Consider the following 115343-nt stretch of genomic DNA (forward strand, 5'->3'; position numbering starts at 1 on the left):
GCTGCCCGTAGCTGTCGCTGGCGCTGATCGGCCTGTTCCAGGGTGTCCGCCAGGGCATCCAGTTGCAGGTGCCTGAACTGGGCGATGGCCTGCGGCAGATGAAAGTGCAGGGCACTGTCGAAGCCTTCCCAGTCCTCGAAGGCCAGCCATTCGTGGAGCACCATCAAGCAGCGCGGTGCCGGGGCCAGTTGCTCCAGCCGCTCGAAGGCCAGCCAGTACTGGCGTGGCAATTGTTCGGCGGTTTCGATGGCCTGGGCGATCAGGTCCAGGGCCCGGGCCTTGTCCTGGTGATGTTTGCGCAGGATGCGCCGGGTCAGGGTGAAGCGCGCTTGTTCCAGAGCACTCAAGGCGCGGTTCAGGTCATAGCCTGCGTTGTGCAGATATTCCTGGGCTTGATCGGGGGGCAGCCCGGACTTGTCCGCCAGCACCTGCAGCAGTTCGGTTTTATAGAGTTCGGCAGCCTGCTCGGGGTTGCTTGCGCAGCGTTCCAGCAGGATCTGGGCGTGGCGCAGGCTGATGGGGATCAAGCTGCGTAGTCGTTGCAGAGCGTGGATGTGCGTCGGGTCCATCGACTGGGGTGCCTCGGGGTGTGCTGGTGGTTGGGGATGGCGGGCCGCACCTGTCACGGCTCTGTGTGCAGGGTGTGAGCTTTTCGCCATCTTGCCGGACAACCTGGTTATCGTCACGGAACTCGACGCTAGGTGTTGCACAGATATTCGACGTAGGAGCAATATTTGCAGCCGCAGGCTGCTTCCTTGGCTTGCGGCCGAGCAATGCAGCGACACACTGGTCGACCCAGGACGGGCGACCCGACAACAAAAACAAGAGAAGTCATCGACATGGATGTTAGATGTGATCAGCTCAAGACGCTGACGGGCACCCTGTGCCTGGCGTTCGCCACCGGGCTGCCGCTGTCGGCTGCGGCGGCCTATCAAGAGACCGGCCGCCCGGGCGACCCCGCCAGCTGGCGGTCGGCCGAATACCAGCAGGACTGGGGCCTGGAGCGCATGCAGGCGAGCCAGGCCTATGCCGCCGGGATCACCGGTGCCGGGGTCAGCATCGGCGCCCTGGACTCGGGTTTCGATGCCGCCCATCCCGAGGCCAGCCCCGGACGTTTTCACGCGGTTACCACCACCGGCCAGTACCTGGACGGCACCCCGTTCAGTGTGTCCGGGGTGCTCAATGGCGCCAACGACAGCCATGGCACCCATGTCACCGGCACCATGGGCGCGGCCCGTGATGGCGTTGGCATGCAGGGCGTGGCCTTCAATGCCCAGGTTTACGTGGGCAACACCAACCACAACGACAGTTTCCAGTTCGGCACCGGCCCCGATCCGCGGTACTTCAAGGCGGTCTACGGTGCCCTGGTGGATGCCGGTGCGCGGGCCATCAACAACAGCTGGGGCAGCCAGCCGAAGGGGGTCAGCTACCAGACCCTGGGCGACTTGCGCGCGGCCTACGCCCAGCATTTCCAGCAGGACACCTGGCTCGACGCTGCCGGCGACGTGGCGCGCCGTGGCGTGATCAACGTGTTCAGCGCCGGCAACAGCGGTTATGCCAATGCCAGCGTGCGCTCGGCGCTGCCGTACTTCCAGCCGGAGCTGGAAGGCCACTGGCTGGCGGTGTCGGGCCTGGACAAGAACAACCAGCAGAAATACAACCAGTGCGGCATCGCCAAGTACTGGTGCCTGGCGACCCCGGGTGCGGCGATCACCAGTACCGTGCCCGGTGGCGGCTACGCCACCTACAACGGCACCTCGATGGCCGCGCCCCATGCCACCGGGGCCTTGGCCCTGGTCATGGAGCGTTATCCCTACCTGAACAACCAGCAGGCCCTGCAAGTGCTGTTGACCACCTCGCGCCAGCTCGATGGCTCGCCGACCCAGGGGCCCAGCGACCGTGTGGGCTGGGGCGTCCCGGACCTGAGCCGGGCGTTGCACGGCCCCGGGCAGCTACTGGGTGAATTCGACGTCACCCTGGGCCGCGGGCAGGGCGATATCTGGAGCAACGGTATCTCCGACCAGGCCCTGCTACAGCGTCAGGCCGAGGACGCCGCGGAACGCCAAGCCTGGCAGCAGACCCTCAAGGATCGCGGCTGGGAGAATGGCCTGGCACCGGGAGCCAGCCAGCAGGATCGCAGCGACTATGCCCTGGGCATGGCCCGGGACGCGGCTGCCGCGCAGCGGGTCTACCAGGGCAGTCTGGTCAAGTCCGGGGCCGGCTGGCTGGTGCTCACGGGTGACAGCAGCTACCGCGGCCCGACCCGGGTCGATGGTGGATTGCTGGCGGTCAACGGCAACCTGCAATCGGCGGTGACGGTCAACGCAGGCGCTACCCTGGGCGGCAACGGCCGGATCGGTGCCCTGACTGCCAGCGCCGGGGGCGTGGTGGCCCCGGGTAACTCCATCGGTACCTTGAATGTCGCCGGCAACCTGGACTTGCAGCCGGGCTCGACCTATCAGGTGGAGCTTTCGCCCACGGCCAGCGACCGGCTCGTCGTGGGCGGTCAGGCCAGTGTCGGTGGTGCCAATCTCAGCCTGGTGCCCCAGGCGCAGCCGAACCTGTTGGCCGGTGGCCCGGTATCCAGCCTGGTGGGGCGCCAGTTCGACATCCTGCAGGCAGCGGGTGGGGTCAACGGGCGTTTCGCCCAGGTCCAGCCCAGCTACCTGTTTCTGGGGACCGTACTCGATTATTCGGCCAACGACGTGCAGCTGGACGTGACGCGCAGCGGCACGACGTTCGCCAGCGTCGGTGCCACGGCCAACCAGCGCGCCAGCGGCGGCGCCGTGGAGCGCCTGGGACCGGGCAATCCCGTGTATGAAAGCCTGCTGCTCTCGACCTCGGCGGACCAGGCCCGGGACGGCCTGCGGCAGCTGTCCGGGGAGATCTACCCGGCGCTGGACTCGATGCTGTCCAGCCAGGGCTCGGTCTTGCGCGATGCCTTGGGCGAGCGTGTGCAAGGTCCTGCACTGAATGCCAACGCGCCTGGAACGACTGCGAGCGAGCCAGGCTCGACCCAGCTCTGGCTCAAGGGCCTGGGCAGCTGGGGACGCATCGAGGGCGTGCAGGGCAGCGAGTCCTATACCAGTTCCCTGGGCGGCATGCTGCTGGGCGTGGACCATGACCTTGACGAGCAGACCCGCGCCGGCCTGGCCGCAGGCTACAGCGACAGCTCCCTGGGCATGGGCGGCAGCCACTCCCGGGCCACGGTCGACAGCTACCACCTGGGCGCCTATGCCCGCCACGACCTGGACCAGTTGCGCTTGAGCCTGGGCGGCAGCTACAGCTGGCACCGTGCCGAGGTCCGGCGCGACTTGGCCTATGCCGAGGTGTCCGGCCGCCAGCGCGCACGGGTCGATGCCCGCAGCCAGCAGTTATTCGCCGAGGCGGCCTATCGCCTGGCTTTGCCGGCGCTGCAGTTGGAGCCCTTCGTCAACCTGACCTACCAGCATCTGGACCGCGATGCCTTCCATGAGAAGGGCGATGCCGCGGCGCTGCATGCTCGCGACGAGCAGCGTGATGCCTGGCTTAGCACCTTGGGCCTGCGTGGGCGCCAGCAATGGCAACTGGGCCCGCAGCAAGACCTGCAGCTGGCGGCAAGCCTGGGCTGGCAGCACCGCCTGAGCGGGACCCAGGATCGCGAGCACCTGGCCTTTGCCGGTAGCGACCTGCCGTTCCGGGTGGAGACTGCGCCGGCCTTGCGCGATGCCGCGCTGGTGGGGCTCCAGGCACGGGTGGGGCTGACCCGCGACCTGGACCTGAGCCTGGACTACCAGGGGCGCCTGGCCAGTCGTGAGCAACAGCATGGCGCGGGACTCAACCTGCAATGGCGTTTCTGAAGCGCTGTGGCGCTGGTGGGGCCAAGGGCTCGCCGGCCAGGCGTTGCAATACGGAGTTTGACCAACGCGGTTTTTTATCAATGCAACTAAGGAAGGTCGTAGTGAAGCAAGTCAGAAAGGATGACAGCGCGCTCGGGCAGGGCTGGTCCCTGGCCCCACTGGGTCGCGCATTGATGGGCTGGGCGGCGCTGATGGGCACGGCCCAGGCCGCACCCTACGTGGAGAGTGGGCGCCTCGGCGACGCCGGCAGCTGGCGCAGCAGCGAATTCAAGGCCGATTGGGGGCTTGGGGCGATCCACGCCGACAGCGCTTATGCCGCCGGCTACAGCGGCAAGGGGGTCAAGCTGGGGATCTTCGACCAGCCGGTATACGCCCAGCACCCCGAGTTCGCCGGCAAGGACAAGATGGTGACCCTGGTCACCACCGGCATCCGCCAGTACACCGACCCCTACATCCCGGTGAAGGCCGGCGATGTTTTCCGCTATGACGGCAGCCCGTCGGTGGGCTCGGATGGCAAGCTCGGTTCCCACGGCACCCACGTCGGCGGGATCGCCGCCGGCAACCGTGACGGCGTGTCGATGCACGGCGTGGCCTTCGATGCGCAGATCATCAGCGCCGACAACGGCGACCCCGGCCCCGAGGATGGCATCGTCCTGGGCAACGATGGCGCGGTGTACAAGGCCGGCTGGGACAGCCTGGTGGCCAGCGGCGCGCGGATCATCAACAACAGCTGGGGCATCGGCATCACCGATCGTTTCGCCAAGGGTGGGCGCAATCCGGAGTTCCCGCATTTCACCGTGGACGATGCCCGGGCGCAGTTCGCGCAGATCCAGCCACTGCTGGGCACCATGCCCGGTGGCGCCTATGACGGGGCCATCGCCGCCGCCCGCAGCGGGGTCATGACGATCTTCGCCGCCGGCAACGACTACAACCTGAACAACCCCGATGCGATTGCCGGGCTGGGCTATTTCGTGCCGGAGATTGCCCCCAACTGGCTGACCGTGGCGGCGTTACAGCAGAACCCCGACACCAGCAGCGCCAACCCGTACCTGATCAGCACGTTCTCTTCCCGTTGCGGCTATACCGCGAGCCTCTGCGTATCGGCCCCCGGCACCCGGATCTACAGCGCGGTGATTGGCGGCACCAGCCTGGAAGACCTGACCCAGGGCTATGCCAACAAGAACGGTACGTCCATGGCCGCGCCCCATGCCGCCGGTGCGGCGGCGGTGCTGATGGAGCGCTTCCCCTACATGAGCGGCGCACAGATCGCCAGCGTGCTGCGCACCACCGCCACCGACATGGGCACGCCCGGCATCGATGCCTTGTACGGCTGGGGCATGATCGACCTGGACAAGGGGCTCCGGGGCCCGGGCATGTTGGTCACCGAACAGGACATTCCCGAGGCGTTCCGCATCGCCGGTGGCTACGGCCCGAGCCAGTTCGTGGTCGATCTGCCGGGTATCGGCGCCCTGGTGGATGCCGGCAAGCCGACCCAGCGGCGCTGCAACGACCTGGGCTGCGGGCTGGACCTGTGGAGCAACGATATCGCTGGCCATGGCGGCCTGACCAAGCAGGGCATCGGTACCCTGGTGCTTACCGGTAACAGCACTTACTCCGGCCCGACCCTGGTCAACCAGGGACGGCTGGCGGTCAATGGTTCGCTGCAATCGGCGGTGACGGTCAATGCCGGCGGCGTGCTGGGCGGCAATGGCCGGGTCGGCGCGCTGCTGGCCAACGCCGGCGGCGTGGTGGCGCCAGGCAACTCCATCGGCACCTTGCACGTGAGTTCCGACGTGACCTTCCAGCCGGGCTCGACCTATGCCGTAGAGGTGGATGCCGCTGGCAGCGACCGCCTGGTCAGCGATGGCAAGGCTTCCCTGGACGGTGCGAACCTGGCCCTGGACCTGCAGAACCCCGGGGTTTCGCTGCAGTCCCAGCGGACAACCAGCCTGGTGGGGCGTCAGTTCGACATCCTGGAGGCCGCGGGCGGCGTGCAGGGCGGTTTCGCCAGTGTGCAGTCCAACTCACTGTTCCTCGGCGGTGGCCTGGCCTATACCGGCAGCGGGGTGCAGCTGGCGGTGCAGCGTAACGCCACTTCTTTCGCCAGTGTCGGCTTGACCGCCAACCAGCGTTCGGTGGCCGCGGCCGCCGATCAGCTCGGCGCGGGCAACCCGGTCTACGAGAGCCTGCTGTTGTCGGCCAATGCCGGCAGCGCCCAGCAGGCTTTCGATCAACTGTCCGGGGAAATCCACCCGGCGGTGGGCAACCTGCTGCTCAACGACAGCCGCCAGTTGCGCGACGCCGTGGGCGAGCGAACCCGTCAGCAGGGCGTCGCCGCCGCGCCGGCCGTGGAAGGCCAGGACAACGGCCTGTGGGTCAAGGCCCTGGGGGCCTGGGGCAAGGCCGAGGGTGATTCCGGTCGGGCGCGCTATAGCAGTTCCATTGGCGGCATGTTGCTGGGGATTGACGGGCAGATGAGCGAGGACACCCGCGTCGGGGTCTTCACCGGCTACAGCGACAGTTCGCTGAGCATGGGCGATGGTCGTCATTCCTCGGCCAGCGTCGATAGCTACCACCTGGGTGCCTATGCCGGCAAGGAACTGGAGCAGATGCGCCTGAGCCTGGGCGGCAGCCATAGCTGGCACCGGATCGAGACCAAGCGCGAGCTGCAGTACAACGAGGTCAGCGATCGCCAGAAGAGCAAGCGCGATGCCCAGAGCACTCAGGTGTTCGGCGAGGCCGCCTGGAAGGTCGCACTGCCGAGCATGGCGCTGGAGCCGTTCGCCAACCTGGCCTATGTGCATATAGCCAGCGACAGCTTCAAGGAACATGGCGGCGCTGCTGCGCTCAAGGGTGGGCAGGATAATCGGGATGCCTGGCTCTCGACCCTGGGCATGCGCGCCGGCAAGCAACTGCAATTGTCCGGCGGCCAGGCGGTGGAGCTTTCCGCCACCCTGGGCTGGCAGCACAACCTGAGTTCCACCGGGGCCGACCAGCACCTGGCCTTCGCTGGCCAGGGCGATACCTACACGGTCCAGGCGCTGTCCCTGGATCGTGATGCGGCGGTGGTCGGTGCACGGGCGGGGATCGCCCTGGGTCGCCAGGCCCGGGTCAACCTGGACTATAACGGACTGCTGGGTAGTCGCGACAAGAGCCACGGGGTCGGCCTGACCCTGGACTGGGCGTTCTGAGGCCCCGGCAACAGATATGCAAGGCCCTGAGTGCCCAGCCGATGCCGGGTGCTCAAGCAGTGCATGGTGCAGCTGGCAATTCTGCGGGCGGAGCTGGCCTTCTCCCGCGCCATGCTTGAGCGCGATGCCCGCCACATGGCGCACCAGGTTACATCCAGGCGTTGCTCACGGCACCTGCAAGCTCGGCAGCGCTGCCCGACCTTGTGCCGACAGCAGCGGCTCCACCTGCTTCCAGCTGAAAGTCACGTCTACGTCACAGCCATCGCCGGTGGGCTGGTTAGCCAGGCGCATGCCCTGGGCGTCGAAACTCAGGTCGTAGGAGTCGTAGCTCGCCACGCCGGGGCAGTCGCTGTCCGCTGTGGCCTGAGTCTGGAGCCAGCTGGCGAATGCTTTCGGCAGGCTGACATGCCCGGAGTAGGGGCTGTACCACTCAAAACGCGCACCGATCCAGGTCCAGGGATCGACGCTTTCGCCGGTCTGCAGGTTCCAGGTATGCAGGCCCCAACTGATGCCGCCGCGACCATAGCCTGCGGTCCAGCGGTAAAACCTGACGGTGATCCACTGCGACGACCAGTACGTGGGGGCGACGCTGATCTCGCTGGTGTCGGCGGAGCCGCTGCGGCCCAGGTATTCGCGTCGCTCGCTGAAGAACGCTTGCTGGCCCTCGGAGCTGACCGCGAGACGTGCCAGGTGTTGATTGATCTTGCGGATAGCCGGGCCATCCCCCTCCAGCTTCAAGGTCACCTGGGCGCCTTGGGTCCTGACCTGATAGGCGTGCTCGCCGAAGGTTTCTTTCTCTACCTTGACCGGTAGCGGTGCCGCCTCCATTGGCGCGTTATAGGCGTCGCCGCCACAGCCTTCGGCACTTGAACGCGTCAGCGCCAAGGGCAACGGCGTGCCGCCTGCGGCCTTGCTCCAGGTTCCGGCCAGCGTATCGCCCTGGGGCGCGTCCAGTTGCCAGAACCCCGTCTTGCCGGCTTCGGCCCAGGGTGCGCCGGCCTTTTCCCGGGTAAGCTGGATCGGCGTCAGGAAGCGTTGGTAGTAGTAACTGCCGTTGCTGTCGGGGGCGGCGTTGAAACAGGCGGTGATCGCGGTCTTGCCGAGGGTGCCTTGCCAGACGCCGACAAGGTCGCTGGGCGCGGCGTTGGCATAGCTAGAAGCACAGGCGAGCGTCAGGAGGGTCAAGGGTTTGAGCATGCGGATCGGGCTTCCAGTTGTCTGACGGGCGGGCATCATATCTTAGGGGCAAACAAGTCAGTTGCTCCCACATCTATCTGCGACAAATCGCGATGCTGTAGGTGTTTTCTGTCAGACCGTTCTGAATCATACTTCCGGCGCCGTTGCTCTGTTGTGCCGGGCCCTTCATGGCCCTAGGCTGCTGCCGTCGTTGGAAAATCCAATGACCGGATTTAGCAGTCCGAACACGCATCTAGAGTTCAACGGAAACCGCTATATGGCGGCTGTACGTGGGGCACCTTCGGGTGCGCCGGTTTTGCTCTAGGTGCCCGGTCTGCTAACCCGCGTATAGCTGCCACCCTTCGTTTAGCAGCGAAGCGTGGTCGCTCCACCGCACCTTTGGAGCACGTTATGAAAAAGTTGGTCCCCGACCCCCGTCATTTCAGTTTGCATCGACCGCCCTCTGAAGCAATGCATTGCGCACGGTGATGGGTGTCTCGCCTTCGAGCTACAGCTCGATGCTTGGCACAAACCCGAGATTCTGAGACCCGTCAGCCAGAAACCAGTAGAGTGTTCATCAATACATCAATCGATATTTGAAGAATGAATCGTCCGCTGTTTGTGTCTCTCGATGGGCCCAAGGGCACCGGTAAAACCACACTGTTGGAGGCCGTGACGAAAGCACTGCGGGCAGACAACAGGAAGGTGATCCGACTGTGCGAGAAAAAAAGCGATCCCTACAGGGGTGAAACAATGGCCTTGGTGAACAAACTCGTCAGAGACCCCTGCCGGGATCTGGAGCTGGGGGTGTGTGAGCGCTTCGCTGAAAGCCGTTATTGGATTTCCCTGCACGTGCTGACTAAACAGCCCGCAGACAGCATCATCTTGATCGATCGTTGGTACCCGTCTGATGCTGCGTTTCGCCGGATAGTCCCGTTTGCAGAGATTCTAAAGTTGAACATGGATCGAAACGTGCGAGTGCCAGACCTGCATGTCGGGGTTGTCACCGCCCCAGAGGTTTCATGGGCGAGGGCAGCGGCACGAAGCCGTGGGCTGAGCAGTACCGTGATGCATAAGCTGGAGGAACAAGTCGCTAGTACCGAGGCGTTCGAGCGAGCGATTGCCGATCACGGCTGGGTTTTATGCCGCAACGAAGGAACAATCGAAGACGCAACGATGCAGGTGGTCTCCGAGATCTACAAGGCGCTTCGAGGGGCCGGCCAAAACCCTCCATTGCGCAGTTGAGCACAGCCGCCGAATTTCCTTCGGGACGTGTGTGATGTGGCGCTGACGATGGAGTCTTGAAGGGAGCAATGACTGAAATGGAAAGCCTGGTTATCCGTCGTGCCAGCGCACTTGATGCGCCGGCGGTGTTGAACCTCTTTGATGAAGTAATTGCCTGGTTCGTCGGCATGGGCAATGTGGGGCAGTGGGGCAGTGAACCATGGTCACAGTCACCTCGGCAGATTGAGCGGGTGACGGAAGCCTGTACGCTACCTGAGGCGTGGGTGGCAGAAGATTGCGCAGGCAGGATTTGCGCCGCATTGGTCCTGGGCGAGGCCATGCCCTATGTGCCTTGTGCTAGCGCGCCGGAGATCTATGTGAGAATGCTGATTGCCTCGCGTGATACACGGGTTCGCGGAGTGGGTCGGCGTCTGTTGGCCTTTGCCGATGAACGCGCACGGGCTGTGGGAGTAAGTCGCTTGCGCGTGGACTGCTATGGCGGTGGGAAGAGGGCGCTGGTGCGCTTCTATGAATCCTGCGGGTATGAGCCGATTTCAGCTTTCAGCGTGGATGGCTGGCCAGGTCAGTTGCTGGGGCGTAGTTTGTGACGCGGGCGTTATACCGGCCTATGCATCGACTTCATGTTCATCTTCAACATCCATGAACCGTTGCAGGTCGAGCACATCCAGATTGATCCGGGCGATAAAGGCCGAAAAAGCAAGACCGGCGGCGAGCCGCCGCAGGTCGCTGGCCCAGGCCGGAATAAAGGTTGGCCCCACCAACCAGCCCGACTCAAACAGCGGTGCCAAGTGCAAGGTGTCGCCCAGGCTCAGGCGCCCGGCAAACAAATGCCCGACCAGATCCGGGCGGTTGTCGCGGATCGCTACGCGCAGCAAAGTGTGCACGCCGAGCAGCCCAGTCAGGTACGCGGCATCCTTGGTGAACGCCGAACCACCTCGCACATTGGCGCCACGGAAAATCCGCTGCGTTGAGCGCAAGGACTCTTCCGGCGACTGACCGGCCTTGAGAAAGCCTTCGAACACCTGGATGAAGTCGGCGCCATCGAGCGCTTGCTGCACCGCGAGCACGCGCAAGGCGAGGCGCCGCAAGCGGTTGATATCCATGCTGCCGGTGAGCAGTTCAGCCAGCGTGGCAATGCCTTCTTGTGTCTGGGTGGTGCGTGGCGCCCCCAGGGCCAGGCATTTGAGGTTGGGCTGGCGCGCACCGTTCTGTGCGGTGGCCACGTGCACAAAAGCCTCGTGCTGCAGCAACTGCTGCTTGTCCAGTTCGCTGAACAAGGCACTGGCACGCAGGCGAATGCGGCTTGTCCCGGCAATGGCCTTGGCAGCCAGGCCAGGCTCAAGCTTGATGCTGATCTGGCCTGCACCAAAAAAGCGGTCCAGCTCCGGTTGCTGCCAGGCCGCAAACACATCGGCCGGAATGTCGGCAGGGCTGGGGGGAATATGGTTGCCACCCAACAGGGCGTCGGTGGTTTTCAGAAAAAAATGGGCGGCGTCCAGCATGCTCAGCTTTTGCCTGGGGTAGTAAAAGTCCGGGCGTCGGTACAGCGCCGAAGAGTACCGGGTAAATGCCGGGGTACCCATGGCCCCCAACATACGCCCGGCCGTGGCATAGCTGTGCGCGGTCCTGGCGAGAAAACGGCCCGCCGGATGCCCCTGATCGCAATGCTCGACAAAGCTGTCCAGCGCCGCGATGTCGGCGCTGTGTTCGCGCGGCCTGAACTCGACCTTGGGCAATTGCGCCTTGCCGCTACGCCATTGGGCGAGGAAAACCTCCTCACTCCCCTCGGGCCACGCCAGAGCATCGAGTACGCGGATCTTGCGGGCCAAACCGGGCAATGCGGCATCGAGTTCAGATAGCGACAGGGCACTCATGGCATTCACCTTGAGAGTCGAAGATTCATCGTACCAGCTTAGCCCCTGCCGGGGCGTGGAGCGTCGTAGTCCGGCCGGACGATGACGCCCGTGGGCATCGACCTATCCTGTGGGCGATCCCTCCCCAGCGACAGGAGTACCACTGATGGCCATTACCCTGGACGACATTCTCGAGATCGAGCAAATCAAGCAGCTCAAGTACCGCTACTTTCGCGCGGTTGACTGCCATGACTGGGCGGCACTGGAGGAGTGCCTGGCTGAAGACCTGACCACCGCCCTGGATAGCGGCAAATACAGCTTCAACAGCCGGGCGGCCTTTATTGGAGGGCTCAAGGCGATTCTCGACCGCCCCACGTTTCTGTGCAAACACCAGGGGCATCATCCCCAGATCGAGATCCTGGGGCCGGACACGGCCCGCGGCACCTGGTACCTGGAAGATCACGCTATCGACCTTGAGGGCGACTGGATGCTGCACGGTACCGCCTTGTACCAGGACGAGTACGTCAAGCGTGACGGGCGCTGGATAATCGTTGTGACAGGCTACCGGCGCATCTTTGAAACCGTGACGTCACCGATTCCCGCACAGCTCAAGGTTACCGCCAACCTGTTTGACCAGCGCTAAAGGCGATACTGACTGGTGGGCAGCACGTCGATCTTGTCGAAATCGATAAAGCGCGCACAGCTGTCCATCATGATCGCCAGGTTGCGCTGGAATTTTGCCTCATCGCCGACCGCGTCAAAGAAGGCCAGCGGATCGGTCATCGCCGCGGGCGGGAAGCACTCTTCGACGATGGCGTCGATGGGCGGGGCGCCGTGGGTCAGCACTTGTACCACCAGATTCTGCACGTACTGGAAGTTGTCCTGGGTATCGATGGCCACTGCCGTGTGGTGGTTGCGCCAGATGTCCAGCCAGGCGTGCGGGGTCAGGCGAGGAGGGCGAGTCAGCAGGGCGATCTGCGCGAAACCGTAGGTCCGTTCGCCGGGCGCGCAGGGAAAGCGCGTGTTGCGAATGGCTTCAGACTCACACACCAGATAGGCCGCCATACGGGCCGTTGCCTCCAGGATGAGCGTGTCAAACGGATGCCTGGCACTGGCATTGGCGCTGTCCAGCCACAGCGACAGGCTGGCATCCGGCAGAGGCCGGTTGTTCTCCTGGCGCAAACCTGCCGCGGGGGTGACGTCGGTGTCGGCCAGGTTCAGTTGCAGCCTTTGGGCACCCAGGGCCTGCAGTTGCGCGGCAAGTTCGTTGCGCAGTTGCCGGGCGAAGGTTTCGCGCGGGGTCTGCGTGTCGCGCCAGAGCAGGTAGATGACTTTTTCCATGGCGATCAAGTTCCTTCGCAGTTGTTCAATGAACGGGCGGGGTATCGACTCGAAGCCATGCTGGGGTCAAAGCAAATTAACGGAATCCTCCGAACAGACTACTGAAGCGGCGATTGGCTGACGCCTGCCCAAACGCATCGCTACAGCTAGTCCCAACAGACGATCAGCATTCGCTCGCGGCTCGATAGACTCAACTCACCCCAATTGCGAGGTCTGCCGAATGAGCCTGGAACAACGCATTGCCCACCTGGAGGCGCTCGACGCCATTCGCCAGCTCAAGCACCGCTATTTCAATGCCTGTGACCTGAAGCAAGTGGCGGTAATCCGCGACTGCTTTGCCGAAGGCGAGATCCTGATCGACTACGGCCCGGTAGGAATCTTTCGCGATCGCGACAGCTTCGTGGCGCTCTATCAGCAACTGGCTTGCCAGGACCGGGTGATTGACCTGCACCACGGCGCCAACCCGGAAATTCAATTGACCAGTGACGACGAAGCCCAGGGGCGCTGGGCACTGTACTACTTCAACCTGGATGGCGAGAGCGGCGCCACGCGGCAACTGGGTGGCATTTACCTGGATCGTTACCGGCGCATCGATGGGCAGTGGAAGTTGATCGAGACCTGCTTCAGCGCCCATTCCGTGGTGGTGGGACAGGCAGGTGCCTAAACGGCTGTACCTCCCCCCTGAGTAGCTAAGCTTGGTCTATTGCCAGTAACTGCTACCCACATCGTGAAAGGAGGTGTTTGAGATGCAACTCATCACGTTGAAAATCGACAAGCCGGAAGCGACGAACTTCATTTTGGGCCAGACGCACTTCATCAAGTCCGTCGAGGACATCCATGAAGCGTTGGTAAATACCGTGCCGGGTATCGCGTTTGGCTTGGCCTTTTGTGAAGCGTCCGGCAAATGCCTGGTGCGCTGGTCCGGCACCGACACCGCGATGATCGAACTTGCCCGGAAAAACGCACAAGCCATCGCTGCTGGCCATAGCTTCATCATTTTTCTCGGCGACGGTTTCTATCCGCTGAACGTGTTGAACACCGTCAAGATGGTTCCGGAGGTGTGCCGGATTTTTTGTGCAACCGCCAATCCCACGGAGGTGATCCTCGCCGAGACGGAACAGGGGCGCGCAATCCTGGGCGTAGTGGATGGCTTCTGTGCCGGTGGCATTGAAGGCGACGAAGACATTCTGTGGCGCAAGGGCTTGTTGCGACAGATCGGCTACAAGTTGTGAATGAAGAGCGGGCAGGGTGGGTACACGGAGGATGTGATGAACAAATGGGCGATGTCGACTGTTCATAAGAGATCCAAACACCAGTCACGGTTTGGCTTTCGTACAGTTTTGATCCCGCGGGGCAAGTGCTTATGCCATGCGCCGCAACGCCACGGCCATGGCCCCGCCGAGTACCGCCATGCCCAGCAGCAGTGCCGGGAACGACAGCCACCAGGGCATGCCGGCGGTCATCACGCTAAACTCCGACATACCTCCGATGCTGGCCAGCAGGTTCAACGGCAGGAACACCACATTGATCAGCGTCAGATTGCGCAGGGCGTGATTCATGCCGTTGTTGGCCAGGTTGCCGCGGGCCTCGATGAGATTGGTGAAGACCTGGGCGTGGATCTTCGCCTGCTGGTAGCTCTGCTCGTTTTCGATGATCAGGTCGTTGAGCGCCTCCAGCTGGTCGGGCCCGAAGCCGTGCTTCTGGCCATGGCTGCGCAGCAGCGCCAGCACGGCACCGTTGCTCTGAATCGCATTGACGTAATAGACCAGGCTCTCGCTCAAGCTGTACATCTGCACCAGGTGCTGGTTGTCCATGGTCCGGCCGAACTGCAGCTGGATCTCGCGGGCCACCTGCTTGACGATCCGCAGGTGGCCCAGGTAGTGATGCACGCTCTCGGCCAGCATCGCCATCAGCACTTCCAACGGCGTGCTCATGCCGGCCTGAAGGTCCACCCTGGCGAGCAGCGAGTTGCTGGAACAGATCACCACCAGGCGTCTTTCGCTGAGCACAACGCCGAACGACGACACGTTGAACACCCGCCCGTCGAAGCTTTCCGGGCGCTTCCAGATCAGGAACAGGTGGTCGGGCTTGATCTCGATGCGCGCCACTTCATCTGGGTCCAGAGAGGATTCCAGAGCCTGGGCGCCAACCCCTAGGCGCTCGCACAGCCGGGACTGCTCGGCCGCGTCCGGCGCAACGCACAGCCAGACGCTGGCCTGTTCCTCGGGAGCCTCAAGGAGGGCACCGTTTTCGGTGCGAAAGCATTCGATCATCGCCTACCACGCCTGGCCTAGGTGTTTGCGTTCGAGCCTCTGCACGAAGGCCTGCAGCACGCGCCGGTAAAGCTCGTCGCCCAGCACGGCGTCTTCGGTGCCGGCATCGAGGTTGGGGTTGTCGTTGACTTCGATGACCAGCACGCGGTCGCCGGTTTGCTTCAGGTCCACCCCGTACAGCCCATGGCCGATGAGCCGGGCGGTGTCGACGGCCAGCTTCACCACCTCGGGCGGCGCCTGCTCCACCGGGACCGCGCGGCACTGGCCGTTGACTTCGCCGGCCTGGGCCTTGTGGTTGTAGATCTGCCAGTGTCCCTTGGACATGAAGTACTGGCAGGCGTACAGCGCCTCTCCATTGAGTACGCCGATGCGCCAGTCGTATTCGGTGTAGCAGTACTCCTGAGCCAATAACAGCACCGAGTGCTCGAACAGCTCCTGTGCCGCCGACACCAGTGCCTGGGCATCGGCGACTTTGATCACACCCTTCGAGAAGCAGCCGTCGGGGATCTTCAGCACCAGCGGGAAACCTAAGCGGCGGCCCACTAGTTCGAGCTCCTGCGGCCGGTCCTTGTAAAGGATCTCCGTCGCCGGCGCGCCCAGGCTGTGGCGTTTGAGCAGGTCGGCCAGATAGACCTTGTTGGTGCAGCGCAGTATGGAAGAGGGATCATCGATCACCACCAACCCTTCGCTTTCGGCCTTCTTGGCGAATCGGTAGGTGTGGTCGTCCACCCGTGTGGTTTCGCGGATGAACAACGCGTCGAACTCGGCCAGGCGCGCGTAGTCCTTCTTCTCGATCAGGTCGACGTCGATGCCGAGCTGTCTGCCGTTCTCGATGAACTGCTCCAGCGCCCGGGCGTTGGACGGCGGCAGCGCTTCTGCCGGGTCATGCAGGATCGCCAGGTCGAAGCGCGCCAGGCGTTTGGAGGCGGGCTGGCGCCAGATGCGGCGGTTGAAAGCGTCCAGGGCGTCGGCGAAGAAGTGCTGCTGCTCATCGCGCAGCTTGTGCAGGGTACCGGCCTTGATGCCGGCGATTTGCCAGACATCTGCGCGGCGGAATTCCACTAGCAGGATGGGGCAGGGGAACGACTCGAACAGCTGGCGGCCGATCTCTTGCAGGGGCTCGATGGCGGTACGGCCGAAGTAAAGGGTGAGGGTGAAGGCTTCAGTGCTGCCATAGGGATGGTTGGCCAGGGCCCGCTCCAGAGTGCGCTCCAGGTCGTCAAGCCCCACGCCGTAAAGGGACTTGCGGGTCAGTTCGCTGATCGTGCGTACCGACGGGAGCACCTTGTGTCCGCGTGCCTCGGCGAGCAAGGAGCAGTAGTAGCCCTGACCCAGGTACTTGTAGTTGCGGCACAGGTTGATCACCTGCGTGCGCCCGGCCACGTCGTCGCTGTGTTCGAGGTAGTCCTGGGCAAGCATCAAGCTCTCGCTGGGCAGGTAGCTCGCCCAATCTTCCTTGCGTTCCACCAGTATCAGCAACCGGCTACCGGCGCGAAGTTTACTGGGTGGCTCCTCGTTAAGGGTTATTGTGGAAACTTCGGTTTTGGCCAATACTTCGGCCACGTTGGCTTGCACCGCTGACATGAGTATTCGATCCCTGTTGAAGAAGATGCCCCTTCAATAAATCACGGGTTTTCCGACCTGTCCCGGTTCGTTACTCAAACATTACGGTGTTGCCATGGTTTTTGATTTTCGCTTTGCATCGGTGGCCGATATCGATGCGCTGGTCGCCCTGGAGCAGGACTGTTTCACCCTCGATCGCCTGAGCACGCGCAGTTTCAACTGGATGGTGCGACGTGCCAACGCCTGTCTGATTGTCGCCGAGCAGCAGGGGAAACTGGCAGGCTACGCGCTGCTGCTGTTCCACCGCGGCACTTCACTGGCACGCCTGTACTCGATTGCCGTAAGCCCAGCCTGGCGCGGGCATGGCCTGGGCCAGCGGCTGCTGGAACAGGCTCAGGCCAGCGCGCTGCAGCGCAATTGCGCCTGGCTTCGCCTTGAGGTGCGTACCGACAACCCGGCGGCCGTCAGTCTGTACGAGAGCAATGGCTATCAACGCTTCGCCGTGGTCGACGATTACTACGAAGACCACAGCCAGGCGCTGCGCTATGAAAAGCGTATCCTGCGCAATGCGCCGGCGCCTGCCCGGCAAGTCCCGTACTACGCGCAAACCACCGAGTTCACCTGCGGAGCGGCCTGCCTGCTGATGGCCATGGCCGCTATCGAGCGCGGCCGGTCACTGCTGCGGACCGAAGAAATCCAGCTCTGGCGTGAGGCGACGACCATCTTCATGACCGCCGGCCACGGCGGTTGCAGCCCGCAGGGTCTTGCTCTCGCGGCCTGGCGTCGGGGGTTCGAGGTGCGCATGGTGCTCAGCCAGGCCGACTCGCTGTTTCTCGATGGCGTGCGCAGCGCGCAAAAAAAAGCCGTCATGAAGCTCGTGGAGGACGGTTTTGTCGAGGCGCTGAGTGAGACCGACGTGCAACAGGTCCTGGCGCCCGGCCTTGATGTGCGTTCGGCGCTGCAGGCGGGGTTCAGGCCGCTCGTGCTGATTAGCAGCTACCGCTTCACGCGTCTCAAGGCACCGCACTGGATCTTGGTGACTGGCTGCGATGATGAGTTCGTGTACCTGCATGACCCCGATGTGGACCACAGCCGCCACCGTCGCAGTCTGGATTGCCAACACCTGCCGGTGAGCCATGCCGAGTTCGCGCGCATCAGCAGTTTCGGCAGGCAGCGGGTGAGGGCCGCCGTGTTGTTGCGCGGGCGTGGCTAATGCCAGCCAGTCAAGTGTTCATCACTGATTGAGACTCTCGGTACGGCTGACAGCTACCTGCCGCCCGCGCTCCAGGTCGACCCCGGCCAGTATCAGCAGGCCGACGACGAAATAGCTACCAGTAATCAGCATCGCCAGGCGGTGATCGCCTGCGGACAGCCAACTGGTCAGGCCGTAAGTCATGGGGCCGAGGATTGCCGACAGTTTGACCGCCAGCCCCCAGAGGCCGAAGAACTCCGCCAGCCGTGTCGGCGGCGCAAGCAGGCCGACTATCGCCCGTCCGGCCGATTGGCTGGCGCCCATGCACAGGCCGGCAAGGTTGGCGGCCAGCCAGAACAGCCCGGGGCCGCGCGCGACCCAGACCAGAGCGACCATGCCGAGCCAGCCCAGCAGGGTCAGCGCCAGGGTAGCGCGATGGCCGAGGCGGTCCTGCAGCCAACCGAACAGCACCGCACCGATGGAGGCCGTGATATTCACCACTAGGATCAGCAGCAGCGTGTCTTGGGTACTGAAGCCCATGACCTGATTGGCATAGATGGCAGCCAGGGTGATCACGGCCGAGATACCGGCCTGGTAGCAGACCGTGCAGGCAAGAAAGCGCAGCAGGTCGCGATAGCGCCCGGCTTCGCGTAGCGTCTGCGCGAAGCGCGCCAGCACCGCTTGCGCGATAGGCATGTCGCCGCACACGGGCTGCGGCTGGCTGCGCTCGCGCAGGAACAGGAAGGTCGGCAGGCTGGCGACGGCGAACAAGGACGCGGTGATCAGCATGCACACCGGCACGAACTGCGCCGCAGTCTGGCCCTGCGCCTGGGCCCAGCTGACGAAGGCCAGGCAGGCGCCCAGGCTGAACAGGCCACCGATATAGCCGAACCCCCAGCCCCAGCCGGACACCTTGCCCAAGGCCTCCACACGGGCGAGTTCGGGCAGGAAGGCGGCGATCAGGTTTTCGCCGCTGCCGAAACAGAAGTTGGATAGCACGATGAAAAGAATCGCGACACCGAGTTCCCCGGGTCCTGCCAGCGCGAGTCCAGCGGTAAATACGACACAACCGACCGTACTGAACAGCAGCAGGCGTTTCTTGCAGGCGAAGGCGTCGGCATAGGCGCCAACCAGCGGCGCGCTCAGGATGATCAGGGCGTAAGAGAGGGCTATGGCGCTGGTCCAGGCCAGCGTACCCCAGGCTTCGCCTTTGGCGACCACGGCGACGAAGTAGGCGTTGAACACGGCGGTGATCACCACCGTCGTGTAACCGGAGTTGGCGAAATCAAACATCGCCCAGGCCCAGATTTCTCGGCGTGTCACTCCGGGGGCAAGGCTGGTTGGCATGGCGATCCCTCTACAGGGCTGTGGCGAGGATAAAGCCCTCGCCACAGGTGCAATGTTCGTCTCAACGTCCTTAACCGACTGGTATTGAGCCTAGCCCTGGCCCACCCTTCCTGCGAGCGTATAATGGTAATTGGCAAGGATTTATACGCAAAGTTTCCTGTCATGAGGGGCCGCCGATGTCTCGTCCGCCTCCAGACCCCCGCGCCGTTCCCCATTACGATGGGGGCGCGGAAAAATTGCTCGAAATTGTCCAGCGCACCGTGGTCGAGCTGCACCCGCAAGCGGCAGAAGGGTTGCACGTTACCTTGCACAGCGTGCTGGACCGGGACCTGGGCGTAGACAGCCTGGCTCGAGTCGAACTGTGGTCGCGTATCGAGCACGAATTCGGTGTGCGCTTGCCAGAACACCTGTTCGCCTCGGCGGACACCCCCGCCGATGTACTGCGCGTGCTGCACAGCCGTCATGGCGCCGTGGCCGTCCGTCCGTTGCCCGCCAGCGACGCTGGCGAAGCCCTGACAGCAGCAGCAGGGCAGACGCCGGACGCCGCGCGGACCCTGATCGAGGTACTGGACTGGCATGTGCGTCATCAGCCGCAGCATCTCCACGTGCGCCTGCTAGGTGAACGTGACCAGCAGGAAGCGATCAGCTATGGCGCCTTGCACCAGGGCGCCCTGGCCGTTGCCGCAGGGCTGCAACGCAGTGGCTTGCGGGCCGGTCAGACCGTGGCCCTGATGCTGCCCACAGGCCGCGACTTTCTCCAGGGTTTTCTCGGCATCCTGTTGGCCGGTGGGGTGCCGGTGCCCATCTACCCACCGCTGCGCCTGTCGCAGATAGAGGAGCATCTGCGCCGCCAGGCCGGCATCCTGCACAACGCCGAGGCCAAAGTGCTGATTACCGTGACGCAAGCGAAGCTGCTCGCCCGCCTGCTCCGGCCGCAGGTCCCGAGCCTGGTCCGTATCGCCAGCGTGGCCGAGTTGATGGGTGAGGGGGGCGAGTGCGTCACACCGTTGCGGCAACCGGGTGACATCGCCTTCCTGCAGTACACCTCGGGTAGCACTGGCCAGCCCAAGGGCGTGATGGTCAGCCATGCCAATCTGCTGGCCAATCTGCGCGCCATGGGCAGGGCGCTGAAGGTGGGCCCGCAGGACGTGTTCGTCAGCTGGCTTCCCATGTACCACGACATGGGCTTGATCGGTGCCTGGCTGGGCAGCCTGTATTACGGCTACAACCTGGTGCTGATGTCACCGCTGGCTTTCCTGGCACGGCCGGAGCGTTGGCTATGGGCCATCGATAGCTTGCGCGGCACCTTGTCGGCGGCGCCCAATTTCGCCTACGAACTGTGCCTGAACAAACTCGCTGACAGTGACCTCGAGGGCCTGAACCTGAGCAGCTGGCGCCTGGCCTTCAACGGTGCCGAACCGGTCAGCCCGGATACCTTGCAGCGCTTTACCGAGCGCTTCGTACGCTACGGCCTGGCGCCCACGGCGTTGACGCCTGTCTATGGGTTGGCCGAGGCCACGTTGGGCGTGGCCTTTCCTCCCTTGGACCGAGGGCCGCTGATCGACCGGGTGCAGCGAGAGGCGTTCCAGACCCGTGGCACTGCACTGCCCGCCGAAGCGGACGCCAGCGCAACGCTGCGCTTTGTCTCCAGCGGCCGGCCGTTGCCGGGGCATCAGATTCGCATCGTCGATGGTCGCGGGGTCGAACTCCCCGAGCGCAGCGAAGGTCACCTGCAGTTCAGTGGGCCATCTACCACCGGAGGCTATTACCGTAACCCCGAAGAGACCCGCCGGGTGTTGCGCGATGGCTGGATCGACTCGCTCGACTTCGCCTACATGGCCGCTGGTGAGGTCTACCTGACCGGCCGCGCCAAGGATCTGATCATCCGGGCCGGGCGCAACATCTACCCCTACGATGTCGAAGCGGCGGTCGGCAACTTGCCCGGTCTGCGCAAAGGCTGCATTGCGGTGTTCGGCAGTCCTGACCCGGCCACCGGCACCGAGCGCCTGGTGGTGCTGGCCGAAAGCTACGAGAAGGAAGCTGCCGCGCGGCAACGCCTGCAGCAGGAGGTCAACCGCATCGTGGTCGACCTCACCGGAGTGTCGCCCGACGATATCGTGCTGGCACCGCCGCATAGCGTACTGAAAACCTCCAGCGGCAAAATTCGCCGTGCTGCCAGTCGTGAACTGTATGAGCGCGGTGAAGTAGGCCGGCCACACCTCGCTGTGTGGCGCCAGTTGCTGCGCCTGGTGCTGCAGGCCGTACGCGGGCATTTCAGTCGCAGTTGGCGGAGCGGCCGCACGGCGCTATATGCCGCTTACATCTGGCTGCTGTTCTGGCTGGTCACCCCACTGACCTGGCTGGGCGTCGCGCTCCTGCCGCGCCAGCGTTGGTGCCGCAGCTTTACCCGCGCGGCCGCACGGCTGTTCGTGTGGTTGACGGGTGTGCCGTTCAGCGTCACGGGGCTGGAGCACCTGCCTGAGTCTGGGGCGAGCGTACTGGCCGTAAACCATGCCAGCTACCTCGACGGTGTCATTCTCTGCGCGGTCCTGCCGCCGCGATTCAGCTTCGTTGCCAAGCGCGAACTGGCTGGACAGTGGGTCGCCGGCCGGTTCCTGCGCAAGCTCGGTGCCCGCTTCGTCGAACGCTTCGACCTGCAGCGCAGCGCTGCGGACACCGGGCCCCTGGCCGAGGCGCTAGAGGCTGGCCAGCCGCTGGTGTTCTTTCCCGAGGGAACCTTCACCCGCGAGCCGGGCTTGCGAACGTTCCACATGGGCGCCTTCGTGCTCGCCGCGCGTACCGGCGTGCCGCTGCTGCCGGTCGCAATCCGCGGCACGCGCAGGGTGCTGCGTGACGGTCAGTGGTTCCCGCGTTACGGTGCAATCCACGTCAACGTCTGCTCCCCGCTGTTGGCGCAAGGGCCGGACTGGACGGCGGCAATCAAGCTGCGGGATACGACGATAGCGATGCTGCTAGAGCATCTGGATGAATCGGAACGCGCCCAGCGCGCAGGATAGGCGACTACTTTGCTGTCGTCGTCTGTCCAGAGCCGGTTATAGCGTGGCACACGTCAAAAGCTAAACTGGATTGGATCAATCATCACCGACACAAGCTGACCAGGGCGGCTGCAGGTGCCGAGCAATAGCACACTCCAACACCCTGGCCACCACCTGATCAGGTCCAACGAGCCTCTGGACAGCCAACACCGTGACGGTTGCTAGCCCCAGTATTGGCGGCTTCAGTTTTGCGCGGTTTTTTCACCGGCTTCCAGTTTCACTGTCTCTTCCAGGGTGAAGCGCCCCAGCGGGTTTTGCAGGAAGTTCTGGATATTGCTGCGCGAAATATTGATGTAGGGGCTGTAGTACAGATCGATCCAATGGACATCCTGTTTGGCCTGTTTCTGTAGTGCCTGGTAAATCTGCTTGCGTTTGCTCGGGTCGATCTCCACCCGGGCCGCGGCCACCAGGTCCTTGACCTTGTCGTTGTGGTAGCGGGTCATGTAGTTCATGTTGGTGTCGTGACCGAGCACAAAGGTGGTCTTCTGGTCCGGGTCCAGCACGTCGTTGGTCCAGTACATCACCGACAGGTCGTAATCGCCATCGACCAGCATCTGCCAGCTCTGGGTCGGGTCGACCTTCTGCAGGTTGGCGGTGATGCCGACATCGGCCAACTGCTTCTGCACCAGCACGGCGATCTGCTCGTCGGCCTCGTTGCCGGCGTTGACGACATAGTTGACCTTGAGCCCCTCGGCGCCAGCCTTCTTCAGCAGCTCGCGGGCCTTGGCCGGGTCGAAGGGGCGTTGTAGGTTGTTGGCGTTGTGATAGAGCGCGCCCTTGGGAATGTACGAATAGGCCACGTCGCCGTGGCCGAAGGTCACGGTGTCCACCAGGGCCTTCTTGTCGATCGCCAGGTCGATAGCCTCGCGCACCTCGACCTGGCCCAGCAACCCCTTCTCGTGGTTGATCAGCAGGTGGTCCTCACGGGTCGACGGGTCGATGTGAATGGTCAGGCTCGGGTCCTTGCGCAGGGTATCGACACGGGAGAAGGGCACGAAGATCGCCGAGTCCAGTTCGCCGGCCTGGACCTTGAGCATGCGGGTGTTGTCGTCGGGGATGGAGATCCACTCGACGCCATCCAGGCTGACCTTGTCGGCCTCCCAGAAGTGCGGGTTCTTTTCCAGGATCACCCGGTCACCGCGCAGCCACTCCTTGACCTTGAAGGCACCGGAGGTCACCGGCTCCTGGGCGTAGGCGTCTTCGCCGATCGCATCCATGGCCTTTTTCGACAGGATCGAGACGTTGGCGGTGGCCAGTTGCGAGAGGAACGGCACCGACTTGCTCTTCAGGGTCACCACCAGGGTGCGCTCGTCCGGGGCGTCGGCCTTGTCGATGATCTTGTAGGAGTCGGCCCACAGCGAGCCGGGGTTGTCGCGGATGCGCAGCAGGGAGAACGCCGCATCGCCGGCGCTCAGTGGCGAGCCATCGGAGAACTTGGCTTCGCGGATCTTGAAGGTGTAGGTCAGGCCGTCGTCGGAGACCTTCCAGCTTTCGGCCAGGCCCGGGACCAGCCGGGTGCCGCTGTTGTCGACCCGGATCAGCACGTCGTAGACGTTGGCGAAGACCCAGCTGTCGCGGTTCTGTGCGCTCTTGATCGGGTCGAAGGTGGTGCTCTCCTCACGGCAGCCGATGGTCAGCACGCCGGCTGCCAGGGTTGTGCCGGTGGCCAGGGTGCTGGCGGCCAGGACGGCGGCGGTGAGTAGCTTCAATGCTGTGGGTTTCATGCTCAAGCTCCGTTTGATGGTCATGGTTGTTGTGTCAGTACGGCGGTCGCGGATGGATGCAGGCATGGCGCCGGGCACCCTGTGAGTGGCTGGGCGGCGCGGTTTCGCTGCAGGTGGGCAGCGCCTGCGGGCAGCGTGGGTGGAAGGCGCAACCCGACGGCAGGTGCAGCGGGCTAGGTGGCTCGCCGGCCAGGGGGCGTTCTGGCAGGCGGCGGGCCGGGTCGATGTCGGCGATCGACTGGATCAGCGCGGCGGTGTAGGGGTGATGGGGCGCGTCGAACACCTCGTCCACCGGGCCTTCCTCGACGATCTGCCCCAGGTACATCACCGCCACCCGGTCGCACAACCGGCGCACCACGCCCAGGTCGTGGGTGATGAACAGCAACGCCAGGCCCATGCGTTCGCGCAGCGTCAGCAGCAGGTTGATGATCTGCCCCTGGATCGACACGTCCAGGGCGGCGACGCATTCGTCGGCGACGATCAGCCGCGGCTCGATGGCCAGGGCTCGGGCGATGCCGACCCGTTGGCACTGGCCGCCGCTGAGCGAGCCGGGCTTGCGTGCGGCCAGCCCGGGGTGCAGGCCGACCAGCTCGAGCAGTTCGTCGACCCGCGCCGGGATCCGCCCGGCGGGCACCTTGCGCTGCACCTGCAGGACTTCGGCGAGGATCTGGCCGATGCGCTGGCCTGGATTGAGCGCGCTGTACGGGTCCTGGAAGATCATCGCAGTCTCGCGGCGCAGGCGGGCGATATCGACCTTGCGGCCCTGGGTCATGTCGATGCCGTCGAACAGCACCTGCCCGGCGGTGACCGGGTTCAGTTGCAGGATGGCCCGGGCCAGGGTGCTCTTGCCGCAGCCCGATTCGCCCACCAGGCCGAGGGTCTGGCCGGCGGCGAGAGTCAACGAGGCGCCGTTGACCGCGTTGACTTTGCGCGGGCGCAGGCCGAACAGGCCGCCGCCGGCGGCGCAAAACTGTACATGCAGGTCCTTGACCTGCAACAGCGTGGTCATGACAGGCCTGCAGCCAGCAGCGGGGTGTGGCAGGCCAGGCGGTGGCCGGGGCCGCTCTCACGCAGCTCCGGCAGCTGCTCCCGGCATAGCGGCAGGGCCTGGGCGCAGCGCGGCTCGAAGCGACAGCCCGGGGGCAGGGCATCGAGCAGGGGCGGTTGCCCGGCAATGGTAGTCATCAGCCGCACCTGGCGTTGCGCCGCGGGGTGGCAGGCCAGCAGCCCGGCACTGTACGGATGGCGTGGATGGGCCAGCAACTGGTGCTTGGCGCCGTGCTCGCAGAGACGTCCGGCGTACATCACGGCGATGCTGTCGCAGGTCTGCGCCACCACCCCCAGGTCGTGGCTGATCAGGATCATCGACAAGCCGCGACGGTCACGCAGCTCCAGCAGCAGGCGCAGGATCTGTGCCTGCACGGTGACGTCCAGGGCCGTGGTCGGCTCGTCGGCGATCAGCACTTTCGGGTTGCAGCCCAGGGCCACGGCGATCATCGCCCGCTGGCGCATGCCGCCGGAAAACTCGTGAGGGTAGTTGTCCACCCGGGCTTTCGGATCGGGAATGCCGACCTGGCGCAGCACTTCGATGGCCTCGGCCCGAGCCTCGCGGCGCGAGGCGCCCTGGTGCAGGCGGATGCCCTCGGCGATCTGCTCGCCGATGCGCATCAGCGGGTCCAGGTGGCTGCTGGGGTTCTGGAAGATCATGCCCAGCTCGCGTCCGCGTAGGCGGCGCATGCCGGCCTCGTCCAGTTGCAGCAGGTCGTGGCCCGCCAGGTGCACGGACTTGCCCTCGATCCGCAGGTTCGGCGAGGGCAGCAGGCGCATGAGGGCACGGCAGGCCAGGGTCTTGCCCGAGCCGCTTTCGCCCACCAGACCGAGGATCTCGCCCTGGCCAAGGTCGAAAGACAGGCGCTCGACCAGGGTGATCTCGCGCGGGCCGTTGCGGGCGATCACGCTCAGCTCCCGGACCTGCAGCAGCGGTGTGCTCATGAGCGGTCTCCAAGGCGTTCGGCGACGCCATCGGCCAGCAGGCTGAAGCCCATGGCCAGGGTCACCACGGCCAGGCCGGGGAAGGTGCAGATCCACCAGGCGATGGTGATGAAGCTCTGGCCCTCGGCCACCATCGAGCCCCACTCAGGGGTCGGTGGCTGCACGCCAAGGCCCAGGTAGCTGACGGCGGCGCCGTTGAGCAGCACCAGTACCGCGTCCGACATGCAGAACACAACCGAGCCGAACAGGGCATTGGGCAACAGGTGGCCGAACAGCGTGCGCCGGTGGCTGAAGCCCAGGCTTCTGGCGGCCAGGGCGAAGTCGCTTTCCTTGAGCACGAGGATCTGTGAGCGGATCAGCCGTGCATAGGACACCCAGCCGACCAGGGCCATGGCGATATAGAAGCTGCCAAGGCCCGGGCCGAGAATGGCCATGATCGCCAGCATCAGCACCAGGAAGGGGAAGGCCAGGACGATGTCGATCAGGCGCATGCAGGCGTTGTCCAGCAAGCCGCCGATGTAGCCGGAAATGGCGCCGATGCAGGTGCCCAGCAGGAACGGGAAGATCACCCCGATCAGGGCCATCTGCAAGTCGGTGCGCGCGCCCCAGATCACCCGCGACAGCACGTCGCGGCCGAAATTGTCGGTGCCGAAGGGGTGCGCCAGGCTGGGGGCGGCCAGGCGCAGCTCGCCGTACTGCATCAGCGGGTCGAACGGGGCGATCCATGGTGCGCACAGCGCCAGCAGGCACCAGCCGAGGACGATGGCGAGGCCGCAGTACAGGGTCAGGCGACCGTTGCGCAGGTTCCAGTCCAGGCGCCAGCGGAGGGAAAGCGTGGGGCTGGGACTGTGGCTCATTGGATCTTCACCCGCGGATCGAGGGCGGTGGTCGCCACGTCGGCGATGAAGTTCACCGCGACCGTGGCACAGGCCAGCACCATGGCCACGCCCTGGACCACCATGTAGTCGCGGGTGAAGATGCCGCGCACCAGCAACTGGCCGATGCCGGGCAGGGAGAACAGGCTTTCGATCACCACGGTGCCGCTGATCAGCCAGCCGATGTTGACCGCCAGCAGGTTGATCGTCGGCACCATGGAGTTGGGCAAGATGTGCCGCCGCAGCAGCGCGCCTTCGCCAAGGCCGCGGGCGCGGGCCGCGGTGACGTGGTCGGCCTGCATCTCCAGCAGGATGCTGGCCCGCAGGTTGCGCACCAGTACCGCCGAGAGCGCCAGGGCGATGGTCAGGCAGGGCAGCACCAGGTGATGCAGCTTGTCGGCCCAGGTCCGGCCATAACCGGACACCGGGAACAGCCCCCAGTGCACGCTGAACAGCAGGATCAGCATCAGGCCCAGCCAGAAGGCCGGCAGGCCCAGGCCGGCGGTGGTGAACAGGCGGATCAGGTTGTCGGTCCAGCCGCCCTTGTTGCGGGCGGCGAGAATGGCTAGCGGCACGGCGATGAGCAGCGCCAGCAGCACGCTGCCGAGCACCAGCATCAGGGTGGGCTCGATGCGGCTGGCGATCAGGGGCAGGGCGTCGATCTTGTACAGCAACGATTTGCCCAGGTCGCCGTTGAGCAGGTTCTTCAGGAAGTACAGGTACTGCACCCAGATCGGCTCGTCCAGGCCAAACTGGGCACGGATCTTCTGAATCGCATCCGGAGTGCTGCGCGCACCCAGCAGCACCCGCGCCGGATCGCCCGGAATCGAACGGACCAGCACGAAGGTGATGATGCTGATACCCAGCAGCACCGGCAGCAGCTGCAACGGACGGATCAGGACGAACCGGTAGCGTGCCAGGTTCATTGATCAGCCCCGGTTGCGCTGCAGGAAATCCAGCAACACCGGGAAGTAGGCTTGCGGCTCTTCGTAGAACGGCATGTGACTGCTGTTGGGGAACACGTGCAGCTCGGCCCGGTCATGCAGTGCCAGTTTCATGCGCAGGGCGCAGGCCGGGGACAGTTCGTCGTGCTGGCCGGTGGTGATCAGGACCGGCATTTGGAACTCGCGCATTTGCTCCAGGCGGTTCCAGTCCTTGAGGTTGCCGATATAGAGGAATTCGTTGGGCCCCTGCATGGTGGTGTAGGGGCCCATGTTCCAGTCGCCCAGCGAGCGTTTGACCGGCGCCGGCCAGTCGTCGAGGCGGCACACGTGACGGTAGTTGAGCAGGGTGATGGCTGCCTGGTACTGGGGATGGTCGAGATTCCCCTGGGCCTCGTAGCGCTGCATCATCGCCACGGTTTCGCTGCCCAGGGCACTGCGCAGGCGTTCCAGCTCGCTGATCAGGTGCGGGATGTCGCCGACGGTGTTTTCCAGAATGAGGCTTTTCAGCGACTGCGGATGGTGGATGGCGTATTCGATCGCCAGCCAGCCGCCCCAGGAGTGCCCCAGCATGTGCACCCGGCCCAGGTCCAGGGCCTGGCGGACCTGCTCGACCTCGGCCACGTAGCGGGTGATGTTCCACAGGCTGTCGTCGTCGGGGCGGTCGGAGGCGCCGGTCCCCAACTGGTCGAAGGCGACCACGCGGATGCCCTTGTCCTTGAGCCAGGCATGGGCATCGCGAAGGTAGTCGCAGGGCAGGCCCGGCCCGCCGTTGAGGCACAGCAGTACCTCGTCCCCTTCGCCAAAGCTGTACACCACGAGATTGTGGCCATCGACCGATACGTTGAACTGCTGGTCAGGTTGCATCTCACGCCACATCGCTACTCTCCTGTTGGCCATGGCTTACAGCTATACCCTGCACAGGAGAGTGCGCCGCCTACAAGCTAGTATTTCTTATAGGTTTTGTCTGGCAGTCCCGCGCCGAGCCGTGGCATTCTACTCGGCGGACTTCAAGATGGAAATCCAACAGGGTATACACAGGGAGTGTAAGGAATGCAGGCCAAGCTGGCTGATCTCCATACCCGTCTGGCGTCGGACAGTAACCTGGACGAACAGATGGACAGCGTCGCCGAGCTGGCGGCGCAACTGGGCTTCGATGCCCTCGTGTACGACTACAGCCCGGTGCCGCTGGATCACCTCGGCGAATTGATCACCCCCGCCGTGGTCAGGCTGCGCCAGACCCCGAGGGATTGGCAGGACCTGTGGTGCTCCGATGGCTTCTACCAGATCGACCCGGTGCAGCAACTGGCCGTTTCCTCCATCGCGCCGTTCGCCTGGTCGTACCTGCCCAAGGGCGAGACGGTCCTGCAGCGCCTGATCGATCGCCGCCATGCGCCGGTGGTCGGTTACCTGCTCGATGCGCAACTGGCCTGCGGCGTCACCGTGCCCATCCACCTGCCGCGCGGCGGGCTGGCGACCCTGACCGGCCTGCGTCCCCAGGCCAGTCAGCGTGACCTGGACGATGCCCGGGAACACCTCGCCGACTTCAGCCTGATTGCCCATGCCTTGCAGGAGGCCGCCTATCCCTTGCTGGGCAAGGAGGCCGCCAGCCGCGCCATCCGCCTGACCCGCCGTGAGCTCGAGTGCCTGCGCTGGGCTGCCGAAGGCCTGACCGCAGCGCAGATCGCCGAGATGCTCACCCGCTCGCTGGCCACGGTCTCCCTGCACCTGACCTCGGCCATGCACAAGCTGGGGGCGAAGAACCGGGTCCAGGCGGTCGCCCGGGCGGTGCACTACCGTCTGCTCGACAATTGAGTGGTAAAAAATCCGAAAACCTAGAGAACTCTCTAGTTATGCCTCGTCGTGCGTAGCGATATTGTGTGCTTCACGATTCGCACGGAGCCGGATGAAATGGAACTCATCAAATCGCATGAAGGTTTTGCCCCGTTCGGCGACTATCAGACCTGGTACCGCGTCACGGGTGACCTGGATGGTGGTCGCACCCCGCTGGTCATCCTGCATGGCGGGCCGGGCTGCACCTACGATTATGTCGATGCCTACAAGGATGTCGCGGCCGGTGGCTACCCGGTCATCCACTATGACCAGCTGGGCAATGGCCGTTCGACCCACCTGCCGCAGATGCCGTCGTCGTTCTGGACGGTGAAGCTGTTCATGGAAGAGCTCGACAACCTGCTCGAGCACCTGGGTATCAGCGACCGCTACGCCCTGCTGGGCCAGTCCTGGGGTGGCATGCTGGCCAGCGAGCACGCGGTGCAGCGCCCGGCGGGCCTGCGTTGCCTGGTGATCGCCAACTCGCCGGCAGACATGCGCACCTGGGTCAGGGAGGCCAACCGCCTGCGCGAGAAGCTGCCCAAGGACGTGCAGGCCACACTGCTGCGCCATGAAGCCGTGGGCGACTACACCGCCGCCGACTACATTGCCGCCACCCGGGTGTTCTACGATCGTCACGTGTGCCGCCTGAACCCCTGGCCGGACGAGGTGGCCCGCACCTTCGCCCAGGTCGATGCCGACCCGACCGTGTACCACGCCATGACCGGACCCAACGAGTTCCACATCATCGGCAGCACCAAGGACTGGAGCATCGTCGACCGCCTGCCGCAGATCAACGTGCCGAGCCTGCTGATATCAGGACACTATGACGAAGCCACGCCGCTGGTGGTCAAGCCGTACTTGGACCTGATCCCGGGCATCCGCTGGGCATTGTTCGAGAACTCCAGCCACATGCCCCATGTGGAGGAGCGGGTGGCCTGCATGGGTACCGTGGTCAAGTTTCTCGACGAGAGCCTGTAGCGTTCGCGACGCGCACCATGCCAGTGTCCAGGCGGTTGGCGATCGCGCCAGCCGGCATTAAATTTGTACCGTTTGCTCGTGAACCTTGTGTTGAGGATCGCAGTCTTAGCCGAGCCATTTTTTCGGCATTACCGCTGTCATCCCATCAGAGCCGTTCGCCCCATGCGCCAAGCCGTCCGCTGCTCCCGCTTTGTCTCGCTCTGCCTCATTCCTTTGTTCCCCCTGCTTGCCAGCCCCGCCCATGCCAGCGGGGAGAGGCAACTGGTGGAGGCCATCAACGACTACCGCGCCCAGCCCCAGCGCTGCGAGAGGCGCGTGGTTCGGGGCTCGACGCCGCTGGCGTTGAAGTCGAACCTGGCGTTGCCGATCGGCTATAGCGGTGGTTTGCGGGAAAGGTTGAAGGCTGCCGGCTATCAGGCGGTGACGGTGCGAACCATCCGCCTGGTCGGCGCGCAAGATGCCGAGGAGGCCTTTGACATGCTCCAGAGCGACTACTGCGCAGCCCTGCTCGATAACCAATTTGCCGATATCGGCGTCAGTCGCGCCCGCAGCGAGTGGCGGGTGGTGCTGGCGCGCCCCTTGCTCGATGCTCAGCTTGGCGACGGGCGATCTGCGAGCAACGCGTTGCTGGCGCAGGTCAACGCAGCACGGGCGAAGCCGCGCCAGTGTGGTCGCCAGCGCTTCGCCGCGGCACGTCCGTTGACCTGGAATACTGCCTTGGGGACGGCGGCGCAGAGACACAGCCGGGCGATGGCCAACGGCAATTACTTCGCGCATCGTGCTCCCAACGGCGACTTGCCGGCAGACCGGGCGTGGGATGCCGGCTACCGTGGCCGTCAGATCGGCGAGAATATCGCCGCAGGGCAGGGCTCACCGAGCAAGGCGATGGCAGGCTGGCTGGCCAGCCCCGGGCATTGCGCCAATCTGATGAACCCGATGTTTACCCAAGTGGGCGCGGCCTATGCTGCGAACTCGCGTAGCGATGAGGGCGTGTATTGGACGATGCTGTTCGGCGCGCCTTGAGGGAGGGCGAGCCCCTTTTTATGGTGGACAATCCAAAACCTTGCGCTAGCCTGAAAGTTCTCCTCTAGGGAGGAGATCAATTGATCAAAGGAATGAACCAATCTATATACAGTTCTGAAGGAATAGAACAATGACTGATATTGACTTTTCATCGGTGAAGTCCAACGTAAATGATTCAGCATCATTGATGCCTAGTATTGCCAATAAAAAAATCCTCATGGGTTTCTGGCATAACTGGCCAGCCGGCCATAGTGATGGCTATCAAGGTGGGCAGTTTGCCAATCTGAATTTAGTGGATGTACCCAAGGACTACAACGTTGTTGCTGTAGCGTTCATGAAAGGCCAAGGTATTCCTACCTTCAAACCTTACAACCTCTCCGACGATGAGTTTCGCCGTCAGGTAGGTGTGCTGAACAGCCAGGGACGGGCTGTACTGATCTCATTGGGCGGCGCCGACGCTCACATTGAGTTGCACAAGGGGGATGAGCAACCACTGGCGAATGAAATCATTCGCTTGGTTGAAGTCTACGGTTTTGATGGGTTGGATATCGACCTGGAGCAAAGCGCCATTGATTTTGCTGACAACAAGACGGTGCTGCCGGCGGCCTTGAAACTGGTGAAGGATCACTACAAGGGCGAAGGGAAACATTTCATCATCAGCATGGCGCCTGAGTTTCCCTACCTCAGAGTTGGCGGCAAGTACGTTGGCTACATTCAGGCCCTTGAGGGGTACTACGACTTCATCGCGCCTCAGTACTACAACCAAGGTGGCGATGGGATCTGGGTGCAGGAGGCCAACGGTGGGCAAGGTGCCTGGATTGCACAGAACAATGATCAGATGAAAGAGGATTTCCTCTACTACCTGACCGAAAGCCTGGTGACTGGCACTCGGGACTACATCGCCATCCCCGCAGATAAATTCGTCATTGGCTTACCGGCCAATAATGACGCTGCGGCCACTGGCTATGTGATCGATCCTGCTGCAGTTGTAAATGCATTCAAGCGTCTCGACGCTGCCGGCCATTCCATCAAAGGGCTGATGACCTGGTCTATCAACTGGGACGATGGCATTACCAAGGACAATGTTCCCTACAACTGGGAGTTCTACGATCGTTACTCCCCGTTGATTCACGGCGGGTCGGAGCCTGGTGACCGGCCAACGGCGCCCGCGAACCTGTCCGCCAGGGACGTAACCGAGATCAGCATGACCTTGAGTTGGGGGGCTTCAAGCGGCCCTCGTCCAATCGAGACATACACGCTATACCGAAATGGGGCTGCGATAGGCCAGGTGGCAGTTTTAACGCTGAAGGACTCAGGCCTAACGCCGAACACTCAGTACAGCTACTTTGTCACGGCAACAGACTCTCAGGGTAATGAGTCGCTTCCGAGCAAGAGCCTGAGCGTTCGAACTGCTGGAGACATCCCTGATCCAGAGTTCCCCGAGTGGCAGTTGAACCATCTGTATCGCAAGGAAGATGGCGTGACGTACGAAGGTAATCATTACGTGTGCCTGCAAGAGCACACTTCAAACGCAGGCTGGACACCACCCGTCGCCTTTACCCTTTGGTCGAAGGTCGCAATCAAGCGGCGCGCTTAGAGCGAAATGAAAGCCCGGCTTGAATGCCGGGCTTTCTCAGGGTTGGCCTCATACGCGTCGATGCACATCCGCTCGTGATTACCCTGCAGTGGTCAACTAATCCCGGACACTGCGTTAAGTTTTTCTTCGGCAACAGCGGGCGCCAGACCGCTGTTGAACTGATGCGGTCGCTGCCAGTTGTAGCGCTGCATCAGAAACCGACCAATATCCTGCTGTGCCAGCGAAGCACTCATATAACCCACGGTCGGTACCCATTCCGTTTTCAGGCTGCGAAACAACCGTTCCATCGGTGCATTATCGTGGCAGTTTCCACGCCGATGCATCAGCACAGCCTTCATCATGACTTCCAGGGCCAGGCCACAGAGCATGTGGTAGACGTGGTAGCAGGCTAGACCCATGTCAAAACCGGATGAAAGCCCAAGCTCTTGAGCGATTTCCTTTGATTTGGCGCCCATGGAATGCCATACCGCTCCGGCGCTTGCGTGTAGGTCTGAAGAGCGATTGAACCAATGGTTCGGATGGTTTTTCATCTCCGTCAGGGACTCTCGCTTCATAAACATCGAGAGGTCTAGCGGCTTTTTTGTCGGTGGAGTTCATGGGGATGCGCCTTTGACAGTCCAGTATCAATTCTTTTGGAACATACGATTGATATTGGCCACTACGCGATTACGCATTACCTCGGTGAATGAGGTTAATTCTGGGTAGATGAAGTCTTTGGTTACACCATATAGATTGAGTTCTCGATGAATCGCCATGGCCAAGTCACCAGGGATGTCTATTCGGAGAATTCCTGAGTCACCACTTTTTTCGGCCAGGCTCACAGGGTCGTCGGATATGATGGTGTTTGCGAAGGTGAAATTCTCCTTCGCTTGGAATACTGGCTTGCTGATGTCGTTTGAGAACAGAAATACGCCTTGCTGATTCTTTATGCGAGGATTAAGAGGCAGCGGCTCAATGATGTAATGGCAGTCATTATGGATGGTCACAGCGCTGAGCGACGCTAGTGCATTCACCGATTCATCATCAAAGACAGCGCCAGCTGATCCTTGGTTGCAAAATTCCCTTCCTGGATCATTACAAATTCCGTCACGCCCAGTTGCTGCCACGAATCCTTGAGCTGCGCCTGATTGACGTCATAGCGCGTGTGATAGCGATGAGATCGCGTTTTGTTGACCGTTTTGGAGTAGGAAGTGAAGTAGTACACCAGATCCTGGTGCTCAGCCTGATGTACACCAATCCGATTACCAATGAACATCGGCGCCAAGGGTGAAAGTGAGTGCACACCGGTCATTTGGGAGGTCTGTTGATCAGACCGTGTACGTATCAACCACGCGCCTTTCGGGATGGGCGGCAGCCCATGGCCGGCACCGTCGTTCATGCCTGGGTATAGTCGCTTCGCTCCGGCGTTGATGTACACAATCAACGGGCTGTCGGCCACAGCGGTAGGCGACAGCAGCGCTTGAGTTATGAGCAGTTTGGCAGCGTCCTGATCCAGCAATTTGGGGCTTGCATGAATGGCACAGAGGCCTTCCCTGTAGCTTGTCCAGTGACCCGGCTGAGTAGGCCTGATCGTGAAGGAACACGATACCTGGTACCTATCACTGCGGTCACTTCACGATAAGCGTCTCTTTTCCTGTCTCAGGGTCACGAGACCACTTAATGTCGCAAGGGTCATCACTCCCAACCTGGCGAAATAACGAAATCACCTCATCAATACTGATGAAGTACAGGCATTTATCCTTGTCGAGATCTGAGCTGAAGAATGCCCCGTTCAGTCCGCACCCCTCAGATATACAAGGCGCGAAAACGAAGCTATGAATGATCCGCCCGCATACAAACATAACGTCTCGCCCCTCCTGACCGGCCTTGGAGAGGTCGTAGAGTTCATCTAGGCGGTGGTTGTTACGCCATGTCACGCGCTTTAGGTTTGGATGCTTATGAAGGGGGATAGAACGGTGGCGGGTCTTGTCGGTGATCTTGGCAGGGGCCTCTAGGAGCTTCCTGACGGAGTAGAAGCCAATAAAGATGTCGCGTTCCACCTGGGCAAGTTCTTCATCAGACAGGACACTGGCCGTTTTGAGGTGCTCAAGACGATCTGCCATCTCTAGCAGCGGTTGTTTCCAGTACCAGCTCTCCCAGATCATCTTTTGAGTACTCTTAAGTCACTTCGATTTCTTGATCAAATAGCTGCTGACCGAGGCGCACAGGCCAACTACGAGCTCTGCGTCTTCGAAAGACGGTTCACGGCCTTCCTGGATGTGCCGCCCGAACTCCGAGGCATACGCCCAGGTTTTGATGACAGCCTGATCCAATGGCGCTGGAATCAGAGTTCGGGAATCATTCATGATCTTCCCGAGGGTCGCTTGTTGGTCGCCAGTGACCTGCCGAGCGACGCACTCCAGCGAAGCCATGGCATGCTGTATCGCCCCCGTCGGGTCTGGAGACGGTCGGCGTGAAAGATCAGCAATCGCCTGGTGCAATTCCTTGCTGGCCGTGACGTGCCCATGTTGATGCTCAGTTTCTTTCGCCGACGTCAAAACCTGTTCAAAGGATTCAGAGCCACGGATTTCGATGCGACCATCCAGCAGCTTCCACCCTATGCCGTGCTCAATGAAGAACTCGTTCAGCTCTGTAGTGAAGTGCTCGTACACGCCAGAGTCATAGTTCCGGTTGCCGAGGTAATCATCGAGCAGCTCAATGACGTCATACACCTTGAACCACTTGCACTGCTCAAGCCGCTGAACGTTTTCCTCATGGATATTAGGCCTCTCACTCCAGTTCTGCTTGTCGGGCAAGACCTTCAGGGTCTGGCAGATGATTTGGCGCAGGTCTGATGGCTTGAGACCACATTCGTAGCTCAATTGAATCAGATACTCCTGCAGCGCTTGCGGTGCGTCTTCCCGGACAGTGATTTCGGCTTCATCGACCTGCGAAAAACCGTGACGCCTTGAAAATGAGTCCTTCATCCTTACCCTCCGCCTCACCTAGTCCACTGGCAAATCGCCATAGCAATCTGGATCGATAATGCCTGACATTTCGGGCTTGGGATAGGTAACGGGAATCGACGCTTGACCTAGCCTGAAGACTGCGTATTCACCCGCAGCGGTCTATTCAAGCCACGACCGTTGAGAAGCGGCCTCAGGTCTTGCCCGAGCTACCAGTGAAGGGTGTCGTCACAAACTCAGCCTGAGGCCAGGAAACTTCGTAACATCCGCCGCTGATCACACTCACTTGCTAGGAAGTCCAGTGGCAGCCCGCCCTAAGTACTCACGTTTTTTTGAAAAACAAGCCTCAAACCGCGACTCTACGCCGGCGTCTCAGTCGTGCCCTACGGAGTCGCTCGTTGATTCATTCGGGCCATCCCTGTTTCCAGTCGGCGGGTGAGGGCCTGAGCCGTCTTGATAGAGCGCGTGTAACCGTACGCCGCGAGGCCATACGGTAATGTATCCCGATGGATTTTTGGCGGCTTCAGAAGTGCTTGTAATACTCCGCGCGTTGATCAAAGGTCAATTCTGATAGCATAGGGTGGTTCCTGGTTGCGTAGGTCGCGAGCTCAGGATTACGTGATCGCCAATATACTTTGAATACTTCCGCATATCTTTTGATGTTTTTAAATATTTCTTGAAATTTCTCGTCAAGTTGTTTGAGTATGATCGTGAAGTGATATTCAAGCATTTCCGTGCTTCCAGGGTCGTACCCGTCATTCTCGATAATAGTGCTATCAACACTTGGGATCCCCCATGAGAGACCGATGATCGGACACAGTTGCCTCATTTCGGAGTACAGACTGCGAATGCGTTGTTCAAATTCATGGCGGTTAAAATATTCTGGGTCATATGTCCCGTGACCATCTACACTCATATGGCCGTTGCGCTGATAGCGAGAGAATAGATTTATCAAATTTTTATGCGTAGAAATTATAGATGGCAGAACCCAATCCATCATTCTTAGATTTTTGGCTAAATGGTAGTGCGAGTGCATTTGTGCCAAATCTATCCTGTCTTCTTCGGTAAAGCGTAGGCTTATAGACTCGGTTTTTCCGAATATGTATCGAGCAGGCTCTCTGCGCTTTTCAAACTCTATCGACTTGGAGTAGATTTTCCGAGTATCAACGTCGATCATCACTATAAAAACTGGCGTTTCATACATCATCCAGAGGTTGAGTGTCGTCCGCCTGATAGCAACGGTAGGTAGCGCTTCCGGGTTGCGCGGATTACCAGAAGCTGTGCCTTTCAGCTGAATGCCGGCGATCTGGCCGATCACCTGATGGTTCTCGTCAGTAAACTCAAGGTGGAAATCGATCCCGTAGTCATTCTCGGACTGCTCGCGAAGTATCCATTGCGGAGGGAGCGCCTGCCGCAGCAGGGTTTTGGCGCGACTATCGGTGATGTGGGACGCTGACCGCTGAGGGAAAGAATTTTCAGTCATGTAGATTCCAGCTTCATGCAGGCGGTGAGGATCGCTCGTCAAATGCGATCGCTAGGATTTGAAACAGGACTGGATACTCTAGATGGATGCCCGCAGCAAGATGGAGGCGGCACAAAATTCACTGCGAAGAAGGCGGTGCCCTGCGGCTAGGTCAAGCGAGGAGGTACCGGTTCGGGCTCGCCGCTGGATACCCATCAGCGACCCTGGACTGTGGGTCTTGAGCCTCGTTAAGTGGAAACGGCATCCATTCCGCAACGGGGGCTACCTGGCAGGGGCGACACCAGCTGCTCCTCAACAGTCCTAGAAAACCTGGGCGTTGAGCACACACCCAGAGCATCTCCAACCATCCGTGGAGTACAAGTGTACTCCTGCGGTTGTTTCCGCCTCTTGAAGCGCGCAGAATTGTCCATTGCCTGTCATAAAACGGCGCTCCGTCTCCGGATCGTTGCGCTGACGCTGACGGATCACATCGCACTCATACTGTCGTGCAAAGCGGAGGCAACATGAGACGCCCTTGAAGACCCACAAGCTGTATCGCGCCTTCGACGCCACGGGTCGACTGCTGTACATCGGGATCACTATGAGTCCGCTCACCAGGTTGTCGCAACACCTGCGCACGTCACACTGGTCAGGCGATATCGCGCGTATAGATATCGAATGCTACAGATCTCAAGCGCTGGCGAGGGAGGCAGAAAAAGCTGCCATCGAGCGAGAGGCCCCACTGTTCAACATCAATCATCAGCTACCAGATCGAACCTCAAGCTGCGCTAAAAGTGGCCGTAAAGTCGCAGCGAGAAATCGCGCTTTTGATGTGCGCCATGTCAGCCAAAACATTCGGGATGTAGCGGCAATTCTCTCGAGAATCTCCATTGCCGCTCCGGATGTGAAAATCGAGGGCGACTTACCATCAAGCACGTTCCTCCGTATCAATTTCACCCTACCCAATAGTGTGTACGAAGAGGAGCTGGGTCTAAATGAGCTCTTTGACGTGTTACCCGTTCGCCCGGCGCCCTCACGCAATATTTTGCTAGTGACCGGCATTGATGTTCTTGAGCAACGTGACGATGCAACGGTCTGCCAAGCTTCAATGATCGCCCCTTGGTGGCTAACGCACCTGTGCACCAGCCATCTCGGCAACCGTGATGACTTCGATGAGGCATACCCGACCGAGATTCTGCCTTCCATTTCTACCTACAACAGAGTCATTCAGTACCTTGGCAGTCGTGCCGAGTCCCATCCGTAGCCCAGGATGCTGCTGCTGAGGTGATCTGTATCTGCACTTAGCGCTACAAGCTGGGTCGGGGCATCGGTAACCGGTGGCCAGTCACACCTAGGATCAACGCGGACATTCAGGAGGCCATTACTCGTGAAGGTGCCTACCGCTGTGAGTATCGTGTGCGACAGCACGATGGCAGCTACCGATGGGTAGCTGCCAATGGCCGCACTGAACTCGACGAAGAGGGCCTGGCTATTCTCAGGCGTACTCATGGGCATCGAGTAGCGCCGGTCTGCAGAGACGGAGCGCGATAGGGTTTCAGTCTTACTCGATACATTTACAGCCGCGGCTCCTGGTTTCGCCTATGCCGAAGAGCTAGAGGGCCGACTGCTTGTCGCTCAACATGGCGCCACACAATTAATCGGTAAGGGTTCACTGGCTACCTTCCAAAAACTCAATTAGCTCGTCCAGCGAGCACGCCCAACGGAGCTCTTCTAAGGCAATGGATAACGATTGAGCGTTGCTTGTATAGACCGCAAACGGGGTGCACACCACGCCCACGATCCGGTTGTAGCCTGAGAAATCAAAGTTATCCCCGGTTCGATTCGCAGATAGCTGATCTACGATTCCAGCCCAGAACTCAACCCCCTTGTCGACGGTGGAGGCGGCATTGCGGATTGTGTTATGTGTACCTTGGTCGTACTCGCGGGTGTAGGGAATGCTTTTGCATGAGATGACGAGAAGGGTTCGGTCATACGATCCGATGGCGTCAATGTCGGTCAGATCTTGGCCGTTGATTCGAAGTGGGCGTTGCCTCAGCCCTCGGTGCTCAGTGTTTCCCCAGCGCGTTCGATTAACAGCTTCTTGAACAACGTCCTCGAATTTAGCCGCCCGGGTATTGGCGATATTGCCTTGGAGTTTGGGGAATTGGAACGAGGCCAGGAAGCCCATGGATGCCGCCCACATGTCGATGCACATGTAGTCATTGGTGGCTTTAGCAGGAGCGCCGTGTGCTGTGGGCCATACCTCTCCCTTGGACGTCATACAAACGGCGCTGAAGGCTTCAAAGTTGTCCGGAGCCTCAAGCTGCGGCAACACCTCGCGAATCTCAGCGCAAACGGCTTCGTATTGTCGTTTGCCAAACCTGCGCCAGGACTCTAGATTGACGATGAAATAGCCAAGCTCCAACGCCCGCAGAATTGAGTAAGGACTGGCTTGAAGCCAGCGTCCGCCCAGCAGCAGAACGATCAAGCACACGCAGGTGTCAGGGTCTATGCCAACTGTAGCCATTGCCGGTAAACGATACAGTTCGAAGATCCGCTCGAGGTCGAGATTGCTAGGGGCGAACCTAGCGAGGACTTTTCCATCGCTACCATAGTGCTCGGCGCAAGGATGGCCCTCTAGGAACGGTTGGGGTGAAACGGCAACCTCTTTTTCGAGCAGGCCCCAATATGCGCGGGACACATCGAGGCTGGGCTTATTGTCGGTTTCAGTGATGTTATCGTGCGCTAGGCCGGCGCGGCTCATGACTGCACTCAGGAACGTGTGCTTGTGAGCATCATGGCGTTGATCATAGGTTTCTACTGCTGATGCCAACACGGGATCTGCCACACGCTGAGGCAAGATTGTTGGTGCAGGACATGCCATAGGCGTGTGAGTGAGGCGGCCCTTAATTGGCCATTTTCCTGGCCTCTGAGCACCTACAGAGGCAAAGGAAAAGTCGAATCCCTTGCTGGATAATCGAAACCCTACGTGCAGGTCATAAATGATGATGATAAAAGCCACAAAGCGCGCAATGTGCCTCAGGGTGCTTTCGTTAACGGGGAAAACAAACCCTTTACTGCCATAGATCGCCGATTCCAGCTTGGTGCTGCGATTCGCATAAACCTCGATCAGCGCGCGGGCATTGGGTGCAGTGGAGGCCAGATCTCCTCTGAAGACTTTATTTGGCATGCGGCGTAGATAATACATCCACCGCATCGTCGAATAAGCGTTGAGGTTGGGGGCAAACGCGTTTTCCAGCGCCTCGATGCATTGGATGAAGAAATCGCCACTGCCACGGGCTGGCATTGACCCGGTAGCGCGCGCGGAAGCAAAGAAGGGTTGTCGCTTCAAGCAACCTTCAAGTTCCAAAAGGTACTTGCTGACGTCAGCTAGGAACTTCTGGTTCTGTGGAGCATCGAGAAGAAGGGCACTCATGGTAACTCCAGCTTTAAGGATTGGTTGTGTTGCCAGCTAGCTTGCCAATTATTAAGGTGGCTGTGTTGGAAAAGATTGATTCGCCTTGCTTGGAGAGTTTATAGGTTAATAAGTTAGGCGACCTGTTAATCACCCTTGATAATGATCATACTCTATTGCGCAAGCGAAGGCGTAACATGTTTCGGTTCCCTGGATGACCTCGGTAAATTTGCTCCTGACCTTGCCGACAACGACTGGCACCTAGAGTATATAAATTATAAATTCCACATAAGATGATTTTTTGTCATTCGATATTTTCCGGCTTTGGCTGCCGACGCCATCAACTTATATCCTTGCATATCGGCAGCAATAAATTTTTTGATGCGGGCTTGAGGGCGGTGCGTTGATTTTATTGAGTGGAGTTAAGATGCCTATCATTGATCTTTACGGGAGATAATGCGAAAATTACACATGGATCTCGACAGTGGAAAAATGACTATGGATGTTGTTGCTTTTGATGAGTATGCGCCTGCCGGGTTCTATCGACAAAAAATTATTGACGCTGCTAATGCCCTTTCAACTGGCAGTCTCATGGATGTTGGTCAAGCAGTTTTCAGCTTTTATAGTGGTCGTGACTATGAGGCTGGAAAGGTGGCGGAGCTTAGTTGGTCTCACATAAAGGCCTTGTTTCTAGACCCTACTTTGTCAGTGTGGTGCGCGCGCAATCCTCAAGTTGTGTTGCGGTGGGTGGAGGCAAGCTATTTTTACTTCAGATCAATGGCTGCTATTCCTGAACTTGCCCGGGAAGTTTGGAGCGCCTCTAATCATATTGTCGAACGGTTCAGTGATTTCGTCACTGAAAGTTTTAGTGCGGCCAGTCAAATGGCTACCTGGGACTACTTTTATGGCAAACAACATCACCCCGCGTGCTTGTATGCCATAAAAAAACGTACTATGCCTTCACCTCGGGATAAGGCATACAAAGCTCTGTACCTGTCCACCATTATAAATAAAGGCAGAGACGATTTTTCTGAAAACATTGTATATGCGTACAAAAAGCGCGCGTATTTGTCTCATGTAAATCTCGCTCTTGCGGTATTGAACTACTATTGCGAGATCTCCAAGGCAGAGTCATACATCGACGAGCTGCTTCGAATACTGAAGGGGAAAACGCTGCGTCAACATTTGGCGGCGGGCAATACAGACTTCCTTAAGCCCCTGATGTGGGTGTTTTATGATGAGAATAGATATTCTCTGATGCTGCGTTTTTTGCGCGTACTGAAGGATAAGGAAAAACTAGGCGATTTTACTGCTTCGCACGCTTTTTTGCTGGCAAATGGCGATCGCCTGTCGATCATGACCTCAAGCTGGAGAGACGAATTTCCAGCAGAAGGCAATTATGAGACCTATAAAAAACTCATCCAAGTGAGCAATTGTTCGGTTAATACAGCGATTAGCCTTTTAGGAGAAGAGGGCATTCTGGGGGAGGACTTTGACTCAGCCAGGCGCGGTGCGCCTCCCGTGAAAGATGATTTGAGCGCATTGGCAGACGCTACAATAGCGCATTTCAAATTGGCTAATCCTATCTATAGTGAAATAAACAGCCTTACGTTGGTTCCGTCTCATAATTTTCCAATCCAATCCTCTCTCTTTAGGTTAAGTAAGCCGGCTCCAGTCGTTTCTGTGAGTCTGGAAGATATACTGGATGATCCCGAGGATCGCCACTTTGTATTCTTTTTGTCAAGTCACACGGTGACGGTCAACGTAGAAGAAGCATTTATTCGTGCAGAGTTTGGTGAGGATGCCGAAATCTTTATTGATCCTTCGGTGGAGCAGTTCCTTAGTGTAATGAAGGAGCCGAAGTATACCCACATCTATATTTCTGCACACGGCGAGTATGATCATTGGGGCGGCGGTGTAGCTGATGAAATACAGTTTAGCGGCACATCAAAGATTGGTGTGGATGTTTTGCGGCAGTGTAAGTCAGCGCCGGGCTGTAAAAGAAATATTATTCTGAATATCTGTGATGGAGCCACTTCTGCTATTGACTGCGTACCTTATCAGCGAGGTCTAGCGAGCTCCCTGGCTTCAGGCTCGCAAACGGTCATTTCTCATCTGTGGCCCGTGCACCCAATTTACGCATGTGCATTTGGAGTGCTGAGCCTGCATTTCTTGAAGGCTGTCAGCGCAATTGATGCTGCGCGCCAGACTTTTGGAGTACTCGATAGAGAGCATGATCAAATATTGGTAAATATTGAGAGAATTGCACCATCATTCTCAGTGCTGAAGGGATATTTGAAAAATGTTAATTTTAATATGCAGGAGTTTAAGAATATAGGAAGTGTTGCAGTCTACTCATGAGTGTTGCAGGCCTGTCCGATCAGTGGGTAGCAAAGGGTGTTATTTTAGAGGCCTGAGCAACTCACTTGCTCAGACTTCGATGAACGTCTGTTTGGCTTGGTGCGCGACAATCAACGCTTGAGCCTTTACTGACGTAAAAGTTCGTCTTATCGAGTCGGCACGACTCGCTACAGCTTCATGCTTACCGCTACCAACTCAGCAATTCCATTGCGCACAGCATCTATGTTGTCGTCCTTCGCGGCGAGTCGTGCAATCCACTGATGTGGTGTCATTTCCACTGGTCTATTTTCTCGCTCGGCGTTGACCAGCAGCCGCCTTCAGCTTTAACTGTATGCATATACAGTCTTGGCGTAATGCACCCATTATGAGCGTCACCATCCTCGGCCCTTTAGCTGAAGACGGAGTCTAGCTTCACTTCTATTGGTTCAAAGTCCCTGCGGACTTCCCATCGCCGACTGCTGATCATCTCGAGCAACACATCTCCATCGACGAGCTCCTGGGCATCCGAGCTCCGCATGTTTACCTGGTGCGCATCGAAGGGCACCGCATGGAAGGTGCAGGGATCTCGACCCTGGGTTTTACCTGTCAGTCGCCGGGTATTCGAAGCATGCGAAGTGCTTGCCGTCGTATACGCTGTCTTCCCGATGGCAACGCCCAGCCTGTGCCTTGCAGGCTTCAATGGATTTGGCATCCTCTGAAGGTACCACTACGCGTACGCTTGGCAGACCCTGCTCGTAGCCATGGGTGATCAGCAACTCTGCGACACGGGCCAACAAATCTGGTTCAGTCTGATCCTCGGCGAGGTTCGCACATGCATGACCAACATCGATGACCTGTTGGGAGTCGGGTTCCAGTACCAGACTAGCAATGCCTATGCGCTCCGGGGCGTCGGTCATAATGTCGTAGAGGTTGACGGGAGCACCTGTAGGCTTGAACACCTTTACCGTTCGTGGCTGCAGGGTAAAGCCTTGCCCGTTGAGGATTTGTGGAGTGGTGATATCTTCGCCCGGTATCGGATCTCGAAGATCGGTACCCCTGACCTTGGTCATGTATTCGCGCTCCCGCTAGTGGAAATGTCTCTGAGGTGCGACAAGCGTAGTTGTGGGTCAGGTGGTCTGCCAGAAGCTTGGAGGAGAGGGGACTTAGTAACCCAAAAAGCCGTTTCACTACTCCAATAACCCATGGCCGATAGCTGAGATACCTTCTTGCCGCGACCTAGACTTCAGCTTCGCTAGATGGAAACGGAGGCCTTCCCTGCTCCTGCTTTTTCAGCTTATTGCTAGCCAGGACGAATTGCGTCCTCGCCAGCAGGCCAGCCTAGATCGTCACACGTCAGGGTGGCGGCGCTGATTGTCCGCCGTTAGTGCTTCATCCATCGCCTCGGCCTCCGTGGACTCGCCAAACAACTGGCTAGCCCGACTTTCCAGCAACGCGCCTGCCTGAAAATAGCCCATCACCGTGGTCACACTGCGGTGCTCGGTCATCGCCATCACCTCACCCAGCGGCACACCCTGACGCCCGGCTTCGGTGACAAAGCCTGAGCGCAGGCTGTGCGCGGCCCAATCACCATCAAGCCCAGCCAGCTGAGCGCGGCGTTTGACGATACGCGCGACCTGGTCGCCCGACAGGCCAGCGCTACCAACCCGGCCACCCTTGTACAGGCGGCGGAACAGTGGCCCGCTGCTGGCCGGGGCGGCTGCCAGCCATGCATTCAGGGCTTGCGCCGCCGGCCCGCGCAAGGGCTTCTCGCGGCGCACACCACCGGTGTCGGTCTTGGTCGCGCCGAGCGCATACAACCAGGTGTCGGCATCCAGTCGGCGCAGGTCTTCGACCTGCAGACCTATCACTTCCGAACGCCGGCGGCCGCCACCACTCCAGGCCAGCAGCAACAGAGCGCGATCGCGCAGCCCACGCACGCCGTCGGTGCAGGTGGCAAGCATTGCCTGCAGCGGTTCGAGCACCACCGCGGTTTTCTTGCGCCGCGCCACGCCCTGGCGCGCCTGGGCCTTGCCTGCCTCGCGTAGCAGGGTCTTCACCGCCGCGACCTCGCAGGGATTGTCCCAAGTATTCAGCCGATGCCACTTGGCCAACACCGCTAGGCGGTGGCTGACCGTGCTGAAGGCCAGCGCACCCAACTTACCCTTGACCCCGGCGGCGACCAGCGCCGCATCCAGGTGCGCCGGCAGCAACTGCGTCCAGCTGCCGGCGCCGTCCGGGCGGGCCAGGTGATCGACGATGAACTGCACCACCACTGCGGCGGGCAGCGCGCCGTCGCCGAGCGCGCGGCCGTAGCGCAACTGCAGCCAGGCGGCCCAGTAGGCGAGGGCGCTACGGTAGCTGCGCACGGTGTTGGCGGCAGTGCCGGCGGCGATGAAGGCCTCGGCGGCAGCGCGGGTGCTGTCGGCTAGGTCATGCAGCGCCAGTGGCGGCAGTGACGCGCCGTCGAGCGGAAGTGTATTATTCATTACGTTCAACGTATTATATTCAAGGTATTCAAAATTTAAGGTCGGATAATCTTTTATTATCAGACCTAATATAGCGGAGGGCAGGGCATGGCGGTAGGCGTACCGGAAAACGACGTGTTCGCCGCAGCGGACGCGGTGCTGGCGCGTGGCGAGCGGCCGACGGTGGAACGCGTGCGCCTGGAGCTCGGCCGCGGCAGTCCGGCGCGGGTCGGCGCGCTGCTCGATCAATGGTGGGAACAGCTGGCCGGGCGCCTGCGCGGCGAGACCCGCTTGCCCGGACTGCCGACGGAGGTGGCGCAGGCCTTTGTCGCCATCTGGCAGCAGGCCACGCTGCTGGCCCAGGGCGTGGCGGAACAGGCACTAGCGGCGCAACGCCAGGTACTGGCGGAAGAGCGCGAGCAACTGGCGGCCGAGCAGGCACAGCTGCGCTTGGAGGCAGCCCGCGCCCGCCAGCAAACCGCCGAAGCCATCGCCGCCCGCCAGGCCAGCGAGACCCGCCTGGCCGACCTGGAGCAATTGCTGGTGCAGCGCCAGGCGCAGATCGATGACCTACGTCAGCAGCGTGAGCAGCAGGGCAACCAGCTGGATGAAGCACGCCAGGACGCCAATACGCTGCGTCAGCAGTTGCAGGACAGCCAGACCCAGGCGGCGCAGCTGCGCCTCGAGCAGGAGCGTTACACCCAAGAAGTAGAGAATCGCGCTTTCCGCGAAATCGACCGTGCGCGTGAAGAAAGCAAGGGCCTGGCGGCCCAACTGAAGGATGCCAATACACGCCTGCAGCTCGCGCACCAAGCCCTGCAAACCAGCCAGTCGGCCTTAACCGACGCGCGGGAGCAGGGCGCCGAGGCACGGACGCAGGTGGCCGCGCTGCGCCCGCAGGTGGAGCAATGGCGCGAGAGGGCTGTGCAAGTGGAGGAACAGCTTCACGGCGAGCAACAACGCCTGCAGGCCGCTCACGCCGAGCTGGGCACGATGCGCGAACACGCCGCGGCGGTACAGGCGCGGGCCGACACCCTCGCCCAGCAGGCCAAGCTGCAGGACACTACCACCAGCCCTAAACGGCCAGCACGCGTGCGCAAGGCCCCCGAAAAAGGCCGGTGAGCATCGACTGATTGCGTTCCGCAAGCGGAGCACGCCGGAACGAGGCTGGAAAGTCCGAAGGGCCAAGACCCTGATTTCACTTGCGATGCGCACCCAAAACTACATCGTACTGGCGTATTTGCGAAGCCACTCTGATGCCGGGAGATGTTTACCGATGCCAATATCCGGCCACGTATTAGCATCCTGTAGGGGCTCAGCGATACTCACCGCGCTCGGCACCCATCCAGCTGTCTTGGCCGACTTCCTCAGGTTGAGGAAGGTGATTAATGCCCCAGCCTGAAACAGATCGCCACCGCGCCAGCGGGCGTTCGCCGCGAACGGACTTTGCTGTAGCCGCCTCAAAATGCTAGTCGTGAACCTGCCGAAAATATCGACCATGGTGTGGCCCGCGTACCCGCCAGTACCATCCATCAAAGGCAGCAGCAGACTCTGAGGGGTAATGTCTGAATTCTGACTGTGTCTGAACTGGTCGTATCGACGGAAATAGGCCGCGAACTGAGGATGCAGAGGAAAGCGCAGGCGAGGGTAGTGAGGGCTTTCAAACCATGCCGGTGATGTCTGTTTTTTGCCTGTCGTTCGGGAGTCCGCGCCGTCGGCTTTGAAGCTTGAAAACGTGAGTCTCAGTACCGATGATGACCCCAGCGCGCGCAGCGGGACGTCAGAGTAGATGGCCACAGCTGCGACGAGGAGCCACGGCTGCCACTGCTTATCGTGCTCAGCCAAGGACAGTGCCGTCGACATCACATCTGCCAGCTGCGCCGGCGTAAAAACCGTCCGTGTTTTCCTCCGGCGAGCCTCGAAGTCTCTCGGTTTTAGGCCATCGAACGGATTCTGTGTCGTTGTGGTTAGAGCGGTACCTAGGTAGTCGAAAAAATCCCTCCCACTGTGCATGAATACCTGCCGGTGTTGATCAGTTCCGAGTGCGAAATCTGATCTTGACTCTGGTGTGGAGTCTGACGACGAGATGGAATCGCCTGCGAGCTGCTTTCTGACTATCGGGCGCCAATTGTCGTTAATTGGGTTAACCGCGAACACTGCTTTGCTTTGTAGGTAACGCGTCCCACCAGTCTTAGAGATCCACGACATGGGTAGGCGCATGACGAAGTGCATGAACTCGCTGGCATCCGTTTCTTGCCATTCCGGGAGCGATTTGTGCCGAATCGACCAGCTCCAATGCATCATCGTCTCGAGTACTGGGCATACCATCTTGTAGTGCCTTGGAGTGAATTCCGGCCGTTGGCACTGCTTGGCCAAGAAGTCGATCCCGAAGCGCCACGTTTGAAATGCCTTCAGTGCGGGGTCTAGGGTATCGAGCCGCGTACGGACGTCGTTATTAATTGGGCGCTCCAAGCCTTGATGGTCACCCAGCAGCACAAAAGGCGGGAACAAAGGGTAAGGCACGAAGGAATCCATCTGTTTCGCTGATTTATCCGCTGCCTTCGCTGGTGAATCGTGCGGTGCGCTAGGCGCCGGCTTTGGGTGTGATTTGCCCGCTGGGTTCTTAATCGATGTCCTCGCTGATTTCATCATGACTTAAAGCTCCTCAGGCGCTGGTGGAGCGACTAGTGCAAGGCAGGTCTTCGAGTTTTGAAAAACATAGCGGTGGCCATGAGACGCACTGAGGTCTCTAGAACGCAGCGTAACAAGACCATCGGCATTGAGCTGCTTGCTGGCGTCCGAGCTTGGCCCAAGGTAAGCCGACGCTGGGGCCTAGGCTGTGGAGTGCCAAATTATGAAAAGAAATTGTAGACGCCAAAGGATGCTGGCGGAGGTTGTTCAGTTCTAGACTGCCTGAGCCGTGAGGATTGATTGTGAATCAGCCTGGACGCTGGATTACGCAATTGTGCCGATCGTCGAGCAGAGCACAGGCATGACTGGAGATGTTTAAACTTAATCAATAGTCAGCTCGGTGCAGTTCAGCGCAGTCTCAGTCGTAAACCCAGAGCGATGATTGGACTGAGTCAAGGTTTCTGATTGCAGAATTATGGTTTTCAAACCTCGCACTCAGGGATGCATGGGATGCGAAGCTGAGAAGAGACTGAAGGGATGGAACGTAACGGCTTGATTCGAGGGTTGTATGGTCAATCGAGGCAAAGTCTGGTTTTCGGGGGCTGGTGACATGGACAGACATTGAACATAGCTATGCGATTTAACATAATATACATTATGCGTAGTCAGCTATAGAAGCACGCGGGTGGTGGCAGGACAGATTTCAATCCTGCCACCACCCGACTCCAGCCTCTACGACTTCAGTGCTCGGCGCCCAGCGCTTGACTCACGGCATTCACGAACAACGCCTGCTCGTCATACAGCGAGCTTGGTGTCTCTGCGTTCTTCCAGGTCGACCACTGCACCATCACCAGTTTCTCCGCTGGATTGATTGCGATGGTCTGGCCGTAAATCCCCAGCGCCCAGAACGTTTGCTCGCTGGTGGCGGTTTTCTTCGGCTCGACATTGGCGTCCGGTGCCGGGGCCGAGTACCACCATTGATAGCCGTACTGACCATTAGGTGCCGATGGTGTCACCGAACCCTTGGCAGTCGTCCAGTGCGTCGAACGTGCAATCCAGTCATCCGGCAGTATTTTCTCGCCGGATGGCAGCTGACCACCGCTGAGCACAAACTGGCCAAAGCGGCCCCAGTCACGCAATGCGGCGTTGAAACCGTGGCCGCCCATGTCGACCTTGTCTTTGACCAAGGCGTGCCAGATGCCATCCTGCTGCATGCCGTAACGGCTCCACACGCGGCTTTCCAGGTACTTGGCAATGGTCATGCCCGTGGCGTTTTCCAGCACGCGGCCCACCAGCCAGGCGCCGCCGGTGTTATAGGACCAGACTTCGCCCGGCTTGACCCCGGGTTTGCGTTTGACCGATTTGACCAGGTTGAGCACGCAGTCGTATGGCGCAGGCTTGGCCTCACACTGGGTCATATGGGAAAAATCGGAGTCAGGTGATGCGTAGTTTTCATCCCAGATCACGCCTGAGGTGTGCTGCATCAGTTGATGCAAGGTTACGTCTTGCCACGCCGTGCCTTTGAGTTCAGGGATATACAGGGTGATCTTGTCGTCCACCGACTTGATCTTGCCTTCCTTTATCGCCACGCCCACCAGCACGCTGACCACTGACTTGGCCACTGAACGCGAGGTCCACAGGGTATTTTCGGTATTGCCTTTGCCGTAGTACTCGTAGGCAATCTTGCCGTCCTTGAGGATCAACAGGCCGGTGACGTTCTGGTTGGCGATGTAGTTATCGATGTTGTAGTTATTGCCGTTCATTGCATAGTGAATGGCTGGCATCGGGCTGCCGGCCGGTGCTAACGGCGATGGTGTGGCGCCTTGGTTACTGAATACATCGCCTTCGTACAGGCGGTAGGTATTACGAAAACCCACTACCCGCGTGGCCTGGTCCCAGGTCAGCATGTTGTGGGGATCGGGCAGCGTTTCGTCGTAGGGTTGCGGGCAGACTTTCAGCCCCGGAACGCCGCAGTCTACTGCTTGGGCGACAGCTGCCAGGCTAGCGCTGCTATGAGTTAAACCCAGTGTGGCGATGGCCAGTGCCAGCACCGAAAAAGCCTGGGTGGATTGTTTTTTTATTGTTCTGCGTAACATCAGCGCTTCCTCGACTTTCAATGAATTTCCGCCAGTCGCTTTCGAGCTTATCAACTTGCCGGAACTGGAAAAGAACAATAAAGTCCCGGTCGATATTAAAAAAACTAACAACAGTGAATGCCATGCCAAGCGACCGGCTTCCTCCGCTCAATGCCATTCGTGCCTTCGAGGCGGCTGCTCGCCTGGGCAGTTATGTCGCCGCTTCCCGGGCCCTGCACGTGACCCAGCCCGCAATCGGCCGGCACGTGAAAAACCTTGAAGACTGGCTTGGCGTAAAGCTGCTGGAGCGCACACCACGCGGCGTTACCCTCACCGCGCCCGGGCTTGAGTTGCATCAGGCAGCGACCCAGGCACTGAAGATACTGGCCGATGCCGGCTCGAAGATCGCATGCCGGCAACAGGAACGCTGGCTGCGCATCCTCTGCGTGCCGGCGTTCGCTTCGCGCTGGCTGACGCCGCATATCGACGCTTTGCGCAGCCTGCGGCCGGGCCTGAAGCTGGCCATCGAACCCAACGCCTCGTTCACTTCGGTGGATGCCCGTCAAGCCGACCTGGGTATTGGCTATGGCTTGCCAGGTGAACACGCCGGGGTATTTCTGACCATGATCAAACCTGCAGTTTTCCCGGTCTGTTCGCCGGCGTACCTGGCGAAATTGCAGCGCGAAACCCTCCAGGTGCAGGACCTGCCAACCTGTGACCTGATCCACGTCGACGACGGTACCTGGTGGACCAGCTGGTTCGCGGCGCTGACGTTAACGCTCAAGGTCAGGTCCAATGCCTCGCACATGAGCAACGACATTGCCTTGAACCTGGCCCGACGTGGGCATGGGATTGCTCTGGCGACCGATGTGCTGGTCAAGCATGAGCTGGCAGACGGCTCCCTGGTGCGCTGTACCGATGCGGCGGTCGCACTTGAAACCTATCAAGTACTGACACCGCAACAACCACTTTCGGAAGATGCAGTGTGGTTTATCGAGTGGTTGAATCAGGCCTTGCGCGAGGAGTTTCCCCACGCGGCCGTTGAACACGACTGAGCCGGAAAGCACTCTACTGCCCTGCTCTCTTATAAGCTTAAAATATAACTCAACTAAATAACTATTTAGTTGAGTTATAAGTGACGAGCATAAAAAGGGCTTTGGTGGATAGCCACAGCCCCCCTGCTCCTCCTGTTTAGGGTGGCCTGGGCGCTACTGGAAATCGTTTTTTTACAATTCATAGCATTTTGACCTTTCTGCGCTAACGTCAAATAACAACGACAGTTATTCAAACCAAAAGAGCAGTCCCCTCTCGGGATCGCCAGGCGACCAATAGGTGTGAACGATCCGTACAAGCGGACCTAAACCAGACAAGGAAGCAGTGAATGAACAATGATTACGTGCAAGTACTCAAGCGAGCTGCGTGGACTTTGGTTTTCACTGGATTACCTGCCAGCATGGCCCTGGCAGCCCCCGGCAACTGTGCAACACTAGCCCCCCTACCCGCCGTCCTCGAAGTCGGTGAAGGCATGCAAACGGTGATGAGCTCGGATGTGGCCATCACTCGATTGGCTGTCGGCGATCCGAAAATCGCCGACGTGCACCTCAATGACAATAAAGACTTCCTGGTGACCGGTATTGCCCCCGGCGCTACCAGCCTGATGGTCTGGACCGCATGTTCCAGCTCACCTCGCCAGAGCATGGTGTTTGTCCAGGGCAAAGGGGCCGGTTCGCTGGTGAGCACGGTGATGCCGCCCTCGGAAGACCCAACGCTGCCCAGCCAGGTACAGACCGATATCCGCTTTGTCGAGGTCAGCCGTACCAAATTGAAAGAGGCCAGCACGTCGATCTTCGGCAAAGGCGGCAGTTTCCTGTTTGGCTCCCCCGGCACCGTCCCCCTGGTGACCGTGTCGCCCGGCCAGCTTGGCAACACGGCAGCCCGTATCCCGCTGGATAACGGCAGTTTCAATATCGGTTTCGGTGGCGGCAACGTGCTTGGCTTGATCAACGCGCTCGAAGGCAGTGGCTTTGCCTACACCCTGGCGCGTCCGAGCCTGGTGGCGTTGAGTGGTCAGAGTGCGAGCTTCCTGGCCGGCGGCGAGATACCTATCCCGGTACCCAGCAGTGGCAGCGACACGGTCACCATTGAGTACAAAGAGTTCGGGATTCGCCTGACCCTGACGCCAACCATCATTGGCCGCGATCGCATCGCCTTGAAGGTGGCACCGGAAGTCAGTGAACTCGACTATGAAAACGGCGTGAGGATCCAGGACTTTATCGTTCCCGGGTTGAGGGTGCGCCGCACTGACACCAGTATTTCCCTGGCTGACGGTGAGAGCTTCGTGATCAGCGGCTTGATCAGTTCGACCAATACCTCATCGGTGAGCAAGTTCCCTGGCCTGGGCGACGTTCCGATTCTTGGGGCGTTCTTTCGCGACTCCACCATCAGTCGCGAGGAAAAGGAGCTGCTGATGATCGTGACCCCGCGCCTGGTACAACCGCTGGCGGCGGGTGCCCGACTGCCTACATTGCCGGGTGAAAAACTGCGCAATTACGACCCGAACTGGTTCCGTATGTATTTCCTCGAAGACGGTAACTTCGACAAGCTCAGCGGCTTGTCGAAATGAGCACCAGGACATTGCAGGAGCACAGCATGAAGACAATGATTGCGGCGTTGGGACTGGTGATGCTCAGCGGCTGCGCTACCGATGGAGGCGCACGATGGTCGGGCATGGGCTCGGCCTCGTGCGCCAAGCCGAGCCCGGATCAGGAGCTGTCGCTGAGCATGGCCGATGACATGATCAGTGACGGCAAGTTGCACGCAGGCTTGGCCAATCTGCAAAACCTGCCGCCTGACCTCGCGGCCGTGCGCCTGCGCAAGGCCAAGATCTACCGCATGCTTGGGCAAAACGAGGCCGAGCCGTTGTACCGCAGTTTGCTGGGGACTTGCCTCGCCGCCGAAGGGGAACACGGCCTGGGCCAGTTGGCCGCCGCGCACACCGACACCGAGCAGGCGCTAAAGCACTTGCAGCGGGCCGCGCAACTGTCCCCCACTGACGAGAAAATTCGCAACGACCTGGGCGTGGTCTACCTCAAGCAACTGAAACTCAAAGAGGCACGTTTCGAGTTCATTACCGCCATGGAATTGAAGCAGTCCGATCAGTTGGCGGCCGTCAACCTGGTGACCTTGCTGATTTATCAAGGTAACTGGAAGCAAGCCTCGGAGTTGGTCAGTCGCATGGGCTTGAGCCCCGAGCAAGTCAGCGAAGCCCAGGTACGCGCCGAAAAACTCAAAAGTTCGGCCAAGGCCGTAGCAGTACCCAGTGATCGGGTAGCAACGGTGCTCGATCCGTCGCCATCCGGTGTCAATCCGCCAACAACGCAGAGGTAGTGATGAAACAGAACATACTCAGCTGCCTGGGACTGTTGCTTCTTCCGCTCGCCGCCCAGGCCATCGAACCCGGTCCTTCATCGCCACAACAGCAGGAAACCGAAGCCTGGTTACTGCTGCAGTCTCGCGGTCAGGCCGCTTCGCCTATCCGGCAAACAGCCGCGGCCAGCGAGCGCGACCTGAGCCTGCAACGCTGGCTGGAGAGTTACAAACATCCCATCCCTCCGTTCTACAAGGAGTACTCCGGCGGACAGAGGAAGTAACCCTTAACAGCAATGGGGCCTCTGCCTCCAGCGGGTTTACCCGCTGGAGGCAGAGGCCCCATGTCGTTGAGGCTTGCCCGCCTCTGCTTACAGCTTTCCGAAGACCTTGAACACGCCAATGATTGCTGGGCCGATAGCCACCAGGAAAAAGCTCGGCCACAGGCAGAAAATCAGTGGGAACATCAGTTTTGTGCCGATCTTAGCCGCTTTCTCTTCCGCCAACTGGGTGCGCCGGTCGCGAAACTCTTCAGCGTAGATACGCAAGGTGGCCCCGACACTGGTACCAAAGCGGATGCTCTGCGCGAGCAAGCTGACCAGCCCGCGAATGTCTTCCAGGCCGGTACGTTCGGCCAGGCGCTTGAGCGCTTCGGTACTGGGGATCCCCGCGCGGATCTCGGAATTGACCAGCGCCAGCTCCACGGCCAGATCGGGTTGGCTGACCGCCATTTCCTCGGATACCCGCTCGATCGCCTGGGGCAAGGCCAGGCCCGACTCGACACACACCACCATCAGGTCCAGGGCATCCGGGAAGGCGACGAGCAATCGGGTCATCCGTGCCTGTTTGCGCGCGTTGACGTAAATGGACGGCAACAGCCACGCCACACCCAGCGCCGTGATCAGCACGACGATGCCCACGGTCAGCGACAGTTTTGGAATCAGCGGCAATGCCAGCACCGTAAGGCCCACCATGGCCAATGGCAACAACAGGCGAATCGCCCAGTACATCTGCACCGCTGCGTGCGAACGATAGCCGGCATGGGTCAGCAGCGTTCGGGTCGCCGAGGGCTGGCCCTCCTCTACCGAAGAAAAGCGCTGGCCGACTTGCTCCAGCAACAGCTGCAGGTTGCTGGGCGCGCTTTGCCCGTAGCTCTCCCCGCCATGACCGCGTTTAATCAGCAAAAGACGGCGCTGTACCGGGTCTTGCAACCCCTGCACCAGCAACACCAGCGTTGCCACCGCGAGCACTACGCTCAAACCGATGGCCCCCGCGAACAACAGGCGCGCCAGTTGCTCGTCGCCCACCGCACTGTTGATCAGACTCAGCAGATAGTTCATGACCCCCTCCTCGACACCTGGCGATGTTCAAACCTGGATGCGGATGATTTTGCGGATCCAGAAAATCCCGATCAGCATCGCCACAAATGCCCCGATCACCATTTTCTGGCCCAGGGGTTCGTTGAGCAGCATGGGCAGGTACGTCGGGCTGGACAGTACAATCGCCGCAGACAATACAAAAGGCACGGAGACCAGTATCCAACCCGACATGCGCCCTTCGGCCGACAATGTCTTGATCTTGCGTTGAAAACGAAAGCGCCCACGAATCAGGCTGCTCAACCGTTCCAGTACTTCCGTCAGGTTGCCGCCGGTTTCGCGGTGGATCAGCACCGTGGTCACCAGCATCATCACGGTCATGCTCGGCATGCGTTCGAGCAGGCCGAGCATGGCCCGACGCACATCGTTGCCGTAGTTGATGTCGGCGAAGGTCAGGCCGAACTCATGGGCGACCGGCCCCTTGTGCTCCTCAGCCACCAACTGCAGGGTTTCGTTGAACGGATGACCGGCACGCAACGCCCGGCACATCGCGTCCAGTGCATCGGGCAGGCCTTCCTCGAACTGGGCGAAGCGCTTGCCACGGTCGCGGGATATCTTCAGCACCGGCAGCCAGAACGCCAGCATGGCCGCAGGGACAGCCAGCCACCAGAGTTGGCTGAACAGCCAAGCCAAGATCCCGCTTGCCAGCGCCAGGACCAACCCAAGCAACAGTACCCGGTAGGCGCGATAGTCATGCCCGGCTTGCTCGATCATCTGTGCCAGCGACTCCATCGCCGGCAACTGCTCCAGACGGGCTTCCAACGGTGACAAGCGGCGCAGGTATTTCTGGCGCAGCACCGACTGCATGTTCACCTGGTTGTTGGCGGTTTCCAGCAGGTTCAGGCGGCTGCGGATACGCTTGCGTACCTTGCTGGCCTCACCAAACACCGGAACCGCCAGGCCCTGACTGAGCAGGAACATGGCGGTGAACACCATGCCGAGAAACGCCAGAATAAACTCACTGGGAATTTGGCTCATGTTTACCCCTCCATCCAGTCAGGCCGAAACAGGCTCAGCGGCAGCTCGATACCGCGCCTGGCGAGCACATCGCGAAATGCCGGCACCATCCCGGTGGGGCGAAATTCACCGAGGACTTCACCGTGCTCACCAATACCGTTGCGCACGAAGGCGAAAATCTCGGTCATGGTGATGATTTCTCCCTCCATGCCGTTGATCTCCTGGACGCTGACCAGGCGCCGTGTGCCATCCTCCTGACGCTCCAGCTGGATGACGACGCTGAGGGCCGAAGCTATCTGCTGACGCATGGCCTTGATCGGAAAGGTCGCACCGGTCATCGAGACCATGTTCTCGATCCGGCCCAGGGCGTCGCGCGCGGTGTTGGCATGAATGGTGGTGAGCGAACCGTCGTGTCCGGTGTTCATCGCCGTCAACATATCCAGCGCTTCGGCGCCACGCACCTCGCCGATCACGATGCGGTCAGGGCGCATACGCAGGCTGTTACGCACCAGTTCGCGCTGGCTCACCTCGCCCCTGCCCTCGATATTCGCGGGACGGGTTTCAAGGCGTACCACATGGGGCTGTTGCAATTGCAACTCGGCCGAGTCTTCGATGGTAACGATCCGCTCGTTGTGCGGGATGAAGCTGGACAGCACGTTGAGCATGGTGGTCTTGCCACTGCCGGTACCGCCCGAGATCAGCACATTCATGCGGCCACGGACGATTGCCTTGAGCATCAGGGCAATGGAGGGCGTCAGAGTGCCCATTTTCACCAGGCTCTCAGTGTTGAGCAGGTCCACGGCAAAGCGCCGGATCGACATGCTCGGCCCGTCGATGGCGAGCGGCGGGATAATGGCGTTGACCCGGGAACCGTCCTTCAGCCGGGCGTCCACCAGCGGTGACGACTCATCAATGCGCCGGCCCAGGCTGGAGACGATACGGTCAATGATGTTCAGCAGGTGGTGATTGTCGCGAAAATGCACATCGGTTCTCTGCAACTTGCCAAACCGCTCGACATACACCGAGTCAAACCCGTTGACCAGGATGTCGGACACGCTGTGGTCGGCCAACAGCGGTTCCAGGGGGCCAAGGCCAAGCACTTCGTCCGTGATCTGCTTGATGATCATTTGACGGCTGCTGGCACTGACCGGCGCCGAGTGCTCGTCGAGCAGGCGCTGACAGATCTCGCGGATCTGCCGCGTCGCTTCGGCAGGCTCCAGGGAATCGAGCAATGACAGGTCCATGACCTTGAGCAGTAATTGGTAGATCTTCTCCCGCCACTCGGTCTCCACCTGATTGAGCTTGGTCCGGGTTTCGTAGAGCACGTCCGGTATGGCGGCCTCCCAGGCCATGAGCACACTGGCGCAGTTTTCACTGCCGGTCTGTACATCCTGAGCGTCTGCCGGAGCATTTTTGCCGGCATGCTGACGCAGGCGATTACGAAAGTCGCTGAGCATGGCTTACCCTCCGAACAAACGGCTAAAGGTACGTTTAAACAGCCCCCGCTCGCTGGCCACCACCCCGATCAGGTTCTGGTTCAGCTCACGCAAGGCTAAAGTCACGGCTGCACGCGGCGCGTGGACCTCCAGCGGTACACCGCTGTTCTGGCTTTCACTGACCACCGAATAGTCGTTGGGGAGCTTCTGCACGTCGGTGCAGCGCAGGGCCTCGGTAATGTCCTTGAGGCTGACCGGCGAGGTTTTGTTGTAGCGATTGACCACCACCTGCAAGCGATTGCCCTGCACACCCAAGTCGTCGCGCAGGATGCGTGTCAGGCGCGTGCCGTCTTTCAGGTGGCTGAGACTCTGTTGCATCACGATGTAGATCCGGTCCGCCTGCTCCAGCGTGACGCCTGTGAGGTGGTCGATTTGCCGCGGCAAATCCACCACCACCCAGTCATAGGTACTGCGCGCCAGCCGCAACAGGCTTTCCAGTTGCTCCAGGCGCACATCCTGCGACAGGCACAGTTCACCCGTACGGCCACTGAGGACATGCAGGGTCGGGCTGAAGTGGCTGCAGAAACCGCGCAAGGCGATGCTGTCCAGCTCGTCGACCTGTTTCAGCACTTCCATGTGGCTGTGCGTCGGCAGCACATCCAGGCAGTGGGCCACCGTGCCAAACTGCAGGTCCAGGTCCAGCAACAGGGTTCTGCCGCCGCGGATGCTCAGCTGATGAGCCAGATTGCAGGCCAGCATGGTGGCGCCCGATCCGCCCTTGGCATTCATCACCGCGACCAACTTGCCGCCTGTGCCCTGTTCGGCATGGACCTCCAGCAACATGCGGTTGATTGCCGCCTGCAGGTCGTCAGCCGCCACTGGCTCGGGCAAGAAATCCCGGGCGCCGGCCTGCATCGCCATGCGCATGCCTTCACGTTCATCCAGCGGGCCGCAGACCAACAGTGGCGGTCGCTCTTTGAGCGGATGCTGCAGCAGGGCCGCCAGCTCCTCGCGCCACAAGTGGCTGACCCGCAACAGCAACAGATCAGGCATCTGTTCCAGCCCATACAGCGGGTCGGTGTGACCGTTGCTGACCAGGCGCGTGTTGACGTTCAGGTTGGGCAGGCACTGGCTCAACGTTTTCAGATGGTTCAACGCAGTCACGTCACGTCCACTGATCAATAGGCGCATGCCTGTTTTTTCAGTCACGCTGGCGACGGGAGCTTCTTTGGTATTTAGCATGGCGTAATCTCCGGGGTGACTCCCGCCTCGGGTTGCCGACCAAGGCTTTCACGCGGCACGGTCGACCTGTACACCGGCAGGGTGAACCCCCCACCGAACCCGGGGATCAACAGCTTGAAGGTGAAGTTGCTCAGCTGTAACTGGATGTAGCGAATGGCTCGAAAGCCGCTGGCGCCGCTGAGATCGCCGGGGCTGGCGACCACCGCACCGTCCTCGTCCAGGTAGACCAGGTTCAGGTTGGCCGTGGCCAGGTTGCCGATCAGACTGCTCGTGCCACTGTTACCGGCCGCATTGAAAATGGCCCGACGCAAAATGACCGGATCGTGGATATCGCACACCGCCGCCAGGCGGGCACCGCGGCGTACGCTTTCATTCAGCGCGTTGACGGTGAAGTACAGCCGACCCATTTCCAGCACGCCGAACAGCAAGGTGAAAAACACCAGGCTGGTAATCGCGAACTCAACGACATACACACCGCGCATACGCTTGAGATTCATCATAAGGCCCTCATCACCACGGTAGAGGTCAACGTCAGGCCAAGCGGTTCGCTCTGGCCATAGAACGCAGGGATTGCGCTACCGATCACCGGCAAGAAGGTGTAGTTGATACTGACCTGGATGTGATCAGTGCCCACTGCCGTCACCGAGACATTTCCGGTGGTCAGCCCCGGTACCACCGCCGGGTAGCCGTTGGGGTTGGCCGGCACGCCGTACACCGCGACGCTCCGGGCCTGGGCGCGAAGCGCGTCGCTCACTTCGACCTTGCCCAAGGTTGCATTCCAGGCCTGGCCGGCGACAAAACGTCCGGCATCACGACTGGCTTGCATCAGGCTGTTGTACTGGAACAACATGCGCCCGAACTCACCGAAGGCGAACAGCATCAGCAACAGCAGCGGCAGCGTAATCACCATTTCCACCATCGCCAGCCCACGCTGGGCCTTCGGCGGCTTGCGTCCACGGTGTCCCATAAGGCCTCCTAAGAGTCGGTACTCGGTGTCTGGCTGTTATCGATATAGGTTTTGTACAACTGAATGATCTGCGGGCCGGCGTCGTTGACAGGATTGGGGCCGGGCACATTGTCGCCCTCGCACTGTTTGACGAACTGGCCGAATATCTGCGCCGAGTTGCCCTGTTGATTTGCCGGTTGCATCACGTAATAGCAGCCGAAACTCAACACCGGAATCGACGACGCCCCGTCGTTCTTGCCCGAGCAATTACCGATCACCACTTTCAGAATCCGCCGCTCGAACGCGCCGTTGCCGAGGCAGCCGCCGCCTGTGCCGGCAACACAAGCGGCAGAGGCCCGTACCCAGTCGTTGTAGTCGTACAGGGCTTCACCACTGGCCGTGACCAGGTTGCCATTGGTGGAGGTGATGGTCTGATTGTTGTACTGGATCTGTTCCGGTGTACCGGTGTACGTCAACGACTTGTCGTTGGCCGTAATCACCAGGTCCGGCGGATAGTCTGCTGCGCTGAGGCCACCTGAATATTGGTTGAAGCGCGTATTCAGGCCTTGCGAGGCAGGCCCGACGGTGTTGCCCGGTTTGGTCAGGACGTTGTCGCCGACGCTATTGCACTGATTGATGCCGCCCGCCAGGCCTTGCCTCACGGTGTTGCCACCCGAGCCGAAGTCGAGCAGCTGAAAATTGCCGGGGCCGATTGCCGAGCTGTTGTTCGCCGCCGTTTTCAACACTTGCAAATCACCGTACTTGAACCCCCAGAACATCCCGGCAGCGGGGTCGTTCTTGCTCGGGTCGCCACACACCATCAGCGGCGTGATATTACAAGGGCTGGCAGGGCTGGGGCCGGCGGTGGCCACCGCGGCCACGGCCTTGTTCGGGGCAACGCCGTCGCCGATTGCCTTCAGCATGCCCCAGAAAAAACCGCTCAGCGGGTAACTGGCGACCGATACCCGTACATAGCTCGCATTGGCCGGGCCCGGAAAGGAAAAAGGCCCATAGACACTGGCAGACAGCTCCACCGTGGCGAAGCCGGATGCATTATTACCAACCGCGTTGGCCAGTTCCTTGTTGCCACTGGCATTGGCATTAAGTGTCAGTGTGTCCAGGGCAGCGGCTTGCGTGAGGCTGGCGGCACCGGTCGCACCGTGCACCTCGCTGAGCGTCTTGGCCCCGCTCAGGGCTGCGGCATCGACAGCATTTTGCAGCCGGGCCTTGTTTACCAGCATATGGCCGCCGTCCAGCGCCAGAGCCCCCATCAACAAGATGGCGGCCATGGCGATCACCGCCAGCACAATAATCGTTCCGCGCTGTTGCCCTGGAAACGCACGGAGTGGTTGGTGGATACGTGCTCTCATCATCAAGCCCTCCAGAGTTCTGCCGACCTTGATCTGCAGGGTGCCGTCGCCCACCACCGCCAAGCGACGACGCTACCTGGCGGGCGATGCCTTCAACGGTTGCGCCTGTCAGCTACAGGGTGTTCACACGTTTGACTTCGATACCGCGGATCAGCGTGATGCCACTTACGCCAGGTTCGCTCTTGCGCTGGACGATCTGCTTGACCGGTGGCACTGGCGCAACCTGGGCCAGCTCCACTGGCTTGGCGACCGCGGGCAGTTTGTTGTTGTCCAGTGGATTGCGCAGGGCCAGTTGCAGCTTCCCGTCGGTCATGCCCTTGACCAGCAGTTCTGCCTGATCGGGGGTCATTTCCAGGGTGACTGCACGTACCACCACCGGCTGGGTCTTGTCGGTACTGGCGGTCTGGTCCACGGCCAGTACCCGCAAGTCCTCCAGAATGGTGCGGGACTCGGCGTTGCCGGTGTTACCTGTCTGCTTGGTCGCCAGGACATCGACCCGATTACCCGGCAAGAGGAACCCACCCACCCCCACCACATCATCCACGCGTACCGAAATCGCGCGTTTGTTGGGTTCGATCAGCGAGGCCAGCGTACTCCCGCCCAAGTGCTCGGCCACACGCGCACCGCGCACGATGTCGCCGCTCAACATGGAGAAGGTGGCGATCTTGCCGACGACCTTGTCGATGGCATCGAAGGCATCGTCGGGTACCGTGTCCTTGGGCATGCGCACCAGCGTCACCTGCTGCGCCTCGACCATTTGCCCGAACGCGATTTCCACGGTGGCCACCACCACGTTCTGCTGATTATCGTCGGGGCTGGCGTTGAGTCGGGCACTGAGCCAGGTGTTGGCCATCCACGCGGCGCCCAACCCCAGGATCACGGACAAGGCAATCAAGATGAAAGTACGAGAACTCATGGCGGTGTCTCCTTATCTATCCAAGGAAGTCGAGCTGTACGAAATAGTTGTGCCATGCCCACTCCAGTTCCTGCGCCGATAACGGCCCGCTGCCGCCCAGGTAACGCTGACGGTCGATGGCCATGTTCAACAGGTCACGTGGGTGGCAAGGCACCAGCGGCATGTTTTCAACGCCGTAGAGCTCCTGCAGCACGTAATGCAGTAGCTGCGGATCGTAAGAAACACCCAGTCGCTCACTCTCCTGGCGCCAGATGCGTTCGTATTCTTCGGGTTTCAGGTAACCGAACTGCAGCTTGTAGCCAATGCGCCGTAAAAACGCTTCGTCGGCCAGCTCCAGCGGATTGAGGTTGGTGGAAAACACCAGAATCAGGTCGAATGGCAGTTCACAGTGCCGCCCACCGCCGAGGTTGAGGAAGTCGCGTTTCTCCTCCATCGGCACGATCCAGCGGTTGAACAGCTCGGCCGGCGACATGCGTTGACGCCCCATGTCATCGATGACAAACAGGCCATTGCTGGCTTTGAGCTGCAAGGGTGCCTGGTACTGACGCGTGGAAGGGTCGTAGCGCACATCCAGCTGGTCCATGCTCAACTCGCCGCCGGTAATGATGACCGGGCGTTCACAGCGCAGTAGCCGGCGATCGACCCCTTCATCGAGCAGCAGATTGTTCTGCAGTTCATCGTCGCCACCCAGGCGCCGGTGTACCTGCGGATCGTAAATCTCGATCACCGAATCGTTGATCGCAATGGCATGTGGTACCCAGATGGCTTCATCAAACAGGCGAATCAGGCGGCTGCTGACATAGGTTTTGCCAGTGCCCGCCGGCCCGTAAATCATGATTGCGCGGCCAGAATTGAGCGCCACCCCCAGTTGGTCGAGCATGCTTTGCGCCAGGACCACCCCGCCAAAGGCCTGTTGCATGTCTTGGGCGTTGATACGACCGTGGTGAATGGTCTGCATTTTCAGCAGCGTGCGATAGTTACTCACCGGAAAGGGTGCCGCACCGATGTACCCGCTGCGCGCCAATGCATCACGGGCGGCGCTGCGACCGCGTTCAGTCAGCCCGTAGCGCAAGGCTTGACCACCGGCTTGCCCGAGAATTTCGACCCGACCGTCCTTGCGCAGGAAGGTCAGTATTTCTTCAAGTACCGCGCCTGTCAGTGCCAGGCGTTCCACCAGCCGCGACATGTCCAGCACGCCGGCATCGTGCAGATGCTTGCAGACCAGATCACCGAGCAAGTTGTCCGCCAGCCCGGTTTCACGGATGGTGCGTGGCTGTGGCGCCAACCGCTGCACGACTTGTTCGCGCTCATCGTGAGTGACGCTGCTGTTGCTGATGGCGTACATAGTGTTCTCCTGACCTACTGGCCGAAGGGCAGCCAGAAGACACTGGTCAAAGTGCCGAGCAGGACTGCGACTGAATAGGGAAAGGGCTTGCCTGCCACTTCATCAACCGCTGGCGAGAAATAGGCCCTGGCTCTCAACATCAGCCAGTAGCGCCCCATGGTCTGCTGTACTTGACCACGCACGAGGACAATCAATATTCCGCATAGACCGCCGGCTATCAGGCTGAACAGCGCGGCCCAAAGGGCGTCAAGCGGAGTAAGAAAGGCGCCGACCATGGCCATTAATTTGACGTCACCGGCCGCCATCCCCCCAAAGGCATACATCGGGAGAAAAACGGCAAAACCGATCAGCATGCCCAGCGCCCCATAACCGAACCCGATGACACCCAAGGTGTAAACCTGGCCGGCCAAACCCAGACCCAAGCCCAGCAAGACCAAGAGGTTGGGTATACGGTGATGGCGAAGATCGCTCAGCACCGCTATACCCAGCAGCCCCAGCAACGATGCAATTGCGACTGATTGCTCCATGCTCATGACTGCAACCCTCTGTGGACGGTGGGGTGTTAGCAAGTTTTGCCTGTGACTGCGCAGCCCAGGCTGGTAATGGCAGTTTTTACGTTAGTTCCCAGCGTGGTGAATGCGGTGACCGCGCCCAGGGTGATCAACCCACCCGCCACCGCATATTCCACAATGGTCAGGCCATCTTCGTCTTTGAGGAACTTCACTACCGACGTCTTGATCGATTGCAGATTCATTTTGCTCACCTCATTCAGTTTGTTTTTTTAGAGCAGCACTTTTCGTACTGCCTGGGTGAACATTAGTCAGTAGTACAACCCAGGGGTTAGGAGTTTTTTGCTCAACGCTAGGAGTTTTTTGCGAGTTTTTTGCGGTATTAACCGCGTAAGAAAAAACACTAAGCACACCGTCTGAAACCCTAACGCAAGCGATCAATAGGAAATAACTTACATAACGCTGTAACCTAATCGCAGGCGAAACTCGGTCGCTTCCCGCTACCCTGCAAAGACCCGAAACAGTGCCAATACGCCGAGAAACAAATCTCGCCAATACGGTCTAAGCCAGCGTTTTCTTATCAGGATTTGATCTGCTCGCAGGCAACACAACGACGATACTGGTCAACGAGGAAGAAATATCAGGAGCGGGGCCAGGACAGTGAAGTCTGACGCGCCAAGAGACTGGATTGTTGGGGGGGCTCGGCACGCAGGCCTTTAGCCTGCAGCGCCGCGGCTGAGAAGACTCCACCTTGTCCGAACGGGATCATGGTTAACCAACCAGGCAGAGTCCATATGATGCGTTTTTATCCTCGCGACACGTCCCTCAGCCTGTGGCCAGGTGTTCGTCGCCGCCACGGCCCAGAGGCTAGCAAGCTGCTTGCGCTCCGGGCGGGGCCGACGATGCGTGTTGTGGCACTAGCAAGGGGTGCCTTTGACTGCACAACCCAAACTGGTAATGGCGGTACTCACGTTACCCCCCAGTGTCACGAAAGCGGCCACGGCACCCAGTGTAATCAAACCACCCGCTACCGCGTATTCCACAATAGTCAGGCCTTCTTCGTCCTTGATGAATTTCAGCACCGACGTTTTGATCGATTGCAGATTCATTTTATTCACCTCATCTAAGTTCTATTGGCCGAGGCGGAGACTTAGTGTGCCGCCTGTTTGAATCCTAGTCAGGAGACATAACGAGGGGTTAGGAGTTTTTTATTGAACACTAGGATTATTTTGCAGCGCTGACTGCCCGGCGAGGTTGAGAAAACAGAAGCAAGGAAGGAATGAGAAGATGAAACCTGAATCGGCCAACCCGCCATTTCTGCTGTGGTTCGATCGCACCCGGGATCGATCGGCCGAGGCGTTGGTCGCGCATTTTCGCCCGACCTGTGAATGCCGTATCGCCAAGAACGCCTCGTTGTCCGAGCTTGCGGCGGAGCGCCAGCCAGACATGGTCTGCATTCACTATGACCGCCCCGACATGCCTGGCCTCAACCTGCTGCTGGAGATCAAGCACAAGTCCCCCTCGATACCGATCGCCATGTTCACCGTACAGCACTCCGAGGAGCTTGCCGTATGGGCCATGCGCTCGCGTGTCTGGGAGTACATCGTGCTGCCCCTGTGCAATAGCGAAAAAAGCCGCTTTCTGCACGCACTGCAGCAACTCTGCGAACTGCGCCGCAGCACTCACATTCATGCCAAGAAGCCACTGATCGAACATGGCCCGTCGCTGCCGGACAGCATCCGGCTGACCGCAGAACACCACAAGCACCAGGCGCTCAGTAACGTATTGCTCTACATCGACCAGCACTTACGCGACAGCATCGACCAGAAAGAACTGGCAAAGCGCTGCGGCATGACCACCTTTCGCTTCAGCCGCCTGTTCAAGGAAGTCAATGGCGTGGGGTTCATGGAGTACATCCTGAGCAAACGGATGGACTTTGCCAGGGAGCTGCTCGACAACAGCCAGATGCCCATCACCAGCATCGGTTACGAAGTCGGGTTCAAGGACCCTTCCTATTTTGCCCGTGCCTTCAAGCAATTCGTCGGGTGTACACCCAGCGAGTATCGGCAGCTCCCTCGAGCTGAAAGCTCCGGGGCAGAATCGACTTCAACGGAAGCACTCTCGGAGGTCGTCGAAAGCCTGCGACTGGGTGCCAACCGCTGACGGATGGCTACGTGCCATTAGCCCATTTGTGCTAATCGACCCCCCTCCTCCCTGGCGCTATATTCCTCGGCAACCCCAGTGTTCCCCAACGCCGCGATGATGCAGCGTGAGGGATCGTTGTGCCCGTAAAACAGAACAACACCAAGGAAGATGCACCATGAAACCAGCATTCACCAAGATCACCCTGCTCAGCGCCCTGCTGGTCGCCCTTGCCGGTTGCCAGACCATGAAGCCCAACGAAGACCGTCTCAAGTCCACTGCGCAGACCACCATCGGCGAGCCGGTGACCAAGATTTCCAACGTGCGCAGCGACCATAGCTCCACCTATTACATCGCCAGCACCGCTTCGGGTGACTACAACTGCGAGCTGCCAAGCGGCGTCATGATCGGGATCGCCTCCATGGGTATGGGCATGAGCGCGCATTGCTACAACAAGAACAGTGGCCGGCCGCAGAATCCGCTGCAGCGCTACTGATCCTGAACTAAACCGACACTGTCGAGGCCTCACGCAATGCCCGCAGGGTGGCACGTAACTCCGCCGGGCGCACCGGCTTGGACAGAATGGCGATCTGGCGGTCGTGCAGGGCCGCCTGGATCTTCTCCACTTCGTGCCCGGTGAGAATCAGCGCCGGCACGGCCCTGCCCCGTTGCGCACGCAAGCGGTCGATGCACTCGATACCGGTGGCGTGGTTGCCCAGGTCATAGTCGGCGACGATGATGTCGCAGTCGCTGGCCAGGTCCTTGCCGCTCAGTTCGGCCTGCACTTCACAGCCCCAGCGCTCAAGCAAGGCCTTGGTGGCCAGCAGCACGTTGCGATCGTCCTCCACCAGGCACACTTTCAGACCGGTCAACAAGCCGACCTGGCTCGGCTCTTCACGGTAGATCTGCTGCTTGGGTGGCTCAATCTTGCGCAGTCCCTGCAGGCTCACGGCCGTACCATGGCCGACCCGCGAACGTATCGCCACTTCCATGCCCATCATCCGCCCCAGGCGCCTGACAATCGACAGGCCCAGGCCCACGCCTTCGACGTCTTTGTCGCGCAACTGACGCACGCGGTAGAACTCTTCGAAAACCTTCGGCAATTCGTCGGCTTCAATGCCGCGGCCCTGGTCATGAATGACAATGGCCAGCCCTTCCCCACGCTTGCGCACGCCGATCAGTACCGGCCGCTGCGGCGCGTACTTGAAGCAATTGGACAGCACGTTCTGGACCATGGTGGCCAGCAGCGCCGGGTCTACCTGTACCCAGTGTTCGCCAGCGCGCAGGCGCAGTTCAACCCCGGCCCAGCGGGCCGCTTCGGCGTTCTGGCGCAGCAGGTCGTGAAGAAACTCGCCCAGCTGTATGCGCTGCAAGCGTGGCTGCAGGCGGCCGCTGTCGAGGGTGTAGAGGTCGAGAATCGAGCGAAACAGTTGCGAGACGTTGTGCAGCGAGCGGTCGATGTTGTCGACCAGGCGCCGCTCCTCCTCGCCCAGGCGTGCTTCGCGCAGGCAGGCGGTAAACAGCCCGATGGAGTGAATGGGCTGGCGCAGGTCGTGACTGGCCTGGGCCAGAAAGCGCGATTTTTCCAGGTTGGCCGCGGTAGCCTCTTCGGAGGCCTTGCGCGTGCGTTCGAGCAACAGGTGCGCGTACATGGGGATGACCGTGCTGGTGATCATCAACATCAGCACCATGAACGGCTGCGCCTGCCAGTAGGGTGTCAGCCGATAGACGCACAGCAGCGCCAACAATGCCAGTGCGGTGGCGATCGCCAGGTAGCGCGAGCCGTAGCGCATGCCGTTGCCCAGGTTGACCCAGACCATCACCGCGTACAGCGGCAGCGCCGCCTCGCCGCCCACCACCAGGCCGAAACAGGTGCCGGTGTAGTCCTGGACCATGCTGAAGATGCGCCGCGCCGGATACACGCCCGGCCAGCGCACGATGACCTGGCGCAGGACGATCGACAGCAGCAGGAACAGGACGATGTAGATCATGATCGGCAGGTAAGCGTTGACCTGCTGCCCGGGCAGAAAACCCAACACGCTGATATAGACCATGGCAAGGCCGGCAACAATGATCCGCAGGTTGGCCTGGTCGAGCTCGGTGTTTTTCTCGAACTTCATCGGGAACATCCTTGTGCGACAGTCGTCATATCCAGTACGTACACCGGGCAGCGTCCGTGCCCGGTGGTAAAGTAGCACGCCTGTAAGGAACGCCAGGCCCAGGGAGGCACTCGACATGGCATGCCGGATCATCATAGCTGACGACCACCCGCTGTTTCGCGAAGCGATGGTGCGTACTGTCCAGCGCCTGTTGCCCGACGCCGATCTCGAAGAGGCTGGCGACATGGACAGCGTACTGGGCCTGATCGCCACCGGCGAAGCACCAGACACCCTGATCCTCGACCTGCGCTTCCCCGGGCTTACCTGCATCAGCCAGTTGGTCGAGCTGCGCCAGCAGCTGCGGCGCACCACCTTGATCGTGGTGTCGATGGTCGATGACGAAGAGTTGATCGGTGAGGTGATGGCCGCCGGCATCGACGGCTTTATCGGCAAGAACATCGCCCCCGACCAGATCGGTGAAGCCATCCTGGCCATTCGCGAAGGCGAAGTGCTGGTACGTTTTGCCCCGTCCGGGCTGCTGCCGCTCGATACCAGTGCCGTCGCCGCCGCCCTGACCGCGCGCCAGCAAGAGGTGTTGCGCCTGATCGCCCAGGGCAAGACCAACAAGGAAATCGCCCGCGAGCTGGATATCTCGCCGTTTACCGTGCGTATTCATGTGTCGTCGTTGCTGCGCACCCTCAACGTGCCGTCGCGGGCGGCGGCAGCGGTGAAGTATTCGGTCACCCCATAGGGGCCGGCTCGCCCCGCGATGAGGCCGGTACTGCAGCATGGCTCAACGCGGGGCAAATCCGCTCCTGCACAGTCGTATGCGAAATTATCCAGCCATCAACGCACCCAGCGCGACTCGCTGCTCTGCAATGCCGCGGCAATGGTGTCGAGGCGGTTGTCCGGCAGGGTCTCGGGCAGCAGATCGGTCCCGGCGCTGACGAACAGCTGCGCGTGGGCATTGCGCAGTTCGGCATAGGCCAGGTCGCGCTTGAGCTGGGTCTGCAGGTTGTTGAGCTCGCCCTGGATCAGTTCCAGCTCACCGATATTCTGCGTCTGATAGCGGTTGCGCAGTTGCTCGGCAATCTGCCCGTCCAGGCTTGCCAGCTCTTCGCTGGTACGGAACTGCCGGGTCGCCTCGTTGAAGTTGGCATTGGCCACATACAGTTGCGCCAGCACCGCCATCGACATTGCCTGGCGACGGGCTGCCGCTACATCCTCACCGGCCTTGGCAACCTTGATCGCAGCCGGTGCCGAGAGCACGTTGAACAGGTTCCAGGTGACCTTGACGCCGTAGTCCGCCCAGCTCTGATTGACCAGGAAGGAGTTGCTGTCGTAATGCCCGCCGGCGGAAAACTCCAGCCCCGGCAGCAAGCGCAGCATGGCCTTGCGGGTTTCTGCCGCGCTGATGCGTGCCTGGTAATCCTGCTCGCGCAGTTCCGGCCGGCTGGCCAGGGCCTGCTGCTCAAGCTTGGCGAAATCGCCTGTGAACTGCGGCAGCGCATAGCCGTCCTGCGGCGCCAGGCTGAAATCGGCGTTCAACGGCAGGTTGATCAAGGCCGCCAGTTCGGTCTTGGCCAGCGACAAGGCGCGGCGCTGCTCTTCCAGCTGGCGCGTCGCTTCGATCAGCGCACGCTGATAGCTGAGCACCTGCACCGGATCGCCCAGGCGCTGCTCGCTCATGTGCTGGCTGTTGTTGCGCGCCTCGGCGATGCGGCCCATGAGGCTGTCGATCTGCGACAGCAGACGCTGCGCCGCTACCGCGCGCCAGTAGGCCGAGCGTACATCCTGGGTGATGGTATGGATGACCTTGCGCCGACGCTCCTGAAGGATCAGGCGCTGGTCGGCCTGCTGCTTGGCGCTGACATAACTGACGCCGAAGTCGAGGACGTTCCAGACCATGGTCAGGTCGGCCACCTCACGATCGCGGTCCTGGGAGGTCGAGGGTTCCAGGGACTGGGTGCCGGTTCGCACACTCTGGCTGCTGGATGCACTGACATTGTTACGCCCGGCATAACCGGCTTCCAGTGCCATGCGCGGCAGCATATCGAAGCTCGCCAGGTCGACCTGGCGCTTGGCCAGCGCTTCTTCCATGACTTTCAGTCGCGCCTCAAGGTTGTATTTCACTGCCCGGGCCATCGCCTGATGCAAGGTCAATGGCCCCCGCAGCGGTTCCTGGTCCTTGAACATGGCGCTGAGATCGGTGCGTGCCCGGTCCTCACTGACCTGTCGGTCGATGGGCTGGCTGGTGACTGCACAGCCGCTGATAGCTAATGCCAAGACGCTGACCCCGAGCAACTTGTGGTTTTTTTTCATCCTTGGGCCGCCCCCTGGTACGGCTTGATCTTGAAAGTGTTGGTGCCGTACATCATGCCCGCGGTCCGATCTGTGTCGGTTGCGCCAGGGCCAGGGCCAACTCGCGTACAGGACGCTGGTCAGCCTCGTTCATTGCCTGCAGCTGCTGGCCCAGGGTCGGTGCCCCGGGGGCACCGCGGCCTTCGCCGCCGCGCCACTGCTTGCCATCGAAAACGCTCAACTCGGTCGCCTCTGACGGTATTTGCCGGGTGAAAATATCCGAGAAGCTGCTACTGCCAAACACCCCGCCATCGCCACCGCCAAAACCCAGGAACCCGGTGCCCGTGCCCTCGCCAGGATTGTTGCTGCTGGCAAAGACCTGGGCGATGAAGCTCGGTGCGCTGGCGCCGTTGTGTATGAAGAGGCTACCCAACGGGGCGATGCCGCTGCCCAGCGTGCGCACCTCGAACAACGGCGTCGGCAACAAGGGTGAGGTCGTCGGCTGCGTTGGCAGCAGCGGTACTTGTGGTTGCGCCAAGGTGCTCGGAGGCACGGTGCTCGGCTCGGGGACCTTGATCCGGTACTCCGGGTCGCCGGCATCCTGCGCATTGATGACATAGGCCGGGCCGGTCAGCGACACCGCCAAGGCGTTGCCGGCCTGGTCCTGAATCCCGCTTCCCAGCGCATTCAGGCGCAGGCCAAGGCTGCCCTGGCCGCTGATATTGGCCACACTGATGCGGTAGGTGCGGGCATCGACTTGCACCAGCGACTGCACGTTACCGCTGGCACTGCCGGTGCTCGCCACACTGAAATCGCCGGCGTCCACGCCGCTGACCGCTTCGTCGAAGGTCAGGGTGAAGCTCAGGGTCTGTTCCGCCGTCGGCGAAGGGCCATCGAGGGTGATCGTGCTTGGCCGCGGCGCCCGCGCGTCAATCAGCACCGCACCGGTACTGCCGATGTTGTTGAGTTCAGCCTTGAGGTCATTGCCAAGCGCATCGCGCAGGCTGCCACCGTTGAGCTCGATGAGCGAGCCGACACTGATGCCGTTGTTGCCCTGTTGGCCGCTGCTGACGGTCATGCGGAACACCAATGCCGTGCTGCCGGAGCCGGAGAGATAATCGGCATAGGCGACCTTGCCGTTGCCCAGGTTGATAGCCAGGCGCGGCAGCCCGTCAGCGGTATCGACCAGCACGGCTTCGTCCAGGTGCACGGTGAAATCCAGGGACTGACCGGCGACATAGGTACCGCTGGCCGGAACCTCCACCGCCGTCACCGAGGGGGCTACCCGATCGATGCTATAGACACTGCCTTGCAGGCCACCGCTGAGGTCGTTGCCGGCGAGGTCGACGATAGCGGTGCCGCTGTCTTTGAGATCAAGGCGCAGCGTACCGACCCCGGTGAGGCCGTCGACCAGTACGGTGTAGGTGCGGCCGTTGAGTTGGGTCACGCTGGCGATATGCCCGTTGGCCGTGCCGCTGAACATCAGTTCGAAGTCGGGGTTGTCGACGCCGCTGACGCTTTCATCGAAGGTCACGGTGTAACGGACCGAACTGCTGGCGACGGGGCTGACGTCGACCCGCACGATATCGGCCACCTGCGGCGCCACGGTATCCACCCGCACCGACGAGGTGCTGCCCAGGTTGTTGAGCGAAAGATTCAGGCTGTTGCCCGCCCCGTCGCGCACGGCCCCGCCGTTCAGGTCCAGGGTGCCCGCCACGCCAATGCCGTTGGCGTCGTTATTGCCCGCCTGCACGGTGTACTGGAACAGCAGCGCGCCAGTGCCGGAGCCTGACACATAGGTCGCGTGCCGGGTTACCCCGCCGATGTTCAGCAGCAGCCGTGGCGTGCCGGCGGAAGTATCGACGATCACCGCTTCACTGGTATTGACCGTGAAACTCAGCACATCACCGCTGTTGTACGCGCCGGCGGCCGGCACCGCGACCGTGGCCACGCTCGGCACGATGGCATCGACCAACACCCCGCTGGTGCTGGGCAGGCCGTTGAGGGGGGTACCGGCATCGTTGCCAAGCCCGTCGCGCAGAGTGGCGCCGTTGAGCTGGAGAGTGCCGGCGACGCTAATGCCATTGCTGTCCAGCTGCCCGCTGGCGACGGTCAGGCGGAACACCAGGGCGGTGCTGGCCGAGCCCGACACATAATTGGCATAGACGGTGCCGCCGGTATCCAGGGTTACGGCAATACGCGGTGTGCCCCCAGTCGTATCGACCACCACGGTTTCGTCGAGGTGGACGGTGAAGTCCAGGTTCTGTCCGGCAACGTAGCTGCCATTACCGGGTACATCGACATGGGTGATGCTCGGCGCGACCCGGTCAATGCTGTAGACAGCGCCAGCCAGGCCACCGCTCAGGCCGTTGCCGGCGGCATCGGCAATGCCGGTAGCGCTGCCATTGAGGTCCAGGCGCACGCTGCCCGCCCCGCTCAGGCCGTTGACCAGTACCGTGTAGGTATGGCCATCGACCTGGGTAACACTGGCGATGCTAGCGGCAGCGCTGCCGGTCAACACCAGGGTGAAATCGGCGACATCCACGCCGCTGACGTTTTCGTCGAACGTCACCGTGTAGCGCACCGAATCGGCAGCGCTCGGGCTGGCATCGACGCGCACGATACCGGTGGCTTGCGGGACAACGGTATCGACCAGCACCGAGGCTGTACTGCCCAGGTTGTTGAGCGTCAGCGTCAGCGGGTTGGCCGCCGCATCGCCCACGGTTGCGCCGTTCAGGTCCAGGCTGCCCGCCACGCTGATACCGTTGCTGTCGTTGTCGCCGGCCTGCACGGTGTACTGGAACAGCAACCCGTCGCTGCCGGAGCCTGACACATAGGTTGCATAACGGGTCACGCCACCAATGTCGAGCAGCAAGCGTGGCGTCCCCCCGCTGGTATCGACGCTCACCGCTTCACTGGTATTGACCGTAAAGCTCAGCACGTCGCCACTGTTATACGCGCCGGCGGCCGGCACCGCGACCGTGGCCACGCTTGGCACGATGGCATCGACCAATACGCCGCTGGTGCTGCCCACGCCGTTGAGCGTGGGCACTGCAGTGTTGCCGACGCTGTCACGCAAGGCCCCGCCGTTGCTGTCGATGGCACCGGCCACGCTGATACCGTTGCTGTCCAGTTGCCCGTTGGCGACGGTCAGGCGGAACACCAGGGCGCCGGTACCGGAACCGGACAGGTAGTTGGCGTAGACCGTGCCGCCGGTATCCAGGGTGATCGCCAGGCGTGGCGTACCGCCGCTGGTGTCGACCAGCATGTTCTCGCTGAAATTGACGGTGAAATCCAGGTGTTGGCCGGCGACATAGCTGCCATTGGCCGGCACGCCGACACTGGTGACTGTCGGCGCCACGCCATCGATGACGATGCTGTCCTGGCCGCCGATGGAGTTGGCGCCACCCACGGTGGGCAGGGTCAGCACCGCATCGTCGCTGTGCACGCTTTTGATCGTCGCGCCGTTGAGGCTCAACGCGCCGGTGGAGGTGTAATCCAGGTCGGCGCTCAGGTCGCCGGCCTGGACCACATAACTGAAGGTCAGGGTATTGCTGCCGGAGCCCGAAACATAGGACGCCAGGCGGTCGACCAGGCCGGTTTCCAGCAACAGGCTCGGCGCGCCGCCCGTGGTATCGACAACCACCGTCTGGTCGAAGGTGACGGTCACGTTGATGACGTCGCCCGCCTTGTAGCCGCCATTGGGGTTGCTGACCTGGACGTTGCTCACCAACGGATTGAGCGGGTTCACGTTCAGGTTGATGGTGTCGGTGTCGATCTGCGCGCCGCCGCTACCGTTAAAGCCCTGGTCGTTGCTGATGATCTGCAATGACGCCGGGCCGTTGAAGCCCGGGGTTGGGCTGAAGCTCAGGCCGTTGAGCGCGGCATTGATGCTGGCCAGGCTACCGGTGAAGATCATCGTCGCATCGGCTGACCCGTCACCGGTGGTGAAGCTCAGGCCGGCAATCCCGGAGAGCGTGATCAGACCGTTGTTGGCCACAAGCGTGACCTGCAGCGCACTGCTGCCGGCATCCACGTCACTGATGCTGATCAGGTTGCCGTTGCCGGCATTGAACACCAGCACGCTGTCCTGGGCGAAGGACTGGGTGCCTGGTACCGAGTTGAACGGCGCATCGTTGATTGCCGTCACCGCCAGGGTCAGCGTGGTGCTACTCGCCTCGGAGGTACCGGTACCGGAGTTGCCGGGGTCGATGCCGGTGTTGCCGCCGTCGTCGATGGCCACCGTCAGGGTGACGTTGGCGACCGAGTTGGCGGCGGTGAGGAAATTCACCTGGCTGGCGGCGATGAAGGCGTTGATATCGGCCAGGCCGCCCACCAGGGTCAGGCTGCCGGTGCCGGAACCGCTCACCGTAACACCGCTGCCGCTGGTTGCGTTCAGGCTGCCACTGGGCACCGAGAGGACGACCGTGACCGCGCCGCTGCCGGCGTCGACGTCGGTAAAGCTGATGCCGGTGATGGCGCCAGGCTGGTCCTCGTTCACGGCAATGCTGCCCGGCGCGCTGATACTCGGTGCGTCGTTGACCGCCGTGACCTGCAAGGTCGTGATGGTCGAGGCCGTGGCGCTGCTGGCGCTGTCGATGCTCACCATCAGGGTCACATTGGCAGTGGCGTTGCTGGCGGTGGTGAAGCTCAGGTTGCTGCCGGCAATGAAGGTGTTGATGTTGGCGATAGTGCCGGTCAGGGTACGGGCCGAGCCCGTGCCACCGACCACCACCCCGCCGCCACTGGTGGCCGACAAGGTACCGGAACCCACCGAGAAGGTTACCGTGGCCGTGCTTGAATCGGCATCGCTGAAGCTGATGCCGGTGACTGCGGTAGCCGTGTCTTCGCTGACCGACAGCGTCGCCGGGGCGCTGACCTGCGGCGTGTCATTGACCGCCGTGACGCTGACCGTCTTGGTCGCCACGGTGCTGTCCAGGCTGCCGTCGTTGATCTGGAAGCTGACCGTACGGTTAGCGGTGCTTGGCGCGTCGGACAGGTTGGTGTAGTTCACCGCGCGCAGCGCCGCCTGCCATTGCGCCAGCGTGGCCGAGGCCCCTGCCGAGGTCAGGGTCAGCTCGCCGGTGGCAACGTTGTAGCTGGCGGAGATATTGCCCATGGTCGCCGGGTTGTTGCTAAACGCCAGGCGGTCCTCGGCGGTCTGCAGGTTGCCGGTGATGCTTACCGTGGCGCTGGCCAGGGTGGCGTTGTCGGAATCCGCCAGCGTCAACCCGCTGTCGATGACCACCGGGGTCGAGACGACATTATTGCCTTCGCTGAACGCGGTGGTGCCGCCGCTGGTGGTGACCTGCGGGGCATCGTTGACTGCGGTGACGGTCACACTGGCCGTGTCGCTGGCGACCGAAAAGGCGCCGGTACCACCGGACGGCGCGGTGTCCACCTTGGTGCCCTGCTGCCCTGCCGTCAGGCCGGACTGGTCCCAGGCCCGGTAGGTCAGGGTGGCCGTGGTGCCATTGGCACCGTCCGGGACGAAACGAACCTTGTCGGTGGCCCGCAATAGCAGTGCGCTGTTGGCTGCCACGCTACCGACGGCGTTCCAGGTGCTGCCGTCGAGGCTGTACTGCCAGGTGCCGTTGCCGCTGGTGAGCCCGGTGATGGCGATACCCTGCAGCGCGCCGCTGTCGACATCGCTGATGCTGGCCCCGACCACGCTGGCAACCGTCTGCCCGGCGTTGTTGATCGCACCGTCGCTCAACGGCGTGAGCGACGGTGCGGCCGGGGTCAGCACCGGTGCATCGTTGAGTGTGGTGACGCTCAGCGTGGCCTGGGCGATACCGCTGGAAAACGCGAGGCTGCCACCATTGCTGCTGGTGTCGGCGGTATTGCGGGTGCTGTTGGTCGACGCCGTGCCGCTGCTCCGGTCCCAGGCGCGGAACGACAGGCTGACGTTCTCGCCATTGCCCTGGTCGGGCACATAGCGCAGGTAGCTGCTGCTCGACAGCAGCAAGGCGGCATTGCCCGCGACTGCGCCCACCGCGTTCCAGGTCAGGCCATCGGTGGAGTACTGCCAGGTGCCGTTGCCGCTGCTGCCGGTCAGGGCAATTCCGGACAGCGCACCGGCATCGTCATCTGCATAGGTCAGCCCGCCGAGGATGGTCGAGACCAGCACGCCGGAGGTCGTTGTGTTCTCGTCGGTGCCGGGCAGTGCGTACGGCCCGCCGGACAGCGTCGGCGCATCGTTGACCGCCACCACCGTCACTGTGCTGGCGATCGCCAGCACCTGGGTGTCGACGCCGCCATTGCTGGTGCCGCCGGTGTCGCGGATGCTGGTCAGGGTCACCACCCGGCTGGTGGTGTCAGGGGTCTGGCTGCTGTTGCGGTAGGCCAGGCCGTCGACCAGGGTCTGAGTCGCCGCCGTGGTGATACCGCCAACCTTGCTCAGGGTCACGGTAGCGGTGCTGCCGGTAATGTTCACCAGGTAGCTCATGCTATTGCCGGCGGTGGTGCCGGTCGTGCCGTTGAGCAGGACAATGGTGGTGCCGTCGACCACCAGCAGCTCGTCGCTGCCATTGCCCAGGTTGCCGACCGTGAGGATCAACTGGTCGATATTCTGCCCCGCCTCCAGCGCACTGACGGTGACGCCGCTGAACAGGTCCGCCGCGCCACCGCCCTCGGTAAAGGTCGGGTTGTTCGGCGTCGCCACTACCGTCGGCGCATCGTTGATCGCGGTGATGGCGACGGTGACGTTGGCGTTGCTGCTGGTACCGCCGTCGCCATCGTTGACGGTGACGCGCACGGTCCGGCTGGCGCTGGCGATGTCACCGGTATTGCTGTTGCTGTAGGTCAGGTTGCGCAGCAGCGCTTCGACGACGGCGGGCGTCGCGCTGGCGTTGAGGCTGATGACCAGGTTGCTGCCCCCGGTGCCGCCGGCCCAGGTGCCGATGGTCACGCCGGCATAGGTGATGTTGCTGCCCGATACGCCGATCTGGCCGGCACCCGAGCCCTGGTTGTGGACACTGAGCACGTCCTCCCCCGCCACGCCGTTGGCGACGATCGCTACGGTGACGTTGCCGCCGTTGAAGTCCGCCGAATCGGCATCGCTGAGGGTGGCATTGCTACCAGCATCGATCAGCACCGCAGTGCCGCCTTCGTTGAAACCGACCGAATCGCCATTGAGGTTGCCGACCACCGGCACGGCATTGCTGAGGGTGGTGAAGTTCAGCGTGGTGTTGTTCTTGATGCCCTTGAAAATCGCGCCATCGAGGTCGGCGAAGGTCTTGCTGTCGAAGCGAATGGCGTAGCCGGTCCCCATCGCCAGGGTGATCGACGGGTCGATGGTCCAGGTCGAGCCGGAACCGGTGATCTGCCCACTGCCGACTGCAATGGTTTCGACAATGGCGTTGTCGGAGGTGCGCACGATATAGAGGTTGCCGCTGCCCTTGACCACACTTTCGTTGAAGGTCAGCACGATGTTGGCCGTGGGCGAAACGTTCACCCCGTTGTCGCTCGGGGTGGAGCTGACCACGATGGGCGGGCGGTCGTTCTGAATGACGTAGGTGCCGGTGGAGGTGTTGATCCCGGCATACAGGTCGACGTCACCGTCGCCGTCGAAATCGGCGACCCGGTAGTTGGTGCCGCTGGTGTCGGTCAGGCTCACGCCGGCAAACGGCGAAGCGGCCTGGGCCATGATGCTGAACGTGCCGTCGCCATTGCTGCGCGCATACTGCCAGGCCGTGCCGTTGCCGCCGGTCTGGTAGAGGATGTCGGTATCGCCGTCGCTGTCGAAGTCGCCCACCACCAGGCGCGCACCAAAGACCGGTGCCGGGAAGGTGGCGCTCGACTGGCTGCTGAAGCTGCCGCCGTCGTTGCGGTAGTAGTTGCCGGTGGCGCCGTTGACCCCGGTGAGGATGTCCAGATCACCGTCACCGTCGAAATCGCCGACCCGGTAGGCGTTGCTGTTGTGGTCGGCGAAGCTCAGGCCGGCAAACGGCGAAACGGCCTGGGCCATGTGGGTGAAGGTAGCGTTGCCATTGTTGAGCGCATACTGCCACGCCGAGCCATTGCCGCCGGTCTGGTAGAGGATGTCGGCGTCGCCGTCGTTGTCGTAGTCGCCCACTACCATGCGCACGGCGAAACTCAGCGACGGAAAGGTGGCGTTCGATTGGCTGCTGAAACTGCCACCGTCGTTGCGAAAGTAGTTGCCTTGGCCGCCGTTCACCCCGACCAGCAGGTCGATATCGCCATCGCCGTCAAAATCCTCGGCGAACACGTTGTTACCCGCGGTGTCGCCCAGGCTCAGGCCGGCAAAGGGCGAGGCGGCCTGGGCCAGGAGGGTAAAGGTGCCGTCGCCGTTGCTGCGCGCATACTGCCAGGCCGTACCGTTGCCGCCGGTCTGGTAGAGGATGTCGGCATCGCCATCACCGTCAAAATCGCCCGCCACGGTACGCACACCGAACAGCGGCGCCGGAAAGGTAGCGGTAGAACCGGAGCTGAAGCTGGTGGCCAGCAGGCTCTGGTAGCCGCTCAACTGGGTGCCCAGGGAGGCGCTTTGCAGCACCCCGCTGCTGCGCTCCAGGGTCCAGTTGCCGCCCAGGGCCTGGGCCCCGGTGTCATCGACGGAGGCCGCGATATCGGCGCCGGTCAACGCCGCCAGCTGATCGACGAACGCCTGGCCGGCGCTGTCCTTGCCGACGCGACAGCCATACAGCATCAGGTCGCCATCGGCCTTGAGCGCCGAGCCGATGCCTTGCAGGGCTGCGCTGTGCTCGGCCAGGTTGCTGCTGTCGAGCCAGACATTGCCGAGCTGTACGGTGCCCGATGCCCCGTGGGACAGCAGGTGGATGGTATCCAGGCCGTCGCGCCCTTTCAGGTAGTCGGCCATCTGTTGCAGGCCGTCCTTGCTCGGGTCGAGGATTACCACCTCGGTGCCGGCAGGCAGGCCGTTGATTAACTGTTGCGAGTCCTTGACCTGGCCATCGACGAACACCACTTCGTGGCGTTGTCCGGCCTGTTGGCTGCCAATGTCGGCGGAGGCCGGCGCAGCCTGTGCGTTGTGCTCGGCAGAAGCGCTGTCCTTGGCCGGCTCGGCTGTCGCCTCGGCCACGGCCTCCTGGGCAACGACCGCCACGGAGGCATCGAACATGATCCGCGGCTCCAGGGCGAACAGCAATGGTGCCTGGCCGCTGCCCGCAAGTGGCGTGGATTGCTGCGCCGCCTGACGCTTGAATCGCTCGATGAACTTCATGCCCCGCCTCCTGCTGTGCAACCGCCCTGCCCACAGGCAGCAAACGGTGGAAAGTGGCGGCGGCCCAGCGGGGCCGCCACCGAACTGCGCTGATCAGCTACGCGTAGGGAAGGTGCCTTCTAGCGCAATGATGTAGGTGACGCCCAGGTACGGATTACGGTTGCCGAATGGCTGGCCGCCGCCGGCCAGGCTCAGCGAGTTGGGGGCCAGGGTCACCGCACCGGTCATGTCGCTACCGTAGATGTTCACGGTGTTGCCGGCGGTATCGGCCGCGCGCGCCAGGTACAACGATTCGCTGCCCACGTCGCTGCTGCCGCCAACCGTCGAGATCACCTGCGCATGGCCGTGACTCGGCAGCTGGTTGTAGGTCAAGGCAATGTTCTCGACCCCGCCCACCTCGCCCAGATCGATATCGCTCAGGCCCGGTCCCTGCCCGGTTCCAATCGGGCTACGCCCGCGCAGGTCCGGCAGGCCGAAGGTGTTCTGGCCATTGCCGCCGTAGATCGTGCCAAGGATCGAGAACAGCGCCGCGTTCTGCGCGATAGGCAGGATCTGGGCCTGACAGAGGGCATATCCGCGAGGCGCGAAATTGCCGCCGAACATCTTGATTTCACCGAGAAATGGTTCGCTCATCGGGCATTTCCTTACGTTGCGTTGTTGGAATCTCGGGCCTAGCCGCAGACCGCCTGGGGCGGTGCTTGGCATTCGCGATGGATCACCACTTCGAGGGTGTGGCGCCCGTCTGCCTCAGGCAGTGTCGGGGTCATCAGCAACACCCACTGCTGCCCCGCCGGGCCACCCAGGCGATACACCGCCTGGGGCAGCCGCACGGCGGGAGGCAAGGCAAAAACCGCGCTATAGCATTCATAACGCGCGCTCATCGGCGTACCGTCGAGCACTTGCAGCAACGTCAGCGGCAGCGCCTGGTCCGCGGCGAGCCAGAGTACGAAACCCTGCACGGGTGCCTGGGCCAGTTCGTCGCGGCTGGGGATGAGGTAGAGATTCTGTTCGCTCATGAGGCAATCCTGTCGGCGCACACCGGTGCCTGGCGGCGCATGCGCAGATAGACACCGGAAGTATTGATGGCCTCAAAACCGAACCGGGCATACAAGCGCAGCGCCGGGTTGTAGGGCTCGACCGACAACTCGACGGCCAGCCCGCGTTCATCGGCGCGCTGGAGCAGGTCCGTGAGCAAGCGGGTACCAAGCCCCTGGCCGCGGCAAGCCGGCAGCAGGGCGATATCGATGAGGTTGAGGGTGGTCTGGCCCCAGAACAGGTACAAGCGGCCGATGGGCTGCCCGTCTTGTTCGATGAGGTAGAATTCGGCGTCGTGAAAATGTACTTGATAGTACTGGTGCTGAGCCTGGAACTGCTGGTCGAGAAAGACCGCAATGGCCTCGGCAGACCAGCCGCTAGGGGCCATTTCCTCGCTGCGAGTGCTGGCGTAGAGCATCCGCAGGAAATCCAGGTCGGCAGCTTCCATCCCTCGAAGGGACACCGCGAACTTCATCATGAACGCAAACTTCCCTGTTTGGTTGGAACGCTTGGACCTGGAGCAAAATGATCGGCTGATCAGTGTGGCATTAAACTGATGGCAGATTAGTCCAATTGTTGAACAATCGCACGCTTAAAATCCACTTTCCCTTACACCTAGTGCGGCTACTCGTCGCCAGGCCGTCGCCACCAGCGATTCGCCACTACCTTCAAGCACCACAAGGCCACGGACAGGCTGTGAAACACCTGTTTGCGCGCCGTCTTGTAGGGTAAACCGCACCCCGTATTGCGCCTGCAATGGCTGGGCGCGGTTGTCCTCATCGCGGCGCACGGCAATTGGTCCCCGATGCTCGGAAACCAGCGCTTCCTGGTCAATATAGGCGACTCCGGTGGTGTCGATATCATCCAGCTGCACTTTCAGCGAGGCGCGCAACGGGTCGTCTGCGACAAAGCGCCCGGGCGCACCGGGCTGAACCCGCCACAGATCGGCTTCGGCCAGGTAGCCGCGCAGGCGCGTGCCCTGCTCCACCACTTCGGCCAGGGGCAAGCGCGCCGCCACCCAGCGGCCCGGCCCCAGATCGCCGAGCAGATCGCGCACGATCCCGGCATGCGGTGCGCGCAGCTTCAGCCGTTCACGTTGGGCGACAAAGCCGCGGTACTCGGCAACAGCCTCGGCCAGGCGCTGCTCAAGGATGCCACTGTCGCCAGCGGTTTCGCTGCGCCCGGCCTGACGACGCAACTGCAACTGCAGAATCTCGATTTCGCGGCGAATGATGCGCAGGCGCGAATCCAGGTCCGGGGACTCCAGCTCCACCAGCAGCTCATCCTTCGCCACGCGCTGGCCGTCATGCACCCGCACCTGGCGGATACGCGCCGCCGTCGGCGCATGCAACGCGCTGCTGCGCGATGCCTCGAGCATCGCCGGTGCTTCGACGTCACTGCGCCAGGGCACCAGCAACACCGCCAGCAATGCCAGAAGCCCCAGCCCTAGCAGCATCACCCGCCTGGGTTGGGCCTGCTCACGCTGTTGCCACCAGTGCCGGCCTTCGCGCCAGACCGGCAAACCGATAAACCAGACCAGCTCCACCAGCATCAGGAAAATACCCAACACCTTGAAGAACAGGTGATAGACCGCCAAAGCGATGCCAAAGAACAGCACGGCCCGCCATAGCCACGAGGCATAGCCCCAGACCAGCAGGCGCCGACGCATGCCGGCCGACCAGGGTTCGGGGGCCGGCTCGCGATAGCCGAACAGTGCCTCGCGCAGATGCCAGCGGCACAGGGCGTAGGCCCGGCCCTGCAGGTTGTCCACCGCCCACAGGTCACTGAGCAGGAAGTATCCGTCAAAGCGCATCAACGGGTTGAGGTTGATTGCCAGGGTGGTAAGCCAGGTGGCGGTGGCCAGCATGAAGGCCGCCGTGCGCCCTGCGCCGTCCGGCAGCAACGACCAGGCCAGCAAGGCAATGCAGGCCAGCAGCAGCTCGGCAAGAACTCCGCCGGCGCCGATCAGCAGCCGGGTGCGGCGATCCTCCACGCGCCAGGCATCGCTGACGTCGGTATACAGCATCGGTAACAGCACCATGAACGCCAGGCCCATGCTCGGCACCCGGCAGCCGGCGCGTTTGGCCATGTAGGCGTGACCGAACTCGTGACACAGCTTGGCGAAACCCAGGGCGATGGCGAAGGCGATCACGCCGCCGAGGCTGAGCAGGTGCGGAAAGGTCGCCAGAAAGCGCTCCCAGTCACGCATCACCAGCAAGACCCCCAGCCCCAGTACCAGCGGCAGGCCATAGCGCAGAAGCCTGGGCCCGAAGCGCGCCAGCCACGGCCAGGTGCGATTGAGGAAGGCATCCGGGCGCCAGAGCGGAATGCGGAAAAACAGGTACTTGTGCAGCAGCTGGGTCCAGATCCCCTGGCGCTGGTTCGCGGCCTTGAGCGCGTAGCTGCCGCGTTGTTCATCATCGCCGGGCGTGACCAGGTCGTGGCCACGCAAGAAGCGCAGCAATTCTTCCACGGCCGCCGCCGGCAACGGCACCCCCGCTTCGCTATTGGCGGCGGCCAGGACCTGTGCCGGGTCGCCCAGTGCCCAGTGGCGCAACAGGCGCATTGCCGGCGCACCGAGCTTGAAATAGCGCCCGCGCAACGGGTCGGCCAGGGTCCATTGTGGCGCGCCGTCCAGCCCCGCTGAGCTGGCCGAGAGCTGCAGGTCCGGGCGCAGGGCGGGCAGGCTCACACCCCCACCGCCTGGCGCAGCGCCGCCAACGGTCGGCGCAACAGGTACAGGGCCAGCGGGGCGCGCTGACCGAAGACCTTGGCCGTGCCACGCAAGCCGATCCGCGGTGGCCCGGCACTGAAGCGTGCGTCCAGCCGGTAGGCCAGCTGCCCCGCCGGCGTGGTCTGGGCCTGATAGGCGGCGCGTTCAAGCTGTGCACTATGACGATGCAACGGATCGCTATCGAGAAACAGCGCCACCTCGGCGCCCGGTGCAAGGTCGATGGCATCGGCAACGGGCAATTCGATACGCAGTTCGGCCTCGGCCGGGTCGGCGATTTCCAGCAGGCGTTCACCGGTTTGCACCGGTTTGCCGGTTAAGCGCTGGGCGTCTGCAAAAACTGCGATGCCCTCGCGTTCGGCACGCACTTCAGTGCGCGCCAGCAGATCGCGGGCGTAGTCGTATTCAGCGCGTTTCTGTTCGACCCGTGCGGCCAGCAGGTCAAGCCGGGCACCGGATTCGGCATCGGAGAAGGCCCGCTGGGTATTGGCCTTGAGTTCGGCCTCGGCGACGCCGAGGGTGCGTTCAGCCACATCCGCCTGCGCCTTGAGGCTGGTGGCGTCAAAGCGCAGCAACAGCTGGCCGATGGTCACGCGCTGGTTGGGTTTGACCAGGAACTCGGCGATCACCCCATCCAGTGGCGCCGCCACCACCTGGCCGTTGCGCGGCACGACTTCGGCCGGCGCCAGCACCGACTGGCGCACAGGCACGAACAGCAACAGCAGCACGATGCTGGCAAGCGCCCAGCGGGTCCGTAGCGGCCAGCGCAGGCGCCACGGCTTGCCAGGCTGCAAGGCCCGCCAGGCATGGCTGTAGCAATCCCCCAACTGCACCAGCAGTGCTTGTTCAGCCTCGCTCCAGGGCGTGTCGCGGGCCAGCCAGAGGCCGCCGAACACTTCACCTCGACGGTCCTTGAGCGGTAGCCAGAACGCTTCGGCCGCCGACAGTGCCTGCCAGTCCTCGCGGCTGGCGGCATCCAGCGCCTGGGCGCGCACCGGCGCGGCATTGGCCAAGTGCTTAGCGGCTTCCAGGCAGCCGACCGCACGCTCGATGAACGCCACGAACGGCGCATTGGGTTCGACCACACTGATGCCGGTGAGCGCCCGGACCTTGCCAGCGATCAGCAACACGGCATGGCGGTAGCCGAACAATGCCTGGCCATCGTTGACCATGGCGAAAGCCAGGGCCTCGACCGTGGCAGCGGCCCGGGCCTGGCGCTCCAGGCCCAGGTAATGGGCCAGCAGTTGTTCGAGCACACCCGGGACGGGGGCGTTCATGGCTGGTCGGCAAAATGCGCGGTACCGCTCATTCCCGCCAGCAAGCCCGGGCTGTTGGCCGGCAGCGTGCCGATCAACAACAAGGTCTGGCTGCCTTCATCAATCCGAGCGCCGAGGCGCTTGACCGAGGCATCGAGGGGTTTGCCGGTTTCGTCGGGGGTAAAGCTGAACTTCTGCTCCGGCTTGAGCCGCCCCAGCCAGCGCGAGGGCACCAACAGGTGGACTTCCAGGGAACGGTTGTCGACGATCTCCAGCAGTGGCGTGCCACTGGCGACACTTTCATGGGCCTGGACCTTGCGGGCGACCACCTGCCCATCGAAAGGGGCCTTGACCTGGCAACGCTGAACCTGCACCTGGTACACCTGGGCTTCAGCCTGAGCCTGGGCCTGGCGGGCCTCGGCCAGGGCCACCTCGAAACGCCCTACTGAATTGAGCGCAGCCAGTTGCTGCTTGTTGCGCAGCTCTTCACGGGTGGCTCGCACCGCAGCACCGGCAGCACTCTGTTGCGCCTGGTAGGCGCTGCAGTCGAAGCGCACCAGCACATCGCCCTTATTGAACGATTGGCCTTCGGCATAGGGTATTTCCACCACCCGCCCGGCCAGTTCACTGGCCAACAGCGCCTGGGAGCGCGCCCGCAACACGCCACGGACCTCGCTGGCGGTGGAGGTAGCACCTTCGAGCAACGGGTCAGGGTCCGTTGCGGCCTGAGCCCATCCGCTGGCCATCACCAGCACCATCCACCACGCTGATCGCTTCATGTTGCTGCATCCTTGCGGTTATGGCCGGATGCTATCAATCTTTTCGGCCATCCGGAAGTCGGATGCCGGTCCATCCGGCTGGACTGCATGACCCTTCCCACCCCGACCAAGTGATCTTGAAATGCCACTTTGCTCTGCTAGCGTTAGCAGCGCACCAGCGCATCCCCGCGTTCGCGGGATGCAACTGCGGTACAAGGACGATAGACCCTCTGCCAACAATGATTGGAGGCAACTATGAGCGCAGTCACCAGTTCGACCAATTTCGGTCATGGCTACCCCACCCCCGGCCCACAAACACCCAACGCACAGAAGGTGCTGGACCATGTGTTCTTTCTCTCCGAGTCCGCCTGGAAACAGGTCCGCGAAGAGGAGCAGTTCGACTTCATCATTATCGGTACCGGCTTCTGCTCCCTGGCCTTCGCCGAGCGGATCCTGAGCAGCAACCCCAAGGCGCGGATCCTGATGGTCGAACGCGGGCCGTTCTTCCTCCCCGAGCACTTCCAGAACCTGCCGATCCCCTACCAGAAAACCCTCGGTGGCTTTTCCGAAACCTTCCCCTGGACCCTCTCGGCCCGCACCGCCAACCAGCCACCGGGCAACATCGGCTGGCAGCACGGCATGGTGCCGTTCTTTGGCGGGCGCAGCATCATGTGGAGTGCCTGGTGCCCACGGCCAACCAAAGATGAAATGGCCTTCTGGCCCGAGCAGACCATCGCTGCCGCCGAGGCCCGCTTCGAGTCGGCCGAGAGGCTGCTCAACGTGATCCCGGCCGACAAGATCGACACCCAGCTCGACCCGCAGGTGCGCGCCCATATAACCGAGCAGCGCCCGGTCTACGGCACCCTGCAGCTTGAGTTGCAGAATATGCTCGAGCACAACATCGGCAAGATCGACTCGGCCACGCGCTGGCTACCGGCGCCACTCGCCGCCGCTGCCGACCGTGCTGGCGGCGTTGACTTCGCCAAGTTTTCGACCCCGGCCTCGATCATGGAACTGGCGGGCAAACAGGCCGACCTTGCCGCCGCCGGCACCGGCAGCCCGCTGCGCATCATTACCGAGTGCATTGTCGAACGTATCCACCAGCAGGATGGCGTGGCCACTGCGCTGCAAACCTCGCGCGGGGTGGTCAACATCGGCAATGCCAAGCTGATCCTGGCCATGGGCACCCTGCCGCCGGCGACCTTGCTGATGAACTCGTTCCCGCAGGTCAAGCGTGCTGGCGATCGCTTTACCGCGCACTTCATCACCTCGGTGGTGGCGCGGGTGCCGCGCAAGGACTACCCGTTCGCCGCCAAGCTGGCCGAGCTGGAACTGGCGGCGATCTACCTGGCCGGCAAGAACCAGGACAACGGCATGCAGTACCACGTGCAACTGTCGGTGCTGTCTGACCGCGAGCCTGCAAAGAACGCGCAGAAAGCCGCGCGCTACATGCCTGACGTGGTGGCCACCGCATCCATGGCGCAACTGGAATCGTCGAAGGATTACCTGGTGTTCGTTTGCGCCGTGCTCGGCGAGATCGACTTCCGCAACCCGGAAAACCACTTCCACCTCAACGGCCAGGCCGACCCCACCACCAACGTCAACCTGCAGGTGCTGGCCAGCGAAACCGACCGGCAAACCTGGGACACCATGGATCAAGGGACCTTCCAGATGATGGAGCGGGTGTTTGCCCCCGAGGGCAAGGTCGAATACTGGCATGGCGACCCGAACCTGGGCCATTGGACCAGCGAGCGGCCAAGCATTCCCGAGCGCCGGGTGGCCGGGCTGGTGCACGAAGGCTCGACGCTGTGGATTGGCGACAAGGACGAAGGCGTCGTTGGCCTGGATTACCGTCCCCATGGCGTGGAAAACGTCTACGTCACCGGCGGCGCGCTGTGGCCGGCCAGCGGTTCGTGGAACCCGACCATGACCATGGTGGCCCTGGCCCAGGACCTGGCTGACCAACAACTGCACTGCATCAATGCCGTCCAGCCGCTAACCTCGGACCTGACCGAAGTCTGACAGTAGGAGCGGGCTTGCCCCGCGATGAGGCCAGTCAAACCCATCGCGGGGCACGTCAAAATACCCACACGCTATGTTCAGGCCCTGCAGTGGCGTTGGCGAATCAGCTTCTTGTCGATCTTGCCGACACTGGTTTTCGGAATCTCGCTGACAAAGCGCACCAGCCGCGGGATTGCCCATTTGTTCAGGTGACCGCTGTCGACGAAAGGCTGCAGGTGCCGAGCCAGCGCTGGCTGGTCCAGCTCGACACCGGCTACGCAGACCACCAGGGCCAGGGGCTGCTCGCCCCATTGCGCATCGGCCACCCCGACCACCGCCACCGAATCGACCCCACTGTGCTGGCTGATCAGGCTTTCCAGCTCCACCGAACTGATCCATTCGCCGCCGGTCTTGATCACGTCCTTGATCCGGTCGCGGATCTGCAGCATGCCGCGCTCATTGATGCAGGCCATGTCGCCGGTGTGCAGCCAGCCGCCGGCCCAGAGTGCGGCCCCCTGCTCCGGCTCCTTGAGGTAGCCCTGGGTCAGCCATGGCGCGCGGACGACGATTTCGCCGAGGCTTTCGCCATCATGGGCAATGTCCTCGCCTTGTTCGTCGACGATGCGCAGGTCAACCAGCGGGATCGGCACCCCGGCGTTGATGCGCAAGGGCAGTTGCGCTTGCATGGGCAGCGCCAGGTCTTCAGCGCTGAGGCGGGTGACGCTGAGCAACGGGCAGGTCTCGGACATGCCATAACCGCAGTGCACGCGAATGCCCCTGGCGCTGGCCCGCGCCGCCAGGCCCTGGGTCAGTGCGCTGCCGCCCAGCAGCATTTTCCAGCCACTGAGGTCGGTGCGCCGGCCTTCGTCGCAGTCGAGCATCATCTGCAACAGGGTCGGCACGCAGTGCGAAAAGGTCACCTGCTCTTCACGCATCAGCCTCACCAGCTGGTTGGGTTCGTAACGGCCGGGATAGACCTGCTTGATGCCCAGGGCCGTGGCCACGTAGGGCACTCCCCAGGCATGCACATGGAACATCGGCGTAATGGGCATGTACACATCGCCCGAGCGCAGCAACGGCTCGCCCCCGCAGGCAGCGAAGGTGCCCAGTTCGTTGAGGGTGTGCAGCACCAGCTGGCGATGGCTGAAGTACACGCCCTTGGGGTTGCCGGTGGTGCCGGTGGTGTAGAACAGGGTCGCCATCGAGTTCTCGTCGAAATCGGCGAAGTCGAAGTGCGTGCCCGCGCCGGCCAGCAGTGTTTCGTACTCGCCCAGCAGTGGCAGTTCACTGCTGATATCAACGCCGTCGCTCAGGCGGATGTAGCCTTTTACCGTCGGCAACTGGTCGCGCAACTGGACGATCAGCGGCACAAAGTCGTCATGCACCAGCACCAGGTGATCCTCGGCATGGTTCATGGTGTAGCGCACTTGCTCGGGTGACAGCCGCACGTTGACGGTATGTAGCACCGCGCCGAGCATCGGCACGGCAAAGAAGCACTCCAGCGCGCGGTGGCTGTCCCAGTCGAGCAAGGCCACGGTGTCGCCGGGTTTGACTCCGGCCCGGGTGAGCACATTGGCCAGGCGCTGGATGCGTTCGAGCAAGGTGGTATAGCTGTAGCGCAGTTTGTCGGCGTAGACGATTTCCTGGCTGGGCTGATAGCGCACGCCTGACAGCAGCAGGCGCTTGATCAGCAACGGGTAGCTGTAGGCCCCGGGGGCCGGTTGCATGATGCGGGTGGTGGTCATGGGCGCGTCCTTCACAGTTGCTCGGCCTTCAGCAGGTACAGGCTTTGGCTGCCGGCCTTGACGCTGGCGCTGAGCGAATGGATGCGCGGCAGCAAGCGCGCAAAATAGAAGCGTGCGGTGCCCAGCTTGCTCTGGTAGAAGGTGCCGTGCTGATCCAGGACGACGTCAGCCATCTGTGCCCACAAGTAGGCATACAGCGTGTAGCCAAACACTTGCAGATACTCCACCGCCGCCGCGCCGATTTCCTGGGGGTTGCCCTGGGCGCGATCGAGCACCCAGGCGGTCAGGTCGTCCAGATTGGCCAGCGCGAGCAACAACGGCGTCTTGAACTCGGCGCGTGACGGCGTCAGAGCCTGGGCAAAAGCCTTGATCTCCTGCGCCAGCGCCGCGTAGCTGCGGCCACCGTCGGCAACCAGCTTGCGCCCGAGCAGGTCCAGGGCCTGGATGCCATTGGTGCCTTCGTAGATCTGGGTGATACGGCAATCGCGAATCAGCTGCTCCTGGCCCCATTCGCGAATGTAACCGTGGCCGCCGAACACCTGTTGACCGTGCACGGTGGTTTCCAGGCCCATATCGGTCAAAAAAGCCTTGGCCACCGGGGTCAGCAGCGCCACCCGTGCTTCGGCCTGGGCACGCTCATCGGCGTTTTCACTGTACTTGGCCAGGTCCAGTTGCAGTGCAACGTAGGTGGAGAACGCCCGCCCGCCTTCGTTCAGCGCCTTCATGGTCAGCAGCATGCGCCGTACATCCGGGTGCACGATGATCGGGTCGGCCGCCTGTTCAGGCGCCTGCGGCCCGGTAGATGCGCGGCTTTGCAGGCGTTCGCGGGCATAGGCAACGGCGTTCTGGTACGAGCGCTCGCCCAACGCCAGGCCCTGGATACCCACGCCCAGGCGCTCGTAGTTCATCATCGTGAACATGGCGTTGAGACCTTTATTGGCCTCGCCCACCAGGTAGCCGGTAGCGCCGTCGAAGTTCATCACGCAGGTGGCCGAAGCCTTGATACCCATCTTGTGCTCGATGGAGCCGCAACTCACCGCGTTGGCCTGGCCCAACCCGCCGTCTTCCTCGACCATCAGCTTGGGTACCAGGAACAGCGAGATGCCCTTGGCGCCGGCCGGTGCATCCGGCAGCTTGGCCAGCACCAGGTGAATGATGTTCTCGGTCAGGTCCTGCTCGCCGCCGGTGATGAAGATTTTCGTGCCAGTGATCCGGTAGCTGCCATCGGCCCCAGGTTCGGCACGGGTACGGATCAGCCCCAGGTCGGTGCCGGCATGAGGTTCGGTCAGGCACATCGACCCCGACCAGCGCCCTTCATACATAGGCGGCAGGAAGCGCGCCTTGAGCGTCTCGCTGGCGTGATTGAGCAGCGACAGACAGGCCCCGGCGGTGAGCATCGGGTAGAGGGCGAATGACAGGTTGGCGGCGTTGAGCATCTCCTCGACCTGGGCGGCAATGACCTTGGGCATGCCCATGCCGCCGTATTCGCTGGCCCCGGCCACGCCGACCCAGCCGTCTTCGGCGTAATTGCGATAGGCCTGGGCAAAACCGTCCGGGGTGCTCACGCGACCGTCTTGCCAGCGGCAACCCTGCTCGTCGCCACTGCGGTTGAGCGGCGCCACCTGCTGGGCGATGAGCTTGCCGGCCTGCTCGAGAATTGCCCGCGCGGTGTCGCTATCGACCTGCTCGGCCAGGGCCGGGATCCGCGCCCACTGGCCGGGGATGTCGAATACTTCGTTGAACAGAAAATCCATGTCGCGCAACGGTGGTAGGTAATCAGACATGCGATGAACACTCGGCTTTTGGGTTGTTGACGTGCAGCCCCTCGACGTCCGTGGGGCTGGGTGAAGGCGCCCGTGCCTTGCTGGCGGGCAACAGGAAGTGCGACAGCGCCGGGATCAGGATCAGCGCACCGAGCATGTTCCAGAGGAACATGAAGGTCAGCAGGATGCCCATGTCGGCCTGGAACTTGATCGGCGACCAGGCCCAGCCCACCACCCCGGCGGCCAGGGTGATGCCGACCAGGCCCACCACCCGGCCGGTAAAGGCCACGGCATTCTTGTAGGCCTGGGCCAGCGACAGGCCCTGGCGCTGGTAATGCAACTGCACGCTGAGCAGGTACAGCGCGTAATCCACGCCAATGCCCACGCCCAGGGCGATCACCGGCAAGGTGGCGACCTTGACGCCAATACCCATGGTCACCATCAGCGCCTCGCACAGCACCGAGGTGAGCATCAGTGGCAATACCGCCACCAGGGTCGCGCGCCAGCTGCGAAAGGTGATCAGGCAGAACAGCGTCACTGCCAGGTACACCAGCAACAGCATGCTGCGGTTGGCGTCGCGCACCACGATATTGGTCGCCGCCTCGATCCCGGCGCTGCCGGCCGCCAGCAGGAACTGGCGATCCTCGCCGCTGTTGGCCTGGGCAAAGCGCTCGGCAATCGCCACCACCTGATCGAGGGTGTCGGCCTTGTGGTCCTTGAGGTAGGCGATCACCGGCATCAGCGAGCAATCGTTGTTGAACAGTTCCGGGGCATTGACCGAGGCTTGCTGGGCGGCGTAGTTGAGCACGTCCTGGTTGCGCTGGATGCTGCTCAGCTTGGGGTTGCCCTCGTAGGTGCCTGCGGTTATCTGCCGGACCGCGTTGGTCAGCGACAGGGTGGTCTGCACTTGCGGGTTCTGCTGTAGCGCCCAGGCCAGGCGGTCGGCGAGCACCAGGGTCTGGTAGCGCAGGCAGCCTTCCGGGGCGGTCTTGATCATCACCGCAAAGGTGTCGCTGGACAGCGCGTAATGGCTGGTGATGTAGGCGTTGTCGCGGTTATAGCGCGAGTCGGCGTGCAGCTCCGGGGCACCGCTGTCGAGGTCGCCGATCTTCAGTTGCAGGCTCAGCCAGAAACCGCCGGCACCGAGCAATGCGGCCACCAGCACCGCGGCGCTGGCCCATTTGCGTTCGGTGAAGCGGTCGAGCACGTCCCAGAGCTTGCCGAAGCCACGGTGCTCGGCCGCGCGCAGGTCGATACGCAAGGCCCGTTCCGCCGCCTTGCGCCCGACGCCCACGTACGACAGCGCCACCGGCATCAACAGCAGCGAGGTGAAGATCAGCACGGCGACGCCGATGCTGGCGGTAATCGCCAGGTCCTGGATCACCGGGATATCGATCAGCATCAGCACGGCAAAACCCACCGCATCGGCCAGCAAGGCGGTAACGCCGGCGACGAACAGGCGCCGGAAGGTGTAGCGCGCAGCGATTTGCCGGTGGGTGCCGCGACCGATGTCCTGCATGATGCCGTTCATCTTCTGCGCCGCGTGGGACACGCCAATGGCGAAGATCAGGAACGGCACCAGGATCGAATACGGGTCGATGGCATAGTCCAGCCAGGCGACGATACCCAGCTGCCAGACCACCGCCGTCAACGAGCACAGCACCACCAGCAAGGTACTGCGCACGCAGCGGGTGTAGAGGTAGATGATCAGCAGCGTGGTCAGCACCGCCAGGGCGAAGAACAGCATCACCTGCAGCAGCCCGTCGATCAGGTCGCCCATCAGCTTGGCGAAGCCGATCACGTGCAGCTTATAGACACCACCCGCTTCGTAGTGCGCGCGCAATTGCTCGAGCTTGACCGAGAACCCGTGGTAGTCGATGCCGGCGCCGGTCGCCGAGGCCTGGTCGAGCAGCGGCACGATGAGCATGCTTGATTTGAAGTCGCGGGCCACCAGGCTGCCGACGATGTTGGCCCGCTCGATGTTCTGGCGCAGCTGCTGGATGTCGGCGGCCGAGCCCTGGTAGGCATCGGGCATCACCGGCCCGCCCTGGAAGCCCTCTTCGGTGACTTCGGTCCAGCGCACCGCCGGGCTCCACAGCGACTTCATCCAGGCGCGGTCGACCCCCTGGCTGAGGAACAGCTCGTCGTTGATCTGGCGCAGGGTCTGCAGGTAAGCCGGGTCGAAGATATCGCCACGGGTATTTTCCACCACCACCCGCAATGAATTGCCCAGGCCGCGCAGGGACTGGCGGTTGTCCAGGTAATTCTGGATGTAGGGATGGCCCTGCGGGATCATTTTCTCGAAGCTGGGCCGCAGTTCCAGGCGGGTCAGGGCCATGTAGCCCAGCACCACGGTGACCAGCAGCATGCACAGCATGAACGGCAGCCGATGGTTGAACACCAGGCGTTCGAGACGATTGCCGGAGCGCGCGTCGAAGTCGCCGAGGTTGCGGATCACCGGCAAGGTGTCTTGTTGGATGTCGGCCATCAGGGTTTTCTCTTGTTATGGCTGCTGCGGTTGTTCGAGGGCCAGGGTGCGAATGCCACGCTCACCGACCAGCACCAGGTCGGCGGCGCTATCGAAGGCCGCGCCGCTGACCGGGGCACGCTGGGCTTGCGTCACGGGGCTGAAGCTGGCGCCGTCATCACCGCTGACCAGCAGATCGCCGGCCTGGCTCGCCAGCCAGAAACGCCCGCTGGCGTCGAGGCTGGCGGCGGTGATGCTGCTGGTCAGATCAGTTTTGACCGCTTGCCACTGGGCACCGCCGTCGGTGCTGCGCAACACATGGCCGCGCAGCCCGTAGGCCAGCAGCGTCCCAGGCTTGCCAATGACGCCGAAGTAAGTGCCGGCATACGGCGTGGACAGCCGCTGGAAGCGTTCGCCATCGGCGCTCAACTTGAGCAGCAGGCCCTGCTCGCCGCTGATGTACAGCGCGCCGTCGACGCTGGCCAGGCCGGTCAGGTGCAGGCCCTGCGGGTTGTCACTGCGCTCGAGCCAGGGCGTCCAGTGCTGGCCGCCGTCACGGGTGTGCAGCAGCAGGTTGAACACCCCGACTGCATAGCCGTGGCGGGCATCGGCGAACCACACGTCGAGCAACGGCTTGTCGGCGCCCTCTGCCACCAGGCGCTCGCCCTCGCCTACCCAGCTCGCCCAGACAGGGTCCGCGGGCGCGGCCAGGGCTTTGGCCTGGTAGTACGCCAGCACCTGGTCACCGAGCACCCGGCCGTCCAGTTGCTTTTCCCAGCTCAGGCCGCCATCGCGGCTGTGCAGGATCACCCCGTCGTTACCCACCGCCCACCCAAGCTCCGGCGTCGCGAAGGTCAACGCATTGAGGTCGGCGCTGACCGGCACCTGTGCCTGTTGCCAGTGACTGCCATGGTCATCCGAGTACAGGATGTGCCCGCGCGGCCCCACCGCGACCATCCGTGCGCCGGCGCGGGCGACATCGCGCAAGGCGCTGCTCGCGGCCAGCGCACTGGGCAGCGCTGGCAGGTCGAGCACGTCGACGTAAGGCTCGGCCTGGACCGCGCCCTGCAGCGCGGCCCAGGCCAGCAGCAGCACGCTGCAGCGTTTGAACATATCCATCCCTGATCCTCCTCAAATGCGTGCTCGACAGGCTCAGCGAATGCCGGCCCCGGCCAGGGACTCGGGCGACCACTGGGTGCGCGACAGCGGCTCGATATAACGAATGCCGCCGTAGGCACCGACCACGCCATTGAGGTTGTAGGTGCCGCCGATCAGGTCGTAGATCATGAACGGCGTGGCATCCGGGGTCTGTTTGTCGTAGCTCTGGCTGAGGAAGGCGAAGGAGCCGCGGTACAGCTGGCCACGGGCGTCATACTGGTCCGAGGCCAGGGCAATCCAGCTGTCCTCGTCGAGGTAGAAGCGGCGCTTGTGATAGATATGCCGGGCGCCGTCCTTGAGCTTGCCTTCCACCACCCAGACCCGGTGTTTTTCCCAGCGCACGAACTGCGGTGCCAGGTGATTGGCCGTGGTCAGCTGCTTGACGTCGGTGTTGTAGGTCAGCCGGTAGGTGTTGTAAGGCACGTACATTTCCTGCTTGCCGACCAGGGTCCAGTCGTAGCGGTCCAGGGCGCCGTTGAAGACGAACACGTCATCGTAGGTGCCCGAGCCCGACGTGCCCGGGTTGGGCGTGTCATAGGCCAGGTTCGGCGCCAGCTTGACCCGGCGCTGCCCCGGCAGGTACTGCCAGGCGCTGCGCGGCTGCACCAGCGGGTTGGCGGCATCGCGCAGCATCATCGCCTCACCGGCGCGCCGGGCTGGCGCGGTGTAGGTGAGCTTCATCTGGTAGTAGGTGTCCTTGGCGCCGATCGGCTTGGCCATGTCTTCGTAGATCGGGTAGCTGATGTTGGCCTGGCCGGTGGTGCTCAAGGTCGCGTTGCCGGCAGCATCGACGTTCCACGAGTCGTACTTGGCGGTCATGCTCACGCCCTGGTAGCGCAGGAGGAAGTTCCACATGGCCTCGGCGCCGGTCTGCGGGATCGGGAACGGAATACCCGGCAGCACGTTGTCGACCGCACTTCCGCCCTCCTGGCTGCGAGCGCCGACGGCATTCTTCAGGGTGTTGTCGAGCACCGGCTGCGGCAGTGCCACGCTGCGATGGGTGGGGTAGACATCGACGCGAAAGCTCGGGAAACGCTTGAGCAGTTCCTGGGTGGTGGCGGTCAGTTGCCCCTTGTACTGCTCGGCATTCTTGCCATCGATGACCCGCAGCGGTTTTTCCTCGGCGAACGGGTCCGGGCGCATGCTTGCACCGCTCTTGAACGCCGCGGGTGGGGTGACCAGGCCGCCCTGGTAGGCGGGGATCGAACCGTCGGCGTTGGCGGCCTTATCTGCGCCGATGGGCGTCAGGCTGGTGCCCAGGCGCGCGGCCTGTTCGGTGGAGACAGCGGCGTGAGCCGCGTTCAGGGCAGCCAGCGACAGGCACGTGGCCAACAGGGTGTGCACGTAGTTCATGATTGTTGTTTTCCTGTGTGACTCAGAAGGTGGTTTTCAGGGTCAGGTACAGCGCGCCACGGTCCTCGGTGGTAGCAGCGCCGCCAGAGAACGCGGCGTAACCGCCGCCGTAGCAGGTGTAGTCCTGTTCGCCGTCCAGGGCGTTGGGGGTAGTGCCGTCGGTCTGGCCGTTGTCGCAGGACTGGGTCTTGCCAAAGCCATCGACGTACTTGAGGTCGACGAAGTACTGGTTGTAGATCGCCGCGCTCAGGCCCACGGCGTAGTTGCCGGTGTTCTCGGCGCCACCGCCCTGCACCGGCGATACGCCGTCCAGGCCGAGGTTGATCGACAACGGCATGCTCAGGTCCATGCCAGGGAACACCTGGTACCAGGTCGGGGTGAAGTTGACCGCGATCCCCCAGTTGTCGCGGGTCGGCTGGTCGATGCCGCGGTAGCTGCCCTTGCCCTTGTACAGGGCCTCGTTGTGGCTATCGAGCTTGAGCAGGTTGCTGTAGAACAGCTCGCCCAGCAGGGTCGCCGAATCGAACAGCGGCGTATCGCCAAGGGTCATCAGGCCGTTGAGGGTCCAGTGCAGGGTGTCGCCGGTGGCGCTCATGCTGTCGCCGTCCGACGGCAGTTCATACACCACGCCGCTGCTTGGCAAACGCGCAGGCAGCAGGCCGAAGCCCCCGCCCAGGCCGGCCTGCCCCGGTGCACTGAGAATCGCCGGAATACTCGCCAGGGGCATGTTGTGGCGAATGTTCAGGTCGCTGCCGACGCTGATACCGCCGACATCCTTGGACAGGCTCAAGCCGTAGATATCGATGTTGTCGGCATAGGCGAACTGATACGTAGCGCTTTGCAGCGAGTTGTAGAGGTTGCCCACCGCGCCCTGGGCGCTGCCCGGCGGGTTGCCGAACGGGCCGTTGGCGACGGTCAGGCCACGGGCATCAAGCCAGGCCTGGGGCAGGATTTCCGAGGTCTTGCGGTAGTAGAAGCCCAGGGTGCCGCCCAGCCAGTCGGGCGACCACTTGGCCATGACGCCCCAATCGCCGCGTTTGTCCGGGGTCAGGTCGTGGCCACGGCGGATGTTGGTCAGCGCGCCGCGCACCGGGATCAGCCCCGGAGTGCCGGTATGGCCGAGCAGGAAGCTCTGCGCGCCCTCGCCCACCAGGTCCGAGCCCCCGTAGTAGGTGCCCGCTTCCGGCAGCCGCGCGGCATCCCAGTCGAGGAAGTACTGCGCGCCGACGCTGAGTTCGGGGTTGACCAGAAACGCCGTCGAGAGCTGGTTGCGCGGCACGAACAGTTCCTTGGCTTCGGTGCCGGGAGACGCGGCCAGCTTGGCCAGGTCCAGGCCCGACTGCCCATAGCTCAGCGAATGCACCGGGTTGAGCAGGGTTTCGCCCCAGAACAGGTTGTGCTGGCCAAGCTTGCCGCTGATCTCGGATGAGTCGCCCACTTCACGGCGCATGAACACGAAGGCATCGAGCACTTCCCCGGACGGGCCGCTGTAGTAGCGCTGGGCGTAGTTGCTCAGGTGCGGGCTGCCCAAGGGCACGCCGGTGCCGGGCAAGCCGTTGAGGCTGGGGTTGATGCCCGACTGGCCACCGTTGCCGTTGACGAACGGGTTGGAGTTGGAGCCGGTGTTGTCATAGGCCTTGTCGTACCAACTGGCGGCGCTGACACGAAAGCCCATGTTGCCCTGGTAGATCACGTCCAGTTCGGTGAGCAGGTCCACGCGATTGGTGACCGTGGTCCCGGCCTTGCGGAAGTTGTAGTTGCCGTCGTTGTTGTTGGGGGTCGCCAGCAGGCGCTTGTCGGCGCTTTCGGTGCGCACGCCATAGTTGTACTTGACCGTGTTATCCAGGCGCACGGCCCAGTCTTCACTGCCGGTATCGACCTCAAACGCCTGGGCGCCGGGTAGCGCCAGCAGGCCGATGGCGCAGGCCAGCAGGCAGCGCTGTGGCTTCACAGCACGGTGAATGCGAGGGTTTGGCATCGCGATGACTCCACTTATTGTTATTGTTTTTTTTCGCTGCCCGTCGTTTGCGGGCTTGGCTCAAGCGTCCGTGCGCTACTGCAGCATTAGCGATCCAGGGCCTGGATCAGGGTTTCAGCCAGGGGCCAGGGGCCGTAGCCGGCTGCCGGGTTGAGGTGGCCGACGGCGCCCAGTTCGAGCAACTGGCTGCCCCAGCCGCGCGCCATGGTGCTGACCGCCTCGAGGCTGGCCAGATGATCATCGCTACTGGCGGCGACGATGCTGGGGAACGGCAGCGGCGTGATCGGCAGCGGGCTCCAGCCGTTGGCGCGCAGGCTGTCCGGGCTTGGGTAGGCGGCGGGCCACGCCGCTTGCAGGTCCGGCGGCGCCGCCAGCAGCGCGCCCTTGATCGGCCGCTGATAGCGCGCGGCCCAATGGGCCACCATCAGCACCCCGGCGCTGTGCGCTACCAGCACTACCTCGCCGTCGATCTGCTGCAGCACCTGCTCGATGGCCTCGACCCGGGCATTGCAGTCCAGGCCGTTGCGCTGCAGCGGTGGCACCGTGTGCACCTTGGCCAGGCGCGCCGCCAGCAGGGTCTGCCAGTGTTCGGCAACGTGCTCGCGCAGGCCGGGGACGATCAGGACAGTTGCGCGGGTATGCAGTTTTTCCACGTCGGCACCTATGCTCAAGACAGTCCGCTCGCAGGTAATCTCGAGCGCTTGCACAGCCACAGTAATCAGCCCTCCCCCCTGGCGCTTTACATTGCGCGTCAGCAACTTTTCATTTGGTGACAGCGCCGTCGGCAAACGACCGGGCGCTCAGCAATAGCGGGGGTTAGCCGACGGAGCGCTGCTGCAGGCGGCTTCTCATTTGACGACACCCGCGCTATAACGAGTGACCCGCCACAGAAGCGGGACGCCCGATGACCACGCGTGGAAAACAACAACAATGACCGCCCTCGTACGTGCTGCAAGCCTGACCAACTACCTTGAGGTGTCTCGCCACCTTGGGCTCAACCCCCACGCCCTGTTGGCCCAGGTCGGCCTCAGCACCGCCCTGCTCGACGATCCTAACCAACGCATTGCGGTGTCCAGCGTGGTGACCCTGCTGGAAGAGTCGGCGCGGGTCAGTGGCTGCGAAACCTTCGGCCTGCGCATGGCCGAGCTGCGCCAGCTCTCGGATTTTGGCGAAATCAGCCTGCTGCTCAGCCACCAGCGCACCCTGCGCGATGCCCTGCAGGTGATCGTCCAGTACCGGCACTTGCTCAACGACGCCCTGGCCATCCATATCGAAGAAGCCGGCAAGACCGTGATCATTCGTGAAGAAGTGGTCACCGACCAGCCCCAGCGCGGCCGGCAGGCAACGGAACTGGCGATTGGCGTGATGTTGCGTTTGTGCGCCGCGCTGCTGGGGGCTCACTGGCACCCGATCAGCGCCAATTTCACCCATACCGCCCCGGCGGACCTGGCGATTCATCGGCGCATTTTTGGCTGCAAGCTGGTGTTTGGCAGCGAATTCAATGGCATCGTCTGCCCGGCTACCGACCTCGACACCGCCAACCCCTTGGCCAACGAGGCCATGGCGCGCCTGGCGCAGCGTTACCTGGACACCTTGCAGGCCGGTGGCAAGCTGTCGCTGGAGCTGGAAATGCGCAAGACCATCTACCTGCTGCTGCCCATGGGCCGGGCGACCATCGAGCAAGTGGCACAGACCCAGGGCATGAACGTGCGCACCTTGCAGCGGCGCCTGGAAGAATGCGGGGTGACCTTCAGCGACCTGATCAACGGCGTGCGCCGTGACCTGGTGATCCGTTACCTGGAAAACCCCAGCTACTCGCTGGGACGGATTGCCGACATGCTGGGGTACTCGATGCCCAGCTCATTTACCCGCTGGTTCATCGCCCAGTTCGGCATGCCGCCGGCCAGTTGGCGGGCGCAGCATGATCGCCGGCAAGATCAGCACTGAATGGATCGCGACCGCTGCGCGCTCGATCGCGGGGCAAGCCCGCTCCTACAGGTTCGGCGTACACAGATACATTGTGGGAGCTGGCTTGCCAGCGATGAGGCCAGTTCAACCGGCACATCAGGCGTTGCCTGGACTACCATCGCTGGCAAGCCAGCTCCCACAAGTTCGCGGAGCATGCGAACGGTTGTGGGCAACCGTCTACAACCCCCAGTGCATCAATGCCAACACCAGCAGCACCAGGAACACCGTCTCACCCACCATCAGCGCAATCGGCTTGAAGCCCACCGCTGCCAGTTCCTTGAGCTGAGTCTTCATTCCCAGGGCGCTGATCGCCACCACCAGGCACCAGCGGGACAGATCGTTGACCCCACCCTGCACCGCCGCCGACACCCAGCCGGTACTGTTGACGCAGGCCAGCAGCACAAAACCGACCGCAAACCACGGCAGCAACGGCGGCCGCTGCCCGCTCGCATCCCCGCCGGCCCGCCGGGTAATCATCGCCGCACAGACGATCACCGGCAGCAACATGGCCACGCGCATCAGCTTGACCACGGTCGCCACGTCCCCGGTCTCGGTCGACATGCTGTACCCCGCCCCCACCACCTGTGCCACGTCGTGAATGGTCGCACCGAGAAACACCCCGGCCTGTTGCGGCGACAACTGCAGCCAGCCGGCAATCATTGGGTAGAGGATCATCGCCAGGGTCGACAACGCCGACACGCCGATCACGGTAAACAACGTGGCGCGCTCTTTTTGCGGGTGATGGGGCAAGGCCGCAGCCAGGGCCAGAGCCGCCGAAGCCCCGCAGATCGCCGTGGCACCGCCGGTAAGCATGCCGAACAAGCGCTGAAAACCCAGGGCACGGGCCGCCACCACCGAAACCAGGATGGTCACCACCACCAGGATCACCACCAGCGCCACCGGTTTCCAGCCCAGGCTGGCGATCTGGCTCAGGGTAATGCGCATGCCCAGCAGCGCCACCCCCAGGCGCAACACTGTGCGCGCGGTAAATTCAATCCCGGCCTTGCAACGGCCATCGGCCGCGAGAAAGTTCAGGGCCATGCCCAGCAACAAGGCAAACAGCATCACCGGGGCATCGTAGTGCTCACTGAGAAAGCTGGCCGCCGCCGCGGCGATCAGGCTGACGATAAAGCCCGGCGCCAGTTCCCGGGCACGGTGGTTGACGGCGGCAATTGCGATCACGCTCATTGGCCCGGTTCCTTGCACGCTAAGACGATGAACAGTTGCTCGCCCTGGCGCTCGACCGGGTAGCTGGCAACCTTGAGTTGATTGGAGTTGAGCAAGTAGCCGCTGGCCAGATCAAAGCGCAAGCCATGGGCGCAGCACTGGATCACCCGCCCGTCCAGGCGCCCGCCGCACAGCGAGGCGCCCTGGTGCGGGCAACTGTCGTCGATGGCGTAAAAGGTGTCAGCGACGTTGAACAGCGCCACACTCTTGCCTTGCCATTCGAGCAGCACCCGCCCGTCACGCGCCGGCACTTTGTCGGCCGGTACCGGATAGCGCAGGCTCATGCCGGGACCACTTCTTCCAGGGCGTCGCCCATGGCCTGCAGCAGCACCGCGACCGGCTGGGCGCCCGATACCCGCAGGCGCTGATTGAAACGAAAACACGGCACGCCATCCGCGGCGCGATCATTGGCGCCAATGAACGGGCTGGCATCGCCGCGCAGGCAATCGGCAACCTGGGCCGGCTCCAGGCCACAGGCGCGGGCGATGTGCAGCAAGGTAATCGGATCGCCCAGGTCCTTGCCCTGCTGAAAGTAGGCGGCAAACAGCTTGGCCAGCAGGGCTTCAGCCCGTTCCGGCGAGCCCAGCGCCACGGCGCGCTGCAGCAGACGATGGGCGTCGGCGGTATTGGGCATGCGACTGATACGGGCAAAATCGATATCCACCCCGGCAGCCTCGGCGGCGGCGCGCACCTGCGCCTGGCGCAGGCGTACCGCCTCATCGCTGCCCAGGCGCTTGCGGTAGAAGGCCTCGAACGGCTGCCCGGTCCTGGCGATCTGCGGCAGCAACTGCACCCCGCGCCAGTGCAGGCTCACCTCAACTTCCGGCTGCTCGCGCCGCAACTGCTCCAGGGCCCGCTGCAGATGAGCCTGGCCGATCAGGCACCAGGGGCAGATAAAGTCAAAGAACACTTCGATCGACAACACTTGTTTCACGGTTTCAACTCCTCGGCCGCACCGGGTTCAACCGCATGCGGGTTGTCGAGGCGGGCCATGTCACGGTGGTAATGACGCTTGGCGATGAAGAACACCGCGGCGGCGCCGATGCTGATCAGCGGCACCAGCTGAAAGGCGGCGTGCAGGCCGATCAGGTCGGATACCCGACCGGTAATCAAAGGCCCGGTCGCCAGGCCAAGCAGGTTGTTGGCCAGGGTCAGGGTGGCAAAGGCGGTGCCGTGCACCGAGTAATGGGTGAGGTTGGCGACCATGGCGCTGGACGGGCCGTTGGTGCCGGCGGCAACCATCATTCCCAGGCAGATCAGCACCAGTTGCGCCGTGCCCGAGGGCAGCGCGAAGGCCAGCGACAGCAACAGGCAGCTACCCAGGCAATAGCCGATGGCCAGGCTGATCTTGCGGTCCGGGCGCTGGCGGCCGAGGCGGTCGCAGAGCATGGCGCAGAGGATCATGCCAATGCCGCTGCACAGCACGATGATTGCCGCCACCACGCCGGCCTGGTCGGTGCCCATGGCGTAGTAGCGATTCAGGTAGCTGGGCATCCAGACGATCACCGTGCCGCCAACGAACAACTGCAAGCCACTGCCCACGTAAGCGGCGATCACCGAACGGCTGCCGTACAGGGTGTGCAGTGGCCGGGCGATCTCGCACGCGGGGGCGTTGACGCGCTGTGGGGCGATCTTCGCCTCCTTGACGATCAGCGGGTACAGCAACGCCAGCAACAGGCCGAACAAGGCCATGCCGGCAAACGCCCAGCGCCAGCCAAAGTGCTGGGCCATCAAGCCGCCCAGGGCCATGCCCAGTACTGAGCCGAACATGCCGCCGGCCATGAAGGCACCGGCCAGGGTGGCGCGCATGTCACGGGGGAACACTGCGACCACCACGGCAATGCCGACGCTGCCATAGGCCGCCTCACCGACGCCGACCAGAAAGCGCGCGGCGAACATCTGCGGGTAGTTGTCGGCCAGGGCGCAGCCGAGGGTGGCCAGGCTCCAGAGCACGGCCATCAGCACCAGGCTCCTGATCCGCCCGAAGCGGTCGGCCAGTAGCGACAAGGGAAAGGTCAGCAGGCCGACCATCAGCGCGACAATGCCGCTGAGCAGGCCCAACTGGCTGTCGCTCAGGGCCCATTCGGCCTTGAGCAGCGGAAATACCGCGTTGAGTACCTGCCGCGACATGTAGTCGGAAATCAGCAGGCCGAAGGTCAAGGCAAAGACAATCCAGGCATATCGCCGTGGAATGCCCCGTGAAGTGTCGGCGCCGTCGTCTGTGGCGCTGGCGAGATAGGCGGCCATGCTGCCTCCTTGGGGTTGTCTGGCATGAGTTTTATTGTTTTTGAAAAGCCCGACGGTCAGCGCTGCGGATCGGCGGCCCGGCACGTAAACACGTACCGGGCCTGGCCAATCAGGCGCGCTGCGGCACACCCTTCTGGCCCGGCTGGCGGTTAGGCGCCATGCCGTTGGCCTGGAGGGTCTGCTCGATGCTGCTGTACTGCTCGCCAATGCGGTAGATGGCCCGCGCTTCCTTGCCGTTGGCAATCTCACGGCCCAGTTCATGGGCCACGCGCACGGTCTGCTGGATCTGCTGCACCGAACCGAAGCGCTTGCCGTGCTGGTCGATGATGGTGTCTTCGTTGCCGCAACGCGGGTGCAGCCCCATGGCCAGGGCCATGGTGTTGAACGGCAGCACGTTTTTCAGCAGCGATTCGGCGGTCAACGTGCAGCCGTTGGGCGCACGGTGAATGAGGTTGAAGAAGTTGAACGGGTTGGGGCCGTCGAAGCCGCCACCAATGCCGATCCAGGTCAGGTTTAGCGGGCCCATGTAGTCACCCTTGCGCACAATGCGTTCGAGGGTTTCCAGGGCGTGCATGCCGGTCAGCTGGAAATGCGGCTGGATACCGCTCGCCTGCAAACGGCGCAGGTGTTCGCGCACCCAGGCGGGACCGGCCGGTACGGTCATTTCGCTGTAGGCGGCCTGGATCGCCGGATGGGCCAGGGAGGTACCTTCCAGGTACTGCGGATACAGCAGCTCCATGATGTTCATCTGCGTGGTGTTGATCGCCACGGTGACCTGATCGGGCTTGGGCGTCAGCTCTGCGAGCATGTGCCGGGTGTCATCGGACAGCCACTTGGCCGCCTCGCCATCGCTTTCCGGGGCGAACGAGATCGAACCGCCGACCTGGATGATCATCTCCGGCACCGCTTCGCGCACGCCGGCAATCAGTTCGTTGAATTTCGACAGGCGCTTGGAGCCCTTGCCGTCCAGTTCGCGCACGTGCAGGTGGAGCACGGTGGCGCCGGCGTCATAGCAGTCGACTGCCTTTTGCACCTGTTCGTCCATAGTCAGCGGGATGTCTTCGGGAAAGTCCTCTGGCATCCATTCCGGGCCATAAGGGGCGACGGTGATCACCACCTTTTCCATGTTTTCCGGGTGCAACGAATCGTCGAAGAATTGCATGCTGTAGTCCTCGGTCTTGTTATTGTCCTGGGGTGTTGCGGGCCTTCAGAAGGTGCGGTCGCCCTTGATCCCGGCGCGCTCCATCTTGCGGTGGCAAGGCGGGTAGTCCATCACCGCGTAGTGCTGGGTGCTGCGGTTGTCCCAGATCGCCACGCTGTTGGGCTTCCAGCGCCAGCGCACCTGGTATTCGGGCAGGTAGGCCTGGCTGATCAGGTAGCGCAGCAGATCACTGGCACCGGGGTTGGCGTCCTGGCCGAAACGCACCCGCTGCGGGGTGTGGTAGTTGCTGAAGTGGGTGGTGAAAGCATTGACGAACAGCACCTGCTCACCGGTTTGCGGGTGGGTACGCACCACCGGGTGTTCGGCATCGGGGAACTGCGCCTTGAGCGCCAGGCGTTTTTCCATCGGCATCGCGGCGCCAAAACTGGCCTCGATGCTGTGCCGGGCGCGCAGGCCCTCGATCTTGGCTTTCACATCCTCCGGCAGGTTCTGGTAAGCCAGCACCATGTTCGCCCACATAGTGTCGCCGCCTACCGGCGGGCATTCCACACAGCGCAACACGCAGCCCATGGGCGGTGCCTCGCGCCAGGTGGCGTCGGTGTGCCAGGCGTTTTCGTAGCGGTCGGCGGGCTGCTCCGGGCGCTTGTAGATCTGTACCAGACCCGGGTGCTCGGGGTCGCTGCCGGCCACCGGGTGGTCTTCCAGCTCGCCAAAGCGCCGGGCAAAAGCGACGTGCTCGGCGCGGCTGAAGGTCTGATCGCGCAGGAACAGCACCCGGTGCTTGAGCAACTGCGCACGCAGTTGCTCGAACAGGTCGTCGTCATGAATCGCATCTGCCAGATTGACCCCGGTGACTTCGGCACCGAGAGCGCAGGTCAGTTGTTCGATGTGCATGCTGTTGCCCTCTTCAGATGACGAAGATCGACGAGCCGGTGGTCTTGCGCGCTTCCAGGTCACGGTGGGCCTGGACCGCATCCTGCAACGCGTAGTGCTGGTTGATCTCGATCTTGATCCGCCCGCTGCTGACATGCTCGAACAGCTCGCCGGCAAGGTCGGCCTTCTCGGCCGGGTCGGCGATGTAGTCGGCCAGCGCCGGGCGGGTCAGGTGCAACGAGCCTTTGATCGCCAGGATCTGCGGGTCGAACGGCGTGATGCTGCCGGAGGCAGTGCCGACGCAGACCATCAGGCCACGGCGCTTGAGCGAGTCCAGCGAGGCCATGAAAGTGCTCTTGCCGACGCTGTCGAACACCACATTGACGCCGACGCCATCAGTCAGCTCGCGTACGCGCTTGGCCACATCTTCATGGCTGTAGTTGATGGTGTGGTTGCAACCATGGGCGCGGGCCACTTCAGCCTTGGCCTCGGTGGACACCGTGCCGATCACCGTCAGCCCGAGCAGGCGCGCCCACTGCGAGACAATCAGGCCGACACCGCCGGCAGCGGCGTGCAGCAGCACCGTGTCACCGGGCTTGAAGTCATACAGGCGGCGCATCAGGTAGGCCGAGGTCAGGCCGCGCATGGTCATCGCTGCAGCGGTTTCGAAGGCGATGGTTTCCGGCAACTTGATCAAGGCTGCCGCCGGAATCAACCGCTCGGTGCAATAAGCGCCCAGGGTGTTGAGAAAACCGGTGTAGGTCACCCGGTCGCCAACGGCGACCTGGGTCACGCCCTCGCCCACCGCCTGCACCACCCCTGAGGCTTCCACGCCCATGCCGTTGGGCAACGGGATTGGATAGGTGCCGTTGCGAAAGTAGGTGTCGGCGTAGTTCAGGCCCACCGCCACCTGGCGCAGGCGCACCTGGCCCGGGCCCGGCTCGCCGACCTCGGCGTCCTCGTAGCGCAGTACCTCGGGGCCACCGGTTTCATAGAAGCGTACGACTTTGGCCATGCATGTCACTCCAGTCATCCTGACGCCGTGCGTCAATTCTTGTTGACTGGACTCTATGCCCTACGCCAGGCAGGTGCTTCGCATCGGACGACAAGCTGTTTTCATTTGATGACAAGCGCCCTGGGCTGGCCGCCTGGCGGGCTTTCTCGTAGCATGTCCAGGCCCTTCTTAGTGTCTGCGAGAGCTCGATGAAGTCCCCCGCCGGTTTGCTGTTTGCAGGTATTGAGCTGGACCGTGACAGCAGCACCCCGCTCTACCGCCAGCTGTACCTGCAGATTCGCAAGCAGATTCTTACCGGTCGCCTGCAGGGCGGCATTCGCTTGCCCTCGACGCGCACCCTGAGCCAGGAGCTGCAACTATCGCGCATCACCCTGCTCAATGCCTTCGACCAGTTGATTGCCGAAGGCTTTCTGGTCTCGCGCACCGGCGCTGGCACCTATGTCAGTGACGAGTGGCAGCGCAGCGCCGGCGCCGAGCCGCCAGCAGCGGCCGCGCCCAAGCTCTCGGACTTGAGCCGGACGATGCTGTCGCTGCGCAGCGATCATTTTCGCGGGGTGTCCTACGCCCACTGCGGCGATCAAGCACCGACCTCGTTCCTGCCCAGTCATGGCGCTTTCGAAGCCTTTCCCCAGGCATTGTGGAAGCGCCTGCTCAACCGCCACGGGCAAAAGCCGAGCAAGGCCATGCTCGGTTACGGCGAGTTGCAAGGCCTGCAGACGCTGCGCCAGGCGATTGCCGAGTACGTGTTCGACGCCCGCGGCATCGACTGCAACGCCGAGCAAGTGGTGATCGTCTCCGGCGCGCAGCAGGCCTTCAACCTGCTGGCGATGCTGCTGCTCAACCCGGACGAGCCGGTATGGATGGAAGACCCTGGTCATATCGCCGCGCGTATCGCCTTTCAGGCCCATGGCTGCCGGGTGGTGCCCGTCCCCATCGACGATCAGGGCCTCGATGTGCAACACGCCATTGGCGAATGCCCCGAGGCGCGCCTGGTGTTCACCACCCCGTCACGGCAACACCCGCTGGGTATGACCCTCAGCCACAACCGGCGCCTGGAACTGATTGACTGGGCGGCGGCCAGTGGCAGCTGGATTATCGAAGACGACTGCGACAGCGAACTGCGCTACCGCGGCCGGCAATTGCCGGCGCTGTACGCCATGGACCGAGGCGACCGGGTGATCTACGTCGGCACCTTCAGCAAGGTGCTGTTCCCTTCCCTGCGCCTGGGTTACGTGATTCTGCCCCCGGCACTGGTCGAACCGTTCTGCACCTTGCGCGCGGTGCTCGACCGCAGCCCGCCGACCCTGTTGCAGGCAGTGACCGCCGATTTCATGAGTGAAGGCCACTTCATTGGCCATATCCGTCGCATGCGGACGTTGTACCAGGCCCGCCAGCAGTGCTTGCTGGAGGTGTTGCAACGGCGCCTGGGCGGCTTTTTGCAGGTTGCCCCGGTCGAAGCCGGCATGCACCTGATTGCCTGGCTCCCGCCGCAGCTGGATGACCAGGCACTGGCCCGGCAGTTGGCCGGGCATGGCGTGCATACCTACGCCTTGAGTGACTACTGCCTCACGCGCTACTTGCCACCGGCGCTGCTGCTCGGCTTTGCCGGCACGCCCCAGGATCAGGCCGAAGCCAAGGTCGAGGCGCTGGTGCAGGCCCTCAGGGCGATTGGCCACCAGGTCTGAGCAGTGGCCTTATCAATTGATTGGTAATGGATCTATCGAGTGTTGCTCCGCGGCGCGATAAAGAACGCGCCGGTAGAACCGGTGTCCGCACCAGGAACGACTCGAATGAACACATTACAAGAACGCTTCGCTACGTTACTGAACCACAATGCCCAGGGTGCCCAGGCGCCACTGCTGACCCGCGAGCTGGCCAGCCGCCTGCTTGAACGCCTCGACCAGGCGCGGCTGTTTGCCCACGCCTACCCGCTGCTGACCAACCTCACCCACGGGCGCGTCACCCCGTTCGACCTGCTCGACTTCGCCTACCGCCATGAACTGGCCGGCCTGAGCCTGCACATGCTCGACGGTGAGCACAACAGCCTGGCGCAAATGAACACGACGCAATTGTGCGCCTTTGCTGAAAAGGCCCGGGCCCTGCAACTGGATGTGCACCTGGAAATCAGCAGCACGCGCAAGGCCGACGTCGATGCGGTGGTGGCCGTGGCCAAGGTCATCGGCAGCCGCAACATTCGCGTGTACTCACGTTATGAAGGCCTGCTGTCACAGGTCATGGACCAGATCGGTGGCGACCTGCTGTACCTGGCCCGGCTGGCCGATGCCCACGACCTGAATTTTGATTTCGAGCAGCATGAGGAGCTCAAGAGCGACGAGATCGCCCAGTTGCTGCGCCAGGCCAACCATCCACGGCTCAATGCCCTGTTCGATTTCGGCAACATGATCAACGCCTGCGAACAACCGCTGCAGGCCCTGCACAACCTCGCCCCGCATATTCGCCAGAGCCACCTCAAGGGCGTGCGGGTGGTGGCCGAAGACCAGGGCTTTGGCCACTGCGGGGTACTGCAAGGCAGCGCCGAGGACGAGCTGCCCGGCGCGCGCATGCTGTTCGAGTTGCTGATGCTCGGTGAGCAGCAGCCCCAAGTGATCGCCTTCATCCTCGAACAGGAAAACCACTACCTCGCCCCGGCCTTCCGTCAACACAACGAGCCGGCCGATCCGTTCATTGCCTACCGGGAAATGAGCGACACGCCGCTGCCCGCAGGCCTGACCCTCGAGCAGATGCTGGCCGGCGAACAACGCTGGGCCAACAACCAGGTCAGCTACGTGAAGACCTTGCTGGCCGAGCTGCGCACCCTCGCCGAGCTGACCCTGGCCAGCCCTGCCAGCCTTTGAGCCCTACCCCACTACGCCTGGAGAATAACAATGACTGCGCACAACAAGGCCAAATGGTTCAAGTTCCTGATACTGATCCTGGGTGGCGGCACCGTCTACAAGCTGGCCAACCTCAAGGACGCGTTCTACGTACCCATGCAGGAGTTCATGGGCCTCTCGCACACCCAGATCGGCTTGCTGCTCAGCGCCAACGCCATCATCGCCACCGGCCTGTTCGTGGTCGGCGGCATGCTGGCTGACCGCTACGACACCCGCAAGCTGATCCCCCTGGGCCTGATCGGTACCGGCGCCCTGGGCCTGTACCTGGCCACCTTCCCGCCGTTCAGCAGCCTGATGCTGGTGTTCTGCCTGCTGGCGGTGTGCGCCGACTGCATCTACTGGCCGGCGCTGCTCAAAGCCATTCGCGGCCTGGGCAACGACCAGGAACAAGGGCGCATGTTCGGCCTGCTCGAAGGCGGGCGCGGCGTGGTCGACACCCTGGTGGCGTTTTCCGCGCTGGGCGTGTTCATTGCCCTGGGCAGCGGCGAACACGGCCTGAAAGCGGCGATCCTGTTCTACGCGCTGATCGACATCGCCGCCGGGGTGCTGACCTGGTTCTTGCTCAAAGGCAATCCGGCGCAGGCCCAGACCAGCGCCAAGAACCCGCTGGCCAACCTTATGGAGGCAATCAAGGTGCCGGCGATCTGGCTGGTCAGCTTCAACGTGTTCATGGTCTATATCGTCTACTGCGGTTTGACCTACTTCATCCCCTACCTGAAGGAAGTCTACGGCCTGCCGGTGGCCCTGGTCGGCGCCTACGGCATCATCAACCAGTACATGCTGAAAATTCTCGGCGGGCCGGCGGGCGGTTTCATCGCCGACAAACACTTCAAGAGCCCCAGCCGCTACCTGAAGTGGGCGTTTCTGGCGTTGCTGCCGATGATGGCGATCATTCTTCTGGTGCCCAAGAGCCCGGGCTTCATCTATGCCGGCATGGCCGCGACGCTGTCGTTCGCCTTCATCGTGTTTTCCATGCGCGGGGTGTTCTGGGCGCCGATGGGCGAAGTCGGGATTGCCCCCCACATCACCGGTTCTGCGTTTGGCATCGGCTGCCTGATCGGCTATGCACCGGGGATGTTCGCCTACGTCGGCTACGGCGCAATCCTTGACCACTTCCCCGGCCAGCAAGGCTACAACTACGTGTTCATCGCCATGATGCTGCTGGCGCTGATCGGCTTTGCCATCGCCAGCCGCCTGCAGCGCCTGGTGCGCAAGGCGGCGCCGCTGACGGCAGCGGCCACCGCCTAGGGCCCGGGTTACATCTCGACCTGGGTGCCCAGCTCGATCACCCGGTTCAGCGGCAGGTTGAAGTACTTGAGGTTGCTGTTGGCGTTCTTGAGCAGGAACGCGAACAGCGCCTCGCGCCAGCGCGCCATACCGATGCGCTTGGTCGGGATCACCGTCTCGCGGCTAAGGAAGTAGGTGGTGGCCATCGGGCTGAAATCCAGGTCCTTGAGGTGGCACAGCTGCAGCGCCGCCGGTACGTCGGGTTCTTCGATAAAGCCGAAGTTGAGGTTGACCCGGTAGAAGCCCTCACCAAATGCCTGTACTTCAAAACGCTGGGCCACTGGCACCCGTGGGCGATCCTGGGACACCACGGTGAGCAGCACCACCCGCTCGTGCAACACCTGGTTGTGCAGAAGGTTATGCAACAGCGCATGGGGCACGGCGTCGGCACGGGCGGTAAGGAACACCGCAGTGCCCTGCACCCGGTGCGGCGGCTGTGTGGCCAGGCTGCTGATGAACAGCGGCAGCGGCAAGGCCGACTCGTCGAGGCGCTCGACGATGATCTTGCGCCCGCGTTTCCAGGTGGTCATGAGGATGAACAAGACAATGCCGGCGATCACCGGGAAGGCACCACCCTGGAAGATTTTCGGCGCGTTGGCGGCAAAGTACAGGCTGTCGACCAGCAAAAAGCCCAGCAACAACGGCACCGCCAGCCAGCGCGGCGCCTTCCACAGCAACAAGACCACCGCCGAGGACAGCAAGGTGGTAATCAGCATGGTGCCGGTCACCGCCACACCATAGGCCGCCGCCAGTGCGCCGGACGACTCGAAGCCGATCACCAGCAGCACCACACCGACCATAAGCGCCCAGTTCACCGTACCGATGTAGATCTGCCCCTGCTCCTGGCTGGAGGTGTGCTGGATGAACATGCGCGGCACATAACCCAGTTGAATGGCCTGGCGGGTGAGCGAGAACGCACCGGAGATCACTGCCTGGGAAGCAATGATGGTCGCCAGGGTGGCCAGGGCGATCATCGGCAGCAGCGCCCAGTCCGGGGCCAGCAGGTAGAACGGGTTGCGCACCGCCTCGGGGTTGCCGAGGATCAGCGCACCCTGGCCGAAATAGTTGAGCACCAGGCCCGGTAGCACCAGCAGGATCCAGGCGCGGGCGATGGGCTTGCGGCCAAAATGGCCCATGTCGGCATACAGCGCCTCGGCGCCCGTCAGGGCCAGCACCACTGCACCGAGAATCGCCACGCCGATGCCCGGGTGCACGATAAAGAAGTTCACCGCCCAGGCCGGGTTCATCGCCAGCAGCACTTCCGGACGCTGGACGATGCCATAGATACCCAGCGCACCGAGCACGCTGAACCACAGCACCATGACAGGGCCGAAAATGATACCGATGCGTGCGGTGCCATGCTTCTGGATCAGAAACAGCGCCACCAGCACCACCACCGCCAGGGGCACGACCCAGTGGTCGATGCCGTCAAAGGCCAGTTGCAGCCCCTCTACCGCCGACAGCACCGAAATCGCCGGGGTGATCATGCTGTCGCCATAGAACAGCGCAGCACCGAACAGCCCGAGCAGCACCAGCACCCGGCTCAAGCGTGGATACGGCGCCGCCGCACGCCGGGCCAGGGCCGTCAGGGCCATGATGCCGCCTTCGCCCTGGTTGTCGGCGCGCAGCACAAACAGCACGTACTTGATGGTGACAACCCAGATCAGCGACCAGAACACCAGCGACAGAATGCCGAGCACGCCGTCATGGTTGGCCTGTACGCCGTAATGGCCGGCGAAGACCTCCTTGAGGGTGTACAACGGGCTGGTACCGATATCGCCATAGACCACGCCGGCAGCGGCGATCAACAGGCTCAGTGACGAGGTTTTTACGGGGGGATGGGCGCTTGCGGAAGTTGCGGCTTGGCTCACGGTAGGACGTCTCGAAGAAATGCACGAGCAGTATCCCTTTCTGCGTAACGCGTCTTCGTAAAAAGTCCGTAAAATTTTTTTACATTTGTCGGCTGGCTGGACTGGCCCCCACAGGTCTGACGTACACCTATCTACTGTGGGAGCGGGCTTGCCCCGCGATCGATCTACAGCCCGATCACCGTCCCGGCCCACGCGCCGCCATCGTCCTGCCGAGCAATCACCAGACACTCCCCAGCCCCCTGCGCCTTGCCGATCAACGCACCCTCCCTGCCCCAGATCGCACTCTGCCCCGCCGCCTGCCAGCCACCGGTTTCACCGCCATGGTTGGCCAGCATCACCATCATCTGATGTTCGACGGCATAACCGGCCATCTGCTGGCTCTCGGCAACGATGCCCCTGTGGGAAATCAGCATCCCCGCTGCATAGACATCTGCACCGAGCCTGGCGGCATGGGCCGGGTGGCTGGGTTGCATGGCATCGGCGCAGATGGCCAACGCCAGCCGCTGGCCCCCGAGCGGCAGCAGATCGCCACCGCTGCCCGGGGTGAACACCAGGTCTTCACCGGGGTGCAGATACTGCTTGCTGTACAAGCCAACACTGCCGTCGGGGCGAAAGATCAGTGCCGCCAGCAACACCTGACCACTGCCGGGCACGCGCACCGGTGCACCGACCACGCTGTACATCGCCTGTTTACGGGCAAGTTCGCGCAACGGGTCCAGGCGCGGATCGTCCGAGCTCAGGGCCAGGTCGGGCGCGGCGTCGAGTTCATAGCCGGTCAGCGACAGTTCCGGGAACAGCAGAAACTGCACGCCCTGTTCAGCGGCCAACTGCATCATCTGCAGATGACGCTGCACATTGCCGGTAATGTCCCGGGCAATGGCAACGGTTTGAGCGCAAGCGACAGTCGTTGTCATGCTTTCATCCTTAAGGAGGGGCTGTTCAACCCGTGAGCACGGCGCTCAGGTCAAGCCCGTGGGCGCCCAGTGGCGGGCACCAGTAGTAGCCGCCGGTGAGCGGCCGGCTGAAGCGGTACAGGGCGTCGACCACGCCGTCTTCCAGGCCGCTCATGCGCCGCAGCTGTACTTCGAAGGCGTCGAAGGAATGACCGAAAGCGAGGAAGGCCAGGCCGGCGCCGCGCTCGTCTGCCCAGGGCATCGAGCGACGGACGATAAAGGCCTCAGGCGCGAAGCTTTCCTGGGCGGTGCGCTTGACGTGGGCCGATTCCGGCGCGTCGTCGAGTTCTTCGTTGTCGGCCTTGCGCCGGCCGATGATGTCGTCCTGTTCGGCCTGCGGCAAAGCTTTGAAACAATTCAGGTCGTGGCGCCACAGCTGGAAGGCGGCGAAGCTTGAGCCGTTCAGGCCCGGCACATCGCTGGAGAGGATCGCCGCTTCGATGGCGGCGTCTTCCACCGGGTTCTCGGTGCCATCTTCGTAGCCGGTCAGGTCATGGCCGGTCTTGTGGCGGAAGGCATCGGTGGCCTCGGCCAGGGTGAAGGCCGGTGCCAGCAGTTGCTCCAGGTCCTGACTGAGCAGCCAGAGGTCGCCGCGGTCTTCACCGCGCAGCCACAGCCACAGATCGTGCTGGGTGCAGGGGTTGTCGACCGCCGCAGTCAGGCGTGGGAACTCGCGCAGGCCGTCGATGCTGCGGCCCAGGGCCTGCACCAGCGGCGCACCGAAACCGGCCACCACACGGCTGCCATCGACCTGTTGCAGCAGCGCATCGAGCACGCCCGGCAGCGCAGCTGGCGAGTGCAAGGTGAAAAACAGGTGGCGGGCCTGGGCGGGAACGGGGGCGGCGAGAATGCCTGGCTGAAACTGCATCGGGAATCGGGTCCTGGGGTAAAAGCGGCGATGCTACTGTCTGCTGGGCATAAACCGCAAGATAAGTAATGGATATTGAAATCCTTTCCTACACTGGCCTACATCGCCCCTTTTAAGAGTCTGCGCCATGACTGCATCACCCTTGCTCAGTGCCTTCCTGCCCATTGCCCTGGGCTTCATCATGCTCGGTCTGGGGCTGACCCTGACCCTGGCCGATTTTGCCCGGGTGGTGAAGTTCCCCAGGCCCGTGTTGATTGGCCTGGCCTGCCAGATCCTGCTGCTGCCGTTTATCTGCTTCCTGATTGCCAATGGCTTTGGCCTGGCGCCTGCGCTGGCGGTCGGGCTGATGCTGCTGGCGGCCTCGCCGGGTGGCACCACCGCCAACCTGTTCAGCCACCTGGCCCATGGCGATGTGGCCTTGAACGTGACCCTGACGGCGGTCAACTCGCTGATCGCGATCCTGACCATGCCGCTGCTGGTCAACCTGTCGCTGGCGTACTTCATGGCCGCCGACCAGGCCATCCCGTTGCAGTTCGCCAAGGTGCTGCAGGTGTTTGCCATCGTCCTGGTGCCGGTGGCCCTGGGGATGCTGATTCGCTATCTGGCGCCGGGATTTGCAACGCGCATGGAGCGGCCGATGAAAATCATTGCCGCGCTGTTTCTGGTATTTACGATTGTCCTGGCGATGGTCAAGGACTGGCAGACCGTCGTCGACTATGCCCCGGTGGTAGGCGGCGCCGCGCTGTTGTTCAACCTGTTGAGCCTGAGCATCGGCTACTGGCTGCCACGCCTGCTGAAAATCCCCAAACGTCAGGCGATTGCCATCGGCATGGAGATCGGCATTCACAACGGCACCTTGGCGATTGCCCTGGCGCTGAGCCCTACCCTGCTGAACAACTCGACCATGGCGATACCGGCGGCGATTTACAGCCTGATCATGTTCTTTACCGCGGCGGGGTTTGGTTGGTGGGTGAGCCGCGGGCATGAGCCCCTGACGGCAGGAGCGGCGCAGTAGCGCCCCGACTTGACTCGCGATTGACCGCGACGCCTACCCTTCAGCGCGCGCCAGCCTGCCGACGCCTTTGCCCTGCGCCAGGCCGCGGGGTGGCGCGCCATAGGTTCGGCGGAACAAGCGGCTGAAATGGGCCTGA

92 protein-coding genes and 2 pseudogenes (2 of these 94 cut by a window edge) are annotated in these 115343 nt (G+C 62.2%); 31 read left to right on the forward strand and 63 right to left on the reverse strand.

What is annotated here, in order from left to right; all coding sequences use genetic code 11:
- Window positions 1–569, reverse strand: the 5' portion of a protein-coding gene (locus tag LOY45_RS13190; RefSeq protein WP_134062682.1) for a hypothetical protein. Its footprint begins 157 nt before the window's first position; 569 of the gene's 726 nt are visible here — the first part of the coding sequence; it begins with the start codon at window positions 567–569; its stop codon lies off the left edge, out of view.
- 270 nt (window positions 570–839) lie between these two features.
- Between LOY45_RS13190 and eprS the strand changes: the two genes are divergently transcribed.
- Together eprS and LOY45_RS13200 are read left to right on the forward strand one after the other, a co-directional pair.
- Window positions 840–3839 carry an autotransporter serine peptidase EprS gene (gene eprS / locus LOY45_RS13195; RefSeq protein WP_258579270.1) on the forward strand — a complete coding sequence of 1000 codons (3000 nt, stop codon included), beginning with the start codon at window positions 840–842 and terminating at the stop codon, window positions 3837–3839.
- Window positions 3840–4012: 173 nt separating this feature from the next.
- Complete coding sequence (locus LOY45_RS13200; protein ID WP_258579305.1) at window positions 4013–7030, forward strand: autotransporter outer membrane beta-barrel domain-containing protein; 3018 nt, start codon at window positions 4013–4015, stop codon at window positions 7028–7030.
- 165 nt (window positions 7031–7195) lie between these two features.
- Here the strand turns inward: LOY45_RS13200 and LOY45_RS13205 are convergent, their stop codons facing one another.
- Entirely contained in the window at window positions 7196–8227 is a 1032-nt protein-coding gene (locus LOY45_RS13205) for a hypothetical protein (RefSeq protein WP_258579271.1), read from the reverse strand.
- 582 nt (window positions 8228–8809) lie between these two features.
- On the opposite strand from LOY45_RS13205, the gene LOY45_RS13210 reads away from it, so the two are divergent.
- Both LOY45_RS13210 and LOY45_RS13215 read left to right on the forward strand, forming a co-directional pair.
- Window positions 8810–9451, forward strand: a complete 642-nt coding sequence (locus tag LOY45_RS13210; protein ID WP_258579272.1) for a dTMP kinase — start codon at window positions 8810–8812, stop codon at window positions 9449–9451.
- A 68-nt stretch (window positions 9452–9519) separates the two neighbouring features.
- Window positions 9520–10038, forward strand: a complete 519-nt coding sequence (locus LOY45_RS13215) for a GNAT family N-acetyltransferase (RefSeq protein WP_233674378.1) — start codon at window positions 9520–9522, stop codon at window positions 10036–10038.
- A gap of 18 nt (window positions 10039–10056) precedes the next feature.
- On the opposite strand, the gene LOY45_RS13220 is transcribed toward LOY45_RS13215, so the two are convergent.
- Window positions 10057–11325, reverse strand: coding sequence for a peptidase MATCAP family protein (locus LOY45_RS13220; RefSeq protein WP_258579273.1), 1269 nt, complete (start codon window positions 11323–11325; stop codon window positions 10057–10059).
- 145 nt (window positions 11326–11470) lie between these two features.
- Between LOY45_RS13220 and LOY45_RS13225 the strand changes: the two genes are divergently transcribed.
- Window positions 11471–11947 carry a nuclear transport factor 2 family protein gene (locus LOY45_RS13225; RefSeq protein ID WP_115089582.1) on the forward strand — a complete coding sequence of 159 codons (477 nt, stop codon included), beginning with the start codon at window positions 11471–11473 and terminating at the stop codon, window positions 11945–11947.
- Here LOY45_RS13225 and LOY45_RS13230 read toward each other — a convergent pair.
- Window positions 11944–12645 (reverse strand): EthD domain-containing protein, encoded by a 702-nt coding sequence (locus LOY45_RS13230; RefSeq protein ID WP_115089583.1) that lies wholly within the window; start codon window positions 12643–12645, stop codon window positions 11944–11946. The two genes, LOY45_RS13225 and LOY45_RS13230, sit on opposite strands and share 4 nt — an antisense overlap.
- Before the next feature lie 220 nt (window positions 12646–12865).
- On the opposite strand from LOY45_RS13230, the gene LOY45_RS13235 reads away from it, so the two are divergent.
- A complete protein-coding gene (locus LOY45_RS13235) occupies window positions 12866–13309 on the forward strand; it encodes a nuclear transport factor 2 family protein (RefSeq protein WP_258579274.1) in 444 nt (147 codons plus the stop codon).
- Between the two features lie 82 nt (window positions 13310–13391).
- Entirely contained in the window at window positions 13392–13877 is a 486-nt protein-coding gene (locus LOY45_RS13240) for an adenosine-specific kinase (RefSeq protein ID WP_258579275.1), read from the forward strand.
- A 129-nt stretch (window positions 13878–14006) separates the two neighbouring features.
- On the opposite strand, the gene LOY45_RS13245 is transcribed toward LOY45_RS13240, so the two are convergent.
- Together LOY45_RS13245 and LOY45_RS13250 are read right to left on the reverse strand one after the other, a co-directional pair.
- Window positions 14007–14918 (reverse strand): magnesium transporter CorA family protein, encoded by a 912-nt coding sequence (locus LOY45_RS13245; RefSeq protein ID WP_115089586.1) that lies wholly within the window; start codon window positions 14916–14918, stop codon window positions 14007–14009.
- A gap of 3 nt (window positions 14919–14921) precedes the next feature.
- Window positions 14922–16502 (reverse strand): RimK family protein, encoded by a 1581-nt coding sequence (locus tag LOY45_RS13250; protein WP_115089587.1) that lies wholly within the window; start codon window positions 16500–16502, stop codon window positions 14922–14924.
- Window positions 16503–16596: 94 nt separating this feature from the next.
- Here LOY45_RS13250 and LOY45_RS13255 point away from each other — a divergent pair, with 94 nt between their 5' ends.
- Window positions 16597–17694: a GNAT family N-acetyltransferase/peptidase C39 family protein gene (locus LOY45_RS13255; RefSeq protein ID WP_134062692.1), complete on the forward strand. Its 1098-nt coding sequence runs from the start codon at window positions 16597–16599 to the stop codon at window positions 17692–17694.
- 21 nt (window positions 17695–17715) lie between these two features.
- Here LOY45_RS13255 and LOY45_RS13260 read toward each other — a convergent pair whose 3' ends face one another.
- Window positions 17716–19020 (reverse strand): MFS transporter, encoded by a 1305-nt coding sequence (locus tag LOY45_RS13260; protein WP_134062694.1) that lies wholly within the window; start codon window positions 19018–19020, stop codon window positions 17716–17718.
- Window positions 19021–19196: 176 nt separating this feature from the next.
- Here LOY45_RS13260 and LOY45_RS13265 point away from each other — a divergent pair, with 176 nt between their 5' ends.
- Window positions 19197–22037, forward strand: a complete 2841-nt coding sequence (locus LOY45_RS13265; RefSeq protein WP_258579276.1) for an AMP-binding protein — start codon at window positions 19197–19199, stop codon at window positions 22035–22037.
- A 221-nt stretch (window positions 22038–22258) separates the two neighbouring features.
- On the opposite strand, the gene LOY45_RS13270 is transcribed toward LOY45_RS13265, so the two are convergent.
- The 6 genes from LOY45_RS13270 to LOY45_RS13295 are packed head-to-tail and all read right to left on the reverse strand — an operon-like array spanning window position 22259 to window position 28487.
- Complete coding sequence (locus LOY45_RS13270) at window positions 22259–23800, reverse strand: ABC transporter substrate-binding protein (RefSeq protein WP_258579277.1); 1542 nt, start codon at window positions 23798–23800, stop codon at window positions 22259–22261.
- Between the two features lie 34 nt (window positions 23801–23834).
- Window positions 23835–24809, reverse strand: coding sequence for an ABC transporter ATP-binding protein (locus LOY45_RS13275; protein ID WP_258579278.1), 975 nt, complete (start codon window positions 24807–24809; stop codon window positions 23835–23837).
- Window positions 24806–25792, reverse strand: a complete 987-nt coding sequence (locus LOY45_RS13280; RefSeq protein WP_115089593.1) for an ABC transporter ATP-binding protein — start codon at window positions 25790–25792, stop codon at window positions 24806–24808. Before LOY45_RS13280 ends, LOY45_RS13275 begins: the two co-directional genes overlap by 4 nt.
- The gene (locus tag LOY45_RS13285) at window positions 25789–26649 is read right to left on the reverse strand and encodes an ABC transporter permease (RefSeq protein WP_258579279.1); all 861 of its coding nucleotides are present in this window, start codon (window positions 26647–26649) and stop codon (window positions 25789–25791) included. The genes LOY45_RS13280 and LOY45_RS13285 overlap by 4 nt, the downstream gene beginning before the upstream one ends.
- Window positions 26646–27593 (reverse strand): ABC transporter permease, encoded by a 948-nt coding sequence (locus LOY45_RS13290; RefSeq protein ID WP_134062702.1) that lies wholly within the window; start codon window positions 27591–27593, stop codon window positions 26646–26648. The genes LOY45_RS13285 and LOY45_RS13290 overlap by 4 nt, the downstream gene beginning before the upstream one ends.
- Window positions 27594–27596: 3 nt before the next feature.
- A complete protein-coding gene (locus tag LOY45_RS13295) occupies window positions 27597–28487 on the reverse strand; it encodes a proline iminopeptidase-family hydrolase (RefSeq protein WP_258579280.1) in 891 nt (296 codons plus the stop codon).
- Window positions 28488–28661: 174 nt separating this feature from the next.
- Between LOY45_RS13295 and LOY45_RS13300 the strand changes: the two genes are divergently transcribed.
- From LOY45_RS13300 to LOY45_RS13315, 4 genes are all read left to right on the forward strand, one after another.
- Window positions 28662–29423 (forward strand): LuxR family transcriptional regulator, encoded by a 762-nt coding sequence (locus LOY45_RS13300; RefSeq protein ID WP_115089597.1) that lies wholly within the window; start codon window positions 28662–28664, stop codon window positions 29421–29423.
- Window positions 29424–29519: 96 nt separating this feature from the next.
- Window positions 29520–30419, forward strand: a complete 900-nt coding sequence (locus tag LOY45_RS13305) for a proline iminopeptidase-family hydrolase (protein WP_115089598.1) — start codon at window positions 29520–29522, stop codon at window positions 30417–30419.
- Window positions 30420–30581: 162 nt separating this feature from the next.
- Complete coding sequence (locus LOY45_RS13310; RefSeq protein ID WP_115089599.1) at window positions 30582–31442, forward strand: CAP domain-containing protein; 861 nt, start codon at window positions 30582–30584, stop codon at window positions 31440–31442.
- A gap of 130 nt (window positions 31443–31572) precedes the next feature.
- On the forward strand, window positions 31573–33039 hold the full coding sequence (locus LOY45_RS13315) for a glycosyl hydrolase family 18 protein (protein ID WP_134062706.1): 1467 nt from the start codon (window positions 31573–31575) through the stop codon (window positions 33037–33039).
- 92 nt (window positions 33040–33131) lie between these two features.
- Here the strand turns inward: LOY45_RS13315 and LOY45_RS13320 are convergent.
- The 6 genes and pseudogenes from LOY45_RS13320 to LOY45_RS13345 all read right to left on the reverse strand — a co-directional run.
- Window positions 33132–33362, reverse strand: a pseudogene (locus LOY45_RS13320) (integrase core domain-containing protein); the annotation flags it as partial.
- A gap of 300 nt (window positions 33363–33662) precedes the next feature.
- A complete protein-coding gene (locus LOY45_RS13325; RefSeq protein WP_258579281.1) occupies window positions 33663–34052 on the reverse strand; it encodes a hypothetical protein in 390 nt (129 codons plus the stop codon).
- Window positions 34049–34609, reverse strand: coding sequence for an RNaseH domain-containing protein (locus LOY45_RS13330; RefSeq protein WP_338106168.1), 561 nt, complete (start codon window positions 34607–34609; stop codon window positions 34049–34051). Before LOY45_RS13330 ends, LOY45_RS13325 begins: the two co-directional genes overlap by 4 nt.
- Before the next feature lie 37 nt (window positions 34610–34646).
- On the reverse strand, window positions 34647–35183 hold the full coding sequence (locus LOY45_RS13335; protein ID WP_258579283.1) for a hypothetical protein: 537 nt from the start codon (window positions 35181–35183) through the stop codon (window positions 34647–34649).
- 18 nt (window positions 35184–35201) lie between these two features.
- A complete protein-coding gene (locus LOY45_RS13340; protein WP_258579284.1) occupies window positions 35202–36005 on the reverse strand; it encodes an AbiJ-NTD4 domain-containing protein in 804 nt (267 codons plus the stop codon).
- Window positions 36006–36507: 502 nt separating this feature from the next.
- Window positions 36508–37467, reverse strand: coding sequence for a DUF4365 domain-containing protein (locus tag LOY45_RS13345; protein ID WP_258579285.1), 960 nt, complete (start codon window positions 37465–37467; stop codon window positions 36508–36510).
- Between the two features lie 514 nt (window positions 37468–37981).
- Here LOY45_RS13345 and LOY45_RS13350 point away from each other — a divergent pair.
- Together LOY45_RS13350 and LOY45_RS26880 are read left to right on the forward strand one after the other, a co-directional pair.
- Window positions 37982–38710 carry a GIY-YIG nuclease family protein gene (locus LOY45_RS13350; RefSeq protein WP_258579286.1) on the forward strand — a complete coding sequence of 243 codons (729 nt, stop codon included), beginning with the start codon at window positions 37982–37984 and terminating at the stop codon, window positions 38708–38710.
- 116 nt (window positions 38711–38826) lie between these two features.
- A complete protein-coding gene (locus LOY45_RS26880) occupies window positions 38827–38997 on the forward strand; it encodes a PAS domain-containing protein (RefSeq protein ID WP_338106169.1) in 171 nt (56 codons plus the stop codon).
- Window positions 38998–39115: 118 nt separating this feature from the next.
- Here the strand turns inward: LOY45_RS26880 and LOY45_RS13360 are convergent, their stop codons facing one another.
- Window positions 39116–40882 carry a hypothetical protein gene (locus tag LOY45_RS13360; protein ID WP_258579287.1) on the reverse strand — a complete coding sequence of 589 codons (1767 nt, stop codon included), beginning with the start codon at window positions 40880–40882 and terminating at the stop codon, window positions 39116–39118.
- 450 nt (window positions 40883–41332) lie between these two features.
- Between LOY45_RS13360 and LOY45_RS13365 the strand changes: the two genes are divergently transcribed.
- Window positions 41333–43222, forward strand: a complete 1890-nt coding sequence (locus LOY45_RS13365; RefSeq protein WP_258577800.1) for a hypothetical protein — start codon at window positions 41333–41335, stop codon at window positions 43220–43222.
- Window positions 43223–43586: 364 nt separating this feature from the next.
- A pseudogene (locus LOY45_RS13370) lies at window positions 43587–43787 on the forward strand (S24/S26 family peptidase); the annotation flags it as partial.
- A 13-nt stretch (window positions 43788–43800) separates the two neighbouring features.
- Here LOY45_RS13370 and LOY45_RS13375 read toward each other — a convergent pair.
- Both LOY45_RS13375 and LOY45_RS13380 read right to left on the reverse strand, forming a co-directional pair.
- Entirely contained in the window at window positions 43801–44271 is a 471-nt protein-coding gene (locus LOY45_RS13375) for a hypothetical protein (protein WP_258579327.1), read from the reverse strand.
- Window positions 44272–44547: 276 nt separating this feature from the next.
- Complete coding sequence (locus LOY45_RS13380) at window positions 44548–45687, reverse strand: site-specific integrase (protein WP_258577801.1); 1140 nt, start codon at window positions 45685–45687, stop codon at window positions 44548–44550.
- Between the two features lie 87 nt (window positions 45688–45774).
- On the opposite strand from LOY45_RS13380, the gene LOY45_RS13385 reads away from it, so the two are divergent.
- Entirely contained in the window at window positions 45775–46788 is a 1014-nt protein-coding gene (locus LOY45_RS13385; protein WP_258577802.1) for a DNA-binding protein, read from the forward strand.
- Window positions 46789–46887: 99 nt separating this feature from the next.
- Here LOY45_RS13385 and LOY45_RS13390 read toward each other — a convergent pair whose 3' ends face one another.
- Together LOY45_RS13390 and LOY45_RS13395 are read right to left on the reverse strand one after the other, a co-directional pair.
- On the reverse strand, window positions 46888–48318 hold the full coding sequence (locus tag LOY45_RS13390; RefSeq protein ID WP_258577803.1) for a hypothetical protein: 1431 nt from the start codon (window positions 48316–48318) through the stop codon (window positions 46888–46890).
- 719 nt (window positions 48319–49037) lie between these two features.
- Window positions 49038–50522: a serine hydrolase domain-containing protein gene (locus LOY45_RS13395; RefSeq protein ID WP_258577804.1), complete on the reverse strand. Its 1485-nt coding sequence runs from the start codon at window positions 50520–50522 to the stop codon at window positions 49038–49040.
- On the opposite strand from LOY45_RS13395, the gene LOY45_RS13400 reads away from it, so the two are divergent.
- The 4 genes from LOY45_RS13400 (at window position 50516) to LOY45_RS13415 (ending at window position 54022) form a co-directional block, all read left to right on the forward strand.
- Complete coding sequence (locus LOY45_RS13400; RefSeq protein ID WP_258577805.1) at window positions 50516–51427, forward strand: LysR substrate-binding domain-containing protein; 912 nt, start codon at window positions 50516–50518, stop codon at window positions 51425–51427. The two genes, LOY45_RS13395 and LOY45_RS13400, sit on opposite strands and share 7 nt — an antisense overlap.
- Before the next feature lie 326 nt (window positions 51428–51753).
- Window positions 51754–52995 carry a type II and III secretion system protein family protein gene (locus tag LOY45_RS13405; RefSeq protein WP_115086637.1) on the forward strand — a complete coding sequence of 414 codons (1242 nt, stop codon included), beginning with the start codon at window positions 51754–51756 and terminating at the stop codon, window positions 52993–52995.
- Between the two features lie 26 nt (window positions 52996–53021).
- Window positions 53022–53759, forward strand: a complete 738-nt coding sequence (locus tag LOY45_RS13410; RefSeq protein ID WP_115086638.1) for a tetratricopeptide repeat protein — start codon at window positions 53022–53024, stop codon at window positions 53757–53759.
- 2 nt (window positions 53760–53761) lie between these two features.
- The gene (locus tag LOY45_RS13415; protein WP_115086639.1) at window positions 53762–54022 is read left to right on the forward strand and encodes a DUF3613 domain-containing protein; all 261 of its coding nucleotides are present in this window, start codon (window positions 53762–53764) and stop codon (window positions 54020–54022) included.
- Between the two features lie 87 nt (window positions 54023–54109).
- On the opposite strand, the gene LOY45_RS13420 is transcribed toward LOY45_RS13415, so the two are convergent.
- From LOY45_RS13420 to LOY45_RS13475, 12 genes are all read right to left on the reverse strand, one after another.
- Window positions 54110–55078 carry a type II secretion system F family protein gene (locus tag LOY45_RS13420; RefSeq protein WP_115086640.1) on the reverse strand — a complete coding sequence of 323 codons (969 nt, stop codon included), beginning with the start codon at window positions 55076–55078 and terminating at the stop codon, window positions 54110–54112.
- A 27-nt stretch (window positions 55079–55105) separates the two neighbouring features.
- Window positions 55106–56092 (reverse strand): type II secretion system F family protein, encoded by a 987-nt coding sequence (locus tag LOY45_RS13425; protein ID WP_115086641.1) that lies wholly within the window; start codon window positions 56090–56092, stop codon window positions 55106–55108.
- A 2-nt stretch (window positions 56093–56094) separates the two neighbouring features.
- Entirely contained in the window at window positions 56095–57528 is a 1434-nt protein-coding gene (locus LOY45_RS13430; protein ID WP_115086642.1) for a TadA family conjugal transfer-associated ATPase, read from the reverse strand.
- A 3-nt stretch (window positions 57529–57531) separates the two neighbouring features.
- Window positions 57532–58749 (reverse strand): AAA family ATPase, encoded by a 1218-nt coding sequence (locus tag LOY45_RS13435; protein ID WP_115086643.1) that lies wholly within the window; start codon window positions 58747–58749, stop codon window positions 57532–57534.
- Entirely contained in the window at window positions 58743–59246 is a 504-nt protein-coding gene (locus tag LOY45_RS13440) for a TadE/TadG family type IV pilus assembly protein (RefSeq protein WP_258577806.1), read from the reverse strand. The genes LOY45_RS13435 and LOY45_RS13440 overlap by 7 nt, the downstream gene beginning before the upstream one ends.
- Window positions 59246–59716, reverse strand: coding sequence for a TadE/TadG family type IV pilus assembly protein (locus LOY45_RS13445; protein ID WP_115086644.1), 471 nt, complete (start codon window positions 59714–59716; stop codon window positions 59246–59248). Before LOY45_RS13445 ends, LOY45_RS13440 begins: the two co-directional genes overlap by 1 nt.
- Window positions 59717–59724: 8 nt before the next feature.
- Window positions 59725–61068 (reverse strand): TadE/TadG family type IV pilus assembly protein, encoded by a 1344-nt coding sequence (locus LOY45_RS13450; protein ID WP_258579306.1) that lies wholly within the window; start codon window positions 61066–61068, stop codon window positions 59725–59727.
- 109 nt (window positions 61069–61177) lie between these two features.
- Window positions 61178–61981, reverse strand: a complete 804-nt coding sequence (cpaB, locus tag LOY45_RS13455) for a Flp pilus assembly protein CpaB (protein WP_134064691.1) — start codon at window positions 61979–61981, stop codon at window positions 61178–61180.
- A 16-nt stretch (window positions 61982–61997) separates the two neighbouring features.
- Entirely contained in the window at window positions 61998–63326 is a 1329-nt protein-coding gene (locus LOY45_RS13460; RefSeq protein ID WP_115086646.1) for an AAA family ATPase, read from the reverse strand.
- Between the two features lie 14 nt (window positions 63327–63340).
- Entirely contained in the window at window positions 63341–63859 is a 519-nt protein-coding gene (locus tag LOY45_RS13465) for an A24 family peptidase (protein WP_115086647.1), read from the reverse strand.
- Window positions 63860–63888: 29 nt separating this feature from the next.
- Window positions 63889–64080, reverse strand: coding sequence for a Flp family type IVb pilin (locus LOY45_RS13470; protein ID WP_038995325.1), 192 nt, complete (start codon window positions 64078–64080; stop codon window positions 63889–63891).
- A 672-nt stretch (window positions 64081–64752) separates the two neighbouring features.
- Complete coding sequence (locus LOY45_RS13475; protein ID WP_115086648.1) at window positions 64753–64944, reverse strand: Flp family type IVb pilin; 192 nt, start codon at window positions 64942–64944, stop codon at window positions 64753–64755.
- Between the two features lie 178 nt (window positions 64945–65122).
- On the opposite strand from LOY45_RS13475, the gene LOY45_RS13480 reads away from it, so the two are divergent.
- A complete protein-coding gene (locus LOY45_RS13480; protein ID WP_115086649.1) occupies window positions 65123–65998 on the forward strand; it encodes a response regulator transcription factor in 876 nt (291 codons plus the stop codon).
- Between the two features lie 157 nt (window positions 65999–66155).
- Window positions 66156–66473 (forward strand): hypothetical protein, encoded by a 318-nt coding sequence (locus tag LOY45_RS13485; RefSeq protein ID WP_134064689.1) that lies wholly within the window; start codon window positions 66156–66158, stop codon window positions 66471–66473.
- 7 nt (window positions 66474–66480) lie between these two features.
- Here the strand turns inward: LOY45_RS13485 and LOY45_RS13490 are convergent, their stop codons facing one another.
- Window positions 66481–68097, reverse strand: a complete 1617-nt coding sequence (locus LOY45_RS13490; protein WP_115086651.1) for a hybrid sensor histidine kinase/response regulator — start codon at window positions 68095–68097, stop codon at window positions 66481–66483.
- Window positions 68098–68212: 115 nt separating this feature from the next.
- Between LOY45_RS13490 and LOY45_RS13495 the strand changes: the two genes are divergently transcribed.
- Window positions 68213–68827, forward strand: a complete 615-nt coding sequence (locus LOY45_RS13495; RefSeq protein WP_258577807.1) for a LuxR C-terminal-related transcriptional regulator — start codon at window positions 68213–68215, stop codon at window positions 68825–68827.
- 95 nt (window positions 68828–68922) lie between these two features.
- Here the strand turns inward: LOY45_RS13495 and LOY45_RS13500 are convergent, their stop codons facing one another.
- The 8 genes from LOY45_RS13500 to LOY45_RS13535 form a co-directional block, all read right to left on the reverse strand.
- Window positions 68923–70398 carry a TolC family protein gene (locus tag LOY45_RS13500; protein WP_258577808.1) on the reverse strand — a complete coding sequence of 492 codons (1476 nt, stop codon included), beginning with the start codon at window positions 70396–70398 and terminating at the stop codon, window positions 68923–68925.
- Between the two features lie 52 nt (window positions 70399–70450).
- The gene (locus LOY45_RS13505) at window positions 70451–79582 is read right to left on the reverse strand and encodes a DUF4347 domain-containing protein (RefSeq protein WP_258577809.1); all 9132 of its coding nucleotides are present in this window, start codon (window positions 79580–79582) and stop codon (window positions 70451–70453) included.
- A 93-nt stretch (window positions 79583–79675) separates the two neighbouring features.
- Window positions 79676–80215, reverse strand: coding sequence for a phage tail protein (locus LOY45_RS13510; RefSeq protein ID WP_115086655.1), 540 nt, complete (start codon window positions 80213–80215; stop codon window positions 79676–79678).
- A gap of 38 nt (window positions 80216–80253) precedes the next feature.
- Complete coding sequence (locus tag LOY45_RS13515) at window positions 80254–80598, reverse strand: DUF6916 family protein (RefSeq protein WP_115086656.1); 345 nt, start codon at window positions 80596–80598, stop codon at window positions 80254–80256.
- Window positions 80595–81095 (reverse strand): GNAT family N-acetyltransferase, encoded by a 501-nt coding sequence (locus tag LOY45_RS13520; protein ID WP_134064681.1) that lies wholly within the window; start codon window positions 81093–81095, stop codon window positions 80595–80597. The genes LOY45_RS13515 and LOY45_RS13520 overlap by 4 nt, the downstream gene beginning before the upstream one ends.
- Window positions 81096–81209: 114 nt before the next feature.
- Window positions 81210–83309: a site-2 protease family protein gene (locus LOY45_RS13525; RefSeq protein ID WP_258577810.1), complete on the reverse strand. Its 2100-nt coding sequence runs from the start codon at window positions 83307–83309 to the stop codon at window positions 81210–81212.
- Window positions 83306–84625, reverse strand: a complete 1320-nt coding sequence (locus LOY45_RS13530; RefSeq protein WP_115086659.1) for an efflux RND transporter periplasmic adaptor subunit — start codon at window positions 84623–84625, stop codon at window positions 83306–83308. Before LOY45_RS13530 ends, LOY45_RS13525 begins: the two co-directional genes overlap by 4 nt.
- Window positions 84622–85362: an efflux RND transporter periplasmic adaptor subunit gene (locus LOY45_RS13535; protein WP_415842516.1), complete on the reverse strand. Its 741-nt coding sequence runs from the start codon at window positions 85360–85362 to the stop codon at window positions 84622–84624. The genes LOY45_RS13530 and LOY45_RS13535 overlap by 4 nt, the downstream gene beginning before the upstream one ends.
- A gap of 255 nt (window positions 85363–85617) precedes the next feature.
- On the opposite strand from LOY45_RS13535, the gene LOY45_RS13540 reads away from it, so the two are divergent.
- Window positions 85618–87384 carry a GMC oxidoreductase gene (locus LOY45_RS13540; protein ID WP_258577811.1) on the forward strand — a complete coding sequence of 589 codons (1767 nt, stop codon included), beginning with the start codon at window positions 85618–85620 and terminating at the stop codon, window positions 87382–87384.
- 77 nt (window positions 87385–87461) lie between these two features.
- On the opposite strand, the gene LOY45_RS13545 is transcribed toward LOY45_RS13540, so the two are convergent.
- The 7 genes from LOY45_RS13545 to LOY45_RS13575 form a co-directional block, all read right to left on the reverse strand.
- Window positions 87462–89108, reverse strand: coding sequence for a fatty acid--CoA ligase (locus LOY45_RS13545; RefSeq protein WP_258577812.1), 1647 nt, complete (start codon window positions 89106–89108; stop codon window positions 87462–87464).
- 11 nt (window positions 89109–89119) lie between these two features.
- Complete coding sequence (locus LOY45_RS13550; RefSeq protein WP_258577813.1) at window positions 89120–90892, reverse strand: acyl-CoA dehydrogenase C-terminal domain-containing protein; 1773 nt, start codon at window positions 90890–90892, stop codon at window positions 89120–89122.
- Window positions 90885–93359 (reverse strand): efflux RND transporter permease subunit, encoded by a 2475-nt coding sequence (locus tag LOY45_RS13555; RefSeq protein ID WP_258577814.1) that lies wholly within the window; start codon window positions 93357–93359, stop codon window positions 90885–90887. Before LOY45_RS13555 ends, LOY45_RS13550 begins: the two co-directional genes overlap by 8 nt.
- Window positions 93360–93374: 15 nt before the next feature.
- Window positions 93375–94457, reverse strand: a complete 1083-nt coding sequence (locus tag LOY45_RS13560; RefSeq protein WP_258577815.1) for a WD40/YVTN/BNR-like repeat-containing protein — start codon at window positions 94455–94457, stop codon at window positions 93375–93377.
- Between the two features lie 33 nt (window positions 94458–94490).
- Window positions 94491–95849: a DUF1329 domain-containing protein gene (locus LOY45_RS13565; protein WP_115086666.1), complete on the reverse strand. Its 1359-nt coding sequence runs from the start codon at window positions 95847–95849 to the stop codon at window positions 94491–94493.
- Window positions 95850–95871: 22 nt separating this feature from the next.
- Window positions 95872–97827: a DUF1302 domain-containing protein gene (locus tag LOY45_RS13570; RefSeq protein WP_134064666.1), complete on the reverse strand. Its 1956-nt coding sequence runs from the start codon at window positions 97825–97827 to the stop codon at window positions 95872–95874.
- An 86-nt stretch (window positions 97828–97913) separates the two neighbouring features.
- A complete protein-coding gene (locus LOY45_RS13575; protein ID WP_115086668.1) occupies window positions 97914–98480 on the reverse strand; it encodes an RBBP9/YdeN family alpha/beta hydrolase in 567 nt (188 codons plus the stop codon).
- A gap of 277 nt (window positions 98481–98757) precedes the next feature.
- On the opposite strand from LOY45_RS13575, the gene LOY45_RS13580 reads away from it, so the two are divergent.
- Window positions 98758–99774 (forward strand): AraC family transcriptional regulator, encoded by a 1017-nt coding sequence (locus LOY45_RS13580; RefSeq protein WP_134064664.1) that lies wholly within the window; start codon window positions 98758–98760, stop codon window positions 99772–99774.
- A 198-nt stretch (window positions 99775–99972) separates the two neighbouring features.
- On the opposite strand, the gene LOY45_RS13585 is transcribed toward LOY45_RS13580, so the two are convergent.
- The 7 genes from LOY45_RS13585 to LOY45_RS13615 all read right to left on the reverse strand — a co-directional run bounded on the left by LOY45_RS13585 (window position 99973) and on the right by LOY45_RS13615 (window position 106319).
- Complete coding sequence (locus LOY45_RS13585) at window positions 99973–100983, reverse strand: YeiH family protein (RefSeq protein WP_115086670.1); 1011 nt, start codon at window positions 100981–100983, stop codon at window positions 99973–99975.
- The gene (locus tag LOY45_RS13590; RefSeq protein ID WP_115086671.1) at window positions 100980–101306 is read right to left on the reverse strand and encodes a Rieske (2Fe-2S) protein; all 327 of its coding nucleotides are present in this window, start codon (window positions 101304–101306) and stop codon (window positions 100980–100982) included. The genes LOY45_RS13585 and LOY45_RS13590 overlap by 4 nt, the downstream gene beginning before the upstream one ends.
- Window positions 101303–101956 (reverse strand): DsbA family oxidoreductase, encoded by a 654-nt coding sequence (locus tag LOY45_RS13595; RefSeq protein WP_134064663.1) that lies wholly within the window; start codon window positions 101954–101956, stop codon window positions 101303–101305. The genes LOY45_RS13590 and LOY45_RS13595 overlap by 4 nt, the downstream gene beginning before the upstream one ends.
- Window positions 101953–103269: an MFS transporter gene (locus tag LOY45_RS13600; protein WP_258577817.1), complete on the reverse strand. Its 1317-nt coding sequence runs from the start codon at window positions 103267–103269 to the stop codon at window positions 101953–101955. The genes LOY45_RS13595 and LOY45_RS13600 overlap by 4 nt, the downstream gene beginning before the upstream one ends.
- A gap of 109 nt (window positions 103270–103378) precedes the next feature.
- Complete coding sequence (locus tag LOY45_RS13605) at window positions 103379–104431, reverse strand: beta-keto acid cleavage family enzyme (protein ID WP_258577818.1); 1053 nt, start codon at window positions 104429–104431, stop codon at window positions 103379–103381.
- A gap of 45 nt (window positions 104432–104476) precedes the next feature.
- Window positions 104477–105325 (reverse strand): TauD/TfdA dioxygenase family protein, encoded by an 849-nt coding sequence (locus tag LOY45_RS13610; RefSeq protein WP_233674677.1) that lies wholly within the window; start codon window positions 105323–105325, stop codon window positions 104477–104479.
- 13 nt (window positions 105326–105338) lie between these two features.
- The gene (locus tag LOY45_RS13615; protein ID WP_233674678.1) at window positions 105339–106319 is read right to left on the reverse strand and encodes a quinone oxidoreductase family protein; all 981 of its coding nucleotides are present in this window, start codon (window positions 106317–106319) and stop codon (window positions 105339–105341) included.
- A gap of 188 nt (window positions 106320–106507) precedes the next feature.
- Between LOY45_RS13615 and pdxR the strand changes: the two genes are divergently transcribed.
- From pdxR to LOY45_RS13630, 3 genes are all read left to right on the forward strand, one after another.
- Window positions 106508–108004 (forward strand): MocR-like pyridoxine biosynthesis transcription factor PdxR, encoded by a 1497-nt coding sequence (gene pdxR / locus LOY45_RS13620; RefSeq protein WP_115086677.1) that lies wholly within the window; start codon window positions 106508–106510, stop codon window positions 108002–108004.
- 105 nt (window positions 108005–108109) lie between these two features.
- Complete coding sequence (locus LOY45_RS13625; RefSeq protein ID WP_134064657.1) at window positions 108110–109174, forward strand: TIM barrel protein; 1065 nt, start codon at window positions 108110–108112, stop codon at window positions 109172–109174.
- Between the two features lie 30 nt (window positions 109175–109204).
- Window positions 109205–110461 carry an MFS transporter gene (locus LOY45_RS13630; RefSeq protein ID WP_115086679.1) on the forward strand — a complete coding sequence of 419 codons (1257 nt, stop codon included), beginning with the start codon at window positions 109205–109207 and terminating at the stop codon, window positions 110459–110461.
- 8 nt (window positions 110462–110469) lie between these two features.
- On the opposite strand, the gene LOY45_RS13635 is transcribed toward LOY45_RS13630, so the two are convergent.
- The 3 genes from LOY45_RS13635 to LOY45_RS13645 all read right to left on the reverse strand — a co-directional run bounded on the left by LOY45_RS13635 (window position 110470) and on the right by LOY45_RS13645 (window position 114192).
- Window positions 110470–112371, reverse strand: a complete 1902-nt coding sequence (locus LOY45_RS13635) for a potassium transporter Kup (protein WP_258577820.1) — start codon at window positions 112369–112371, stop codon at window positions 110470–110472.
- Between the two features lie 164 nt (window positions 112372–112535).
- Window positions 112536–113285: a carbon-nitrogen hydrolase family protein gene (locus tag LOY45_RS13640; RefSeq protein WP_258577821.1), complete on the reverse strand. Its 750-nt coding sequence runs from the start codon at window positions 113283–113285 to the stop codon at window positions 112536–112538.
- Between the two features lie 25 nt (window positions 113286–113310).
- Window positions 113311–114192, reverse strand: coding sequence for a Dyp-type peroxidase (locus LOY45_RS13645; protein WP_134064655.1), 882 nt, complete (start codon window positions 114190–114192; stop codon window positions 113311–113313).
- Window positions 114193–114319: 127 nt separating this feature from the next.
- On the opposite strand from LOY45_RS13645, the gene LOY45_RS13650 reads away from it, so the two are divergent.
- A complete protein-coding gene (locus LOY45_RS13650; RefSeq protein ID WP_258577822.1) occupies window positions 114320–115207 on the forward strand; it encodes a bile acid:sodium symporter family protein in 888 nt (295 codons plus the stop codon).
- A 33-nt stretch (window positions 115208–115240) separates the two neighbouring features.
- Here LOY45_RS13650 and LOY45_RS13655 read toward each other — a convergent pair whose 3' ends face one another.
- On the reverse strand, window positions 115241–115343 hold the end of the coding sequence (locus LOY45_RS13655; RefSeq protein ID WP_166675737.1) for an AraC family transcriptional regulator. Its footprint extends 725 nt past the window's final position; only the last 103 of its 828 coding nucleotides appear in the window; its start codon lies off the right edge, out of view — the gene reads right to left on this strand; its stop codon occupies window positions 115241–115243.

The organism is Pseudomonas wadenswilerensis (assembly GCF_024749185.1).
GTDB lineage: Bacteria > Pseudomonadota > Gammaproteobacteria > Pseudomonadales > Pseudomonadaceae > Aquipseudomonas > Aquipseudomonas wadenswilerensis.

Coding starts and splice junctions, on each gene's coding strand:
- LOY45_RS13390 (WP_258577803.1), bottom strand. CDS start 48,318: ATGATGAAATCAGCGAGGACATCGATTAAGAACCCAGCGGGCAAATCA.
- LOY45_RS13380 (WP_258577801.1), bottom strand. CDS start 45,687: ATGAATAATACACTTCCGCTCGACGGCGCGTCACTGCCGCCACTGGCG.
- LOY45_RS13540 (WP_258577811.1), top strand. CDS start 85,618: ATGAGCGCAGTCACCAGTTCGACCAATTTCGGTCATGGCTACCCCACC.
- LOY45_RS13465 (WP_115086647.1), bottom strand. CDS start 63,859: ATGAGCATGGAGCAATCAGTCGCAATTGCATCGTTGCTGGGGCTGCTG.
- LOY45_RS13435 (WP_115086643.1), bottom strand. CDS start 58,749: ATGCTAAATACCAAAGAAGCTCCCGTCGCCAGCGTGACTGAAAAAACA.
- LOY45_RS13205 (WP_258579271.1), bottom strand. CDS start 8,227: ATGCTCAAACCCTTGACCCTCCTGACGCTCGCCTGTGCTTCTAGCTAT.
- LOY45_RS13445 (WP_115086644.1), bottom strand. CDS start 59,716: ATGGGACACCGTGGACGCAAGCCGCCGAAGGCCCAGCGTGGGCTGGCG.
- LOY45_RS13535 (WP_415842516.1), bottom strand. CDS start 85,362: ATGGTGCTGGTGATGGCCAGCGGATGGGCTCAGGCCGCAACGGACCCT.
- LOY45_RS13250 (WP_115089587.1), bottom strand. CDS start 16,502: ATGTCAGCGGTGCAAGCCAACGTGGCCGAAGTATTGGCCAAAACCGAA.
- LOY45_RS13485 (WP_134064689.1), top strand. CDS start 66,156: ATGAAACCAGCATTCACCAAGATCACCCTGCTCAGCGCCCTGCTGGTC.
- LOY45_RS13225 (WP_115089582.1), top strand. CDS start 11,471: ATGGCCATTACCCTGGACGACATTCTCGAGATCGAGCAAATCAAGCAG.
- LOY45_RS13295 (WP_258579280.1), bottom strand. CDS start 28,487: ATGTGGCGTGAGATGCAACCTGACCAGCAGTTCAACGTATCGGTCGAT.
- LOY45_RS13375 (WP_258579327.1), bottom strand. CDS start 44,271: ATGACCAAGGTCAGGGGTACCGATCTTCGAGATCCGATACCGGGCGAA.
- LOY45_RS13240 (WP_258579275.1), top strand. CDS start 13,392: ATGCAACTCATCACGTTGAAAATCGACAAGCCGGAAGCGACGAACTTC.
- LOY45_RS13260 (WP_134062694.1), bottom strand. CDS start 19,020: ATGCCAACCAGCCTTGCCCCCGGAGTGACACGCCGAGAAATCTGGGCC.
- LOY45_RS13510 (WP_115086655.1), bottom strand. CDS start 80,215: ATGAGCGAACCATTTCTCGGTGAAATCAAGATGTTCGGCGGCAATTTC.
- LOY45_RS13280 (WP_115089593.1), bottom strand. CDS start 25,792: ATGAGCACACCGCTGCTGCAGGTCCGGGAGCTGAGCGTGATCGCCCGC.
- LOY45_RS13560 (WP_258577815.1), bottom strand. CDS start 94,457: ATGGATATGTTCAAACGCTGCAGCGTGCTGCTGCTGGCCTGGGCCGCG.
- pdxR (WP_115086677.1), top strand. CDS start 106,508: ATGAAGTCCCCCGCCGGTTTGCTGTTTGCAGGTATTGAGCTGGACCGT.
- LOY45_RS13580 (WP_134064664.1), top strand. CDS start 98,758: ATGACCGCCCTCGTACGTGCTGCAAGCCTGACCAACTACCTTGAGGTG.
- LOY45_RS13500 (WP_258577808.1), bottom strand. CDS start 70,398: ATGAAAAAAAACCACAAGTTGCTCGGGGTCAGCGTCTTGGCATTAGCT.
- LOY45_RS13425 (WP_115086641.1), bottom strand. CDS start 56,092: ATGAGCCAAATTCCCAGTGAGTTTATTCTGGCGTTTCTCGGCATGGTG.
- LOY45_RS13600 (WP_258577817.1), bottom strand. CDS start 103,269: ATGGCCGCCTATCTCGCCAGCGCCACAGACGACGGCGCCGACACTTCA.
- LOY45_RS13340 (WP_258579284.1), bottom strand. CDS start 36,005: ATGAAGGACTCATTTTCAAGGCGTCACGGTTTTTCGCAGGTCGATGAA.
- LOY45_RS13220 (WP_258579273.1), bottom strand. CDS start 11,325: ATGAGTGCCCTGTCGCTATCTGAACTCGATGCCGCATTGCCCGGTTTG.
- LOY45_RS13335 (WP_258579283.1), bottom strand. CDS start 35,183: ATGATCTGGGAGAGCTGGTACTGGAAACAACCGCTGCTAGAGATGGCA.
- LOY45_RS13550 (WP_258577813.1), bottom strand. CDS start 90,892: ATGTCTGATTACCTACCACCGTTGCGCGACATGGATTTTCTGTTCAAC.
- LOY45_RS13515 (WP_115086656.1), bottom strand. CDS start 80,598: ATGAGCGAACAGAATCTCTACCTCATCCCCAGCCGCGACGAACTGGCC.
- LOY45_RS13345 (WP_258579285.1), bottom strand. CDS start 37,467: ATGACTGAAAATTCTTTCCCTCAGCGGTCAGCGTCCCACATCACCGAT.
- LOY45_RS13400 (WP_258577805.1), top strand. CDS start 50,516: ATGCCAAGCGACCGGCTTCCTCCGCTCAATGCCATTCGTGCCTTCGAG.
- LOY45_RS13645 (WP_134064655.1), bottom strand. CDS start 114,192: ATGCAGTTTCAGCCAGGCATTCTCGCCGCCCCCGTTCCCGCCCAGGCC.
- LOY45_RS13235 (WP_258579274.1), top strand. CDS start 12,866: ATGAGCCTGGAACAACGCATTGCCCACCTGGAGGCGCTCGACGCCATT.
- LOY45_RS13385 (WP_258577802.1), top strand. CDS start 45,775: ATGGCGGTAGGCGTACCGGAAAACGACGTGTTCGCCGCAGCGGACGCG.
- LOY45_RS13265 (WP_258579276.1), top strand. CDS start 19,197: ATGTCTCGTCCGCCTCCAGACCCCCGCGCCGTTCCCCATTACGATGGG.
- LOY45_RS13490 (WP_115086651.1), bottom strand. CDS start 68,097: ATGAAGTTCGAGAAAAACACCGAGCTCGACCAGGCCAACCTGCGGATC.
- LOY45_RS13230 (WP_115089583.1), bottom strand. CDS start 12,645: ATGGAAAAAGTCATCTACCTGCTCTGGCGCGACACGCAGACCCCGCGC.
- LOY45_RS13300 (WP_115089597.1), top strand. CDS start 28,662: ATGCAGGCCAAGCTGGCTGATCTCCATACCCGTCTGGCGTCGGACAGT.
- LOY45_RS13570 (WP_134064666.1), bottom strand. CDS start 97,827: ATGCCAAACCCTCGCATTCACCGTGCTGTGAAGCCACAGCGCTGCCTG.
- LOY45_RS13475 (WP_115086648.1), bottom strand. CDS start 64,944: ATGAATCTGCAATCGATCAAAACGTCGGTGCTGAAATTCATCAAGGAC.
- LOY45_RS13270 (WP_258579277.1), bottom strand. CDS start 23,800: ATGAAACCCACAGCATTGAAGCTACTCACCGCCGCCGTCCTGGCCGCC.
- LOY45_RS13565 (WP_115086666.1), bottom strand. CDS start 95,849: ATGAACTACGTGCACACCCTGTTGGCCACGTGCCTGTCGCTGGCTGCC.
- LOY45_RS13545 (WP_258577812.1), bottom strand. CDS start 89,108: ATGACCACCACCCGCATCATGCAACCGGCCCCCGGGGCCTACAGCTAC.
- LOY45_RS13470 (WP_038995325.1), bottom strand. CDS start 64,080: ATGAATCTGCAATCGATCAAGACGTCGGTAGTGAAGTTCCTCAAAGAC.
- eprS (WP_258579270.1), top strand. CDS start 840: ATGGATGTTAGATGTGATCAGCTCAAGACGCTGACGGGCACCCTGTGC.
- LOY45_RS13200 (WP_258579305.1), top strand. CDS start 4,013: ATGGGCTGGGCGGCGCTGATGGGCACGGCCCAGGCCGCACCCTACGTG.
- cpaB (WP_134064691.1), bottom strand. CDS start 61,981: ATGAGTTCTCGTACTTTCATCTTGATTGCCTTGTCCGTGATCCTGGGG.
- LOY45_RS13590 (WP_115086671.1), bottom strand. CDS start 101,306: ATGAGCCTGCGCTATCCGGTACCGGCCGACAAAGTGCCGGCGCGTGAC.
- LOY45_RS13585 (WP_115086670.1), bottom strand. CDS start 100,983: ATGAGCGTGATCGCAATTGCCGCCGTCAACCACCGTGCCCGGGAACTG.
- LOY45_RS13440 (WP_258577806.1), bottom strand. CDS start 59,246: ATGAATCTCAAGCGTATGCGCGGTGTGTATGTCGTTGAGTTCGCGATT.
- LOY45_RS13365 (WP_258577800.1), top strand. CDS start 41,333: ATGGATCTCGACAGTGGAAAAATGACTATGGATGTTGTTGCTTTTGAT.
- LOY45_RS13505 (WP_258577809.1), bottom strand. CDS start 79,582: ATGAAGTTCATCGAGCGATTCAAGCGTCAGGCGGCGCAGCAATCCACG.
- LOY45_RS13625 (WP_134064657.1), top strand. CDS start 108,110: ATGAACACATTACAAGAACGCTTCGCTACGTTACTGAACCACAATGCC.
- LOY45_RS13415 (WP_115086639.1), top strand. CDS start 53,762: ATGAAACAGAACATACTCAGCTGCCTGGGACTGTTGCTTCTTCCGCTC.
- LOY45_RS13255 (WP_134062692.1), top strand. CDS start 16,597: ATGGTTTTTGATTTTCGCTTTGCATCGGTGGCCGATATCGATGCGCTG.
- LOY45_RS13605 (WP_258577818.1), bottom strand. CDS start 104,431: ATGCAATTCTTCGACGATTCGTTGCACCCGGAAAACATGGAAAAGGTG.
- LOY45_RS13290 (WP_134062702.1), bottom strand. CDS start 27,593: ATGAACCTGGCACGCTACCGGTTCGTCCTGATCCGTCCGTTGCAGCTG.
- LOY45_RS13640 (WP_258577821.1), bottom strand. CDS start 113,285: ATGACAACGACTGTCGCTTGCGCTCAAACCGTTGCCATTGCCCGGGAC.
- LOY45_RS13630 (WP_115086679.1), top strand. CDS start 109,205: ATGACTGCGCACAACAAGGCCAAATGGTTCAAGTTCCTGATACTGATC.
- LOY45_RS13555 (WP_258577814.1), bottom strand. CDS start 93,359: ATGGCCGACATCCAACAAGACACCTTGCCGGTGATCCGCAACCTCGGC.
- LOY45_RS13650 (WP_258577822.1), top strand. CDS start 114,320: ATGACTGCATCACCCTTGCTCAGTGCCTTCCTGCCCATTGCCCTGGGC.
- LOY45_RS13360 (WP_258579287.1), bottom strand. CDS start 40,882: ATGAGTGCCCTTCTTCTCGATGCTCCACAGAACCAGAAGTTCCTAGCT.
- LOY45_RS13460 (WP_115086646.1), bottom strand. CDS start 63,326: ATGTACGCCATCAGCAACAGCAGCGTCACTCACGATGAGCGCGAACAA.
- LOY45_RS13420 (WP_115086640.1), bottom strand. CDS start 55,078: ATGAACTATCTGCTGAGTCTGATCAACAGTGCGGTGGGCGACGAGCAA.
- LOY45_RS13450 (WP_258579306.1), bottom strand. CDS start 61,068: ATGATGAGAGCACGTATCCACCAACCACTCCGTGCGTTTCCAGGGCAA.
- LOY45_RS13315 (WP_134062706.1), top strand. CDS start 31,573: ATGACTGATATTGACTTTTCATCGGTGAAGTCCAACGTAAATGATTCA.
- LOY45_RS13405 (WP_115086637.1), top strand. CDS start 51,754: ATGAACAATGATTACGTGCAAGTACTCAAGCGAGCTGCGTGGACTTTG.
- LOY45_RS13430 (WP_115086642.1), bottom strand. CDS start 57,528: ATGCTCAGCGACTTTCGTAATCGCCTGCGTCAGCATGCCGGCAAAAAT.
- LOY45_RS13245 (WP_115089586.1), bottom strand. CDS start 14,918: ATGATCGAATGCTTTCGCACCGAAAACGGTGCCCTCCTTGAGGCTCCC.
- LOY45_RS13275 (WP_258579278.1), bottom strand. CDS start 24,809: ATGACCACGCTGTTGCAGGTCAAGGACCTGCATGTACAGTTTTGCGCC.
- LOY45_RS13215 (WP_233674378.1), top strand. CDS start 9,520: ATGACTGAAATGGAAAGCCTGGTTATCCGTCGTGCCAGCGCACTTGAT.
- LOY45_RS13495 (WP_258577807.1), top strand. CDS start 68,213: ATGGCATGCCGGATCATCATAGCTGACGACCACCCGCTGTTTCGCGAA.
- LOY45_RS13480 (WP_115086649.1), top strand. CDS start 65,123: ATGAAACCTGAATCGGCCAACCCGCCATTTCTGCTGTGGTTCGATCGC.
- LOY45_RS13305 (WP_115089598.1), top strand. CDS start 29,520: ATGGAACTCATCAAATCGCATGAAGGTTTTGCCCCGTTCGGCGACTAT.
- LOY45_RS13285 (WP_258579279.1), bottom strand. CDS start 26,649: ATGAGCCACAGTCCCAGCCCCACGCTTTCCCTCCGCTGGCGCCTGGAC.
- LOY45_RS13210 (WP_258579272.1), top strand. CDS start 8,810: ATGAATCGTCCGCTGTTTGTGTCTCTCGATGGGCCCAAGGGCACCGGT.
- LOY45_RS13615 (WP_233674678.1), bottom strand. CDS start 106,319: ATGGCCAAAGTCGTACGCTTCTATGAAACCGGTGGCCCCGAGGTACTG.
- LOY45_RS13530 (WP_115086659.1), bottom strand. CDS start 84,625: ATGAACGCCCCCGTCCCGGGTGTGCTCGAACAACTGCTGGCCCATTAC.
- LOY45_RS13610 (WP_233674677.1), bottom strand. CDS start 105,325: ATGCACATCGAACAACTGACCTGCGCTCTCGGTGCCGAAGTCACCGGG.
- LOY45_RS13310 (WP_115089599.1), top strand. CDS start 30,582: ATGCGCCAAGCCGTCCGCTGCTCCCGCTTTGTCTCGCTCTGCCTCATT.
- LOY45_RS13410 (WP_115086638.1), top strand. CDS start 53,022: ATGAAGACAATGATTGCGGCGTTGGGACTGGTGATGCTCAGCGGCTGC.
- LOY45_RS13520 (WP_134064681.1), bottom strand. CDS start 81,095: ATGATGAAGTTCGCGGTGTCCCTTCGAGGGATGGAAGCTGCCGACCTG.